Below are 115,343 nucleotides of genomic sequence, written 5' to 3' on the forward strand. Positions count from 1 at the left end.
AACAAGATTTTGGGCTTGAAAATTTTTGTTTACAAGATTTTTGGGCAACAGAAGCCTCCTTTCGCTTTATCATGGTGGCTTACAATTTGATGAGTTTATTCAGGCATTTTGCGTTGAACCATCATCGAAAAGCAACCCTATCAACCCTCAGATCCTATTGCTTTGCATTAGGAGCCTGGACAGCAAACCATGCTAATAAAAAGGTTTTAAAAATCTCATTACCCTCCAAAAGAAGACCCTGGATGGAGGGAATATTCTTGAACATATCGTCTACTAGTCCTCCTTTTGATTATTCTAATGAATAATCCGGGTTTAAATGTTAGTTGTGTTTCGCCATCTTCTCTTACAATAGCCTTAAAGTCTGAAGCATATAAACCATTGGACAAAGCTAAATCACTTACTTCTCCGGATACTATAGGCCAAACATCAGCACAGCCACCGCTACAATTGCTCTCGCCCGTCACATCACCAGCAAAAAAATAGATAGTTTGACCATTCTGATTCACTAGAATATCACCAAAACTAGCGCTACTCATTACCTTGATATTAAAGGCCAACTCTTCGTCATCTAATACTTCATCGTCATCATCACTACAGGCTATAACAACCGAAAAAAGGATCATTAATAGCATGAATTTCAAATAGTTAGAATCGTTTTTCATTTTAATTAAATTAGGTTTGTTAAATTCATTTAAGTTCTCTGTAGGGTTTGCTTTTAAGCAAAGCAATACCAGAAAAGGCCTGTTAGACCTACTCAATGATTAGTCAGTAAAAAGGTTCAAGTGTTTATTAAAGCATTATTTTAAAGTCATCATAACCATCTGATTAACAATAAATTGAATTACAAATGCAAAGTATTTTCAATTCACATAAATGATCATTTACCTCATATTTTAGAGTAAGCCCGATGATCAGTTAACCTAAAGTATAATAAGATCATCGGACTAAAGTGGTGGTTATTATTATTAGAACTATTATGATTATTTGATGCAAAGCTAGAGCAATTATAGCCTGTGTAGCTAGCATAAATCCGGTATAGGATTGTCAATTTCCGACTATCAAACTGCTAAAAAACGACCAGTCATCTAATTCCGACAAAATTGCTCCCCCCTACATTTCAGCTAGCTATAAATAAAAAAACCCGGATCAATTGCTATCACCGAGGCTTCACGCTTATATCGTAAGTGAGTTTGTTACTTCACTTGTAATTCACCATATGTATATTCCTTCATAAAAGGTTGGCTATTCTTAGCCTTCGGACCAGTTACAGGATCTTTAACCATAAATACCACATGTGACTTTAGCGGCTTTCTATCCCATATTTTAACGTTTTTAGCCTTAGGCCCGGTATAACTTCCTTCAGCTGGCACTACCGATACTCTTGCTGCTGGCTTTTGATGCCATGGTTTAGCATTCTTAGCTGCCGGGCCTTGCAAATTTTGCTGCTGAGCCATTACTGCTAAGCTCAAAAATGAACATAATAGAATGGTTAATACAATACCTTTTTTCATCACACATTAAATTAGAATCAATAAAATTGTGCCTTGTTTTGCAATACAAAGTTAGTGAGCTATATATCAACACATTACAAGTAACCCGCCATATAAAGTAACATTCCCGACAAGTGCTGTTAATGCTAAAACTCTGTTATAAAATTCCGACATGTTTTTATGATGAGTAGTTTTCAACATAAACCACCTTCAAACCGTCATCCCGGCCGCAACGATGTCAGGAGTTGAGGTCTCGCCGTTCAGATAACACTATCTGATCAGTGAGATTCCTGATATCACTGCGCTATGCTTTATGATTCAGAAATGGCGGTTTTTATTGGTTAATGCGTGTATGAAAGCCTGCTTTTCACAATTGCTTGTAGCATCCGCTACGATGCATATATTGCTTGAGCGTGCGCTCAAATTCCGTTCTTTACGCACAAATTCATATTCATGAAATACTGACTGTGTATTTTAGCCTCAGTAATCCACTTATATTATTCCGAACATATGCTCTTGCTAATTATAGGTCGTAGGACCGTTGCGCTTAACCTATGTCCAATTGGTAACTATTCGATTGTGCGTTCGTATTTTATTTTTTTCACTTCCATATCAGTTTATAAGAAAATAAAAGCCCCAATATTAGACCTAATATCGCTGTAAATCCAAAATTAAAATAACTTGGTTCTGGATGATATCCTGTATTTGAGGAGATTTCATAAAAAAGATCAAAGATAAAACCGTTTGGGGTGTTGGAAGTATCATATTTACAAGCATTTGTTACAACAATTTTGTCTATAATCTCAAAATTAATAGCAAACATTAATATTACTCCAATGAATGAAATAACTGCAGTTATGATTGTCTTTGAAACTTGTTTCATCTATTCTTAATATGCAGTGCCAGATTGAAAATCTGCAACTGTTGTATTTATATTCAAATTGTAATGGTAGTTCAATGTATTGCTGACTAAAATTCCAGACTTGACTTCTTCCTATACCCCCATATAAGTACGTTACAAATATCCCCATCTGGTCATAGCATCCACTACGATCCATATATTGCTTGAGTGTACAATTCATTTCTTTAAGCACAAAATGGTGTCATGAAATACGGCCTTTGCACTGTAGCCTCAGCAGTCCACTTATGCTATCCGAGCAAATGCTCTTGCACATGATAGGTCTTAGGACCGCTGCGCTTAACCTACGACAAGTGGGAGGAGTTGTCTACTCGTACATTGGATAAAATTTCATATAATCGACATACACTGTATCTCCAAAATAATTGATTGCCACATATTTATTCGGAGTAATAACTTTTATTGGAATGTATTTTCCATTATCAATACTAATATTAAACTTCCTCACTTCTTTACTGTATCCAACATTCATCACATCTGCTAATCCCACATCTTCATGTGTAGTTATCTTCCTTTTAAATAGCTCCTTACCCCCTACTTTGATCTTTATAGTTGTCTTATTGAAACCCTGTTCAAAGAAAACCATCAAAGAATCTTGATATGTTTTATCCAAAGCAGACCCAGCAGCCCTAGAACCCACTTTCCTATCAGTTTCTACAACTTCATAGTCTTTTAATGCATCTACTGTACATTGTGCAATAACAATTACTCCAACAAGCAAAAAAACTGACTTAATTCTTCTTATTTTTATCATTATCTATGGCATTTTCAATGAACTTAAGTTGCTCTCCACTAATATGCTCTCCCTTCTCATCACCTTGATTCATTAAATTATCATCACTCAATTGAATACCATTTTTATCCTTGCCTTTCATCTTTTCATCATTGCTTGGCTCTGCTAGTCCTCCTGTTGGAGCCCGTTTTCAAAACGCGTGACCAGTTTAGTATAAACATATGCGGAACAACAAGGACTTTGATCATCAATAATTTTAATCTTTCCTTCCCAAGATTAGCGGATCTATATGGCACGCGTTGAAAACAGCGCACCAACGGCTACGGACATACGCGGACTAACGGAAGGCAACATGGGGCTTTCACTTCTCTGTACACCTTGAACCAGCTAGGGCAATACAAAAAACTAATTCATCAGATATTTATACAAAAAGCGTATTTCTGCTGGCACAAAATCGCATGAAAATAAATAGTGCACCAGAACCCCGCTTTCAGTATACCTTAGTGTTATCCATTCATTATTTTCAAACGATGCAATATCTAAATCACCTATCAGCAAAATTACCTTATACCCAAATGGAGGCATCGATCTTGATATATCAAAATCGTGACATTTAATATAAGCTATAGCTCTAATATTCTCTTTCTCAACGTTCAAGCCATTCCTTTCCTCTATAATACTAATTGCATCTTGTATACTCCTTTTCTCAATTACAGCATCCATATAAATTCATTCTCAACATTAATATTATCAACATAATAGGACACTAAGTAACCTTTTGGCAAATCTTCCTTCAAGTCCTCTAAAGTAAGTCCTACAGCAAAAACATAAATTTTTCCAATAGATGATGACAATTCACTTTCAATCTCGCGTTTCATTATCAAGGTAAATATATCGTTCTTATTAAAAGTCACGTTTTTCCATGTAATTGGTTCTTCAAAAGCACTCCAACTTTTTACTTTGACCTTTTTAGAAAATGATTCTTTGAAAATATTGTATTTTATTTCTTTAATGATCTCACTATTCATTGTCATAATTTACATATAAAATATTTTACTAATGAGCGTCATTTATTTTTTCCCATGTAATGGTCCCCGTTGGTGCGTGTTTTCAAAACGCGTGACCAGTGTGATGTAAACATATGCGCAACATCAAGGACTTTGATCTTTGGACCTGCTACATTTGATTGGACAGTAAGTTAAGCGCTTTTGAGTTAAATTTACTAAATATGAAAAGAGCAAGAAGAGAGTTTGACAAGGAGTTTAAACAGATGGCAGTGAACCTGTGCCTGTCAGGAAAAAGTACAAGAGAAGTAGCTGATGAGCTTGGTTTAAGGACTGAGCTGGTTACCCGATGGAAACGTGAATACAATGAGTACAAAGAAGGTAGTTTTTCAGGTCATGGTAATCAGAATTTAACCTCAGAACAAAAGGAGATAGCCCGTTTAAAACGAGAACTGCGTGAAGCCCAACTAGAAAGGGATATTTTAAAAAAGGCAGTAAGCATCTTCTCCAAGGGAGACAACAAATATTCCGGTTCATAAAGGAATACAACCACAGATTTGGTGTTGAGAGGATGTGTAAAGTACTTAAAGTCAGTAGAAGTGGTTTCTATAATTGGAGCAACAGAAGGCCATCAATGAGAAAGTTGGAGAATGAAAAGGTATCCGCATATATCAGGACTATACACAGCAATAGCAGAGGAAGGTATGGTAGCCCGAAGATCACCGAGGAGTTACGAGACCTGGGTTGGCGTATCTCTCGCCCCAGAGTGGCCAGGATCATGCGTAACCAGGGCATTAGAAGTATTATTTGCAGAAAGTTCAGAGGAACTACCACCCAATCAAGACACAACTATCCAGTAGCTAAAAACCTATTAAACAGAGATTTTCAGGCAAACCTTCCGGGGCATAAATGGGTCTCTGATATTACATACATCCCCACTGGTCAAGGTTGGATGTATTTAACCATCATTATGGATTTGTACGATCGAAAGATTATAGGATGGTCATTGAGTAGGTCTATGGCGTGCCATGATACAATATGGCCAGCCTGGAGAATGGCTTTAACCCGGATTATTCATTAGAATAATCAAAAGGAGGACTAGTAGACGATATGTTCAAGAATATTCCCTCCATCCAGGGTCTTCTTTTGGAGGGTAATGAGATTTTTAAAACCTTTTTATTAGCATGGTTTGCTGTCCAGGCTCCTAATGCAAAGCAATAGGATCTGAGGGTTGATAGGGTTGCTTTTCGATGATGGTTCAACGCAAAATGCCTGAATAAACTCATCAAATTGTAAGCCACCATGATAAAGCGAAAGGAGGCTTCTGTTGCCCAAAAATCTTGTAAACAAAAATTTTCAAGCCCAAAATCTTGTTTCAATTCCTTAATTCTGTTCTCACAATCGGCGCGGGTGTTGTACATGTTCCAAATCTGATCCAGAGGTAAATCCATATTGGTCACATAGCAACTATATCGATAGCCAGGCTGATCTTCAAAAAGTTCCTTGCCTCCTGCATGTGGCCTGATGTCAACTTGCTTTTTTACAATAATGTATCGTCTTGGCTTACCGTTTTCATGACTGAAAACCATCTCGTTCAGCTCTATTCCCTTTGCCAGTTTGACCCAATCTTTAAGCCCCCAAACTTCGCTTTTTACATTGGGGTACATGCGTACAGCCATAATGTAATTGAGGAGTTCTTCATCTAGATATGACATGATTTCTTCGTTGTAAAAACCACTATCGGCCCTTACCAGACCTACTTTTTGTCCTGCCAAGGCGTGCTTAAAGGTTTCTTCCATGAACTCCCTGCAACTACTACTGGCCGCTGTGTTGCCTGGCCTGAGCCATGCATTGGCCACCATTCTGGTTTGACTCACAAAGGCCATCAAGGGGTGATGTGAATTTCTCCCTCTTTTGTTGGGGTTATAACCTTTACTACTCCCTTGTTGATCTCCATATCGAGTGATCACAGTACTATCAAAATCAATGGTGAGTGCTCCTAAACGGAGCTGGTCAAAGAACCATTGTTGAAGCTCTGGAAATACTTCGTTGTTTAGGGATTGAGAGAATTTTCCAAAAAAACGACTGTAGGTACTTTGGCTAGGCATACCATCCCATCCAAAAATTGACTGTAAAACAGTATCATATCTCAACCAGTCACAATGGATGTATCTACTAGCCCCTGTCCAGATACTCAGCCAAAAACTCTCTACGATTTGCTTGGGGTCATACCCTCGGTTAGAACCAGGAGATGGAAGTGCCAGTTCGGCTAATTTTTCTCGTATCCCTACCTGATCGATAAATCGTTTCATTAAACTCATCCCTCCAAAGGGTGTCACTGGCTTGGAGGAATATTCAATGGGTAAAGACCCTATATTTTGAGTAACCATTCTGGTGATTTTTATACCTCATCAAAATCGATCTTTTTACACAATTATCGAAGGATTTTCTAAACTTTTAGTTTTCTAATGCATAATCAGGGTTTAATTAATAGGCCAATAACAAACCAATTAATATTTCATTCCGACCGGGGAGTGCAGTATGCCACCTATTCTTTTTCAGATCACCTCAAAAGTAAGGGTATACAACAAAGCATGAGTAGAAAAGGTAATTGCTGGGATAATGCTGTGGCAGAAAACTTCTTTAAGATACTGAAGTCAGAACTGGTCAAACATACCAATTTCTATAGTATTCTTCAGGCCAAGAATGACCTGTTCGAATTTATAGAAATATGGTATAATAGAAAAAGAAAACATTCGCACTTAGGATATAAGACGCCTGAACAATTTAATAACCATAACTATTCAAAATGTGCTTAACTTATTGTCCAGTTTTTTGTTGCAAATCCACTACCTCCATTAATATCTTCAAAACCTTTACGTTCCAACTTTTCTGCAATCTACGCATCTTCCCCCGTTGGCCCACGTTTTCAAAACGCGTGACCAGTTTAGTATAAACATATGCTGAACAAGAAGGACTTTGATCATAAATAATTTTCATCATTCCTTCCCAGATTAGCGGACATAGATGGCACGCGTTGAAAACAGCGCACCAACGGCTACGGACATACGCGGACTAACGGAAGGATACTGACTGCGCATTGTAGCTTCAGACATCCACTTATCTTATTCCGAGCAAATGCTCTTGCTCATTATAGGTCGTAGGACCGCTGCGCTTAACCTACGACCAGTGGGGAGCCCGGTCTCTGCCGGGCTGCTTATTACTTATCTTCTCCCATGCCCCTAAGACGATAATCCCATTCTTTGGTATCAGAATAATATATTATCGATTCTCCAAGGGAAGTACCAAAGTAAACCATGTAATTCACACTATCCCATTTCACGTAGTACAAAGGCCCTTCCATCGTTTCTTTTATCCCTAAAGATTCTAAGTTATTTGGCAAGTGTCCGTTTTCAACTTTGTACTTTTCTATTTTAACAACCAATTCATCTCCTTCTTTCATCAGTTTCTTTTCAGCATTATCGCATCCAATCATCACAATTGAAAAAAGCAAAACCAACCCTTTTAAAACAAGTAATCTCATAATCCTATTCCTTTATGAACATTGGTTGAGTGGTACGATTTTGGACACTCGGCAACTCTCCTTTTTCAGGGTATTTAGTAGGCAAGTTCTTATAGTTTGGAGCATTCTCCGGACTTGTAGCTTCCAAGACATTATTCAGATAATTCTGCAACTGCTCACCAAATGTTAGCTCGCTGTTCGGATCAAAATAATTCACTGAAAAATCAGTCCCAAACTTATCACTTGGTAAATCTTCATAGCTATATGCACTATAAGTTGGGCCGTATTGATCCATCTTTTCCTGCATGTAACCTTCCTGAACAGCTTCGTCTACTGGATCACTCATTGAAGTGGATATCAAATTTTTAGGAATTTCGGAATATGGAACACCCGCTTCTCGCATTCCCTTGATTAAGTTTTGTGCTTGCTGCTTGTCTAACTTTGCTTGATAACCACGACCTGCATAAAACATAAAATGAGACATGTCTATCCAACCACCTTTTTTAGTGTATATGTATCGATTGCCTGTTTTATCAGATTCGTTAATTTTTGCAGTATTAAAAGGAGCTGTAGCTGCAGGACTTGGAAGCCCATTTTTCCAATTTACAGAACCCATTCTAATCATAGCTGCATGGGCAGTACTGCCTTTTGAAGTTCCTATACCTGACGACAATCTATTGAAAAAAGTCATAAATTCGCTTACTGTACCTGCAAATGGCTTAATAGGTTCTCTACCATCTGGGTCTATTAAATTAATCGGATTATTTTCTACAAAAGCGTAAGGCGATATATGCGGGAACTTAGCTGCTAAAGGGTCAACAGATAAAAATCTGCCTATTGCCGAATTATAGATTCTTGCCCCATAATCATACTGGGTAAGGGCCAGTAGCTTTTTGGCGCTTTCCTCCTCTATTTCTTCCAGGGTTTTTCCTTTATAGGTTTGCCATATATGGTTAGAGGTTAGGGCGTAGTTATAGATGTTTATGTCATCAAAAATGGCGGCGGTGTTGTAGCCGTCTACTCCCAGGCGGCCTATGTAGGTAGGCATCATCATTAGCTCAAAACAGCCCTCATGCTAGGAGCCCATCCTAATTATCCACTTCTTCTATTTCTCTGGCTAGGATGTTCATTGCGGTGTATTTGCTACCACCTTTTCTTACTTGCTCCCATCCTCTTTTTCTCAGGTACTTGGCTACATACTTATTATGCCAGCCATGGGCAACAAGAATCACCAATCTTTGTTCTTCTGCTTTCTTTTCAAGGTATTCGGCATTTTCTTTGGCTCTGTGTTTCGCTTCTTTAAAGCTTTCAATGCCTTTATCATTAAAACCCATTAGCCATAAAATACGAGAGGTAGTGAGCCATACACTTAATGGCATCTTTACATTGAAAAAGCACATGATTTTTCTTTCAAACTCTCGGAATCGAGCATCTTCGATCATATCATACCGATCTTTAAATATACGCTCTGCTGTATTTCTTGCTCTGGGAATATTGCTATAATAAATACTGTCGGTACGCAAATTTTCAGGACATAACGGCATTGGTTTAAAAGACAAAACACCCACGCTATCATACACTTCTGTAAAAATGATGGCCTCTTCCCTGTTCTTCCATCCTTTTCGGGAAACGTCTGGCTGCCCGTGTCTGATAAGTATTATCTGCTCTACATTTCGGGTAGAATCATAGAAGGGAACCACACATGAATCTAGTGACTGAGATGCATAGTACTCTTCTATATAATCCAGACCAACTTTTTCCTGTGCCATACCATGGAAAGATGATATTATTAAAACAAAAACTATATTAACAAAAGCAATGGCTCTATTCATAAGGTATTGGGTGAATTCAAAAAGTCAATATAATCTTACCTATGTGTTTACTGCTTTCCATTAACTTATGAGCTTCTGCAGCTTGTTCTAGCGGAATTTCATCATAAATGATTGGAGAAATGGTCTTATTTTCTAATAAAGGCCATACTTTTTCTTCCAGCTGCATGCCTATCTTTCGTTTGAACTTACTATCTCTAGGCCTAAGCGTAGAACCGGTTACAGTGAGTCTTCTGCTCATTACTTTCAACAGATCTACCTGCCCCATTCTTCCATTCATAGCATTAATCATAATCAACTTGCCTTCTGTAGAAAGAATATTTATGTTTCTAGCAGTATATTCACCTCCAATCATATCCAGGATGATATTTACTCCTTGTTTATTGGTAAATGCCTTAATTTCTTCTTCAAAATCATGAGTCTTATAGTTAATGGCCTTTTCAGCACCTAACTTTTCGGCCATGGCCTTCTTCTCATCGCTGCCTACGGTAGTAAATACCGTACCACCCAAGGCTGATACCATTTGAATAGCCGCCACACCAATACCACTGGTACCCCCATGAATGAGTACTTTATCTCCTTCTTTAAATTGGCCAATGTCAAAAATATTAGTCCATACGGTAAAATAGGTCTCAGGTAGCGCTGCCGCCTCTATATAACTAAGTCCTTCCGGAATAGGAAGACACTGATCACCAGGTACACTCACGTACTCCGCATAGCCACCTCCGGCTACCAAGGCACAGACCTTATCGCCCACCTTCCAACGGTCATGATTACTTTTTTCTACTATTCCTGCCACTTCAAGGCCGGGGATATCAGCAGGGGCACCATCTGGGGCCGGGTATTTACCTTGCCTTTGCATTACATCCGGTCTGTTAACGCCTGCTGCTTTTACATTTATAAGTATCTCCGACTCAGCTATGTCTGGTGTAGGCCTTTCCTGCAGCTTCAATACATCTGCTTCGCCGGGTTGAGTAATTGCTATAACTTTCATCTTTCAAAAATAGATCAGTTCTGCTCCACTGCCAATGAGATTAGGATTTACTTTCTACCATCATCATTACTTCTTCAGGTGGCATATAGAGTTTCCTTATTTTGTCCTTATATTTCTCAGGAAGATCCGAGTGATTCAATATGAAATTTTTGGTGGCTATAATCTTATCTGCCAGTCCATGCTGAATGGCATAGGTGTCAGCCACCCGCTCAGCACCTATGATAAAAGCCTTTGATATTAAATAACCAATTCCGAACTTAATCATAGAGAAAAAGCCCCGATTTTTATAATCCATTACATGGCCTAATTCGTGCCCTACCCAACCCACTATTACTTCAGAAGGAATAGTATGAATGAAAATTTTCTCCTTGCCGATCTTAAAAAAACGACTCATGAAAATAACATATTCTCTATTCTGTAGTCCGCTAAACATGGACTTGATGAGTGGCTGGGCCTGCATAAAAGACTTTCTGATATTGTCTTTAAATACAAACCGAATTCGTGTATCCTTAAGCTCAGGGTAATAAGAAAGTGCGGTGAGCACTTCCTTACTTAATGCTTCTGGTATTTGCTTATTTTGCGCAAACTGTTCCAGATTTAAGTCTGATGTTTTTGATTGATCTGACATAACTTTCATAACACTTAATAAGTCAAGAAGCGTGCCTGAATCTATTTTACAGCCTTTCTGGGTATGGCTGATGGTAATCTGCTCAACATTTCATTATTGAGAAGCTGCGTAAAATCGGTAAAAGAGCTAATATTAATCACATTATTATTCTGTCTGCCTATTAGCACCACTTCATCTCCTACATTAACATCAGTAATATGAGAAACATCTACCATGAAAAGATTCATGTTGATTAATCCCACAATTGGGGCTTTTTTTCCACCAATTAGCACATGACCTCGGTTAGACAACGCTCTTGGATACCCATTAGAATACCCTAGTGGCAGTACGGCCACATCCATATCATGTGTAGCCTGGTAAGCGGTACCATAACCAATAAATTCACCCGCCTTCACTGACCTGAGGTCCATGATATCGGTTTTCCAATTAAAAATCCGCTTTAAAGTATTCTCCTTTTTCTTACCTGTTTCTTGTAAATGCATATAGTAAATATCAGGGCTAGGCCAAAAACCATATTGAGCCACCCCTATTCTTACCATATCGTAAAGTGTATCTTTGTATGCCAAAGCCGCTGCAGAGCAGGCAATATGACGATATTTAGGCATAACATTTTTAGCTTTACATTGCTTTAAAAATTCCTTATACCTTTTATGTTGTGAATCTATTTTAAACTGATTAGAAAGGCTCTCTGCTCCACCAAAATGGGTACAAAGGCCTTCAAAAATGAGGTATTCATGGTGCTTTTTCAAAAAGGATAATGCTTTACCAAACTCATCGGCCTGGAGACCTGTTCGGTTAGCTCCTGTCTCTACCTCAAGGTGAATTTTCGCCGGTTTTCCTACTTCTTTAGCCGCCTCTAATGCATTTTGAAGCTTATCTAAGTTGAAGGTATAAAACTCTATGTTATTACGAACTGCCCATTTCATGTCTTCATTATAAAGCAGCCCCATAATCATAATACTGCTTGACTCAGAACAGGCACCTAATACTTCTTCGGCCTCAAAGGCACTGGCAGTAGCAAAATGATTGATGCCGCACTTCTCGGCCATAGGCACAAAAGTACCTATACCATGACCGTAAGCGTTGGCTTTTACTACGGACGATATTCTCACATTATCGCCCACTTTTTTTCTTATAAAATTAAAATTTCCTTTTAATGCTGTTTGGTTTAAAAATATCCTCGACGAATGTTTTACCATTTTTTATTTGTTTCTATCCAGTTATATGATTGCCCCCAACTTTCTCGGGCTAATTGTTTTACTTCTTCCACTGCTTCTTCCGGCACATCGTTCACTCGGTTTTCTGCTTCCAGCACATTATAATGAAAAGCATACATTCTGGCTGCAAACTGGTGTACTGGTAATGATGATTCACCATGTAGCTCACCATTTCCATATACAGAAGGCCTTATTCCTTGCCCCCAGTCCTGCCTACCTTCATTATTAGGATTCAGAAAATAAGCCCGCATTTCACCTTCAGGATCCTGATCTACTCTAAGCAATGATACAGCATGAAAACCTAACATTTTACCTGTGGAGGTAGTAACAAAAATACCAACAGGGTTAGGGTACATCACTTGATGATTACCATTATATTCCGGGTGCGAAGTGGCGTAAAATATTTTGACAAAACCATTAAAATCCACAATGGCATTATATTTATAATCATAAGCTGAGGCAAACCCAATCTGAATCCACTGCCCATAGAGCGCCGGGTTAACCCATTTATGCGGATCTTCCAAACGGCCAGAAGCACGAAGCATCATCTCATTATAGATTTTATCCAGCATGCCTACCAGCACCACAGACACGGAGTCCAAGTTATAGTCCAGCTTTTGCACTAAGCCTGTTCCTACCAATGAAGCCGTAATCTCTTGCCCCTCAAAGCGGAAAGTAAGGTCATTATGCGTGGCAGCGGTCATCACCATATTAATAAGCTTGCCGGGAGCATACTGGCTCCACATGCTTATACCACGGGCTGACTGGCAGGTAGGATTATTACCTTGCCCCACTCCTAGCGGCTGTCCTAAAATTCTGATCAGAGCACCTACTAAATATTGTAATGCCGTTATTTTCTCTTCAGGATCTCTTTCAATGTTAGACTTCAGGATCCTGTTCTCTACCTTAGGATGAAGCGTAATGGTTCTTATATTTGAAAGCCCTGAGCGTACTGCAGAGCGAGAGATGATACCATTTTCCAGCATATTAGATAACCCATAAATACACTGGCAATTATATGGACGAACAGTTTCTAATATCAACTTAGAGATATATTCCTGATACTGAAACCACTTGGCCTCTCCTACTGCGCTAACACCTAAACTTATGTAAGCCGCTTTATCATAGCCCTTTTTCACCAGATAAAGCAAAAGTTTACCATGATATGGACTTACCAAACCATACTTAAGCATGGCATTACCCGCTTCTCCGGCTTCTCTGCGTAGCTCTTGCTCATCCAGGCCAGTTAAGTACTCTTTATATTCTTTAAGAGATTTATCCTTTGATCCTGTGGTAGGACAATATATGCTATTCTGAAAACCGAGCAACTCCGCATCTACCGGACTATCAGGGTTGAGATCCATTTTCTCTTTTATAAGAGCAATGATCTTACGCTGTTTCTCAGTTACCACAGGCCTCTGTTCGCAAATGAGGGTTAGCTCTTCCACCAGCTTAGACTTAATACCATCTAGATGAATGCGCTCAGAGATATAGTTAAAAAGGCTATGCACCTTTTTGAGCTCATGATCACTCATCATCAAACGGGTTTCTTCTAAAGGCTCGTTGAATACAAACTCCAGATTGGCCACTAGCACCTCTTCTAAGAAATCAGAGGCCTCCTTGGGCCCCATATGCTCATCAGTAAGGTCGCCTTGTACAATGGCCAATATTCGCAGTTCACTCAGCACCTCAATAGTAGAGCCAGGGTGACCACTTTTATAGGTGCCATTTACCAATGCGGGAACCAGCTTGTCGGTATTATTCCAAACAGAGCCTTCAAAAACACCCGCTTCGGTAATTTCAGCTATTTTATTATAAACAAAATCGATACCCTCTTGAGTATCGACCAGTAAATCCAGCTGCCCCATTAACTTACTGGCTTTATCAGCCTTAGTAAGTTTGGTGGCTTCTTTAAGCTCCTTCAACACTTCTTCCAACCGGTCATTTTCCTGTTGGATCATTCCATTTTCCACCATTAATATTGCTGTTTATAAATAAAAATCTACGTTTTCGTAATGTAATAGTAGCTCACGCATCCTATCTGGATCTTCGCCTTTAAAGTTAACCGTACCAAAATGGTTTCCAAAACCAGCTCTATCGCTAATCTTTTGGGTAGTCATTGGCGGTACTAGGTTATGATCCAGAAAGTAAGGCTCCTCTTTAAGCTCTTCAGGTATTTCTAGTTTAGAAATACTGTTTTTATGAGGATAAATCATCACATTACCATAAAAGGTCTGAGGCCTGGCATCCATTGGAGGCAGTATTTCCTGCAACTCTTCTTCAGTAAGACTAGGGTCATGACATAGGACGAATGCTGCCAGTGCATCGAAATCATATGCTTTAGCCGCCAATTCAAGAATATGACCACCAGGAATTCTACAGGCAGTCTCGCCAAAGCTAATCTCATCTTTATTTGTAAGGAACCATTCTGGGTGCACCATACCATACTCTATACCGAATATGTCTACCAGCTTTTGAACTTCTCCTAATATTCGATCTCTCTTAGAGTTAAGGTAGTTACCCTCAGGTATGAAATTAGAATATCCTAATCTCACATATTCAGTTATATTTAGAAAGCGAACTTTACCGCCATGCACAAAAGCTTCACAAGAAAACTCTTGTCCTGAAAGGTGACTCTCTGCCAGGCAGGGAAAATCCTCATCTTCTACTTTTTCATCGATGTCACTCATAGATCTCAATAGCCTATGACCGACAGTACCAGCAGAAGCAAAAGGTTTAATATGTACCCAGCTATCTTCTTCACCATGGAGCTGAAGGTTAGCTTCATTCAATCTGTGCATGAAACTTTTCACGCCTTCACGATTATATACTTCTTCAAACAAGCCTACTCTTAAACCACCAATAAGCGCTTTACGCTTCATCATGGCTTTGTTTCTAAATAGAAAGGCTCTATTTAATACTCTGGGATCATTTCTGTAAATAGAATTAAGCGCACCGGCCCATTCTACAGTTTCTTCAAAAAGGGGAACAGCCACATCAGCATTAAATGGGCTTAACTTTTCGGCGAGGTCTAAAGAATTTGAGCTATCACTCCATTCGTTGAGTTGATAGGGTACGAAAGGAATATCATTTTCTTTAGCATAGTTTTCAAAATCGGGGAAAGACACAACCACAAAGGGTTTGTTGAGTTTTTGCATACTCTCGATTACAGGTAAACTCCAACCCATAAGTGCAAAACACTGAGCCATAATAGGTTTATTTTTAGGTTATAGAATAATACTCTATTATACTAAGGCTCTGAGCGCCAATAATGTTTCGAATAATTTAAATTTTCCAATATTTCAAATAACAAAAAGGCCACAAGAAGTGGCCTTTAATAAATAAGTTAACTAAAAATTAGGGACATTGCTCTCCTCTTCTTAAAGGTCTTGAAGTTTGACTTACTGTAATAGTTCTGGTAATGGAGCCTCCAGATACTGTTATGGTTGCGGTTCTTGGAGGTTCGCATGGTTGATTATAGAAAGATGTAGATACTGTAAAGCTTCCGTTATTAGAACCACTAGTAGGCGTTACTGATAACCAACTGGCATTTTCACTCACTGTCCAGGATAAATTAGAGCTCACATTAACCGTGGTAGCAGGTGAATTATAAGCACGATAAAGAGAAGATGTAGACACGGTAAGCTGAGGATCAGTAGGTGTGTCATTTCCCGGGTAAAGCTCATTTAAAGCGGTAATATCATAAGAGCTAAATTCACCAGTTTCATTGGCACTAAAGCAAGCTAACATGATTGAATTCATATCAACATTAGTGGTACCAGGTGTGCCAGGGATATTGATAGCTCCCACTCCGGCTGTACCTTCATTACCACCACTGCCACATGAAAGGGCTCTATTGAAATAGTCAGTATGACGGAAGCCAACACAGTGGCCTAATTCATGAGTTAAGACATGCTCTACCACATCAAGACCATAATTAGAGGTACCGCTCTGAATAATTACACTACCGTAAGGATTACCTCCTGTAGGGAAACCTGCCTGGCCACCTCCATTACCTGATACTCTGGATACCACTATATCATATGCGCCAGTGTTAGTACCAAAGCTTAAAGTAAAATCTATATTAAGGCCTAGTTCATTATAATTCTCAACTGCTAATTGCAATCCTGATCTCATGGTAGCATCTAGGTAAGAGGAAGAACTGCCAGAAGAAGAATAATAGCCCAACACACTGATAGTTCTAGGAGCAGCTACCAGGTTAGTAGTTCGGTATTGCTCAGTAATAGGTTTACCATTTCCATAATCTTCCAGCATCTCTCTTAGCTCTGCTGGCGATATTCTTATATCATTTTCAAGCACATACACGGGCTTAGACTTGCCTGTAGCTACATCATGAGTCAATTCAGATCGCATATCACTAGGATCAAGCCCTAATTCTTTAAACTGCTGCATTACCTCACCAGTAATAGCTAATGGCTCTTCATCCTGAAGGATCACCTCAGATTCATCATTACAAGAAAATAAAAAGAGAGTGAAAATTAGACATACCCCTAGCAGGGAAACTCGAAAGTTTTTCATTTTAATTTTGGGTTTAGGTTTATTTTTAATTGCTATTAATAAATATAGCAACCGTTTGCAAAAAGGCAATAACCTTAACCCTACGCCAATTCCATCCATGTAATATTTTATGTTTTTAAAAGCAAAATTACACTGATAATCTGACAGTTAATCATCAACTATTAATGAAGATCTGATGCCTGATGTAAGCAATTTTTAAGTGTACTCCGCTACACTGTAAAATGGCTATAAAAAAAGGTTGCATAGCAAATGAATCTGACCACTCAACTTGCAATGCAACCTCACAAAAAAAGCCGGGAACACCGGCTTTAATATATAAGAATGACTTATAATAATTATCTTCTTCTGTTACGGCCACCTCTGCCGCCACCGCCGCCTTTTCTTTGGCGTGATTTGCCACCTCCGTGTCCACCACCACGACGATCTCCTCCTTTTCCTTTTTTACCAGATCGGCCTTCTGCTGCATTCACACGAATCTCTCTGTCATCAAGCATCAGATCTTTAAAAGCTGCTTCAATACCAGAAGCTTCTTCTCTTTCTACTTCAAAGTAAGAGCGTCGGTCTTCCATGGTTATGTTACCAATAGCCTTTTTATTCAATCCTGAGTACTCCATTATAAAGTCTATCAGATCAGGAGCTCCAAAGCCATCAATTTTACCTATGTTAACAAAAAATCTCTTATACTTTCCTCCTGAGCTTCCTTTACCATCCAAGCTAACTGAATCAAGATCTGCAACATCAAAAGAAGGTTCTCTTATACCAAAACTATCTATTTCAATGGTAAGCAGTTTGTCAATCAGTTCTTCTTTGGTTAAATGCTCAAAAGATGCATAAATCTCGGCCTGATGGCTATTAATAGCTTCATAATCAGGTTTTACGTCGGTAATTCTTTTGGCCCAAGCCACTAGTTTTTGATTTTCTACAGCTACCGGACTAGGCAGAGTATATTCTGAAAAAGTAATATTTAACTTCTTCTGTAAAAACTTAAGCTTTCTTTGATCAGAACTACTTACTAAACTCAAAGAAATCCCTTTTTTACCTGCTCTACCTGTTCTACCACTTCTGTGAGTATAATATTCGGCATCATCAGGCAAGGCATAATGAATTACGTGGGTAATATCATTAACATCAATACCTCTGGCAGCCACATCTGTAGCAAGCAAAAACTCTAATGTATGATTCTTAAACCTCTTCATTACCTGGTCTCTTTGTGCCTGAGACATATCACCATGCAGTGCGTCTACTGGCAAACCACGTTTCTGAAGTTGTTCGCTTATGCTTTGTGTATCTCTTTTTGTTCTACAGAAAATAATGCCTCGCATATCGGGCTCTAACTGTATAATATACTGAAGTAAAGAAGGTTTATCTTTAGCTTTAACAGCAAAGTATTGGTGATCAATATTCTTATTCACCACATTACCTGAATCTATCTTTACCTCATTGGGATCATGCATGTATTTTTTTACAATGTCTCTGATCTCTTTAGCCATAGTAGCAGAAAAAAGCCAGGTAGCTTTCTCGCCTTCGGTATAAGAAAGGATATGATCCAAGTCTTCTCTAAAGCCCATGTTGAGCATCTCATCAGCTTCATCTAACACTACGTAGCGAACACCGGTAAGCTGTACTGCCTTTCTGTTTAACAGATCCAGTAATCGGCCAGGAGTAGCTATAAGTATCTGAGGAGACTGCTTCAAAGCACGTATTTGCCCCTGAATAGATGCACCACCATAAACGGTAGCTATCTTCACACCCTTCATGTACTTAGAAAACGACTCTAGCTGCTGACCAATTTGCTGACCCAGCTCTCGTGTAGGAGCTAATACCACAGCCTGAGTACCTTTATAAGTAGGATCTATAGACTCTAACAGTGGCAAACCAAAAGCCGCCGTTTTACCAGTACCGGTTTGAGCTAAACCAATAAAGTCTCTGTGAGATTCATTGATTAAAACAGGAATGGCTTGCTGCTGAATTTTGGTGGGCTCTTCAAAATTCATTTCTGTAAGCACTTTCAGTAAAGGATCTGAAAGTCCCAGATTAGAAAAATTTGTCAATGGATATTATTTTTAAATAAAAAGCAAAGGTACTGCTATTTAATGGATTTACTATAGATAAACCCTTTATTTCCAAGCTTTATTATAAAGCCGCTTAAAAACTCTCATTTGAGCCTTTTAACTACCTTTTGATTTTAATTTTCCTTTAATGTAATTCTAATGAATTCACCCAACGCTTTTAACTAGCTTTGTGCGAATTCGATTTTTGAAAGGTTTATGCTTTATAATTACTATACTATATGGCTCTAAAAACAAATGAAGGCACTGCCAGCTCAGAGCCTCATATACAGTTACAGTTGTTTATTTCATTCCTCAAAGTGGGCTTCTTTATGTTTGGTGGTGGTTATGCCATGATTCCATTGCTAGAGCAAGAACTCATTCATAAGAGAAAATGGATTTCTAATGATGATTTATTAGAGATCATATCATTCTCACAAATGACACCAGGCACTATAGCTATTAACGCAGCCACTTTTATTGGTAATCAGCAAGGAAGGGCCTGGGGTGGACTAGTAGCCTCATTTGGCATCATTTTCCCCTCATTGCTCATTATCAGTCTGGTATACCACTTGGCAGGCAGCCATTTTGACTTACCTTGGTTACAGAATGCTTTTTTAGGTATACGTGCTTGTCTCGTCGCCATGATTGGCAAATCATTCATCAAACTCTTTAAAACAGGCATTAAGGGTAATATATCGGTAGCTATATTCCTTCTGGCTCTTATTGGCCTTTTACTGGGGGCTCACCCAATACTTATTATTATTCTGGGAGCCATAGCCGGATTTATTGCTTTTAAAATCACTTTAAAATAGAATATCATGCTGCACGATTACCTCACCCTGATATGGGTATTTTTTAAGATCGGCCTTTTTAGTTTTGGTGGTGGCTTAGCCATGGTACCATTATTCATCATAGAGTTCGAAAAACAAGGGTGGATGAACAGCCATGAATTTTTGAATGTGCTATCTCTGGCGCAGGTCACTCCTGGCGCCATAGCTATGAACTCTGCCACTTACGTGGGAAACAAGGTACAAGGTGTAGGTGGCGGTATAATAGCGACCTTATCATTAGCCTCTCCTTCTATTATAGTAATGTTAGTACTTTCTAAAGTATTAGCCAGAGTAAAAAATCATCCCATTAAAGAAGCTATATTTAATGGATTGAAACCCGTGACTGTGGCTTTAATACTGTATGCTGGTTTTCAAATTGCTGAAACCACTTTTTTTAAAGGAGAAGGTTTCTCTATAGAATGGAAACCTATAGTCATATGTCTTGCCATAGCAGTGATACAGCACTTTTATACTAAGCTTAATCCCATATTTTTAATCATACTATCTGCCATAGTAGGAATGATTTTACTTTAGCACTTTAAGCTAAATAAATTACATAAAACTAAATATATTAGTAAATTAGTGCCATGCGAAGATCAGGCACAGCAGATTTACCCTTACATGGCGGCAAAGTCCCCTATTGGTTAGCCAAAAGAATGGCCGAGCTGGGGCAAACGATAGTAGAATCTATAGTAATAGAATACGGTAAAACTGAATTTCTGGCCAAAATAAGTGATCCGCTTTGGTTTCAATCTTTTGGCTGTGTGCTCGGTATGGACTGGCATTCATCAGGAATTACCACCTCAGTAATGGGTGCTTTAAAGAAAAGCCTTAACCCTATAGCCAATGACTTGGGCATCTACATCTGTGGAGGAAGAGGCAAGCATTCACGCCAAACGCCTGCCGAATTACTAGCTTTAGCTGATAAAACCGGGATTAATGGTACTGAACTGGTCCACCATAGTAAACTCAGTGCCAAGGTAGACAATACTGCTATTCAAGACGGCTTTCAGCTTTATTTACACTCTTTTATAGTAACCGATAAAGGTGAATGGGCGGTGGTGCAGCAGGGCATGAATAATACTAATGGCATGGCCAGGCGCTATCATTGGCATTCCAAAAATGTGAAATCATTCATAGAAGAGCCTCATACCGGCGTATGCGGAATTAACAAAGGCCTTATTCTCAACCTGACCTCAAAGAGCGCTGATAAAACCAGAAGCGGCATTTTAGAAATAGGCAAAGAAGATTCTTTCAAAATGATGCAAGAGGCACGTAAAATAATCATGCCTCGTCGGCATCATGTTAAAAAAGAAGATGTAAACCTTAAAAGACTAGGAAGCGTACTTGCACTTGCTAATGACCCTGCCATAAAGACCTTTGATGATATGCTTCTTATCAATGGTTTGGGGCCCCGAACATTACAATCATTAACCCTGGTTAGTGAAGTGATCCATGGCACCCCTTCACGCTTTCAGGACCCCGCCAGATTCTCCTTCGCTCATGGCGGAAAAGATGGTCATCCCTTCCCCGTTCCTACCCACATTTATGACGAAACTATCAGTACTTTAAAGCATGCTGTTGAAAAATCTAAAATTGGATACTCGGATAAACAACATGCGATAAAAAAACTTCACTTACTTGCTCAAAAGGCCGAAAACGATTTCGTGCCTGATGAAACGCGATTTGACAAAATAATTGAAAAAGAACGCCAGGAATCTTACAAATATGGAGGCAAAACGGTGTTCGGAAATTCACTACCACCTAGAGGTCAACTGGATTTGTTTCAGTAGATTTGCGGCTCCGCCGGAGGAAACAAATTTAAAATTAAATATAGAGGAGGATTCTTTATTTTTCACTATGAAAAATTAGAATTCTCATAAGCAGAAGAGGCTATGGTGGTATATCTTATCTCAGTTTTTATTTTCGGTTATTTACTTATCACTTTAGAGGAGGTCGTAAAAATAAACAAAACGGCTATCGCCCTATATATGGGTGTGGTTACGTGGGTTGTTTTTGTTTTAGGAAGCGATCATACTGAAGGAGTAAGTGAAAGCCTAACACTACAATTAGGTAGTGTATCAGAAATTCTATTTTTCCTTATGGGAGCAATGACTATCATTGAATTGATAGACATTCACCAGGGTTTTAATGTAATTACAAACAGAATTAAAACCTCTAACAGAAAAACATTACTATGGATGATTGTGGGCATTGCATTCTTTTTATCTGCATTGCTAGATAACCTTACATGTTCTATTGTAATGATTTCTTTGTTAAGAAAGCTCATAAAAAATAAGGAAGACATGAATATTTATGCAGGGGCGCTAATTATAGCAGCCAATGCAGGTGGTGCCTGGTCTCCTATTGGTGACGTAACCACTACTATGTTATGGATTGGTGGTCAGATCAGTTCTTTGGCCATTATGAAATCACTTTTTATACCTAGTGTGATCTGTACTATTGTGCCTACCTACATATTAAGTAGGTCATTAAAAGGTGAGTTAGACAGAAAACATAAAGATGAAGAAAAAGCCTTGCAAAAGGAAAAAGTTAAAGGTAGCTGGAGAATGCTTATTGGAGGTTTGCTAGCCTTAATCTTTGTGCCGATTTTCAAAGGAGTAACTCATTTGCCTCCTTATATGGGAATGTTATTAGGCCTTTCTTTAGTTTGGATACTTTCTGAGTTAATTCACTTCAAGAAAGATGAAGAAGAGAAAAAACCTTATTCAGCAGTACATGCATTAAGTAAAATAGATGCGCCTAGCGTATTGTTTTTCTTAGGTATACTAATGGCCGTAGGAGCTCTTGAGCATGCCGGCATACTTGAAAATCTGGCCGAATGGATGAACCATACTATCGGTAATATAGATGCAATAGTTTTCGTAATGGGTATCTTATCATCTATAGTAGATAACGTGCCATTAGTAGCGGCAACTATGGGTATGTATCCTATCTCTGAATTTCCTATGGATCATCAGTTATGGGAATTTACAGCATTCTGTGCTGGTACAGGTGGTAGCTTATTAATAGTAGGTTCTGCCGCTGGTGTAGCAGTAATGGGTATGGCCAAAATCAAATTTTTCTGGTATTTGAAAAAAATAACTCTTCCTGCCTTTATAGGTTATGTGGCAGGTGCAGCATATTACTTGCTAGAAGTTTTATATTTCTAAATACTAATAATATTATAAATCCCTTTCAAAGATCATGTAACCAGATTTTTGAAAGGGATTTTTGTTTACGCTTCATTCTTAATTATTCCCCGCCAAAGCTATTAACAAGCCCGCCATTTAGTGAGGAGAATGGACTCCTACCATATTTCCTTCACAGTCCATAATCAAAGCAAAATAGCCATTTTCTTCATCAATGAGTGTTTTGGGCATGAGCACTTCGCCTCCTGCTTTTTCCACTTTCCGCAAGACTACATTGAGATCCTCTCCACCGTTAAAGTAAACCAATACTCCCTTTGATGAAGGTTCGTATCCTTCTCCCTGAGTGATAACTCCAGACACAGCTTGCCCCTCGCTGGGAAACAGCCCCATAGGCATTCCCTGCATATCAATTACTTCAATATCAATATCTAGTATAGTTTGATAGAAAGCCACCGCCCTGTTAATATCTGTAGCCGGAATTTCAAAAATAGAGATTAAGCTTTTCATGTTATTAGGCGGTTGGTTTGTACTTCTAAGCCCTGTTGTTTCAACACTAGCTGAAGTAAATAAAGTAAAGCACAGCATGACAATGGTTGATTAAAAATCATTTGCAGCATAATAGTAGACTTGGTTATACTGCATAGATACCACACTTGCCTTTCTGGAAATTGTAAAAGTGCGACAGGAACCTAATCCTTTGAGTAGATAAGTGACGATAACATCATTTCAGCATCAGTAAAAAATTGCTTAGGATTAACCCCTGTGAAGTGCTTAAAATCCTTTATAAAATGAGCCTGATCATAATATTCGCTCTCATAAGCGATGGATGTCAGGTTTTCTTCTTGTCTCTCATGCATGAGCTTCAAAACAGCTTGCAGCCTGATAATTCTGCCCAACTGTTTAGGGCTAATACCTACCTGCTTTGAAAATTTTCGTTCTAAACTTCTTCTTTTTGAAGGTTCATCTTTTAGAATTGAGCTGATTGAAACACTACCTTTAGTAGCGTATAAAGCCTTTAGCGTAGACCCCACAATATGATCAATGGTGATAGGATTGATTAATTTCTGCAGCAAAAAATTCCCTATAATTTCTATTCTTGATTCAGTAGTGGGAGCTTCTATGATCCTATTTTCTAACTCCTTTGCCTCTTCTCCAAATAATTCCGTAATCGACGTTTCCTTATCTGCCAAAGTCTTAATAGGTCTGTCAATAAAATTAGCAAATCCGTAAGGATAAAACCGTACCGCGAATGTATTAACATATCCCGTAGGCTGTACAAAATAAGGGCGCGTAATTTGTCCAAAAACCATTGCCCTCGGTTGTATAATAAAGTCCTTATCTGTGGTGTACCTCTTTATATCATCTCCTAAAATAAAGCACATTTCTATGGTGCCATCAGGGATCACTCGCTGTTTGGGAGCGTCTAAGGCTTTAGGTACCTCCAGCACCCAGTAGCATCTAACTATAGCTTCTAAGTCAGGATGTGGTGGATAGGTTTCATAGTACATGGCTAATTACATTAAGTTATGAGAAATAACCACTCTTTTATACATCAAGATAGTGAATTTCATTCAAGCGATAACAGGCATATGCATGTAATTCAAGTGATCTGATCAGTTTGGGTTAATGTCCTCATTAAAAAGTATCATTTCTATAATGAATAATTAAGAAGGCGTAAAACGATATAAAGAAAGAGGTTGAGGTAACTTAAGCTCGATAATTTGCACCCAAATATTTAAGGATAAACCCACCACAAACAGTCTTTATTTAATATTATATCACATCAATTTAATTATAATTAAGCTTTCAGAGGTAATACAAATCCTGTATCTTAAATAACCTCTTTTATAAAAATTATGTTCTTTTGTGGTTTCATTTAATTTACTCATGAAAAATATGTCAAAAGGCTTTAGGCGTCCAGTTTTAATTGTACAATTTTCCATTCTGATTTATGCGCTTAGTGTATTGTTGGATTGGCATTTCGACCTAAACGTGCTACGTTCACCTTTTAACATTGCCATGAATCCTCTTACGGCTATTAATTTCGGCATATTGAGTATATGCATGATCCTAATAGTATATAGAAAGCCCTTATTTTTTAAGATACTTGGTGCAGTTGCGCTGCTAGAATTAATAATCTACTTTCTATGTGTACTCCGTATTCTGCCTTTTCAAATAGATCTTTTACTCTATCATAATAAACTAGAAATGGGAGGTCATCTGGAATTTAGACGGATGGCCTTAAACACAGCCTCTTCCTTCTTTCTATGCTTTATTTGCTTATTTCTACACACAAGTAAAAAGCCTCGAACTTACGCAGCTCAGATTATAGCCTTCGTCATTATCTGCCAAACTTTCTTCTTCATTTTTGGCTACTTTAATCAGGCTACAGAGTTTATGGGGTTGCTAGAGTTTTTCCCTATGGCTATCAATACTGCTTTGTCATTCTTCTTGTTTTGCCTTTCATTTTTGGCATTTACCTATAATACGGGCGTAATGATGGTCATTTCTTCACCCTACATGGGTTCCATATCTATTCGCCGAATACTACCTATCTCAATTCTGCTGATATTTACCCTTAGTTATATTGTTTCTAACTTATCAGAACTAAGTCATTGGTCTACCAATCTTTCAATTTCACTATTTTCATCGCTTTTTATCGTATTAATAACTCTCATGTTATGGAGAACCGGAGTCAGGCTCAATGCTAAAGACTTCTTAAACAAAAAGTACGAACAGCAGATCAACCGACTCACACGTCAGTTTGCTACCAGTATTAATAGCTTTGAGAATCTATATATCATAAATGTTGATGAGGCTATGCACATCAGCCATATGAGCCGTAATAGCCCGGATTTTCTACCTAAAAGCATTCATAATGGCATGCTAATTACTGACATTTTTCATAATCTCTCATTTGGAGATAGAATAATTAACTGTGTTAGTAAATGCCTAAACAAGGTAGATAAATTTGATTTTAATATTAAAAGTGATTTTAAAAACAAATTTTACAATGTAAGTTGTCGCTCTATCCATAACAACAATGAAATTATAGGCGTAGCCATTGCTATTACTGATGTAACAGAGCTGATTGAAGCACAAAACGATCTAAAAAAGAGCAATGCAGAGCTAGAAAAGTTTTCTTATTCCGTTGCTCACGATTTACGTTCTCCTTTGGGGATAATTAATGGTTATAGTCAAATACTCTTGACTGACTCCAATCTCCCTGAGCCCATGAAAACAAAATACCTTACTGCTATAAGTAATAACACCTCTAAAATGGAGTCGATTATCACTTCAATATTGCAGATATCACAACTTTCTCATACCAGCATTAATAAGGAATGGGTGGCAGTGGAAAACATAATTTATGATATTATAGATGAAGTAAGCTACCCCTATAAAGCTCAAAAACCAAAAATAACTACTGATAGGCTTTTAAACTTGTATGGAGATAAAGTACTCATTAGTCAGGTATTTAGTAACATTATTTCTAATGCGCTGAAATATTCATCAGGTAAGGAAGATATTAAGGTTTATATTCATGCTGATTCTCGTGACGACTTTACTACCTACCAAATATCAGATAATGGTATTGGTTTTGACCAAACTGACCTCAATCAGGCTCTAAAGCCATTTCAACGGTTAGAAAGTAAAGATAAATATGAAGGAATAGGCATTGGCCTGGCCATAGTATATAAAATAATAGAATTACATGGTGGTGAAGTATGGGCTGAGTCGCAGCCAGGAAAGGGATCTACATTCTTTTTCTCTTTGCCTAACATCTAATATGGTCAATATGACACAATAAAAGATTTTTAAATATATTCTTTATTATAATATTCATATATTTAAGGCCTGATCAATTGTTACTTTTGATATATCAGAAGTAAAAAACTGATAACATGAAAACCACCATTTTTCTATTTGTTTTGGTACAGTTCTGTGCCTGTAATCATAATCCTAAAGATCAGTTTTCAATACAAGGAAAAACCCATGCCCTTAAAGATGGCACCGTGCTTTACCTTGACAATGCTGACAGTCAGATTACTGATTTGCTCGATTCAGCTATAGTTATTAATAACACATTTACCTTTAACACACAATTACCAGACTTTCCGTATCACGCTGTTTTAAGAACCAAAGGCTATGAAAAATACCGATTTATATGGTTAGAAAATACTGCTATGGAGTTCGATGCAACCAATATGCCTTTTGAACGGGCCTTGGTATCTGGATCAGAAACCGAAGAAGTAGCCCAAAAATTACGCCTGACACTAGATACTTTGACCGAAGAAGAGCAAGAAATTGCGGAATTAGAGTTTGTAAAGTCACACCCTGAAAGCATTGTAAGTGCAGAGATATTGTATTTATATTATGGCACTTTTGATAAAGAAAAAACAGCAGCTTTATTTCAAAACTTTACAGATAAAAACAAAGCCTCAAAATATGGTAAGGTGATCAGCAATTTTTTAAAGCTGAACCAAAATCTACAATTAGGTGATAAATACGTTAATTTTGAAATGTCTAATGAGGAAGGAAATCTTAAGTCTCTAGCAGAATTAGAAGGAAAAACCATTTTATTAGACTTTTGGGCATCTTGGTGTGCGCCTTGCAGAAAAGAAAGTCCAGAATTACTAAAGGTATATAAGACTTTTCACCCAAAAGGATTTGAGATTTTTGCCGTTTCATTAGACGAAAACAAGAACCGCTGGATGGAGGCCATTCAAAATGATAGCCTTATATGGCTTCATGTTAATGATTTTAAAGGTCAGAGTAACCTGGCCTCTCTCATTTATGGTGTAGACGGCATTCCAGATAACTTCCTGATAGATAAAAACGGCACCATTGTAGGACGTGATTTACATGGAGACATTTTGAATGATAAACTCGAGTTATTATTATACAATAACAAAAGAGAAACAATCAACCAAGGCCCCCAATAATTTCATTATAGGTTCAGATATTGCAAGATAATTAACAACTCAAACCCCTCTGACAAAAGGCTGAAACTGCTATCATAGAAACAAAATTCACTTAATGCATAAACAGTAAATAACTGACCATATGTATACTACGAACTGAGCAAACCACGTTCATTATCTTGTATAACTCAGCACTATGCATTTTTTAGAAATTTCACATAATGAAACAACGCATTCCCTCCATACAGAATGCGCTTTTTAACCGCGACATACGGCAGGAAACTACATGAAAAAACTCAATGGAAATAGTTTTTAAGTCGCAATCAAATTAGTTAAATCTATTAAGCTATGCTAACAATCAGTAAAGTTGTAAACACTTTTAGCCATTAACTGCTTTATAAGTATAGCTTTTTGGAAAAAATAACTGAAGTTTATACCGATGATCAGAAAAACATTATTCAGAACACTCCTAATTTCCGCACTGTTTACCAGTTTAGCCTGCTCTGAAGATGAAAACAACGACGTGGACCCTGAGAACAAGATGGTGAAGGAAGAAGTGGGAAATACTGTTGCTGTAGAAAGCAATAACGTAGTTGCCATTCCTGATCCAATACTATCAGCAGCCATTAAAGAGGAACTTTCACTCGACTCTGCAAGTAAGATTACAGAGGATGCCATGCTTTCACTCACTGCACTTCACTTAGACGGCGCTACAGATCTTAAAGATCTTACCGGCCTAGAATATGCCACCAACCTCACCTACCTAAGTTTTGGGGAAAGCAGCGTTACTGATCTCAGCCCCATAGCTGAGCTTACGCAGATACAATATTTAAAATTTAACGACACATATATAAGCGATCTATCTCCCTTAGCTAGTTACAAATCGCTGACCTATCTAAATGCCAACACCGTTCCCTATATTACAGATATAAGTCCTATAGCTAACAATACTGGGTTACGAGAACTGATCATCAGAGAAGTGCCTATTGGCAATAAAGGTATGAACACCATTGCTCAATTCACCTCATTATATCGTGTTAATCTCAGAAATACGGGAGTAACCGATTTAAAGGTTCTGGCTAATTTAATGCAACAGGGCGCTCTGCTTGATAGTACGCCCGGCGCATGGAAAAACGGAGGTGCCGACCTTGACCTCCGAGGTCTTGATATAGATGATTGGTCACCAATAGCTCCTTACTTATCTGAAATTAGCAAAGTGGATGGTTATAATTGATTATAAGTTTCAATTATAAATTTGGTTTTATTACTTTCAAAATAAGATGCTTTTAGTAAAATGCTACCACACAGGATACAAACAAGACTAACCAAAAGCATTAATCTTAAAATTCCCTTAAAAGTTTATCACGTCTTTTTCATTCATACAATAAAGAAAACCTAAGTTATTGATTTTCGTAATTTTGTGTTAGGTTTAATACGCTCTTAATAAAGAGCATACCTTTTACGCCGATGAGAATACTGATAGTAGAAGATGAAACTGGCATTGCCACTTTTCTTAAGCAAGGTCTTGAAGAAGAAGCCTTTGCAGTAGACCTGGCAGAAGATGGAAAGTCAGGCCTGCAAATGGCTTTGAGTGATGAATACGACCTACTTTTGCTCGATTGGATGCTCCCCGGTCACAGCGGAATTGAGATTTGCACTCAGTTTAGAAAGGTAAACAGAGAAACACCAATAATATTTCTTACCGCTAAAGATACAGTAGATGAAACCGTGTTTGGTCTGCGTGCCGGAGCCAATGATTATATAAAAAAGCCTTTTAATTTTGAGGAGTTATTAGAACGAATAAAGGTACAACTAAGACCTAAATCAGGTAATCATTATTTGTTTACTTTAGGCAATATCACCTTAAACACAGATACCCATCAGGTACATAAAGATGAGCAGGAAATCAACCTCACACAGAAAGAATTTGCTCTACTCGAATACCTAATGCGCAACAAAGGAAAAGTATGCCGCAGAACCAGAATTATTGAAAGTGTGTGGGACATCCATTTTGATTACAACACAGGAGTGATTGATGTTTATATCAATGCTTTGCGCAAAAAGCTATTGTTAATGGATGATGATAATTATATTCAGACAGTAAGAGGTGTAGGCTATATTGCTAAGGAGCTATGAATCTAAGTTTCAAAAACAGAATTGCGCTTTATTACATGATTGCTACGGCATTGATCATGGCAATATTATTTGGTGCTATTTACTACTCAGTGTACCAAACCGTAATGAGAAACCTGGATAGCGACCTATCTTATGAAGCACACAAACATTATGGAGAAATCAAGGTGGCTGATGAAAGTATTCAGTTTATAAACAAGGCTGAGTGGGAAGAACGAGAGCATACTGAGGTGCAAGTCAATCCGGTTTTTATTCAGCTTACTGATGAGCACGGCACTATTATGGATCGATCTCCGAATCTCAAGGGAGGAACGCTTCCTTTTAATAAAACAGCTGTGGGAGGTCATTTTAATGCCACTCTCAACCATAGAGCGGTTCGTCAGGTACAATTACCAATTGAAGAAAATGGGGAAGTAAAAGGTTACATTTTAGCCGCACTGTCCTCAGAATCAGAACAATCCGTTATCCTAAATTTACGTAATGCACTTATTATCTGCTACCTGACAGTATTAGCAGGGCTATATTTCTTCTCTCGCTTTCTGGCAGGCAGAAGCATACGTCCTGTCAAAGAGGTTTCCAGTACTATTACTAAAATTACCAAACAAAACCTGAAAGAGCGTGTAGACCTTCCTCTTAACAAGGATGAGATTTATGATCTCTCAACTAATTTCAATGATCTGCTGAGTCGTATAGAAAATGCCATTGAAAAGGAAAAGCAATTTACTTCAGATGCCTCTCATGAGCTGCGCACACCACTTTCCACGCTGAGAGGCACGTTGGAGGTGCTAATAAGAAAACCGCGAACTCAAGCTGATTATGAAGAAAAGATCCGCTATAGTTTACAGGAAATAGATAGGATGACTGCCATACTGGAACAGCTATTGCTCCTGGCAAGATTAGATTCTAACCCACAAAAACAATCATTTATACAGCTTCCTGCTGTCATTACCGAATCTCTGGCTCGCTTTGACAAACAGATTAAAAGCAAAAATTTAACTATTCAATTTCATTTTGATGAAAGTAAAAAGCTCCTGACTCCAAATTATTACACCAGCCTAATCATAGACAATTTACTGAGTAATGCCATCAAATATTCACCTGATAATTCGGTTATACATATCCAGGCTCAGGAGATCGATAATAAGGTAATTTGTTCTATAAAAGACCATGGAATAGGCATAAAAGAGGCTGATCAGAGTAAAATCTTCCATAGCTTTTATCGCTCAGAGAGCCTTCAATACAAACACATCAAAGGTCATGGCTTGGGCTTATCTATAGTAAAAAAGTGTGCAGAAGCCATTAAAGCTGAACTGGCTGTAAACAGCATAATAGGCAAAGGCACCACCATAAGCATCAACTTCAATTAACAATTTCACAAAGAGATTTTAAATTTTAAGAGAATCTTAAGAAAAGCTTAAAAAAGGCTTAGGATACCTCCTTCTATCTTTGAGATGCATTTAGAAAAAGCATTTCAATGTTAGAAAAGATTATTCAATATAGTATTCACCATAAGCTGATTATACTGCTTTTTTCACTCAGTATAGTAGGCTTTGGCATTTACTCACTTAGCGAAATACCTATTGGGGCCGTTCCTGATGTAACAAACAACCAGGTGCAAATTATCACTACCTCTCGCAACCTGGCCACAGAAGATGTAGAGAAGTTTTTAACCTACCCTGTAGAATTGGAAATGGCCAATCTGCCGGATGTAAAAGAGATCAGATCGGTTTCCAAATTTGGTCTTTCTGTAGTTACGGTTGTTTTTAAAGATAGAATCGGCACCTACCTCCCTCGCCAACTGATAGCCGAAAAAATAAAAGCGGCAGAAGAAAGGATACCCGCAGAATTCGGAAAACCTTCTATGGGGCCTATTACTACTGGCCTAGGAGAGATTTACCAATATGTAATAGAAGTAGATTCTGCACATAGGAATGAATATTCATTATCAGATGTGAGGACCATACAAGACTGGATAATAAAAAGACAGCTATCTGGTATACCTGGAGTAGTAGAAGTGAATACCTGGGGCGGATTTCTGAAGCAGTATGAAGTAGCCATAGATCCTGAAAAAGTAAGAAGTATGGATCTTTCAGTTTCTCAAATATTTACTGCCCTCGAAAATAACAACAGCATAGCAGGCGGTGGATATATAGAGAAAACCAGCCAAACCTTCTTCATTAGAGGCGAAGGTTTGGTGAGCACGTTAGAAGACATTGAAGATATCATAATAGAGAATCGTAATGGTACGCCTATTTATATCAAAGATGTTGCTAGTGTTGGTTTTGGACATGCCACTCGCTTCGGAGCTATTACAGGCAACGGTGAAGGCGAAAAAGTCCTTGGTCAGGTCATGATGCTCAAAGGAGCCAACTCTAAGGCAGTAATAGATGATGTGAAAGAACGGGTAAAAGAAATAAGCCCAAATTTACCTCCTGGCATTAGCATTAACCCATTTCTGGAAAGAAGTGAATTGATAGGAAAAACTACGTTCACCATTGCTGAAAATCTGGTATTGGGTTGTCTGATTGTAATTTTTGTGGTGGTACTACTTTTAGGAAATATACGATCAGGACTAGTAGTGGCTTCAGTTATTCCTATGTGCTTGCTATTTGCACTTTCGCTAATGTATGTATTTGATGTCAATGCCAACCTGCTCAGTTTAGGAGCTATTGACTTTGGAATAATCATAGACGGAGCCGTAATTATTGTTGAGTTTATTGCCTTCAAAATCACCTCTGAGAGCTCTAAACTCATGTCCTTACCTAAAAGTGAACAGCAAAACTTCATAGATAATGTCACCTATAAAGGTGCCAGCAAAATGATGCACTCTGCCGTTTTTGGTCAGCTGATCATCATTATAGTGTTCATACCTATACTTTCACTAGTAGGTGTAGAAGGCAAAATGTTCAAGCCCATGGCATTGGTATTTTGCTTTGCGCTACTCGGAGCTATGATCCTTTGCTTTACCTATGTTCCGGTTATGGCCTCTATATTCATAAAGCCATCTAACCCTAACAAGAAGAATATATCTAAACGTCTTATATCATTTCTTGAGACAAAGTACACTCCTACCATAAAATGGGCGCTAAATCAAAAGAATTTGGTACTTGGTCTTGCCATAACGCTCTTGCTGGTCACAGGATTTATCTTCTCTCAAATGGGAGGTGAGTTTATCCCTACTCTTGATGAAGGTGATTTTGTGATACAACCGGTGCTAAAAACCGGAACTCCACTTACTAATACCGTAAAGGCTACCACTCAAATGGAGCAGATTCTAAAAAAATTCCCTGAGGTAGATCAGGTAGTATCAAGAATTGGCGCTGCTGAAGTGCCTACAGACCCCATGTCTATGGAAGAAAGTGATGTAATCATTAAGCTGATACCTAAAAGCGAATGGGTATCAGCAGAAAGTAAAGATGAATTAGCCAATAAATTTAAAGAGGCCTTATCGGTGATGCCTGGTATAGATTATGAATTTACCCAACCTATAGAAATGCGGGTAAATGAGCTGATCACTGGAGTTAGGGCTGATCTGGCTATTAAGGTATTTGGTGAAGATTTGGATGTGCTATATAAAAAAGCCCTTGAAATAGAAAAGGCCATACAACATATTGATGGCGCCGCAGATATAATAGTTGAAAAAGTGGCCGGTTTACCACAAATGAGCGTAAAATATGATCGCAGAAAAATCGCGAAATATGGACTTAACATAGAAGAGCTCAATAACATTATCACCATGGGCTTTGCGGGTATGCCAGCAGGTACTGTATTTGAAGGCGAAAAACAATTTGATCTCGTAGTTCGGTTCGACAAAGACCACCATCAGGATATAGAGGATTTACAAACTTCTACCATCAGAACCCCAAGCGGCAGCCAGATTCCGTTTAGTGAGTTAGCAAGCATCACTTATACCAAAGGCCCGGCTAAGATTTCCAGAGATAATACTAAAAGGCGAATAGTAGTTGGTGTAAACGTAAGAAACAGAGATTTAGAATCTGTGGTACAGGATGTACAAGAGGTAATTAACAAAAACATCACCTTCCCTACCGGCTATACTGTAGATTATGGTGGTCAGTTCGAAAACCTGCGTACTGCACGCCAGCGTTTAATGATAGCCGTTCCCATAGCACTTGTTCTGATCTTCATACTACTTTATTTTGCCTTCGAATCAGTAAAAGAAGCACTGATTATCTATAGCGCCATACCTATGTCAGCCGTAGGAGGTGTATTACTGCTCTACTTACGTGATTTACCGTTTAGTATTTCTGCGGGCGTTGGTTTTATTGCGCTTTTTGGTATTGCCGTATTAAACGGTATCGTCTTGATAGAAGAATTTAAAGAACTGAAGAGTGAAGGCATTACAGATATAAATCAACGGATTATTACAGGCACTAAAAACAGACTAAGACCTGTTTTACTTACGGCATCGGCAGCTGCGCTTGGTTTTGCTCCAATGGCTATATCTACCTCAGCGGGTGCAGAAGTACAGAGGCCACTAGCCACCGTAGTAGTGGGTGGCTTAGTGTCAGCCACAGCTCTTACACTCATAGTTCTTCCTGTTTTGTATGCCATTTTTGACAGAAAAAAGGTCTCTAAAAAGAAGAAACCAGTAATTGCTTCAGTAATTACAATCCTGATGGTGCTCTTTTTACCCGCTATGAGCCAGGGCCAAACCAGAGAAGTATCGCTAGATGAAGCCATTGATATTGCTGTAGAAAACAATAAGTCCATTGAAGCTTCTCGCCAAAGGATTGATCAAATGAGTGCTTTAAAAGGCAGTGCCATTGACATACCTAAAACTGAGCTTTACTATAACAAGGATGAAAATAACATAGCACCTAATGACTTACCGCTTCATGTTTGGGGCATCAACCAATCTTTTCAGTTCCCCACAATTTATGGAGCCAAACGAAAGGTGATAAAGGGTCAAATGCAATTAGCACAAGACCAGTACGACCTCGATAAGCAGGTGGTTAATAAAGAAGTGTCAAAGGCGTACTATTCGATATTATACTGGCAAGAAAAACTGAAGAACTACACCTATTTGGATAGCCTATATGCCGCATTTGCGCATGCAGCTAACAGACGGTTTGAGGTAGGTGAATCTAATTATTTGGAGAAAATTACTGCTACTACCAAGCAAAAGGATATTTCGCTTCAGCTTTTTCAAATAGAAGAAAATTTAAAAACGGCCTCTGTTAATTTAAACCAATGGTTACAATCAGACACCACATATCAAGTCAACAATACGGCTTTTGAGCGCATTACTCCTACCCGTTTAGATACGCTGGTGCATCCGGCAATCAACTATTATAAGGATGCCATAAACCTTGCCGATCAAAGAACTACAGTAGAAAGGCAAAAGCTTTTACCTGACTTTAATGTCTCTGTTTTCAGAGGTGTAAATAATGGAGCCGGAGATCAATCCTACTCTGGCTTTCAGGTTGGAGTAGCGATCCCCATATGGTTTGGAGGCTACAAATCACAAATAGCCGCAGCTAAAATAGGCACAGACATTTTAGGCAACGAACGTACCAATTACAGAATTCAGCTCATAGCTAAATACAAACAGCTTCAATCCGAATTAAATCAATACGAAGAACATCTTAATTATTACGAATCTACCGGTAAGGAACTCTCAGAGCAAACACTATTACATGCCACACAAGCATTTCAAAATGGAGAAATAGACTTCTTGCAATACATACAATTGCTGGAAAACGCGAGAGATATAGAAATCAATTATCTTGATTCTTTGCTTCAATACAATCTTACGGCTTTAGAGATCAATTACTTAACGCTATAATCATGAACGGAAATCATATCAAATCAATATATATTAAAGGAATAGGCTGTATTAGTTTATTGAGCATTTTAATGCTATCTGCCTGCTCATCAGACAGCAGTTCCAGTATAGATGCTAAAGCGGAACTACCCAAATCTGAAGAAAACACCATCCGCCTTACTGCGGAGCAGTTCAACTCATCGCAAATGGAAATAGCGCCACTGGAAATGGTAGAGTTTAGCAATACCATAAAAGCTAATGGCATGTTTGATGTGCCTCCTGAAAACAAGGCCACAGTGAGTTCTTACTTCGGCGGTACTGTAAAAGATATAAAACTGCTTCCTGGTCAACCAGTAAAAAAAGGACAAATGATATTTACTTTGGAAAGTCCTGAATACGTACAGTTACAGCAAGATTACCTGGAAGCCAAAGGCCAATTAAAGTACCTCAAATCAGATTTTGAACGTCAGGAGAATCTTATAAAAGATAACGTTACTTCACAGAAAAACTATCTTAAAGCAGAATCTGATTATACGGTTACTAAGGTTAAAGCGGAGTCGTTGGCTAAAAAGTTGCTTCTGATGAACATTAATCCAGAAAAGCTTACCATGGAGAACATTCGGACGTCCATATATGTGCTCTCCCCTATTAACGGCTTTGTCACTTCTGTAAATATTACTAAGGGCACTTACCTTAATCCCTCAGAGACTGCCATCACCATCATTGACACAGGTCATCTACACCTGGAACTCAATATTTTTGAAAGAGATCTTCCCTTTGTAAAAATCGGCCAACCCATTAGTTTTTCTATTCAGGAAGATAAAAGCAATACTTATCATGGAACAGTTCATCTGATCAATAAGGCGGTAGACCCTGAAAGTAGAATGATCAATATTCATGGCCATTTAGTAGATGAGGAATTTACTAGTGCCTTTAGCCCGGGCATGTACGTAGAAGCACAAATAGCCACATCTTCTGAAAAAAGAGCTGCATTGCCCAAAGAAGCTATCGTAGAAATAGATGACCATTATTATGTACTGGCACGCACTACAAATAACAGCTACCAGTTTAAAAAGCAGGAAGTTAAAATTGGAGCTTCCAACCATGAATTTATTGAGATTACCAATGCTGAAGACTTTAAAAGTAATACTCAGTTTCTGGTAAAAGGCGCTTTTAACCTGATTACGGACTAAATACTTTTGCCTGAGCTAAAATATAGTTGCAGTGATAAATATCATCCTGGTTGAGCTTGAGCACCCCCTGAATTGTAATTACCTGATCCATTTTAAATGGTGGGTGATCAGAGGAAAGTTCAAGCTCTACAATAGACTCAGGTCCGCCATTACCACAAAAGAAACAAGAGGCATAAGGGTTTCTTGAAAGTACATACAGGTCTTCTTTAGGGTCTACCTCCAGTATATATCCTTTCAGGTAAACCTGCTTTCCTTCTAAGTTCTTTATATGCTCACCAAAATGAGGATAATAGTAATAGGCTTCCACCTCATCACTATACTTATCTGTAAAGGTAACATCTCCCAGTGTTTTCCAGGTGATTTTAGTCTGAGAAATGGCTTCATTACCAATTAACAGAAATATTGTAATTATTATAGTTCTAAGCATCTGCCAGGGTTTTAGAAATATTGATATGAAATACGCGAATAGCCGGTAATATTGAAGCTAGCACTCCTACTACCAATGAAGCGACTAAAAGCCACCACTCTTCAGGATTCCACCAGTTCTGAAAGAAAGAATAATGATAATCAGATTCAATAAAAGAAGATATACCCCACAATACGGTTCTACTTACCAGCATGGCCAAGATAAAACCTACTCCCGTAAGCAATAGACCTTCCTGCAACACAAGAGCAACAAGCTGCCATCTGCTGGCACCATAAGAACGCATAAGTGCCATCTCCGCTTCACGCTCTTTAAACCCTTTATATAGGCTTATGAAAATACTAAAACCAGAAACTGCCATTATGGAAAAGGCTATTACTTTTAAAGTTTCAATACCGACACCTAATAAGCCGAATAACCGACGCACCTCATATACTGGTACTGCAGCTTGCATGTTAGTTGACTCATTAATCATCCTGGGAAGTTGCAGCATGCCCATAGGATTTCTGAAAGTTACCAACATAGCCGTCACTTCCTTCCCTGTATGATTTTCATGTTCCTCATGTTCTTCATGCTCACCATGTTCTTCATGATGTTCATGAACCTGCCAAACACTTTCGGTAGCAGTAAGAATCAGTTGATCCATTACAGCATTTGTATAATCAAAAATCCCCACCACCTTATAAGCATGATGATCATGATGCTCACCTCCTTCTGTGAGGCCATGAGAGCCCACAAAGGAATCACCAATTTTCAGATTCAACTTATGAGCTACTTCTGCTCCTACTGTCACTTCAAAAGGTGATTGCCAAAACCTTCCTGATGCAGGTTTAGCATTATACAAAGAGGCATAATTATGATCAGAACCCACTATGCGATACCCTTCATAACTATCTCCATAAGACAACGGAACTACGGAAGCCACCAACCTATTCTTCTTCAATTTATCCACCTCTTTATAAGGAATATTTCCGGTAGGCACATCTACATGATATACAGCCGATAGCACCAGCTGCAGAGGGCTGCCTTTAGCTCCTACCACCATATCAATACCTTCCAGATTATTTTCCATATGACTTTTAAACTGATCACTCACTTGTATAAGCAATGAAACAATGCCTATTCCAAGCACTAAGAGGACCAAGCTAAGCACTGTGCTCAACCGTCTGCTAAGCATATTTTTATAACTAAGCTTTAGCGTATTCATAATTGTATTTGATTTTTAAAATGACTTTTGAGTCTCTGATCATGGGTTATAATGATCATGTGTGCATCAGTATCACGTGCCTGCTGCTTAAGAATAGAGGCTACTTTTTCGCAGTTCTTATCATCGAGATTGGCCGTGGGTTCATCTGCTAAAATAAGATTAGGGCTATTGACCATAGCCATCGCCATAGCGGCTCTCTGCTGCTCCCCTTGACTGAGCCGGTGAGGTGGAGTTTTTAGCTTATCAGCAATATTTAAACTGGCCAAGATGTCTTTTATTTTGGTGAGATCTCTTTTAACACCGGCCAGTTTCTGTACCAGCATGAGATTTTCTTCTAAGACCAACGAACGTATAAATTGGAACCTTTGATAAACCAAACCTATATTCTTGCCTCTAAAATGATCTAATTGACGATCAGAAAGCTGATCAATTCTGGTACCTAGCAGCTCCAACTCCCCTGTAATGGGCCGTAACAACCCTGCCATTATGTGTAAGAAAGTAGTTTTACCAATCCCCGACTCTCCGAGTATCAGTAGATCCTCTCCGCCAGTTAAAGAAATATCCGGGTAACTAAATATTTTGCTGGAATTATATGAAAAAGTAATAGAATGAGTACTAAACATTTGCGCCTTTTGAGAACAAAGCTATAAAAGCAAAACACCAAATGCAACAATATTGCATTTGGTGTTTTGTAGTGTTTAAACAGCTATTTTACCTCTCAAAGGCAAAGTTTAAATAAATCAAGAAACGCTGCTATTTATGAGCCTTCTCCATTTCTTCATAATACTTTTTAAGTACGAAAAAAGCTTTCTTTTTTTCTCCTTGGTCTCCTTTTAAGCCCTTTCTGTTCCAACCATCCTGATAAGTAGGATTATTTCTTTTCGGTGAACGAAAGTCTACCAAAATCCATGGGGTGATGCCAGTGTAATTGTCAGGCATTCTTTCCATCATTTTCACCTGTTCTTTATAAAACCATTCCTGATACTCTTCACTCCATCTGGTAAGTGAATCTGAATGGAAACCTGGTGTAGCCCCAGCACCCACTTCACTAATTATTAAGGGCTTATCATAAATGGTTTCCCATTGGGCAGATTCACAATACGAGGGCAAACCTCCATACCAACCTAAATACTCATTCACTGAAACTATATCAGTATAAGCACCAAGCGGATCATCAATTGTATTTTTTTCTGGATTATAATGTACCTCAAGAGCTGCACTTACCAACCTGGTATCATCTAGTTTATGAGCAGTATCTACCAGCTCCTTCATAAACTCTGTTCTGGTAGGCGACACAGGCGTTTCATTACCTACGGACCAGATGATAACACTCGGTCTATTTCTATCTCGGGTAATCATTTCTTTTAACTGATGCTTTGCTTTCTTGAGCACTTCCGGATTACCAAAATCAATAGTCCAGTACACCGGTATTTCTGACCAAAGCAATATCCCCAGAGAATCAGCAACCTCTATAATATGCTCGTTATGAGGATAATGCGCCAAACGAATAAAGTTGCAATTCATTTCTTGCGCCCAACCTAATAAGGTAAGTGCATCATCTCTAGTCTTAGCACGCCTCATTTCGGTGGGTAATTCTTCGTGTAAACACACCCCTCTCAGAAAAACAGTCTTTCCATTAAGCAAAATCTTCTTATCAGATACCTCTATTTTTCTGAATCCTACTTTATCATGAAGCACATCACTACCCGCACTTATAGTTATATCATAGCGCTTAGGGTTAACATCTGACCACAATTCTACTTTCGGTAACTTTAAACTAAACTGAGTGATTGAATCCTGATATTCAATGGTCTTTTTCACTTTCAACTCTGGAATCTCCACAGTTACCTTCTCACCTTTAGAAGCACCATTTAATTTTACCCAACCTGACACCTCTGCCTTTTTAGTAATGGGCTTTAAAGCTGAAGCTTCCGTGTCTAAATGAATAAAATAGTCTTGCACAAAAGCTTGTGGTGTCTCCACCAGAACTACATCACGGGTTATTCCTCCGTAATTCCACCAGTCAGTATTCACGGTAGGCACTTCATCTTTGTGCCTTTTATTATCAACCTTCACTACCAGTTAATTATCTTTTTCTTTAAGTACATTATCTGGTATTTCGAATTGAAAAGGCGTAAAACCACCTTTATGACTACCTAGCTTTTTGCTATTAAGGTAAACATCTGCTTTATAATTTACGGCTCCGAAATATAGAAAAAGCCTATTATTGTCTGCTTTTTTCTTGTAGTCAAATGACTTTTTATACCACACTGTACCTTCATAATAAAGAAATTTAGGATCTTGAGAATTCCAGTCTCCTGGCACATTTAACGTATATCTCTCATCATAACCATGCTCTAACAGAGCCGAGCGATCATGTGGTTCGTCAGTATTCCAGTAGGCCTCAGGGTCTTTTTCTGCCTTTTCTTTAAAGCGATAATTATAAAAGCAGGTTTCGTAAGGATCTACAATGTATTGCCATTCGCCATTAAGACTATAAGTTTCCCGCCCATGAACGTTAGTTAATAACTCCTGCGCACTGAGGGGAACTTGAATAACGAAAGCCAAAATAGCTATGGAAAAAAGGGTTTTTAGTAGTAGCTGCATGTATAATTAGGGTTTTAGACTGATTAGTTAAAATACTTTTCTTAAGGAATAAAGATAATTAACAAATTTCTGGCTAAAGGTATAATTCTGATGAAATATGACACAGAGGATTCATCTAAAGTGAGTTTGGAGCTGATTAAATGGATTTAGTTTTGCTTTGCTACAAGTCTCGTTTACTAGAAAGGCTCTTGATCCTTTTATCATACTTGCTGCATACTATCTGAAATGATTCCGATATAAGAGGAAATAACAATTTTGAGTAGGTGACTTTCGTCGGGTTTAATACTCCTATCCAGCACATCCATCCATACACAGGATGGGGCATAACTTTATCAAACTCTGTAAAGTCACAATTCATATTAATGGTATTACCAGCTTTCGGTCGAGCTAGTTTCTCTCTGAAAAGAGATAGAAATGAAGCTTCGGAAATACCCAAATTAAGTCTGTAAACCCCTTCTCGATTGGTATTAGAAGCACTATCATTAGGGCCATCTTTCTCTTTAAAAGTGAGTAGATATACCCCTTTTGCCAACTTGCCTTCAGGATTGTAAAACAATCCTTCTTCACCCCAATTTTTATCTAAAACCAGTCCTTGAAATTGGCTTTTAATATCCTCAATAATTTCAGCCTTGCTTAAAACAGTACTGGGGGTAGCCATTGTATATCGCTATTCAGGTCAGTGCCAGTTTACTTCACTTAATTTTCCGCATATTTCAAGCAGTTGTTCCTGTAGCACCACCTCATTAACCTCCTTTTTGGGCGCTTGAGCTTCTTTGTGATGAAAAAGTCTACCAGAGACCAAGGCTTCTCTATCATCACTAGTGGCGAGCCACACCTGGGTTTCATAACCTGCTTGAAGGTTATCAGTAGCGTCTCCACCACCCATTTTAGTAGGCACCCAACCAGGATCCACGGCATTAGCATGAACACCAGGACACATGCGGGCCACGGCTTTCATTAACATAGTAACATGAAGCTTGGAATCAGAATATCCTATATTGTTGATGTCGGTTTCATTTTGAAGCACCTTGCCACCCGAATGCATGCTAGAGCTCAGATAAATTAGGCGTTGAGGCTTTTTCACCAAGCAAGTAAGGATATAAGGAGCTAAAACGTTAACATTAAACAAATTACGAGACGGCATAGTAAGTACACCTGCATTATGAATAATAGCATCAAACTTACCGAGCTCATTGAGCTGTTTGGCCAGACGTTTTACCTGATCAATATTACAGAGGTCTGCTTCTAACACACCCTCAGCATCACTGAGCTTGCTTTTTACATCAATAGAACGTGAGGCATTTCGCGCATGTAAATAAACCTGATGTCCATCAAGAATCATTTGCTCAGCTGCCAGAAAGCCTATTCCGTCAGTAGAACCCGTTATAAATATTTTAGCCATGAGTATTTATCCGGTTTAAAATAGATCGGCTATTCTTTCGAATAAACCTTTAAAATACTTATTAAAAATTCATTATTCAACCCATTTCTTACTAGAATAAGTGTAACATCTCATCTGTTGTAATTTTCAAATGGCTATCAATCACGAATTTAGAGTAGTATTATTACATCCTCTAAGCAATGTTATGCTATAAAAAGGAAAGGGCAATGATCTTATTACAGATTCATTGCCCTTTCTTAACGGCGTAATAATCTATTTATGGCTCATGGTCAATCTTGCTGTACCATCATGAGGTGAAAAAGGTTTGAAAAGTAGGCATTCTCAAGTCCTTAGTGGCCGTTCATTTATATGCAATGCTTCAGTAAACAGAAGAGCTCACAGCAAGAAATAGTTTTTTGTTACTTTTTTGATCAACAGCAAAAAAGTAAGGAGCCTCAGCGATGGAACATAAAGATTAGATAATCCAAGTTGGCTGGTAATTGAAATGTATAACTTAAAAAAATAGAATGATACATACTTTCTTTCAAATTTTATGTCAATCTTCTTGGTGCGGCTGAAACAAATGGTAGGTCTAGGAATGACCGGTTTTCTATACGTGCTACCTTATCCATTAAATAATATAAAACCTATACCATTCTTAAGTGTTAGGCTCTTATAATCAATTAAATATAAATCTACCTGAACCCTATATGACAAAAGTTGCAGTATACGATTTAAACGAAACACTATATCATAAATCTTCGAAAGACGAATTTTTTAAATTTATCTGTTACAAGAAAGGCTACAAGCTACCACACTTATTTCAGCTCACCGCCTTAAAATTTCTGAATAATATAGATGTGATAGGCAAAACCTTTTTTAAGGAGAATTTCTATAATTATCTAGACAATATGCCTCCAGAAAAAATAGAAAAGTATGCAGAGCAGTTTTGGGGCATGGAGTATCCTGATTACTTCCATAAGCCGATGGTGGAAGATATTAAAAAGCACCAAAAAGAGGGAACCCTGGTATATATTATTACCGGAGGTTTTGAAGTTTACACTAAATATTTAGAAAAGATTCTACCCGTAGAGGTGCACGGCACCCGTACTTCTTATGAAAATGGGACCTATAAAGTAATAGGTGAAGCATGCAATGGTAAAGCCAAAGTAAAACGACTAAAAGAAGTAGCTCCCTCAGATTATAGATTAATAGAAGCTTATTCTGATGATAAAGAGCCTATTTTGGATGAAGCTGAAAAGGCTTATTATGTTGATGATGGTGAAGTAAGACCATTAGAATCTGTTTCAGATTAAGGAATTATTCCTGAGCTATTTATAGCTGATTAATATTTCGAGGTGATCATATTAGGCCTATTTTATTGTTCAAATTGACTACCTCATATTAAGTCAAACTTTATAACTCGGCTTTTGTTGAGAATCTATGATCGTAAACCGAACCAATAAAGGTTGGGATATTATATTCCAACGAAATCATGCACTATTAGCAGGAAATATCGCTTATCTAATTGCTCCAAGATATCATCCTCCCAGATGGGTAGAAACCTTATGTGCCATTATGGAGCATGATGACGGTCAACAAGATTGGAGCATTTCTTCAAGAGTGTCTGACAAAGGAGAACCCCTTGATTTCACTGCTTATGAATGCGATTTAAGCCAAGCTAAAAAAGTGGTTGCAGAATCATTTTATAAGTCTAAGTGGATTCACCTGCTGGTGTCTATCCATACTCATTCTTTATATGCCGACATCAAAAATAAATCTATTGAACTACAAAACTTTCTAAAGGAGCAGGAAGTAAAACAAAAGGAATTAACTCAGGAACTGCATCTTACCAAAACAGAAGTGGATACCTACTATGCTTTTTTGAGATGGTGTGATGAGCTTTCACTACAATTATGCAGAAGATCATCTAACAATGAAGTGGGGACTTCTCCTGTAGGCTCTTTAAACAGGCAGGAAGAGAATCAATTAATCATATCATCAACAGGACAATACACGATAGATCCATGGGTGTTTTCTCATAAAGAAGTAAAACTTTATGCTGAAGTGTATGAAATAGAACAAGAGAAATTCTCTTCTGACCAAGTGTTGAAAAAATATATAGAAGCTACAATACCTTACCGAAAGGAATGGAAATTAAATTATAAATAAAAAAACTCCTGCCGACAAGCAGGAGTTTTCTGTATGTATTTTAAATAGATTGAAGACTTACCCTTTATTAAAGATTTCTTCGAGCTTATCTTCTAATTCTTTTCCTCTTAAGTTTTTGCCAATTATAACTCCATCAGGATCTAAAAGAAGGGCAAAAGGAATTGCTTTTACGTTATAAAGTTTAGCTGCTTCTGAGTTCCAGTATTTTAAGTCAGACACCTGAGTCCAATGCAAATTATCTTGCTCTATAGCCTGTAACCAGTCTTCTCTTCTTCTGTCTAGTGATACACCGTACACTTCAAACCCCTCTTCATGGTATTTATCATATAGTCTTACCACATTAGGGTTTTCTCTACGACAAGGGCCGCACCATTTAGCCCAAAAATCCACTAATACATAGTTACCTCTTAAAGATGAAAGCTTTACTACTTCTCCATCAGGATTAGGAAGTGCTATATCAGGAGCCACTTTGCCCACAGCCAGGTTCTTCATGCTCTCTACGTTCTCTATGAAGTCTTTAGCAATTGCATTATTAGGCATTTCCTTTTTTAATAACTCAGCATAGTTATTGTAAAATTCGAAATACTTATCTCTATCAAGAAAATTACCACTTCTCAAAACCTCAATCACTCCGAGTGAAGCTCCTAAAGTATCTATTTTACTCATGATCCTCTTCCTAAAAGAATCATCTAATGCCACGTAAGCCTCTTTAAGAGAATCCATTTTAGCTTCATCACCATCACGCTGGGCAGTTACAAAAGCCTCATTGATCTTTTGCACTTCTTCGCCACTCTGGAAGTTCTGAAACATTTTTTGAACCTCAACGATGAAATCATGATCACTAGACCCCTTTACCTCTCTAAAGCCTCTGGGGTTGTTTCCATCTACATTCACCTCTATATCTTCATCATCTAAGATTAAAGGCACTACCTGAATATTATAAAAATTAAGTCGATAGTATCCGGGAGCATCCACATCCACAGTTACTTTATAAGTGTTATCTTCAGCTAGCTGTATAGTATCTAAGGGCTGAGTACTGTTATCTGTAAATTTTTCCAGAATGATATTTCCATTTTGAGGATGACTTACTGATCCCGTTATGGTAACGCCACCATTAGCATCACTCTCCGTTTGTGATGACCCCGAGCAGGCACAAAAAATGGTAAGGAAAAATATAATTGAGATTCTATTCATTGAATTTTTCTTTATATGCTTAAGCAAGCTTATTTCTTAAAAGTTCATTTGCTACTTTAGGATCGGCACTCCCATTACTTTTCTTCATTACCTCGCCCATAAACATTCCTATAAGGCCTTTTTGACCTTTACGATAAGCTGCCACTTTATCAGGAAATGCTGCCAACACATCATCTATCAGTTCACTGATGCTATCACTATCACTATCTTGCAATAAGCCTAAAGACTCAGCCGTTTCTAAGGCTGATTGCCCATTAGACTTGAGCATAGCAGGAAACAACCTCTGACTGGCCGCTGAAAAGCTCACTTTGCTTTCATCTACCAGTTGTATGATCTCAGCCAGCTTCTCAGGAGTTACGCTCAGCTCTTCTATCTTCTCATTAGAGTCATTCAAGTAAGACTTCACTGGCCCCATTACCCAGTTTGAAGCCGCTTTATAGTTATCAGTTTTGCCACATAATGCTTCAAAATAGGCTGCTATCTCTTTGGTATCTGTTAGTACCTGAGCATCATATTCTGGCAGACTATATTCTTTAACATATTTAGCCAAAAGCTCATTAGGCAAGCTAGGCATAGAAGCCTCTATCTCTTTTAACCACTCTTCACTAACAATTAACGGACTTAGATCCGGATCAGGGAAATACCTATAATCATTCAGTTCTTCTTTTGTACGCATGCCTGCAGTAGTTCCTGTAGCAGCATCAAAAGTTCTGGTTTCAGAAAATATAGCATTCCCATTTTCAATCTCTGCTATTTGCCTTTCTATCTCATGATCTATGGCTCTTTGCACATTACGGATAGAGTTCATGTTCTTCACTTCCACCTTTTTGCCGAGTGTAGAAGAACCTTTAGGCATAACAGAAATGTTAGCGTCGCAGCGCAATGAACCTTCTTCCATATTACCATCACAAATATCCAAATAACGAACCAGCTTCCTTATCTCAGTTAAGAACGAGTTAGCTTCTTCTGATGATCTTATGGCTGGCTCTGTCACTATTTCAATAAGCGGCACACCAGCACGGTTAAAATCTACCAGGCTATCGGTCTCCTCTGCCAGGTGAATAGACTTACCCGCATCTTCTTCTATATGAATTCTATTAAGCACGATATCTCTTGATTCTCCATTTTTCGGGAAAACCGTAACATGACCATTCATACAGATAGGAGTTCTATCCTGAGTAAGCTGATAGCCTTTCGGTAAGTCAGGGTAGAAATAATTCTTCCTGTCAAAAATCTGCTCACGGCTAATATCACAATTACAGGCTAACCCCATTTTAATAGCATATTCCACTACCTTTTTATTCAACTTAGGCAGTGTACCTGGGTGACCTAACGTAATTACACTCACATTAGTATTAGGTGAATGCCCATATGCGTTAGCATCTGTATTGTATATTTTTGTTTTAGTCAGTAACTGAGCATGAACCTCAAGACCAATAACCGCGGTATATTTTTCTCTTACCGATTTATCTATCATAACATCAAATTAAATAATCTCTCTGGCTTTCTCCAAAACATTATCAAGCCCAGACAGATCTTTTCCACCAGCGGTGGCAAAGAATGGCTGACCACCACCCCCTCCTTTTATCTCTTTTGCCAGCTCTCTAACAATAGCTCCAGCATTCAATTCTTTTTCTTTTATAAGGTTATCTGCCACCACTACTGAGATCTGTGGCTTACCTTCAATATCAGCAGCTAAAACCATAAATAGGTTTTCAACTTCATTCTTAAGCTCAAATGAAAGCGTTTTTAAAGCATCTCCAGCAGGAAGTGACACCTTCTCTATAAGCACCTGAATACCACTTTCTGACTTCACTTTGCCTATAAGGTCTTGCTTAAGCTTTTGTGTTTCTCCTGCATGTAAAGCTTCAATCTCCTTCTCCAGTTTATTACGTTGCTCTACCAAACTACCTACTGCAGCCTTTAAATCTTTAGGATTTTTAAGCAGCTCTTTCACTTCCTCTATCAGCTCAAGCTGGTTGTTTACATACTCTTCAGCAGCATCAGCCGTAATAGCCTCTATCCTTCTCACACCTGCAGCTACAGAACCTTCTGAAACTATCTTCAATAGCCCTATCTGTCCGGTAGATTTCACGTGAGTACCACCACAAAGCTCTACTGAGTAGTTCTCGTCGAAAGTGATTACTCTTACAAAATCACCATATTTTTCGCCGAACAAAGCCATAGCACCCATAGATTTAGCTTCTTCTATTGGCACATTTCTCTTTTCTACTAAAGGAATATTCTCTCTTATCTTTCTATTGACAATTTTCTCAATCTCCTTAATTTCTTCTGGAGTTAATTTTTGGAAATGAGAAAAGTCAAACCTAAGCACATCTGCATTTACTAATGAACCTCTCTGCTCTACGTGATTACCTAGCACCTGCCTCAAAGCTGCATGCAAAAGGTGTGTAGCAGAGTGATTGTTCATGGTAAGTGCTCTCTTTTGCACATTTACTATGGCATCAAATTCCGCTTCCAGATTAGCAGGCAAACGGTCAGTAATGTGGATAATCAGGTCATTTTCTTTCTTAGTATCTATTACGTGAACCTTCTCTCCATCGGCCTCCAAATAGCCCTTATCACCTACCTGACCACCACTCTCTGCGTAGAACGGAGTCTTATCCAGCACCAGCTGATAAATATTCTTTCCTTTTTGCTTTATGGTTCTATATCTAAGAATACGAGACTTGCTCTCCAGATGATCATAGCCAATAAACTCTACATCTTCGCCGGTATTCACCACATTCCAGTCACCGGTTTCTTTAGCTGCGTCAGCTTTAGAGCGTGATTTTTGCACTTGCATTTCCGCAGAAAAGCCTTTCTCGTCTACAGTAAAGCCATTTTCTCTGGCTATCAAAGAAGTAAGGTCAAGCGGAAATCCATAGGTATCATATAATTCAAAGGCCAATTTTCCCTCTATTACTTGAGAACCATCCGCCTTCATTTGTTCTGTTACCGCATCTAACTTCTTAAGACCATTTTCTAAGGTTCTTAAGAAAGAAGCTTCTTCTTGCTCTATTACTTTAGCTACAAAATCTTCCTGGGCTTTAAGTTCAGGAAATACATCATGAAACTGTTCCACCAATATAGCCACCAATTCATAAATGAAAGGAGCATCTTGTTTTAAGAAGGTGTAGCCATATCTCACGGCACGCCTTAGTATCCTTCTTATAACATAACCAGCTCCTGTATTAGAAGGTAGCTGACCATCAGCCACGGCAAATGAAATAGCTCTTACGTGATCAGAGATTACTCTTACCGCTATGTCGTTGGCTTTATTTTCACCATAGGTAATGCCCGCCTTTTTACAAACATAATCTATTAAAGGAGTGAAAACATCGGTATCATAGTTAGAGGTCTTGTTTTGTATAGCCATACAAAGCCTTTCAAAACCCATACCTGTATCTATATGTTTAGCAGGCAATGATACTAACTCACCAGAAGCCTGTCTGTTAAACTCAATAAATACCAGGTTCCAGATCTCCACCACCAAAGGATGATCTTCATTCACAAGGTCTTTACCCGGCTCCTTATCTATCTCTTCCTGTGGCCTTAAATCGATATGAATCTCAGAACAAGGGCCACATGGGCCTGTATCTCCCATTTCCCAGAAGTTATCCTTCTTAGAACCGTAGAGTATTCTTTCTTTATCTATGATTTTTGTCCAGTAGTCATAAGCATCATGATCAATATCTAACTGATCTCCTTTATCACCACCAAACACGGTTACATATAACCTTTCTTTAGGTAATTTATATACTTCGGTAAGCAGCTCCCATGACCAGGCAATGGCTTCTTCTTTGAAATAATCTCCAAATGACCAGTTACCCAACATTTCGAACATTGTATGATGGTACGTATCCAGCCCTACCTCTTCAAGGTCGTTATGCTTTCCTGAAACCCTCAAACATTTCTGTGTATCTGTAGCTCTCAAGTAGGCAGGCTTCTTATTCCCCAGAAAGAAATCTTTAAACTGGTTCATACCTGCATTAGTAAACATTAATGTAGGATCATTCTTGTTTACCATAGGTGCTGAGGGAACTATTTGGTGCCCTTTATCCTTAAAAAACTCGAGAAACTTTTTCCTTATTGACCTAGAATCCATTGATTATTAAAAAATTTGATATTTTTGCGGCCGAAAGCTTTTTAATAAGAAATTTAATATATTGCATTAAACCAAAGCGTAAGGCTGCACGTTTTAAAACACTAGCTATTCACGGAGCACAAAAATAGTAGTTTTTAGCTTACATAATAATGGCCCGAATAAAATATTACTACGATACAGAAACCTGCCGATACGAGAGAGCAAAGGTGACCACCTCTGACGTCATTCTCAATATGCTTGGATTTCTTTCTGTAGCCTTTGTGCTATCACTGGTTGTAGTACTTATATACAACACCTATTTCGAATCGCCTACTGAGGCACAGTTAAAAAAGGAAAACAAAGAACTTAGCAAGTATTACGAAGAACTCGAAACCGAGATGGGCGAGATGAATAATGTAATAAGTGCTTTGGAAGAAAGAGATAGCAAAATATACAGAAAAATATATGAAGCTGAGCCTTTACCATCTACTGTACGTGAAGCAGGCCATGGTGGTGCAGAGGAATACAAAAGAATTATAGAAAAAGGATTACAGGATAAAAAATTAGTTCTTAATACCTTTAAGAAGATTGATAAACTAAAAAGACAGGCAAGCATCCAAAATCAATCTTTTGATGAAATTATGCAAATGGCTAAAGAAAACAGTGAGAGATTATCCTCATTGCCGGCCATTCAGCCTATCAATAACCCTGATCATACCAGGCTGGCATCAGGATTTGGTTTGAGAATTAACCCTTTTCATAAAGCCAGAGTAATGCACAGCGGTATAGATTTTGCGGCGCCAAGAGGTACTGCGGTTTATGCAACGGGTAATGGAGAAGTAAGCTTTATTAAAGACAAAAGTGCTCTCCAAACAGGATATGGCAACTATATAGAAATTGACCATGGGTTTGGTTATAAAACCAAATATGCACACTTAAGTAAAATAGATGTGCACGAAGGACAACAAGTGAAGAGAGGGGACGTAATAGGCTATGTAGGTAGCTCAGGAGGATCTGTCGCCCCCCATGTTCATTATGAAGTGATTAAAGAAGATAAAAAAATAGATCCGGTTAACTTTTTAATGCAAGGTTTAAATGATAACGACTTTCAGCAATTGCTAAACTTGGCAACCAGAGAAAATCAATCATTTGACTAAGCATATTTTTTAAACTCGCGTACCATTTGTAATGGCAAAAATAAGATATTACTATAACACCGAAACATGCAAATACGAGCCTATTAAGGTTACGCCTAAGGCTATGTTTCTTAATGTTATAGGTTTTTTAACGGTTTCGGTTATTTTGGCTGCCGGAATCATATATGTATACAGGAGCAATTTTACTCCCCTCAAAGAGTCTATATTAAGGTCTAAAAATCAAGATCTGAAGTTGGAATGGAAAGTGATGAATGATAAGCTCACTGAAGCTTACCATCAGGCTGATGAGTTACAATTTAAAGATGATAAAATATATAGAGTAATCTTAGACACTGACCCCATCCCTACTACAGTAAGAGAAGGTGGTATGGGAGGCCATGACAAATACAAGGATATTCTAGATGAGAATATTGAGCAAGAAGACTTGGTCATCAACACTTATCAAAAACTTGATCGGTTAAAAAAAGAAGCTTTACATACAAAGCAAGTCCTATGATCAGGTATCTAACGTGCTCAACGAAAAAGAAAAAATGTGGGCTTCAAGACCCGCCATTCAGCCTATAAATAACAAAGAACTTACCCGACTACATACTAGCTTTGGGAAGCGCTTTCACCCCATACTTAAACGATGGAAAAATCATGACGGCCTGGATTTTACAGCACCAGTAGGTACGCCTATTTATGCGACAGGAGATGGGATCGTTACTTCCGCCTACTTGTCAAGCTCTTACGGAAATGTAATATTCATCAATCATGGCTATGGGTATCAGACCAGATATGCTCACATGACCAAGTATATTGTAAATCAGGGAGAGCATGTAAAAAGAGGTCAGGTCATTGGTTATGTAGGTAATACAGGCCGCTCATCTGGAGCACACCTTCACTATGAAGTGCTCTATAATTTCAAGCCTATTAACCCTATCAACTTCTTCCAAAGAGATTTGGGTAATGAGGAATATGAAAAACTCATAGAGATATCTAAACAAGAGACTATACCTTTAGATTAATCATTCATTATTTACCTATAAATCTTACATGGATTATTGAAATAATAATTTCAGCAAACGATACCGCAATCGTTGTAGTTATTTTAAATTCCACTTTACTTACTTATCAAGATCAATAAAAAGAATAATTCACATATTCATGAGATAACCAAATACTACCCTCATGAAAAATGTAAGATTAAAATTTTCAGGAATACTGCTCTTAATGAGCATTATTATTAGCAGCTGTTCCGACCCAGTTACAGAACAACAATCGCCTGTTGAGAAAGATGATACACCTATCACCACTAACAACTCACAAGCTCGTTTACCAGGACTTGGTGGTGGCGTTCTGATGCAAGCCTTTTATTGGGATGTGCCAGCGGGAGGTGTGTGGTATGATTCAATCAAAGCTAAAATCCCCAGTTGGGATGCGGCAGGAATATCCGCCATATGGCTTCCTCCAGTAAGTAAAGCTCAAAACGGCCCTTATTCCATGGGCTATGATCCCGCAGATTATTTTGACTTTGGCGATTACAACCAACATGGATCTGTTCAAACACGATTTGGCAATAAAGCAGAACTAGTATCGCTCATTAATACTGCTCATAGTTACAATATAGATGTCTATGCTGATATTGTTTTAAACCATAACAGCGGCGGAGCACTAGAATCTAACCCTTATACCGGCACCAATACTTATACGGACTTTAATCCGGCCTCTGGTAAGTTCTACAGATCAGCCAGCGACTTCCACCCTAACAGCTATGCCTCTAATGATGAGGGCATCTTTGGAGGCTTCCCTGACTTAAGTCATTCCGCTCCCTATGTCCAGGACTGGCTATGGAATAGAGCAGATGGCGTGGGCAAGTATTACAGAGATTCATTAGGCTTTGATGGCTGGCGATTTGACTACGTTAAAGGCTTTGGCGGCTGGGTGGTTAAAGAATGGATGGACAACGTAGGAGGATTTGCAGTAGGTGAATACTGGGACGGAAATGCACAGCTATTACAAGATTGGGTTAACGCTACTAACAGAACCTCATCAGCCTTTGACTTTGCCTGTTATTATAAAATGGACGAGGCCTTTGATGGCAATGATCTCACGAAGCTTCAAGATGATATGTTTTGGAAAAGAGATGCTTACAAAGCTGTTACTTTTGTTACCAACCATGACACAGATATCATTTGGGATAAAATGCATGCTTATGCTTATATTATGACGCATGAAGGCTATCCCACTGTGTTTTACAACGATTTTGAGCAATGGCTAGATAAAGACAAGCTAATTAACCTTATCTGGATTCATAATAACAAAGCTGTAGGATCTACTTCTATTCAATACGCTGATAACGACGAATACATTGCCAGAAGAAATGGATCTCCTGGACTTATCGTTTATCTCAACGACTCTAACTCATGGGTAGAACGATGGGTAGATACCAATTGGAGCAGCACAACTATTAAAGACTACACTGGCAACTCTACGTGGCAGCCAACCACACAGGCTGACAGTTGGGTGAAAATTCAATGTCCACCTAACAGCTATACCATCTGGTCTCCTTTATAATATTTTCAAGAAGTCAGGCATTTTATAGTGCCTGACTTCCACTCTATTCACGAAGAATTTTATAAACTAAAAATTGCTTTATTCTAGTTAACTAAAACTTGAAGCTCTCTCACACAACCTGTTATGTTCCATTATCTTCTGTAAAAACTTCAACCTAAATTATTTTTTTAATTTTTGATGAAGAATCCCTTCTGATATTGATTTTATTAAGCTTATTTTGCTTCCTATATGAAAGCAAAATTACACCCGGTTCTATCGTTTCTTTTAGTTGTCTTTTTTTTAAGTGCGTGTAAAGTAGCTCAAAAGTCAAGCTCCACCCAATCACAGGCTCCGGCAATAGACTCTACAGCTATTGCAGTTCAGGATACCACCATTCTTGAGCCTGACACTGTGGCTGTGGTTGAAGGGCAAGATTCTGTAGAGCTACAGGCTCACAGGTTATTAAAGGACACTGTTTCCATAATAGGCGTTGGAGACATTATGATGGGCACCAACTTTCCTGAAACATGGTACCTACCTCCTAATGAAGGGAAAGATCTGCTAAAAGAAGTAAACCCCATTTTACAAAATGCCGATGTGACATTCGGTAATTTGGAGGGAGTAATTTTGGATGAAGGAGGAAATCCTAAATATTGCAAAGACCCTAAGGTCTGCTATATATTCAGGTCTCCTGAGTACCTGGCCCAAAACCTTGTCACGGCTGGTTTCGATGTGATGAGCACGGCTAATAACCATGCTGGAGATTTTGGTGACCCCGGAAGAAAAAATACTATGCGAGTTCTTGATTCGCTCAACATTCACCATGCAGGTCAAACAGTACGCCCCTACTCTACTTTTATGCTTGATGGTATGAAGTACGGTTTTGCAGCCTTCTCACCCAACACAGGCACTATGAGTATAAACAATGTAGCTGCTGCTCAAAAGATAGTAGCTCATTTAGACTCTATTAGTGACATTGTAATTGTTAGCTTCCATGGCGGAGCAGAGGGTAGCAAGTACCAACACGTAACTAGAAAGAATGAATATTTCTATGGAGAGAACAGAGGTAACGTTTACCTTTTCGCCCATGAAATGATCAATGCTGGGGCGGATGTTATTTTTGGTCACGGACCGCATGTCACCCGGGCTGTTGAAGTTTATAACGATCGTTTTATAATCTACAGCTTAGGCAATTTTTGCACCTATGCCAGGTTTAACTTAAGGGGAGATAATGGTTTGGCCCCTATTGTCAAAGTTTTTACTGACTCAGAAGGTAAATTTTTAAAAGCTCAGGTTACTCCGGTTATTCAAAAAGCACCAGGAGGGCCTTCTATTGACAAACAGAAGCGTATCATCACTAAGTTACAAGAGCTTACCGCAGAAGATTTCCCAGAATCTCAAATAAAAATTGACGATAGTGGTTTAATTAATTATATTAAAAACTAATTCTATCTATGCCTTACAAAGAAAAAATAATAGAGAAAAAATACTATGCTATTGGTGAAGTAGCACAAATGTTCAATGTGGCTACATCTCTAATCCGATTCTGGGAAACTGAATTTGACATCATCAAACCAAAGAAGAACAGAAAAGGAAACAGGCAATTCACTAAAGATGACATAGAAAATGTAAGGTTGATTTATCACCTGGTGAAAGAAAGAGGCTTTACACTACAGGGCGCTAAAGACATACTTAAAAGTGACTCTGATGCTGTAAAAGACAAGATGGACATGATAGACTCCTTAACCAAAGTGAAAGAATTTTTGATGGAATTAAAACAACAGATACCATAAAATGAAAACATGAATCAGGAACGTCTGTCACAGCTGGCTTTAAATTTCATCCCCGGCCTGGGGAGCTATTCTATAAAGCAATTAGTCAGTTATGCAGGCTCTGCCCATCATGTTTTTAATCTTCCAAAAGCTAAACTGCTCAAAATACCAGGCATAGGTAAAGTTATAGCTGACTCCATTCTTAACCATCAGGCCTTTGCCAGAGCTGAAGAAGAGCTGAAGCGCACAGAAGCCGAAAGTGTTAAAATTCTACTACATACCGACCAAGAATACCCCAAAAGGCTAAGACAAATTAATGATGCTCCCTCCCTACTCTATTACAAAGGAACAGCTGACTTAAATACAGCCAGAATAGTATCTATAGTAGGTACCCGAAACGCTACTCCTTACGGAAAAGAAATCACCGAAGAGCTGGTAAAAGAGCTCGCTCGGCATCAGGCACTAGTAGTAAGCGGATTGGCCTATGGCATAGATATTCAAGCGCATAAATCATCACTAAAATATCAGGTCCCAACTATAGGGGTAATGGCAAGTGGCATTAATATTATATACCCAGCCATGCATAAGGAAACGGCCTTTAAAATGCAGGAAATAGGAGGCCTACTTACAGAGCATGCTTTAGACACCAAGCCCGACCCTCATAAGTTTCCTGCAAGAAACCGCATTATAGCGGGTATGTCTGACGCCACTATTATTATTGAAGCAGCTAAAAAAGGTGGCGCTTTGATCACTGCAGACATAGCCAATAGTTATAACAAAGATGTATTTGCACTACCAGGAAAAGTGACCGATCCATTTTCTGAAGGGTGCAATAATCTTATAAAACAAAACAAAGCACATTTACTCACCAGTATTACTGATCTGGAATATATCATGAACTGGGAAGAGAAAGATGATGTAAAAGAAGGAAGCCACATTACTCTTGAAGACTTTACACAAGAGGAGCAACTGATTATTTCAGAATTGAATAAAGAAAGCAATGCTATATTGATCGACAACCTCAGCTGGCGAACTAATATTTCCATTAACCGCTTGTCATCATTATTACTCAATCTGGAATTTCAGGGGATCATTAAATCATTACCAGGAAAAAGATATCAAGTAACAAAAAGTGTATACTGAAAATTATTATCGTGTACTGGGATTAACTCCTGCTGCCACTCAAGGCGAGATCAAGGCCACTTATAGACGGTTGGCTAAGAAATACCATCCTGATCTAAATGTAGGAGATAAAATGACTGAAGAGAAGTTTAAGCGGATAAGTATAGCCTATTCAATACTTTCTGATCCCAACAAAAAAAAGGCATTTGACCTTACACTTCAACCTGTAGAAGCATTTACTAACAGCTATTCCAGTTATAAAAAGTCTACCTTCCGCTCTAATACAAGAAAGTATTACCCTGGAGAGAAAATCAACAACACCCGCACCACTATATTCATTTTATTAGGAATGGGTCTATTCTTGTACCTTTTGCTTGTAGGCATATCTCGCTTGTCATCAGAACAAAATTATGCAGAAGGCATGGAGCACTTAAAACACAAACAATTTAATGATGCCATCGATTCTTTTGAGTACGCCATCTGGGCCCTTGGTAGCAAATCTTCTGAAGCCTGCACTAAAATCAGCGAAATATACCTTTATCATTGGAATCACTACCCACTGGCATTAAAGTACTGTGATCAAGCCTTAGAGTATACATCAGACCAGCAAAAGCTAGCTCAGATCTATTATTTAAGAGCTATGACTCATAAAAAGATGGAACAGTATGAAGAGGCTATCAAAGATTTATCCATTGCAGAAAATAACGGCTATGCTAAAGATAGTATTTACAAGGAGTTAGGCTCCATTTATACTTATAACCTTAAACAGTATTTATCAGGGCATAAGGCCTTTTCAGATTTCGTTAATCTACAAGCCACTTCAGAAATAGGTTGGTTTGGAAAAGCCTGGTGTGAGCAACACCTGAACTTATACCATGAGGCTATTGAAAGCTATTCTATGGTTATCAATATTAATCCTCATGGAGGCAATAGCTACTACTACCGCGGAGTGAATGAAACAATAATAGAAGATAATGATAATGCTTGCAAAGATTTTGCAAAAGCTAAAAGTATGGGTGTGCCGCTAGCCGATGAACGGTATGAACTCTACTGTTCTAACTAGTTAACCGTAATTATTGACAGAAATTCTCAATCGGCTTTTCAAAGAAAAAAGCCCTGAGAATAATCCCAGAGCCTCTTAACCATGAAAAACCCGACTAATTATTTTTAATTTTCTTGATATATCTTGGTATTACACTTTTCCTTAATTACATCATAGGCTTTCAAATCTCCCAATTCGCCGGCCTTGCTAAGATCTAAACAGCCTTGTTGTACCTGGCCGAAATCCAATCTTAGTATTCCTCTTAAGTAATAAGCATCTACATTTCTTGAGTTCAGTTCGATTATCTTGGAGCAATCATTTATTGCATCCTGATATGCTTCTAATTGTTGCTTTGCTTGCCCCCTTTTATAATACGCCTCTAATCTATCTCCATCGAATTCTATGGTAGAAGTATAGTCTGCGATTGCTCCGTAATAATCTTGTAACTTAAACTTTATATTTCCTCTTGAATAATATGCATCTGGAAACCTATCATTTTTCTCTAAACAGGTATTAAAATCCTTCATGGCACCATGTAAATCACCAAATGCCTCTTTGATCATACCTCTCATATAATATGCCTGATAATAGTCAGGGTCTTTTTCAATAGCAGAATTAAAGCTGATTACCGCCTGCATGTACTCACGTTTCTCATAAAGAGATTTACCCTTTTCTGTAAATTCTTTCGCGCTCTGAGACATGGCAAGAGGTATAAAACCTATAGCCAACAGTACTGTTAGTAAATATTTCATTTCGTTTTTAGTTTTCATGGTTAAAATGGATTTGCAAAAACAATGCGGGATTTAAGAAAAAATATAAAAACCTTATTATAATCCAAATATAGGTACTGCCATCCTCATCGCCTCTTCAAACTCATTTATTTTTAATCCCATATTGGGATTTCCTTTCCTTAATTCGGATATGATAGTTTCGGTAGCCATATTACCTACCAATTCATCATTGGCCATAGGGCACCCCCCAAAGCCGTTTATAGCTCCATCGAAGCGGCGGCAACCTGCCTTTTGGGCTGCCACAATTTTATCTGGAGCTGTCTCTGGTCTGGAATGTAAGTGTGCGCCAAACTCTATGTCAGGATATTGAGCTATTAAATTTTTAAATAAATAATCAATATTCTCCGGCCTGGCCACCCCAATAGTATCTGATAAGGATATGATCTTAACTCCCATGTTATGAATCAAATCTACAAATTCAGCCACCATTTCCAGACTATATGGGTCTCCATATGGATTACCGAAACCCATGGATAGGTAAACAACCAGTTCCTTTTTATTATTAATAACTATCTCCTGAATTTCACTTATAACATGTAATGCTTCATTAATAGTTTTGTTGGTGTTCCTTTTTTGGAAAGTCTCTGAGATGGAAAGAGGAAACCCCAGATAAGTAATCTGCTCATAATTAGTAGCCGTTTGAGCGCCTCTTTGATTAGCTATGATGGCTAGTAATTTAGTATTGGTATTACTAAGGTCTAACTGCTCCACCACTTCAGTGGTATCTCTCATCTGAGGAATGGCTTTGGGAGAAACAAAACTTCCAAAGTCCAGAGTATCAAAGCCTACCTTTAACAATTGATTGAGATAATTCACCTTATCAGCAGTAGGAATGAAGGGACCTATTCCCTGCATAGCGTCTCGGGGGCATTCAATAATCTTCATAATATTACATGAGTGTTATAAACAAATTTATCATTCCCATACAAAAAAGACAAAATTGTTATTGATCGATCTTTTTAGTTATTTAAGCTGATAAAAATTCCTATTTACAATTTTTAATATTTAGTTTGGAATTTAAAACTTACTTTAATTAACATGCCGCTAAATGAATTGACAAGTCAGCTGGGTATTCACAGGGCTGCTCATTTGCTTCGCAGGGTCACTTTTGGTGCCACTAAACAGCAAATAGATGCTTTTGCCGCGCTCACACCTCAGCAGGCTGTTAATATCTTGTTCAACACCAATTTACCAGATCCTGAATTACCCCTAGACTTAAAAACAAATGCTGAGTGGGTAATTTCTGGCAACACCGATGCTAATAGCAATGATGAGGCATTAAGAGATTACTTTAAGGCCTGGTATATCGGCCAAATGTTGAGCATAGGTATTACAGATGACAACCTAAAACTGGCTTATGCAGCCCGTGAAAGGATTACTTTTTTTCTTCACACCCATTTCACCACTATGGAGGAAAAGGTGAACAGCAGCCGTGCCCTATATTTTCAGAATGCACTTTTCAGACTTTTCGCTCTTGACAAAGATGATGAATTGGTTGAGATTATTGATGAAGAAACCGGGCAATCCCAAGTAGAGACCGCTCCAAGAAATTTCAAAGAGCTCACCAAAAAGTTCTCTTTGGATAATGCCACGCTAAGATTTCTAGATGGTAACTTAAATGTGAAGGGGGCTCCTAATGAAAACTATGCGCGTGAAATGTTTGAGCTCTTCACCGTGGGCCGAGGGCTAGAGGCAGTAGTAAACGAACAGACCTCTGATGAGGTAGGTGATTACTTTACCTTTAAGGAGCAAGATGTTCAAGCTGCCGCCAGGGTGCTGACCGGATTTAAGTTTGATAACGAATTTAATACAATAGATCAATACACAGGCCTACCTCAGGGTAAAGCTAACCCCGGAAGCCACTCTACACAGGCCTCTGAAAAGGAGTTTAGCGAATATTATAATGGCGAAGTAATAGATCAGGATGCTATTTTACTAGAGAATGGTCAACCCTCTCAAGAGAGTATGATAGATGAAGTAGGGCGTATGATCGACATGATCTATGAAAACGAAGAAACTGCCAAACACATCTGCCGCAAAATATATCGCTTTTTTGTTTATTATGATATTACCGAAGAAATCAATAATACCATAATAGAAGATATGGCTCAGGTTTTTGTAAGTAATAATTACAAGTTACAACCTGTGCTGGAAGCGCTTTTTAAGAGCGAATATTTCTATGAGGCATCTACAGATATTACAGATGATAAATTTGGAGGTATTATAAAATCACCATTAGATCTGGTACTTGGCTCACATCTGTTTTTTGAAACATCTATACCAGATTACACTACTGAACTTGAACAGTTTTATGAATTTATAAACGGCCAGGTTATCGCCAAGCTAGAGAATCAGGGTATGAATTTCTATGAGCCTTATGAGGTTGCGGGATATGGTGCCTACCATCAATACCCCGTATTTAACAGAAATTGGATTTCTACCAATTACCTGGCATACCGCTATCAATTCATAAGCAGACTATTTACTCCAAGTAGTGAAGATGCGCTCCCCTTAATTAACCTTCTAGATTTCGTAAAAGAGAATTTTTCATCAGAAGGTGAAGACGCGAAGCAACTGATCATAAGCATGGCTCCCTATTTATTGCCAGTAGCTCAAAATCTGGACTTTGATAGTGATCTTGACGGCCGCGGCATGACCAAGGAGAGACTTCGATTTTTCTTACAGACGTTCATTCAGTATAACGACTACAACACCGATGCTGATGCTCAAAACCTAATATGGCATGATCTGTATGTAAACAATAATTATGATGATGCAGGCATCTATCTAAACAGACTATTTAATAGCATGCTTCAGTCTCCGGAATATCAATTGTTTTAACTATTCTACTAACAGAATATGAAAAGAAGAAATTTTTTAAAAAGTGTACCATTAGCTGCCGGAGGCGCATTTGCCATTAATAGCATTCCTATGCACGTTCTGGCAAAAGAAAACAGAATACTGAGAGCCGCTGAGCTTAATGACAATGATCGGGTATTAGTAATTATACAGCTTCATGGTGGTAATGATGGATTAAACTCTGTAATACCGGTGAATCAATATGATCTGTATTACAACCTGAGACCAAACATAGCTATTCCGGCAAAAAATAGCGCCAGAAGATATATCCCATTAGACTCTACTTTTTCTGATGAATCAAAACTAGTAGGTCTGCACCCAGACATGACAGGTATTAAGAGCATGTATGACACAGGGAAAATCAATATTGTCCAAGGTGTTTCCTATCCCAAAAACAATGGTTCTCATTTTAGAGGAAGAGACATCTGGTTAATGGGAGCTGGTTTTGACAGGTATGAAGATTCAGGATGGGTTGGTAGATATTTATCCAAGCAATATGCTCCTGAGCAGTACCCTGACGATTTCCCTAATGCCAATATGCCAGACCCTCTAGCTATTGAATTAGGTAGTGACGTATCTTTGCTTTTTCACCAGAAGGGAAACATACCTACCTCTGTTTCATTACCCAATAACCCAGAGGCTTTTGTAGAAGTTCTTAATGGACTGGTTGGGTTTGATGATGTAGAACTGGATCCGAGAGGCCTCCCTCCTGCTTATTTGCAGAACTCTCCTTATTATAAAGAAATGGAGTGGATATTGGGGCTGGAAGATAAAACAGAACAGTACGCAGAGCGACTTCTCAATGTATACAATAACGCCCCTGCAACCAGTGTTCCTTACCCAGAGACCTATCCTTTTAGTGCCCCTAAAAGCTACCAAAGAAACGGCCTTTCTGGTCAATTACAAGTGGTAAGCAGACTTATCTCAGGTGGAGCTAAAACCAAAGTTTACATGGTAAAAATCGGTGGCTTTGACACCCATGCAGACCAAGTAGAAAGTCATGATTCTACTATGGGATTGCACGCTGCACTCATGTACCATATCAGCTCCGCTATGCAAGCATTCCAGGCAGACCTAAGGGCCAGAGGCATAGAAGACCGGGTAGTGACTATGACCATTTCTGAATTTGGAAGAAGAATAAAATCTAATGGAAGTTATGGTACCGATCATGGTAAAGGCGGACCGATGTTCTTATTCGGAAAGTATGTAAAAGGAGGTGTAACTGGCACCAACATGGACCTTACTGGTGGCCCCGCCAATGTAGACATGCAATATGACTACAGACAAATCTATGCTAACCTGCTCCATGATTGGTTAAAGGTACCTAAAGATCAGCTGGGAGGCCTTAACGATGGTATAGTTATGGGTAATGACACTGACACTAACTTCTATGATGGCCCCAAAGAAGATGGTGATGGCTTCTATGAACCACTCAACCTTTTTGATGAGACTATAACCGGAACTGAAGGCTTTTTCAATGAGCGATTTGCTTTGCGCAATGCTTACCCTAACCCTGCAAAAGGCCAAACCACTATGTCATTTTACATTAACAGTGAAGTGATGGTTAATCTTAAAATTATAGACATCAAAGGCAAAACGGTTAAGACTATCATGCAGGAGCAAAAAAGTCCGGGAGAACATGAGGTAAATGTGAATCTTGCAGACATAGAACCTGGTATGTATTTCTATCAGATAGATGCAGGTTTACTACAAGAAACCAAAAAACTCATTATTCAATAAAATCGATTTTTATAACACAACTTCTACCAAACCATAAATAATGAAGTACCTATTAGCAGTCTTGGTATGCATGCTGATGCTGATGAGCCACAGCTTCACATACGGTCAAAAAAAAGAACCGTATGTATTCTGGCTACCAGACAAAAAGACCGCAACCAAACGATAAATTTATGAACACCCAATGGTGGTTAGGCTTCCGTGCAGGAGCCAACATAAGTGAGGTAAGCCCTACCACCTCCTATAGTGCTTTTAGTCCAATTAATTATAATGCCTCCAGAACTGAAAAGGAGTATAACACGCTGGGTATGGATCAGCTAAGTGGCCAGGCAGGTATAGAGATCACCTTATATCATAAAGGTTTTTCTTTCAGTTTGCAGCCTAATTACCGCAGGCAGCGCTACTCCTACTCCAACCTATACCAATGGAATGGAGCCAATGGCAACAGCCTTACCATACAATATGACCAGGAGAACCTATTGGATTATATTGAATTTCCTTTATTCATTAAATATGATCTCACTAGAGAGAACATCAGGCCATTTATTCAATTTGGAGGGTATTGTGGCACCCTGGTTGGGGCCAACAAACACCTTAAGACCTCAGGTATAGATAATGCCTCAGGTGGTGCCGGCCCTTTTGATAATGAGGAAACCACCATTGGAGCAAAAGACACTTACATTAAATCATCAGTAGGTATTGCAGGGGGTATTGGAGTAAGTTATGACTTTTGGAACCTGAGACTGGTTTTTGATGCCACCTACCGATATGGCATGAATAATATTGCCAATGTGAAAAATCGGTATTCTGAAAATGAGCTTACTGGCATAGGCGATGCCCTTGATGATATAGAAATGAGAAACGTATCTATCAACTTTGCCTTGCTATTTCCTCTCCGATTCATAAGCAAAAATTATGATTCGTTTAACTAATTGTCTATTAAGGATTTTAATAATACCAATGAAAAACATATACCATCTTCTTTTACTCGCATGTATATCTTTTGCTATAAGCAGTTGTGATATAGGAGATAATGAAGCTGACCCGGCCTCTTCTTTCTTGAAGATCTATGATCACAATGACTATGAAGCCTCATACATACCTATCGATATTAAGCAAACTAGTGATGGCGGGTACCTCATACTGGCTGCCACCCAAAAAGACAGCTACTTTGCCGGTGTAAGGCTAATGAAGGTAGACGAGCAGGGAGAGTTTGAGCAAGAACAAGATTTAAGCGATGAATATGTTCACCCTGTAGGTGAATTAATGAAAATCAATGGCAATTTCTACTTCATGGCTATGCGCGAGTCTGATTTAAGAGCTTTCATTTTTATGGTAGACAATACAGGTACTTTAGCCGATCCTATTGAAACGCAGTTTACCTCGCCATTGGCTACTTCTGCCACCACAGAAGGCAACATCCTGCTTTTAAGCTATAGTAATAGTGATTTATTGACCGTATGCTCAGAGTTATCAGTTGCGGGAGCTGTATCCCGGTCCGCTTCGTTTACTATTGGCGCCGGCACTTCAGAAGATGGTGAGCCTGCAAGAACTATTCTGGATGGCTTTAAAACTACAGGCCCTAAGCCCCCTTATGCCATCGGAAAAATGAATAACCAGACCTATTACTTCAATGGATTTTATAATTATACCCTCTCACTGGTTTTCACCAGTTTAAATGAAGATGATGATGTTCAAGGTGTGTTGCAGGGAGTTCACAGAGAATCGGCCATAAGCTCAGTAATACAATTGGCTAATAATACCATCTCTCTAAGCCGTTATAACTCAGGAGACAATTATGTGGTACCCAGAACAGAATTAGAGTCATTAAGCATTAGATCTGTTGATGACCTAGAAGGAAATACCTTTCCAGAACTAGTAAGCAATGCCCCGGTTATGGTAAAATCCATTTCAATTAACGGAACAGAGACCGCTCTATTTGCCAGTAATACTAAAAATGGACAGATAGTGCTACTCGCTTTCGAGGCCAGTAGTGGAACACTGGTAGGCACTAAATACTTAGGCTTTGGAAACACCTATGAAGTCGCTGGATTTTCAAAAACAGAAGATGAAGGACTTGTAGTACTAGGCCGTTCTTATTTAACAGGAAGGTTTGCCCGAATCTGCGTTTTTAAATTGAGTGATGAAGAACTTAAGGAGTTGGTAGATTAGGAAAAAGGGAGATAAGCTTCCATAAGCCCGGTCTTTGCTTCGAGTTGCCTACCAATTACATTATAAGCAAATAGCATATAAAATATCAAAACAGTTAAGATGTGATAAATTATGAATCAGCACCGATCGTCTACACTTCGACGCGGCTCAGTGTGACTCGCCTTGAGTTTCATCTTACTGTACCGTCGTGCGATGAAATAGGATTGAAAAACAGGCTTTTCTCAAGTCCTTAGTGGCAGTTCATGACTATGAAATGCTTCAGTGAGCGGAAGACCTCACAGCAAGAAAGAGTTTTTTGTTACTTTTTTGATCGATTGTAAAAAAGTAAAGAGCCTAAGCGATGGAACACAGAGACTAGATAATCCAAAGTGACTGGTATTTGAAAAATCTAACTTAATAGAATAGATTGATGTATACCTTCAAACCAATGATTTGTCATTCTGCTTGGTACGATTGAAACAAATGTTAGGTCTCAGCATGACCTCTAGTCAAATAAGTCAATATGATTCAAAGAGTTTAACTTTTTGTTTGCATAAAAACCGCAGAAAAAAAAGCCCCGCAAGAATAATTCTTGCGGGGCTTTTTTGTGATGTAAAATCTTACATACTGATATCAATATCTATATTTCTATGAAAATCGGTCTGCATATCATCATAAGGTAGAATTACCTTTAAAACGCCATCTTCATAATTAGCATTTATCCCCATCTTGTCTATATGAGGTTCTAAAGTATGTGACAGTACCACGTGAGGTACTACAAACTCCTGCTGACTGGCGTCAAAGACTACGTTATGATATATGATAAGATTGCCATTGATAACTTCTACTCTAAGTTCTTCAGGACTAACTCCTGGAACTCTTGAATTAATCTGTTTATAATTATCTGATTTCTTTATTTGTACCTGGGGAGATATGCTGCCTCCGTTGAAGGTATTCATAATATCCGCGCTCTGCAAAACTTTTCTCACCCAGTTCATATCATGATCATATTTCATAATGTCCTCCATTGTTTTGCTGTTTAAACAACAAGAGTTATACCAATGGAATATTAAAGACATTATGTCTACATCGCTGACACATTGTCAAAATTCAAAATCTTAGAAAAGCTCTTTGGCTATTTCATAAACAGAGTTTGATTTGCCCATAGAATAGTAATGTAAAACAGGCACGCCAAAATCAACCAGCTCTTTTGACTGCTGAATAGTCCATTCTATACCTACTTGCTTCACTTCTTCATTGGTCTTGCATTTGTCCACCGCATCAGCCAGCTCTTCTGGTAGGTCTATGTAAAAAATCCTTGGCAGCACATTAAGCTGACGCTTAGTGGTAAGTGGCTTCAGGCCTGGAATAATAGGCACATTGATTCCAGCTTCTCTACACTGCTTCACAAACTCAAAGAATTTATTATTATCAAAAAACATTTGAGTTACAATATAATCTGCTCCTAAATCTACCTTCATTTTAAGGTATTTAAGGTCTACTTTAAGATTTGGGGCCGCAAAGTGCTTTTCAGGATAGCCCGCTACACCTATACAGAAATCAGTGTGATTGGCATTTAAAAGTTCATCATCCTGATACTGGCCATTATTCATTTTAACTACTTGCTCAATGAGTTCCGAAGCATACTTATGTCCACCTCTTTCAGCTACAAACATAGATTCCGTTTTGATAGCATCCCCTTGAAGTAAAAGAACATTATCGATACCCAGGAAATCCAAATCTATAAGTGCGTTTTCGGTCTCTTCCTTAGTAAAGCCGCCACAAATAATATGCGGTACTGTATCTACATTATACTTGTTTTTAATGGCCGCACAAATACCTACAGTCCCTGGTCTCTTTCTGATTGATTTCTTCTCAAGCAAACCATTTTCATGCTTCTTATACACAAACTCCTCTCTGTGGTAGGTTACATCTATAAAGGGAGGATTAAACTCCATTAAAGGATCTATGTGCTTATATAATTTGTGAATGTTTTCCCCTTTTAGAGGCGGCAATATCTCAAATGAGAACAGTGTCTTTTTAGCATTAGCAATATGCTCTGTAATCTTCATGATTTATAAATTTGTATGTCACCTTAAATGACATTATTTTCTAATTGTTAGTAAGCTAAGTTAGGTCCGAGCCATTTTTCTACCAGCTCTACAGACATATCTTTCCTATTGGCATAATCTACCACCTGATCTTTCTCCACCTTTCCTAAGCCGAAATAACGTGAGTTAGGATGTGAAAAATAAAAACCACTCACTGATGATGCCGGATACATAGCATTAGATTCTGTAAGGAATATACCGGTATGTTTTTCAACATCCAAAAGCTCAAATAATAATGGTTTCTCTGTATGGTCAGGACAAGCCGGATATCCTGGCGCAGGCCTTATCCCCTGGTATTTCTCTCGGATCAGATCTTCATTATTCAGTTCTTCATTGGCAGAATAACCCCACAGCTCTGTTCTAACTTTATAGTGCATAAGCTCAGCCATGGCTTCAGCCAGTCTATCAGCCAGAGCTTTAACCATAATTTCATTATAGTCATCGTGGTTGGCCTTATGTTTTTCTATAAGCTTTTCTATACCCACACCAGCTGTTACAGCAAACATGCCCATATAGTCCTCAATGCCCGTTTCTTGGGGTGCAATATAATCGGCAAGAGACAAGTTAGGTATCTTCTGACCTTTCTTACCCTGCTGCCTTAAAAAATGAAAGCGTTCTGTTTTTCCATCGGGAGTTATAATATCTACATCATCACCATCGGCTTTCGCTTCAAAAAGACCAATAATGGCATTAGCCGTTAATTGCTTTTCCGCTATAATTTCATCTAACATAGCATTTGCATCGGCATATAGCTTCTTGGCCTCTTCCCCGATCACCTTATCTTCAAAAATCTTCGGGAATTTACCTTTGAGCATCCAGGTTTGGAAAAATGGTGTCCAGTCTATGAACGCTCTAACTTCTTCTAATGGATACTCTTTATATACCTTAACCCCTAAGGAATTAGGCTTTGGTGGCTGATAACCCTCCCAGGTAATCTTTGCTTTATTTTCTCTGGCCTGCTGTAGAGGTATGTAATTCTTCTCCGTTTTTCTGGTAGAATGTCCCTCGCGCAGGTCATTATATTCATTCTTTATTTTAGTATGAAAAGCATCTTTGGTGTTTTTACCAATGAGCTCCCCTACTACAGGCACACTTCTGGAAGCATCAAGCACATGCACCACAGCTCCACTGTAAGCAGGATCTATTTTTACGGCAGTATGTATTCTGCTGGTAGTGGCTCCCCCGATAATCAGCGGCACTTGAAAATTTTGCTTCTGCATCTCTTCTGCTACGCCCACCATTTCATCTAACGAAGGGGTAATCAACCCACTCAGACCAATAACATCTACATTATTCTTTTTGGCTTCTGCCAGGATCTTTTCTGTAGGCACCATAACCCCTAAGTCTATAATTTCATAGTTATTACAGGCCAATACCACTCCTACTATATTCTTTCCAATATCATGGACATCTCCTTTTACGGTGGCCAGCAAAATCTTAGGCGCATTTTCTACCGACTTATTCTTTCTCTTCTCCTCTTCCATAAAGGGCTCCAGATAAGCCACGGCCTTCTTCATAACCCGTGCACTCTTCACCACCTGAGGCAAGAACATTTTACCCTCTCCAAAAAGATCTCCTACCACGTTCATTCCGGCCATTAACGGACCCTCAATCACTAATAAAGGATGACCTAGTTTAGCTCTGGCTTCTTCAGTATCTTCATCGATATGGTCTATTATTCCTTTAACTAAAGCATGAGAAAGCCGCTCTTCTACCGTGCCTTTTCTCCAAGCATCATCTTTTACTCTAAGCTTAGCCGTTCCTTTTACTGTCTCGGCAAAATCAAGCAGTCTTTCTGTGGCGTCTTCTCTCCTATCTAGCAACACATCCTCAACATGCTCCAGCAGATCTTTAGGAATTTCATCATAGACCTCCAGCATAGTTGGGTTTACTATGCCCATATTCATACCGTTTTTAATGGCATGATATAGAAAAGCCGAATGCATGGCTTCCCTTACCGTGTTATTACCTCTAAATGAGAAAGATACGTTACTCACCCCACCACTCACATTAGCTCCAGGAAGGTTTTCTCTGATCCATTTGGTAGCCTTAAAGAAGTCGATAGCATTTTTTCTATGCTCGTCCATACCCGTAGCTACCGGGAAAATGTTAGGATCGAAAATGATATCCTGAGGCGGAAAATTGATCTTATCAACTAATATCCGATAGGACCTTTCACATATGGAGATCCTTCTTTCATAGTTATCTGCCTGCCCATTTTCATCAAAAGCCATGACTACTACCGCAGCTCCATACATCTTTATTTTGCGGGCATGCTCTAAAAACTCCTCTTCTCCATTTTTAAGACTGATAGAATTCACCACTCCTTTACCCTGAACACATCGCAGGCCAGCTTCTATAATGGGCCATTTAGATGAATCCACCATTATAGGGATCTTAGATATCTCCGGCTCTGAAGCTATCAGGTTAAGAAACTTCACCATGGCCTGCTCACCATCCAGCATCCCTTCATCCATATTCACATCAAGTATCTGCGCTCCGCCTTCTACCTGATCTCGTGCAATGGATAATGCCTCTTCAAAATTCTCCTCTTGTATAAGTCTGAGAAACTTCCTTGATCCCGTAACATTAGTTCGCTCTCCTATATTTACAAAATTAGATTCAGGAGTAATCACTAATGGCTCCAGCCCGCTCAGTCTTAAATATGGTATCTTCTTCTTACTCATTCATTTGGCATAAAAAAAGCTCTTCTGACAAGTCAGAAGAGCTTATATTTTTATTTTTTGTAAAAGCCTAATCTAACTTATCTTCCTCCTTTTCTGGAGATGGATTTAGCACCTTTACCTATATTTCAGGATGGTTGCTAAGGCTTCAACGGGCCATTTCCCTCAGCCTTTCTTGATAAGAGCATTCAAATATTAATATTACAAATCTAGCATAAATTTTTAAACAACAAGAATTTATTTTTCTTCGTAATTCCACATAGGTATTTTTCCTATATTTGGCCCGACCTATCACCTATGAATCGCATGAGATTCAGACCAATACTTGTTTATTCATTGAATTAAAATTTATGAAAATCTGGAAGAAATTATCTCCTGAAGAGATAAGAAAGAAGGTATTTAGTGCACTTGGGGAAAATGTAAATTATTATGAATCGAACATTTTAGGGATTCCTGCCTCCCACTTAGATAACAAGGTGTTTTATCAGGATGCTCCTTTCTTGAGCAATGCCCCTTATTTGTCTACGCTTATTCATAACCCTAACCACATCGGTTGTCATACTTTAGGAAAATCAGAGAGCTTTTTCCAAGGTACACAGCAAATAGAAAAAGAGCTTATAAGAATATGCTCTGAAGAAATATTAAAAGGAGAACCCGATGAGTTTGATGGCTATGTAGCCTCTGGTGGCACCGAAGCCAATATGCAGGCCGTTTGGGTTTACAGAAATTATTTCAAAGAAGCATATGGATGCTCTAATGAGGAGATATGCATTATTACTTCTGAAGACAGTCATTACTCCATGAGCAAGGCCGCTAATGTATTTGCATTACCTATTGCCTATGTGAAAGTAGATGAGGATAGAAAACCCACAGCAGAACACCTTTCTACCATTATTGAAGAGCAGCAAGGTCAAGGTAGAAAATACTTCATTGTCATCGCCAATATGATGACTACCATGTTTGGTTCTGTAGACCATATAGATACTTATGCGTCAGTACTAAAACAACATGACTGCACCTACAAAATACATGTAGATGGTGCTTATGGAGGCTTTTTCTATCCTTTTGCAGATGAAAGCAATCCTTTGAATTTTGCTAATGCAGAAGTGTCATCAGTAACGCTGGATGCTCACAAAATGCTGCAGGCACCATACGGAACGGGTATATTTTTAATAAGAAAAGGCCTTATTAAATATGCCAATACTAAAGAAGCGAAATACATTGAAGGCGAAGACTTTACACTTATCGGTAGCCGAAGCGGTGCTAACGCTATTGCTGTATGGATGATACTTATGACCTATGGACCATACGGATGGAGAGAGAAAATTCTAGTACTTTTAAACCGTGCCGATTGGCTTTGTGCTGAGTTAGATGCCAGAAGCATCTCCTATTATAGAGAGAATGGTTCTAATATTGTAACCATTAAAGCTGATGATATTTCAAACGAAGTAGCCAAAAAGTATGGCCTTGTCCCTGATAATCATAATGACCCTAAATGGTTCAAAATAGTGATTATGGAACATGTAACTATAGAGAAACTAGAACCCTTTATTCAGGAAATTTAACATAATGGACCAGGCATCATTACAGTACCCAATTGGTAAGTTTAACGAATCAGCACCAAAACAAGGAGCTGAAATCTCTGGCTGGATACAGCAGATAGAGATGCTACCTGAAAAGCTGAAACAAGCTGTAGAAGGTCTTAATGATGCTCAACTGGATACACCCTACAGGCCTGGTGGCTGGACACTCAGACAAGTAGTTCACCATATTGGTGACAGCCACCTGAACAGTTATATTAGATTTAAATGGACTTTGACTGAGGACGAACCTATTATAAAAGCCTATAACGAAAAAGCCTGGGCTGAGCTTTTTGATAGCGAGGAAGGACCAATAGAATTGACTTTAAATTTTATAGAAGCACTACATAAAAAATGGGTATATTTACTCCGTGGTTTAAAGGAAGATGAACTGAATAAATTCTTCGTTCACCCTGATAACAATAATAAAGTAACGCTTAAATTAGCCATAGGAATGTATGCCTGGCATGGCAATCACCACTTGGCACATATCTCCAACCTCACTACAAGTAAAGGCTGGAAGTAACAGTAAATAAGTTGCTGAATTACAATCAATTAAGAAAGTCAATTAGTTTTAATATTAAAGAGGCTTCCGGGATGAAATATACCTGGAAGCCTTTTTTTTACTATTTCAATATCAGTGTAGAGTAAGGAGCTATTGGCGCACCTTCATCCCAAGTAGCAGAAGAGAAATACAAAGACTTATCTCCTAATATTTCACTATCCAATTCCTGAGCTTCAGCAGAAATATTATGGATTACCAACAAGGTTTCTTCTCCATTAACACGAACAAATGATATCAGGTTTTTATTGTTCATTTCCACATAATCGATATCACCTTTAGTTAGCGTTTCACTACTTCTTCTTAACCTGATCATTTTTTTATAATGATTAAATAAAGAGTTTGGATCTTCCATTTGAACTGATAATGGCGCTACTTTTTTATCCGTAGAATACTCAGCTTTTATCCAGGTCGCACGACAGTCATCAGCCTCCTTTTTATTCCATAAGAAAGACTCACGGATATTAGGATCAGGTTTCATACCCTTCATGCCTATCTCTTCGCCATAATACAAATACGGAGCGCCTGGCAAGGTAAATAATATTGAAGCAGCCACGGCAGCCTTTTTCTCATCATCTTCCAGCACACTCATTACCCTGTTCTGATCATGGTTACTCAAGAAAGTGGCTACAATAAAATCAGGATTCACCTTTTGCAAAGCTTCTTTATTCTCTTTAAAGCGCTCTACCAATGATTTGTCCATGTCCATCTCCAAACCATGACCTGAAACGAAAGCAGATCCATCGGTTCCTTCTTCAATGGATTTTAAGATACTATAGGCCAGGTCAAAATTAAATAAAGACGAAAAGCCTTTAGCATAAGGAGACTGCGTTTCTGTATTAGCCCAAACTTCTCCTACCAGATACACATCGGGCTTAACTTTTTGCATCTCTCCCTTAAATTCTTCCCAGAAAGCATGACTATCTTCGGCCCTTTCATCCGGATAAATGTGCTTGGCAGCATCTAATCTAAAACCATCTACCCCAATATCCTGAAGCCAAAACTTACCTATATTATACACCTCTTCCCTCACCTCAGGATTATCATAATTAAGGTCAGGCATCTCTCCTGTAAAATAACCATAGTAGTGTTCTGCTGTAGAATCACCATTCACTGCGTGCCACTGGGTGATGTTACCTGAGTCAAACGCTGTTTCCTTTTTAGATATTTCCTCGGCGATTGAATCTTTATCTGCCCATACGAAATAGTCTCTGTAAGGATTATCTTTTCCCTTTATGGCCTCCAGAAACCACGGATGTTGTGATGAAGTGTGATTAATAATAAGATCTATAACCACTTTGATGTCATGAGCATGGGCGGAATCTACAAAATGCTTAAAGTCATCTAAAGAGCCATAATCAGAATGGATATTTTTATAATCTGTAACATCATATTTGTGATATGAAGGAGAAGGCATAATAGGCATTAACCATACTGCTTCCACCCCTAAGTCTTGCAAATAAGGTAGCTTAGACTCCATTCCTTTAATATCTCCTTTACCATCTTGATCTGAATCACAAAACGACTGGACAAATATTTCATAGGTAATGCCATGCTCAGGCCATGAATAAATCAGCTTTTCTTCCTTTTCCATAGGCTTACACGCTTCTAGTAAACAAAACAATACAACAAACGAGAGGAAAAATGTATTACGTAGCATATTCATGATTTTTAATAAGGACTTATCTATCTATTCAGAATGGATTAAAGATCGTGAATTAGCCTTGAAAAAATCATATGAATTGTTAATTATTTGGAGCGCCATCATCTACCCAGCAGGCTATAGTAGCTATCTCCTGATCACTGATGGTCTCCCCTTCCGGTGGCATATTGCCTGACTGAGTCTGACTTTTTATGGCAGAAGCCCTATTTTGCACATTCTCAAAAGATGACCAGTTGAGGCTGGCTCCCTGCGAGCCATCATGACAGCCACTTCTTATGCAGCTGGTATTGATTATGCTGCTGACCTCATCAGCATATGATGTTCCATTGAGTACTACTGCCCGGGCTGAAGTAGAGCAGCCGCTGGCATCTTGAATAGTAACATCATAATTACCGGCACTTAGATCGGTAAACTGTGAAGACGACTGAAAAGCACCATTGTCTAAACGGTATTGCAAATCGCCACTTCCTGTACCCTGAACTGTAATCACACCTTGTGACTGACCACAACCAGCATTCTGGGTTGTAACTTCGTCTATTGACACCTGTGATCCGTTGATACCTACAGTGGCAAATGATGATACAGTGCATCCATTTATATCTTGCGCAATGACCGAATATGTACCTGCTTGCAATCCTGTAAAACCAGATGTATTTTGGAAGCTACCTCCATTCAAGCTTAAAGTTATATTACCTTCACCTCCAGAGACTGCAACAGCAATTTCTCCGTCTGTAGCACCACACTCAGATACAGCAGTAGGCGTAAGTTCCAACTCTAAACCCGACTGGTCACAGTCAATCTCAGGAGCGGGTTCATTATCCGTTTTGCAGGATACTACTACCCAACCCAAGACCATACAGCAAAGTAAATTTTTTAGAAACGTCATCATTTGTATAATAAGGCTTAGATGAATATAATAAAAGATATAAAGAAACTGAAACGAAGAGCTATAAAACAAAATATCCTTTAAGGCCTTGCCCCAAAGGATATTTCGTTGTCTATAGTTGGCTTTAACTGTTGCTAAGGTACAGTTCCGTTTTTTATTTTGAAACTTAATAATCACTCATAACTTACAAGTGTAAAATGAGAATTATTAAATATATAAATCCATAATTTTTATTAACCTATATAAACAAAAAATCCCTTGAAGACCTGGCCTCAAGGGATTTTCTGTTGTCTATAGTTGGCTTTAATTGATACTAAGATAGTAGTTGCCCCCTTAAGCATCAACCCTTGCAAGCCCACTAGTATTTTTAAGCGATGAATTACCGATATAGCCGATTAACAATCACTAGTTTACAGCTAAATGAACAAAATAGAGATAGGCAGTAAAGCTCAAAATTATACACAAAATGAATCTGAATGGTACTTTAGCAGGATAATAGATGCCATCACCTAACATAGCACATAAGACAGATTTAAAAATATGCCTCCCAAAAATTGAACACAAAACGGTAAAAACTTGCACCGAAAGCTTCCTAAAAGGTGATTTCCTTTTTATTTATTATTGCCTTTTTTGTGTTGAAATGCTTACCAGCGGAGTGTGGATTAAGTGGGTTTGCACTTCAAATGAAATTGACGAAGCAAAACATCATTTCTACATACAACTGATTTAGAATAACACATCACGACCCTGCTTTCTCATATAAATCTAAAAAAGAAGCTGCTGATAGGTTAAAAAAATCAACTAGGAAATGAGCTATTATAATCCACCTCAAACTTTCTGTCTTTTTAAAGACAAGCCCCCAAACAACTCCCATAACGAAAGTGGAAATGATAACAGTTAATCCCCTATTCAATTCTGAATTCACACCAAAAACCGCATGATTGAGAGCGAATACTAAACTGGTGAACATTATTGCCATCCATTTATTCCAGTCCTTAGTGTAGTTAAAAAGTAGTCCACGCCAATAAAATTCTTCCAGCCAAGGGTTTATCAGAGCCAACACAATCCAGGGTAGCCAAACATGCCATACTGCCAAAGTATCAAAATGCATTAAAAAGAGAGGAAGCGGAAGAAGGCCAATGAATAGAGCTAAAATATTCCAGCCGAAGGCACCTTTTGATTTTTGTAGCCATGCTTTTCTCGTTTCACTAGCAGTGTATTTAAATATAAAATATAGAAACACACCCCATTCAATTAATATTATTGGGATAAATGCCCACTTACCAATAACACTTCCAAATACAAAGGCACCCTCAAAATTGATAGCAATAATTAAAAAAGGCGATAAGAGAACTACTTGTTTTTTGGTTAAATTCATTCATGCTCAGGTTTGATGAAGATGTGCATTATCTAAGTATCTTGTGAAAGAAATCCGATTTGCTATTTCCAGTCTAAGTTAATAAATTTTCATATTCTTAGAATTTATATTGACTCAATAGCCACCTATAAATATTGGTCGCATCAAAAAGGGAGCTCCAAATAATGACCTCTACTAGCTCATATTATGGAATATCAACACAGGGAAGCCTCTAACCACCGATTTCGCACGAAAATGTAAACCCCACTGCCTGCCTCTGCTATAAAAATCACTTCCTATTCATTAACTTGTCTAATTCCTTACGCTCTTTTTCTAAAATCTCACTGAATTGATGATTTAATCCACTATCACCCATTAAATTACCTGCTTGAATAATTTTCTCCAGTAGATCCAAATGCAAGTTTTCCATTTGCTTTACGTTATCAGAAGCCCATTGAAATGCTTCTTTAGCAATACTATTATTCTTGTCATCAACTCCCAAAACAATGTCAAAAGAACATTCTACCAAATCTCTTCCCAGTCCTGCAGTATTCCATTCAGAAATTCTTTCCAAGTACTGATGAGCCTCCTTAATTCGCTTCCATGCTTGGTCATAAAAATTCTGCTGAATTAGTAATTCTGATATATACAAAAGCTGACACGCAAAATCCCAATCCGATGATTTGAACTTAAGTAACTCTTCATTTGCCCAGATTTGGGTAGATACATCCTGAATTATTTTGGTGAAGTAAACAAGGTTATTTAATTCATCTTTGCTCCAGGAGCTTTTTGAGTGGTACCATTCTTTAACTTTCTGCTTAAGAATATCAGTCTCATCCAAATCAATAGCCAGCTGAATCTCATCTAGAATTCCATTAATAATCAGTTCATCTGGATACACTTCCGCCAAGTATTCTTTCCACTTTTCTAATTCAGTTTCTGATATATAGCAAGTATTTGCAGACATGCCCACATACTCGTAAAAGGCGTCTTTTACGTTAGGTTCTGCTTGTTTTATAAACTGGTAAGTTTCAGGTATCCCTGCAGACACCAGAAATTGATATTCAAAACCACAGTGAGTATCAAAATTAGCCTGTTTTGCCTTTAGGAAAAGTTCAGCGTATTTGGGGTTAGCGTATTGAGAAAGCAAAAAAGCATTAAGGCTTAATGCTGGGTATACACCTTGAAAAGTAGCTTTTCTATGATTTTCAATTTCAGCTTTAAAAAGCTGTACTAACATCTCTTCATCTCTTAAGCTGGGATTATACTGTAAGGCAATTAATAATTGAAATCTCCTGATAGCATTTTTGTCATCTGAATATCCATTTTCATCGATTCTTTCTTCGTATAAAAATTCAGAAAGCTTGATTTTTCCTGCCTTAATATCTTCTAATAGTTGGGTGTACTTTTTAATCATCGTCTTTTCTACACAATAGCTAATGTAAAGCTTCTATATTCCTCTTTTTAATGTTTTGAATCTAAAATATTTTTGATTCAGATCATAAAAGTACTTACTAAGGCTAATGGTCATGCTCATTAATTATCGTTATTAAGTACCAAAAAAGTAACAAGCAATATAAAAAGGCAGGAGTATACTCTCTCCTACCTTATTTTCAAGCTATAGTGCTACTCGTTAAGCACTTTATTCACATATCCAGTCCATTGATAATGAGGGATGCTTTTATCCAAATAAAAGTCTGGCTGTAATCCTTTACCATCAATAGCAAGGCCAGGAATTCTCATACTTCTTGAAAGAGAATACCACAATTTAAACTCTTGGAAAGGGGATTTCTGTAAAAAACATATTTGAAATGTCTAATGCTCCAAAAGTAGTCACACCGAAAAGCTTTACTTTTTTACTTTGTTTTGCAGCCAACAGAAATTGGAGACTGTCAATTCATCTCTGTCTAAACTTTGGATATAAAGAAATAATGTTTAGACTAAAGAGCAATGAACAAACAAGAGAAAGAAGAATTAAAGGAAAAAGCACTTAAACAATTTTTAAAAGGAGAATCTCTATTTGGTAAGGATGGGGCTTTCAGCCCCATGTTGAAGGAGTTCTTAGAAGAAGCTCTGGAAGCAGAAATGGAGGATCACCTATCCAGTGAAGAAAAAGGACGCTCTCATGGCAATAAGCGCAATGGCAAAGGCCAGAAAACAGTTAAGAGTAGTTTAGGAGACGTTGAGATAAATACTCCTCAAGATCGTCATAGCAGCTTTGAGCCAAGAATAGTAGAGAAACGCCAGCGTATACTGGCAGACAATCTTGAGAAGCAAATAATAGCCATGTATGGGCTAGGTAATAGTTTGAGAGATATTCAAGAGCACATCAAGGAGATGTATGACACAAATATATCAACAGAGGTGTTAAGTGATATCACAGACCGAGTGATCCCTAAAGTAAAGGAGTGGCAAAATAGGCCATTAGAATCGGTCTATTGTATTGTTTGGCTAGATGCCATGCATTTCAAGGTGCGAGATGAAGGTAAGGTGAAGCATAAAGCCCTTTATAATATCTTAGGGATCAATAAGCAGGGCAACAAGGAGATATTGGGCATGTACCTATCAGAAAGCGAAGGAGCTAATTTTTGGCTTCAGATACTTACTGAGCTACAAAATAGAGGCTTGAAAGATATTTTGATAGCCTGCACTGATAACTTGAAAGGTTTTAGTGAAGCGATACACTCCATCTACCCACAAACAGATGTTCAACTTTGTGTAGTTCATCAGATTCGAAATAGCTTGAAATATGTAGCCAGTAAAGAACAGAAAGTGTTTATACAAGATCTTAAATTAGTTTATCAAGCAGACACAAAAGATCAGGCAGAGACTGCTTTATTAGAACTGGAAGAAAAATGGGGAAAGAAATATCCTGTGGTGATACGATCTTGGAATGATAACTGGGAACTACTTAGCACTTATTTCGATTACAGTAAACCCATAAGAAAGTTAATATACACTACAAATCCAGTGGAGGGCTTTCATAGACAAGTAAGAAAAGTTACCAAGAGTAAGGGAGCATTTACCAGTGATATGGCCTTGATGAAATTAGTTTACTTAGTTTGCAGACGTATTGAGAAAAAATGGACTTCACCTTTGCGGAATTGGGGTTTGACGGTGCAGCAATTAGCCATTAGATTTGAGGGAAGATTGGAACTGGAACTAAAAACCAGTCAAACCAAAAAATAAAAAATTCCCTCCCAGGGGCTAGCCCCTGGGAGGGAAGCAGACAGAGATGAGCTAACACTCCCAGAAATTGCTCAGCAGTACTTGCATTACCTTCATTAATGATTATACCCACATTTGCCGGATATGCATAAACGGAATCCATTTTATCTACTGAAACAGTACTATCACTCAAGCTTACATATTCTCCTAACTTTTTATCTAGCTTATCATACATGCTCTTTGCCCATTTCTTACTCGCTTCATCCAAACCATATTTAGGATCATTGATTAAATCTAACATCCTCTGATTATTCAGTTTGGTAGAAAGAAATTCAGGAAGAACTACCCTAATAGGATTAGTATATAAATAAGGAATGATACCATCATAAGAACTATCACTTCCACCACCATTATCTCTTATATCTATAATAAGATTTTTTGTCGAAGTGATTTTAGCTTTGTTAACCTCTAGCAAACTGTCGATTTGATTTTTATAATGAGCCTCAAATGAAGGTATTCTTAAGTAAAGAGTAGTCTTATTTAAAACTTCTAAATAAGGCTCTTTAGCATTTAACATCTTAAAATATTGAACAAATTGTGGTTGATCTTCCACTTCCGGATAAAGCCGAGTAAGCACGACTTCTCCTATTTGCAAATGATTATTCCCCATCATTGTTACGGTGTCCGAAGTAACTGCAGAATGATCCGCTTTATAAAAAACTGCCTTTGTTTCATTTTTCGATTCACTGATTTTTAGCTTCACCTGGTCTTTTTGCCAATTTTCGGTATCTGATTCAATAATAAAACCAATGTAGGTGTCCTTTTCTTTCTTAATTCCTATTCGAAAAGATTCTACTTCCCAAATACCTTCATAATCTGGTTGATTATTTTTTCTTAAGTATTTTTTAAACTTTTCTTCTTTAACAGAATAAGTTTCCCAGTCATCAAACTCTTTTTGAGATGATGCCGTTTTTTCTTTCTCTTTATCATTAATAAGTCTTATTGCCAAATGCCCATCACGAAAGAACTTTAACCACTCCGTTAAACCCTGATTATGCATTAGAAAACTAAAAGTTTAGAAAATCCTTCGATAATTGTGTAAAAAGATCGATTTTGATGAGGTATAAAAATCACCAGAATGGTTACTCAAAATATAGGGTCTTTACCCATTGAATATTCCTCCAAGCCAGTGACACCCTTTGGAGGGATGAGTTTAATGAAACGATTTATCGATCAGGTAGGGATACGAGAAAAATTAGCCGAACTGGCACTTCCATCTCCTGGTTCTAACCGAGGGTATGACCCCAAGCAAATCGTAGAGAGTTTTTGGCTGAGTATCTGGACAGGGGCTAGTAGATACATCCATTGTGACTGGTTGAGATATGATACTGTTTTACAGTCAATTTTTGGATGGGATGGTATGCCTAGCCAAAGTACCTACAGTCGTTTTTTTGGAAAATTCTCTCAATCCCTAAACAACGAAGTATTTCCAGAGCTTCAACAATGGTTCTTTGACCAGCTCCGTTTAGGAGCACTCACCATTGATTTTGATAGTACTGTGATCACTCGATATGGAGATCAACAAGGGAGTAGTAAAGGTTATAACCCCAACAAAAGAGGGAGAAATTCACATCACCCCTTGATGGCCTTTGTGAGTCAAACCAGAATGGTGGCCAATGCATGGCTCAGGCCAGGCAACACAGCGGCCAGTAGTAGTTGCAGGGAGTTCATGGAAGAAACCTTTAAGCACGCCTTGGCAGGACAAAAAGTAGGTCTGGTAAGGGCCGATAGTGGTTTTTACAACGAAGAAATCATGTCATATCTAGATGAAGAACTCCTCAATTACATTATGGCTGTACGCATGTACCCCAATGTAAAAAGCGAAGTTTGGGGGCTTAAAGATTGGGTCAAACTGGCAAAGGGAATAGAGCTGAACGAGATGGTTTTCAGTCATGAAAACGGTAAGCCAAGACGATACATTATTGTAAAAAAGCAAGTTGACATCAGGCCACATGCAGGAGGCAAGGAACTTTTTGAAGATCAGCCTGGCTATCGATATAGTTGCTATGTGACCAATATGGATTTACCTCTGGATCAGATTTGGAACATGTACAACACCCGCGCCGATTGTGAGAACAGAATTAAGGAATTGAAACAAGATTTTGGGCTTGAAAATTTTTGTTTACAAGATTTTTGGGCAACAGAAGCCTCCTTTCGCTTTATCATGGTGGCTTACAATTTGATGAGTTTATTCAGGCATTTTGCGTTGAACCATCATCGAAAAGCAACCCTATCAACCCTCAGATCCTATTGCTTTGCATTAGGAGCCTGGACAGCAAACCATGCTAATAAAAAGGTTTTAAAAATCTCATTACCCTCCAAAAGAAGACCCTGGATGGAGGGAATATTCTTGAACATATCGTCTACTAGTCCTCCTTTTGATTATTCTAATGAATAATCCGGGTTAAAATAGAAGTACATTCTGTTAGTGAATTAGCAGCTTTAACTTTTCCCAGTATCCTCGTATTATGGTCTTCGTAAGCCTGTTGTCCCTTTGTTTCTAAAACATACTGAAATCCTGCATCATTTTGTTCAAAGGTTTTCTTTACCCATTCATAGTTACTTTTACAATCACAATTTTGAGCAAAGGCAAACGTGGATGTAAACAATAAAATAATCAGGATCAAATCTCTTCTTGTCATTATTTTGTCTCTTTAAAAAAGTGCTTTTAGCACTGGCAAGTAATATCGCACACAAAGGAACGACACTTACTGCCATTCATTTTTTGATAATTAAACACTAGTGTCCGAGAAAAAAGATAGGGGCCTCTGAATAATTTCAAGAGTGCCCCATAATGTGTATTTTCGGTTTACCACAACAAAAAATCACACATGAGTAAAAATACATATTTCTACGGACAGCCAATCTTTTCTCAACTATTATCGCTGATAGATAAATCGGTGTTAAATCAAATAATATCAAAATACCAATCTGACAGATATTACAAGAAATTGAATACTTGGCATCACCTAGTAAGCATGTTATACTGCTGTTTCAGTGGGGCAAGTGCTCTCAGAGAGCTTACTACGGGGCTTTTGGCCTGCCAAAACAAACTGATCCATTTAGGTATTCAATTTATACCCAGACGTTCCACTTTATCAGATAGCAACAAAAAACGCAGTAGTATAGTCTTTGCAGACATTTACATGAAATTGTTTAAAAAGTATCGGCACCTTTTGCCGGACAGCCGCTTGAGAATGGAAGTTCTCAATAAACTTTATATTGTTGATTCAACGATTATTAGTCTGTTTAAAGATATTCTCAAGGTAGCAGGACGCCCTAGAAAAGATGGCAAAAGCAAGGGAGGCATTAAAGCTCATGTAATGATTCATGCGGCAGAATTAATGCCATGTTTAGTACGGTTGACCAAGGGAAGTCAGCATGATCATACATTTTTAAAGCAATTACAACTCCCAGAAGGATCCTATGTGGTGATGGATAAAGGGTATATCGATTATAGACAATACGCACAGTGGAGTCATCAAGGGATATTTTACATTACCAGAATGAAAGAAAATGCCAGATATCAATCAATAGATGAGCTAGAACTGCCTGAAGATAAAGACTTTTGTGTACTTAAGGATGAAAAAGTTGTTATCAGTTTCAAGACTGATGGACAAGTGCAAGAGCTTCAAAATAGAAGAATAGCCTATTATGATGACCTCAATAATAAATTATTAGTGTTTATGACCAATAATATGGAGTTGGAAGCAGCCACAATAGCGGCCATTTATAAATACCGATGGCAGATAGAGCTTTTATTTAAAAAGCTGAAGCAGAACTTTCCTCTCAAATATTTTCTGGGGGACAACCAAAATGCTATTGAGATCCAAATTTGGAGTGCCCTGATCTGTCTATTATTGATGGAAGTAGTCCGAAAACAGATCAAAAAAAAGATGGGCCTTTTCTAATATGGTCTCATTGGTAAGGTTTCACTTGATGGCCTATGTTCACCTTACCCGCTTTCTAAACAATCCAGACCTAGAACTTCAAAAAACAATATATAAAACCAATCAATACCCTTTATTTAGTCCATAGAGGGCTCACTTTTCCAGATTAGAAGAAAACCACTTTATTTTTGCTTAGAATCGCTAAAATTTCTTAGACCAGAGTTTAGTCGGACACTAGTGATAATTAAATATATAACAGCAGCGCATAGTGTTTACAGTTTGAGGTAGGCTATAAACCTTAGGCAAATCTACTTTTTCATGAGATGAAGATGATGCCATGATTTGATTTTGTGTTATTCGGTACTATTCATGTTTCAAATGCTCTCAGAAAGGATCATCTACCCATTAAAATATGGTGTAAAATGACTATGAAAAATAGACTGCTAATACTAAAAGCAAACAGCTGTTTGAAAAGGTCATAACAATTGATATCTGATTAAATCATGAATCAGTCCCGATCATCTACCCTTCGACAAGCTCAGGCTAATTCGATGGCTGGAATCGACACCCTCCCTACCTGATAATTACGAGGAAGATATGACCAAGTAATCTCGGGGCTATGGAAAGAGGGCTGCTATGGCCTGTAAATGAAAGTTTGAGAATGCTTCACTGCACTTCGTTTCGTTCGCAATAACCATTATAAGTACTATAATCATTTACCGTCATCTCGCCCGTAACGAAGTGAAGAGCAAAGATCTCGCTGTTCAGATGACACTAATCGAACTGTGAGATTCCTGATATCATTGCGCTTTGCTCCATGATTCAGGAATGACGGTTTTTATTTGCTACTACTCTCCCCGCTCAATCTCCTTCAAGTTCTCCATTTTCTTATTTCTTAGGAAGCCATTGATATCTTCGAAATGTTCTCTTATACGCTTATTGCCAAATTCAAACACTTTTTCTGCCAAGCCATCAAGGAAGTCACGATCGTGAGATACCAGTATAATAGTACCTTCAAAGTCTCTCAGGGCGTCTTTTAGGATATCTTTGGTCTTAATATCCAGGTGGTTGGTAGGTTCATCTAGGATTAACAGGTTAACAGGCTGTAGTAATAACTTGATCATGGCCAATCTGGTGCGCTCACCACCAGAAAGCACTTTCACCTTTTTGTCAATAGTATCTCCACTGAACATAAATGCGCCCAATAGGTCTTTAATTTTCGTTCTTACATCTCCTTGAGCAATTTCGTCAACAGTTTGAAAAACGGTAAGATTCTCATCTAGCAGTGCGGCCTGGTTCTGCGCGAAATAGCCTATCTTGCTGTTATGCCCCACCTGTAACGTACCATCATAATCAATCTCACCCATAATGGCCTTCACCATGGTTGATTTACCTTCACCATTCTTACCTACAAAGGCTATTTTGTCTCCCTGCGCAATGGTGAAAGTGGCCTCTTTAAAAACGAGATGATCTCCATACGACTTGCTGAGACCTTCTACTATAACTGGATATTTGCCCGATCTAGGCGCTGGCGGAAATTTGATATTAAGGCTAGAAGTGTCCACTTCGTCAACTTCTACAATCTCCATTTTCTCCAGCATTTTCACACGTGACTGTACTTGTAAGGTCTTGGAGTAAGTACCTTTAAAACGATCAATAAACTGTTGTATTTCAGCAATTTGCTTAGCCTGATCATCAAATTGTTTCTGCTGTTGCTCCCGCCTCTCTTTACGCAGCTCTAAGTAGTGGGAATAGTTGGTGCGGTAATCATAAATACGACCGCGCGTTATTTCAATCGTACGATTGGTCAGGTTATCAACAAAAGTCTTGTCGTGACTGATTACTATCACTGCTTTAGCTCTATTCTTCAAAAAATTCTCCAGCCACTGCACTGATTCTATGTCCAGGTGGTTGGTAGGCTCATCAAGCAGGATCAGATCAGGTTTCTTTAGCAGTATTTTGGCCAGCTCAATGCGCATACGCCATCCACCACTAAACTCCTTAGTAGGTTTGGTAAAGTCTTCGCGTACAAAGCCAAGGCCCAGCAGAGTCTTTTCTACTTCAGCATCAAAGTTTACCTCTTCAATACTGTAAAACTTCTCGCTCAGTTCAGATACCTCTTCAATGATCTTACTGTAAGCGTCAGACTCATAATCTGTGCGTGTTTCCAGCTGGTGGTTAAGCTCATCAATACGCAATTTCATATTATTTATCTTGGCAAAAGCCTTGGATGCTTCCTCAAATACGGAGCAGTCATCATCAGTAAGCAGATGCTGCGGTAAGTATGCAATAACCGCATCAGACGGATAAGATATTTTACCCTGAGTCGGCTTATTGACTCCAGCAATAGTTTTCAGCAAGGTAGATTTACCCGCTCCGTTTTTACCCATAAGGGCAATTCGGTCATTACTGTTGACATTAAACGTGATATTACTAAACAAAGTGGTGCCGCTAAACTCCACTCCTACGGCATCTACTGAAATCATACTATTAAAATTTACTACAAATCTAATAGATCACGATTGGGAAGTAATCAATAGTATAAATTTTGTTTTGGAATTCATTCTTTATCCGACATTCGCGAGTGTCTCCATATATAGCTTGTAGATCCACACAAATACTGAGCATTGTAGCTTCTGAAATGTGCCTATCTTATATTCTGAGCTGAGGTCTTGTTCATCATAGGTCGTAGTACGGATACGTTTAATCTCCAACCAGTGGGATCAATCTTCGGGCTGCCAGAGTTCTATTTTATTGTCATCCTCATCCATAATATGTACAAATTTTCCAATTCCATCATAATTCGTTATGGAGTCAAGTACAGTCACTCCATTTTCTTTTAGTTTCTCCAAAAGCCCTTCAATATTTTGAACTCGGTAGTTAATCATAAAATTCTTTTTAGAGGGCGAAAAATATTCATCTCCGGTTTTAAAGGGTTTCCATTGCAGCGAATTTATCTTTTCAGGATGGTCAAGTTTTCTGGATTCAAAGCTCGAGGAGCCCCAATCATTGATTTCAATTCCCAGATTTTTCGTGTACCATTCTTTCGTTTTGTCCGGGTTGTCAGAATAAAAGAATATTCCTCCAATTCCTGTTACTTTTGGTGTGCTCGTGTCTGCTGGCTATTTCGGTCGGACTATGCCAGTTGTTTCGGTCAAACTATGCCAGTGATTTCGGTGTATCTATGCCACTTTAAGAGTTTCGTAATTTTAGTAAATATTAATGTTTCAACACACCTTTTCTCAAAGATTCTCCTTTGAGATCTATTCTATGAGAAGAGTTAACGAGCCTGTCTAATATGGCATCAGCAATAGTGCCTTCACCAATAATATCATACCAGGCTGATACTGGTATTTGAGAGGAGATTATAGTTGAAGTTTTTCCATGACGATCATCGATAATATCCATAAGTACTTCTCTTGCAATATTGTCCATGCTTTGTAAACCAAAATCATCTAGTATTAAGAGTTGGGCAGAGGTAATTCTTTTAAGTTCTTTGATATAGGTGCCATCTACTTTGGCGAGTTTCATTTTGTTGAACAGGCGAGCTGTTACCTGATAGATGGTGCTATAGCCCATCAGACAAGCTTGTCTGCCTATGGCCTGACTCATAAAGCTTTTGCCTACTCCTGAAGCACCTGTAATAATGATGTTTTCACTTTGCTTGATGAACTGTAAGGAGGACAACCTGTTGAACATGTTTTTATCCAGATTCCTATTTTCAGAGAAGATTATTTCATCCATGTCTGCCTGCTGCTTGAAGGTGGCCTTTTTCATCAGCCGTGTAATCTTCTTATTCTGCCTGTCTTCCCATTCACTTTCAGTGAGTAAGGCCAGATATTCATCTGGGGTGCATTTTTGATAAGCATTGCTGCTGAGTTGTTGTCTGTGCAGTTCAGCCATCGCAGATAGCCTCATGGATTTTAGTTTTTCTATTGTTTGATTATTGTTCATAAAATTATTGTTTACTGGTAATGGTTAGCCCCTCTGATGTTTTTGTGAGAAGGGATATGTGATTGATGGTTTTCTTGTTCTATTTCATGCTCGTCCATATTATTACTGAGTATATTTTTGAGCCTTTGATAGCTGTATGTGTCATGATGAACAGCCCTTAGGCAGGCTTTATCTACACGCTCATGGCCATAGTTTTTGGCCAGCATTAAAATGCCCATGGCTCTTTTGTAGTTAATCTCAGGATAGTCACCCTGCAGGAATAAACCTGTCATAAACAGCTTTACATTTACACCTATTTTACCTCCCTGATCAGAAAAATACTGGGGACTCCATTGGCTATAAGCACGGTGTGTACTGGAGAGGTGATTCTTATTAGTAATATAAGCACCCTTACTCATTACTCTATTATGCAGCGCAATGCGTTGGCTTTTGTAGTATACTTCAACATGTTTGGAGGTATACTGTATCTGGGTTTGAGAGCCAATGTAGCGATAGGGAACGCTATAATAAGTCTTGTCAGCCGAGAAGTATACATATCCCATCTTCTGTACCTTGGCTCTGGCGTATTCTTTAACCTGATAAGTACTTTGGGGTAAGCTTTTTAGAAGGGATGATTCTACGGATTGGAACAGCTCTTTTCTGGAAGCTTCTTTTCTTTGAAAAAGCACATTATTATAGCCCTTAAGATGATGCTGGATCTCTTCATTAAGCGCTTCAATAGAGAAGAAAGTCATTTTACGCATAGGGTAATAAATGCGCTGATAGGCCAGCTGAACAGCATTTTCTACCAGTGCTTTATCTTGTGGGGCATAACTACGTGTAGGGTTTATGGCACACCCATAGTGATGAGCGAAGTCTTTGAAAGTTTTATTAATAACCGCCTCATACTTACTGGATCGGGTAACTGCCGATTTAAGGTTGTCTGACACGATGGCTACAGGTACTCCTCCAAAGAAGCGGAGTGCATTATTGAGGCATTGAATAAAGTCCTCCCTTTTTTGACTTTTACATGCTTCCACATAAGTATACTGACTAAAAGGAAGTGTGGCCACAAAAACTTCTACCTGGCTTACTTCTCCTGTAGATGGATCTACTACTTCTAATTTCTTACCTGCAAAATCAACATAGAGCTCTTTTCCTGCCTTGTGCTCTAACTTCATAGAACCTTTGGCCTGTTTGTACTTACGCTGATAATGGGTGGTAAACTGAGTGTAACTGTAACTATCCTGAGTTTGCTCAGCATACAACTGGTAGTGGTACTGAAGGGTAAAGCCAGGGTGATGACGCTGTGGGTGCATGGTCTCAAAAAAACGCATTAAAACCGCATAACGATCATTGTTTATGGTTGTCTTAGACGAAAATAGCTCTTCTAAAGCATCAGTATCCAACTGTAGCAATGCTTCCATGGGCTGATCGCTTGACTGAAGTGATCGCAAATAATGGTTAACAGTGTTTCTATTCACACCCAGGGTCAAAGCAATTTGCCGATTGCTCAGCCCTCTCAAATGAAGATTGATAATTTGTTTTAAGTCCATTATGTCAAGTTTATTCGCCATCCTTTTTTTGGGGCGATATTAACAATCAATGAACTCTTAAAGTGGCATAAATCGAACCGTAATAGGTATCAATTATTATAATATGGTGGCACAAATCGAACCGTAATCAAATAGATACACTGGCACGGTTTGAACCGAAATCACTGGCATATACCTAACCGAAATGGGTGGCATAATTCAAACCGTTGTATCCATCTGCAGGTGCAGTTGTTTTTTCTTTTTTATTATCCTCCATAGTGCTTGTTTTTTCGGTCGCCTGTTGACAGCTTGTCAAAATCACTGTTACCAAAGCTATTGTTAAAAGTTTTTTCATTTCCGTCCTTTTATAGCAATATTGAATGGTCGTTTCGCAACTGCCGCACCACATTGAGCATACGCATAGTTGGCGATTGCGGGCTTCAAACTTATCAATCCGCCACAAAGCTGAAGTGCACTAAAACCCTTGAATTTACTGCTATCACTCCTACTTTGTAAATACAGTGTGTATGCCTTGAATAGTGAATATAGCTCAAGAAATTGAGTGTTACAAGAGGCAAAAGCCCCTTACAGGTAGCGTCGTACCTAGAAGCAATGCAAGTGGCAAAGTGTTATTACTGAAGATGGAATATTACCAAAAACAACAACCCGAGATTAAATAAACTGAGTCTGAGAGGTAAGAAAATCGCTGGTAGATATTTTTAGTGATAAGCCAGACTTTAGGGAGGGACACCCATTTTGCTATGCTTTGTGATCCGTACAATGATATTATAGCTCACGCCGGGTCTATACGATTGGATTGCTTTCTTTTGGCTTTTCGCTTCTCCCGCTTCTTCAGACGTTGACTTCTTTGCCATTGCCAAAAGAGTTCCGGGAGTGTTAGCTCATCTCTGTCTGCTTCCCTCCCAGGGGCTAGCCCCTGGGAGGGAATTTTTTATTTTTTGGTTTGACTGGTTTTTAGTTCCAGTTCCAATCTTCCCTCAAATCTAATGGCTAATTGCTGCACCGTCAAACCCCAATTCCGCAAAGGTGAAGTCCATTTTTTTCTCAATACGTCTGCAAACTAAGTAAACTAATTTCATCAAGGCCATATCACTGGTAAATGCTCCCTTACTCTTGGTAACTTTTCTTACTTGTCTATGAAAGCCCTCCACTGGATTTGTAGTGTATATTAACTTTCTTATGGGTTTACTGTAATCGAAATAAGTGCTAAGTAGTTCCCAGTTATCATTCCAAGATCGTATCACCACAGGATATTTCTTTCCCCATTTTTCTTCCAGTTCTAATAAAGCAGTCTCTGCCTGATCTTTTGTGTCTGCTTGATAAACTAATTTAAGATCTTGTATAAACACTTTCTGTTCTTTACTGGCTACATATTTCAAGCTATTTCGAATCTGATGAACTACACAAAGTTGAACATCTGTTTGTGGGTAGATGGAGTGTATCGCTTCACTAAAACCTTTCAAGTTATCAGTGCAGGCTATCAAAATATCTTTCAAGCCTCTATTTTGTAGCTCAGTAAGTATCTGAAGCCAAAAATTAGCTCCTTCGCTTTCTGATAGGTACATGCCCAATATCTCCTTGTTGCCCTGCTTATTGATCCCTAAGATATTATAAAGGGCTTTATGCTTCACCTTACCTTCATCTCGCACCTTGAAATGCATGGCATCTAGCCAAACAATACAATAGACCGATTCTAATGGCCTATTTTGCCACTCCTTTACTTTAGGGATCACTCGGTCTGTGATATCACTTAACACCTCTGTTGATATATTTGTGTCATACATCTCCTTGATGTGCTCTTGAATATCTCTCAAACTATTACCTAGCCCATACATGGCTATTATTTGCTTCTCAAGATTGTCTGCCAGTATACGCTGGCGTTTCTCTACTATTCTTGGCTCAAAGCTGCTATGACGATCTTGAGGAGTATTTATCTCAACGTCTCCTAAACTACTCTTAACTGTTTTCTGGCCTTTGCCATTGCGCTTATTGCCATGAGAGCGTCCTTTTTCTTCACTGGATAGGTGATCCTCCATTTCTGCTTCCAGAGCTTCTTCTAAGAACTCCTTCAACATGGGGCTGAAAGCCCCATCCTTACCAAATAGAGATTCTCCTTTTAAAAATTGTTTAAGTGCTTTTTCCTTTAATTCTTCTTTCTCTTGTTTGTTCATTGCTCTTTAGTCTAAACATTATTTCTTTATATCCAAAGTTTAGACAGAGATGAATTGACAGTCTCGAAATGCCTGTTCAATCAACACAAGTCTAACGAATAAGGCTTGTGGGAAATATCTTCAATTTACAATTAAATACGACGTTTAATTTAAAGTACGTATTAATAGGTTCTCACAAATTGATATCCGTTTTTAATTCAGAAGAGTCTGATAGTCCTTTTCAAATCTTTTTTCCGTTTCAAAAACCTCTCTTGCAATATTAAGTTCACCATAGAAAATATTGTATACTATTTTATAATATCCCCATGTATACTCCATTGGGAATCGTCTATTAGTCTTTACCCGACACCAAGAATTAAATTTAAGTACTCCTACTTTCTTTTTAATTTGATTTTCCGTCCAAAATCCAATTTCAAGTCCATCATCAGAATAGTTGAAATCTAATCTATGTTCTCTGATTTGAGTTTCATTAATTTCCAACATCTTATTTTTACTTGGCTTATCAAACCCTCCTTCATTAAATATTATTTCTTGAAGCACTACTGAGTCGACTAAATGCACTGTTTTGATTGGCAATTTTTCTTGGACCCCATTTCTGAGATTAGAGCCAGGATTCCCTCTACTTTTTTTAGTCCAGCTAGTTTTTATTTTCTGAATATATATTGACATGTTTCATCATTCCCGCGTAAAGCAGAGCCTAATGGCTCTAATTTTCTGTAAAAAAGTAAAATAGCACCTCCAAAAGTAAAAACGATAAATAGACAAACCAGGCTTAGTACAATAACAATTGGAAAGAGCAAAATTGTTAAAACATTGAATAGTGACTTGAGAAACCTGTTAACCTGAAAAGGTACTCTGATTTTATCAATAAATTCTATGTTAATCCGTCTTAGCATGATTATTTTCAGAAATGGCAGCAACGCCCATATAATGGTCATGTATGCATAATATACCCTATTTGAGTCTCATTTTATTTCGTCAGTTGATGAATCGCATCATCCGCTTGTAATAGAATCTTGACCTGATAAAACCGTATAGCTTTTATCGCTTCGAAGATGTCAGCTTTCGCAAAATGTAGTTCAACAAAATCAACTCCTTGAAAACTGGGATCATGCTTCATCCATGGATTTGTTTTTGGATCGATTACTAAAGTTGTGGTTGAAACCCCCAACTCGCGGATGTAACTTGAATATGATTCAATGGTTTTCTCTATACTAAAACCTATTTTTTGATCTACAAATATTTCTTGAAAAGGCAACTCTCGATCAGCATTATTGAATGCACCATATTCACTAACGCCGCCATTTGGCTATTTCGGTCGGACTATGCCATTAAGGTTAATCAACTGGTTTTCGATAGCAGTTAGTTTGTCTATAGCTTGCTGCGTTTCTTTTAGCAAGTCATCAACCTTATGGTTAGTTGCATTTGCAAGACTCAAATCCTTTCGAATTCGCTCTAGGCGATTAGCAATCAAATCACGATATAAAACATTGTATGTCTGAACTCTTTCCCTTTGCCAGTATTTTAAATCTTTATTTGATTCAGGTTGTGCGCAACCTATTAAGATGACAGAAATAATGCTTACTAAGTTATCTTTCCTCCTATCTTATAAATTTTTAATATTTTCAAGGCTATATAACTATACTCACGCTACCACACCGGTCAATTGCAGACGTAGCAAACTAAGGTTATTTCGCTCTTTAAATCATCAATACGGTTAAAGGCCATTTTTCCTGTATTTCTATTCTTTCAGCGAGCGACAAATCTTCAATTGGTTTACCCATTTTACTTTCCAAAGTTGATTTGTAATCCCGAGCAATTTCATTTAAAACCTTCTTTAAATTATTAATATCCAAAGAACTAGTTTCTATAACTATAGGTTCGTTTTTATTTGTTGCCCCCTTAACATCGTCAATTGCCTTGATAATAGCGACATCATTATAATTTATATTAATGATAGCATTACACCAATAGGCTATAGGTAAGTAGGCGTTTTTTGAAATTTCAGAGAGATGGACTGAAACTATGTTGTCACAATATTTCTCATCAACTATTGCTTTTAATGAATGCATAGATTTTACACTATCCAAACTCAACAATAATCCAAATCCTTTTGCCTCTTCCAAACTATTATAATAATCTTTTTCATCAGATGTTACTCCAACTGCAGAGAATAAGACCTGCTCATAAGACACGTTCTCTGAAGAACAGGAAAACACTAATAACAATATTACTAACCAGTTAATTTTCATAAGAATGATATATAACAACCTTGTTTTTATAAGAAATTATAAACCTCTCCCCTCTTAAAGATCTGAGAATTGGTTTCAATTTAAAACTCGTAAGAAACGCTTTCAGCCGCATAGGAAAAATTCTTTATTTTCTATTCCATATTAGTAAGGCTATTAGAAGGTAAGTTGATTAGACTTAATAACTTCTCTTTCTGACTTTATGAAAATTTCACCTGTTTTGGCAATTGAGTATTCTACCTCTTTAATTTTTAATTGCCAGGTATCAAGCAGATTACCAGACTCAGACTTCTCTCTTATATATTTTGTATTTCTACTTAGCAGTAAGGTATCATTAATGAATTCTGAATTTGTGAAATATCCACCATTGTCATCTCCGTCACCTCCTTTAAACTCTATCAAATTGATCAAGTATCCTGATGTATCAACAGTATAAAGCATAAAGGCGCCTGCCTCACCATAGAATTCATCAAATAAAATATAGGTATAAAAATTCTCTGAAATACTTTGATAAGACACCAGTCTGAACCGACTTTGGTGAGCATTCCTTTTCTTGTAATGTGGGAGCTTATAAACATCTAGCTCTGATAATGATTTGATATCTTGAAACTTAAACTGGTCTTGGGGAAAATGACCTACATCAAACTGTGATTCACTCATTTGAGGACGTGGTTTTAACCTAGGATAGTCACTTTCTTGGCCGTAGCCATATAAAGTAGCCATGAATAGCATTAGTATTATTGTTAGCAGTCTAAACATTTATTTTCTAAAGTTTTACTATAACATCTGTTTCAAACAGCTCAGAAGAGGCATCCGCTATAAGGTTTGCTGTAGATTCGTTATTATTCTAATTATTGCAAGATCATCTGTTACAACATGCTTCATTTCTTTACTTAGCTCCCGGACTTTTCGCTCCAAAAAATTAGCGTTCTCACTAAAAGTCCGATCCTTAAGTAAATATTCTACTATTTCACTCTCAGATTTTTGCTTGGTTTTATCTTCAAGATTTTTAAAAGTAAATATCCCGTCTGTTGCAATCGAAAGATCTGTAAATTTTGTAATGGTTTTTCTTTGTTCAAGCGAATCATACCAAGTATCAAAAGGCTCGTTAAGGTGATATCCTAAATAATCGGGTGTATTATCTTGTTCATATTCGGTTAACTCTCCGTCAACATAAATAGCGCCATCTCCAATGGTCAAAAGTTCAGCAGAATAAGATTTAGTATTAACTATACCAATTATGAGCGTTGATAGTAGCTCGTTGACATCCAGTCCTAGTTGATTTTTGATCCCTTTGGTTTCGGCAATCAATTGTTTTATACAGGACTTCAATAACGACTTTGAGTCTAAAGATCTATTAGAAGTAAATTCTTGATAGAAATGATTTTTAGCAATGTTCCTTAAGATTTTACCATACAAAATTGAAGCAAACACGGATTCCGTTCCCATTGTGCAGCCATCCAGTACGGCAATTAAAATTTCATTAGAGCTTATTTGCTCATTCACAAGAAAGTCCTCGCAATGATTAGTATGAAATTCCCCAATGTTTAGAGTTGAGTATATATTCATGTAGTCAATGATCCACAATGATTAGCTATGATGAGTGGGGATAAGAATGCACTAACCTCATTTCTGGCACATAGCCACGCCTTGATTTAAATTTAAAAATTGTGGCGGACTTTCCTATCCACACCAAAGTATCCTGACCTACTAAAACCACATTCATTCCTAGCGCTTGCTGTAAGGCGTATGTTCTTTTGTCATGTAGAAGAATTCTCTTTCTAATTCATGAGCCATTCTTTTGGTACTTCTTCGCATCATAAAATAGGGAATTCCAAACATAAATGCGGCATGTATTATTATAAAGGGTAGCGCAAAACCTGCTCCATTTCCATTTATGTTATCGGCAAACGAAAAAGTTACTATGAAAAAAGAATAAAAGATTAATGCAAAAATATAGAAAGGTATCATCATCCCGCTGAATCCATTAATTTCGGTTTCAATAATTAATTGACTCTCTTTTTGTTTATACGTTCCAGATGCGACAGCCAGGTTCATGTTCCTATCGAAAAAACGTCTTCTTCTCTTAATTTTAAAATTATCGTATCCAACATGACCTTTATATTCATTTTTACTGGATGAAAAGACATCAAATGCATCTGATCCGAAACCAGTACTACCTTCATCTACATGGGCTTTAAAAGTCTTAACAAATTCACTTTTTTGAATATTCAATTCAGTGGTGAGGTTATCAACCAGTTTTATACTTCTTAAGAATTCTTTCATATTTCGTTCTACAATGCCTTACAACGAAGTAATATACGCAATTGCATATATTCTCATTATATCTCGCTCCTAATCTAGTAAATTTTTATTATTTCGAAAGCCCTTCATGGCTACACTATAAACACGCTACACCCTTGGCTAAATTGAAATACTGACTACACATCATAGCTATGCTATCCGCTTATCTTATTCAGAGAAAATGCTAATGTACATGGTAGTTTTTTTATTTTTTGATCCAATATTCTCGAAGTCTCTTCTTAACTATGTCAAACTCATTTTGCTTCATCCAATTCCGTTCAATCAAGTGTATTCCTTGTCTACTTTCTATCTCAATTACATTGTCATATGTGTCGAACTCTCCGATATCTATAATATCATTAAAGTTCAGTTTTATCCTGCCTTTCCAACGTCCGGGAATTTCAATGAAGTCAGTTCCTAGCTTAAGTTTACCTACATTAAGTTTTCTAAAGAAAATTGTCAAAAAGCTAATACCCATACCCAATCCCATTAAAGAGAAAAGTCCTACGATTATTGAAAACCAAATTTTTTCTCCCTTAATAACTCCGAGTCCAAATAATGAAAACAGGACAAGTCCGCCAAGTCCAACGAAAAAGTATTTAATTGGTGGACGATATTTAAATTCTTCGGTCATTTTTTGAATTACTATCAACCTAGTAATATATACAATTGTATATATTCTCATTATATCTCCCTCCTAATCTAGTAAATTTTTAATATTTTTTTTATACTTTCAAGTCAACGTGGATATAAATCTCTGTGATACGGGAAGAAGAATGAGCTAATAACACCTCAAGCACTATACTTAACCCCGGGAGTGCCCTTAAACATCACATCAAACCGAATAGTTAGCCTTTGTTACCACCGGTTCTTAATACGATTCAACTAGTTTTTCCAACTGCATCATATACTCAAAAAATTCACCTTGAGTATAAGAGACTATGGGAGAGTTAACTAGTAGCGCAATAATAATTTCCTGATCCGGAAAAATAGCCAATATGGAACCGGAAGAAGGTAATTCACCGGTATGAAACCAAATTCTCTTATTATTAATATCTTCTTCTACAAACCATCCTAAGCCATAGCCCACATTTCGCATGTCAGAAGTTACCTGATTTTGAAACATGAGCCTTTTCGTTTCTTGATCTATAAAATCATCTCCAATAATAGCCAGTCCGAATTTGGTAAGATCATCAGTTGTAGAAAGTAATCCTCCCGTAGAGTAGGAATAGCTTAAGTCATAAGGAGTTGCCTCCTCACCAGTCAGGTAATAAAATTTACTCTTATGATCCATCACACTGTCTGCTATATCTCCATACGTGGCATGCATCCCGATGGGACCCCAAATATTTTGCTTCATATAACTCAAGTAAGGTTGTTGAGTTATATTTTCAATAGCAGCACCTAAAAGAATATAACCATTAGATGAGTATAAGAACTTTGTACCAGGCTTTACTTGCAACGAATCATTTTTAAAAATGGACAATGCATCGGTTAAATTACTATAGTGCTGCTGGATAAAGATCTCGTCCCAGCTTTTCCCATAATAATGCCGGATACCACTTAAGTGGCTGGCCACTTGCCTTACGGTAATAGGGTATTTCTTTTTTGGGGAATGCAGGCACATAAGTTTGAATTGCAGTATCAAGGTATAACAGGCCTTTAGCATATAGCTGCATAATAGCCGCAGAGGTCATGGTTTTTGAGACACTGGCAATTCGAAATTGTGTCTGTCTATCTACAAGTATATTAGCAACTTTATCTGCATAACCATAGCCTTGGGAAAAAATGATGGTATCTGATTTACCAATTGATAATTGAAAACCTGTTGGGTTAAATTCGTTTTGAAAGTCTGTAGCCCATTGATCGATTTTACAAGCCAATGCATCGCATGGTAGTTTGTTAGTTTCAGGCTCATCTGTAGGTGGGTAATTCGACAATGTCACTTTTGCAGAAAGGATACCGGAAGACGTTTTCCATTCACCAAAACTATTGGAGCGATAGTAACACTTGAAGTGCTCACGGTCTTTTTTTGATTTGGTTACCCCAAACACTGTTCCGGCGACTACTGTGCTTACCTGGGGTATGACTACCTTCTCATGATTGATAATTACCGTGTCGTATGAAACCCTAGCAGGGTACATTTTCATGTATTGCTCATATTTAGAGGTTACATATTTCCGATCGTCCTTATCCATGATCCATTCAAATACCAGAAAAAACTGATCTTCTTTGACTATTTGGGTATCGCTTATTTCGAAATCTAACCATCCCTTTTTAACGTCTGATGTTACTAATACCTGATGTGTAAGTAGGTCTACTCCCGGCTTATCGGTTTGGCTGTCTACTGACATGATCCGCATCCTTACCTTAAATTCAGGAGATAAATTTTTGGCAATATGCAAGGATGCCTCTTTAAGAAATGTCAGGTTTTTATTATCTGATTTATCGATTAGGAGGGCCATGGCACTGCCAGCTGAAAGGGTGTCATAGTGGATTTGCCCTGAGAGCAATAAGCTCTTACCATTTCCCAGAGTAACTGATTTCTTTTTTTCTTGTTTTGCGACTATTTCTACCTCGCCTAACTCCAGCACATTTTCGTTGAGCGAAACCACCAAGTTGTTTGCTGCGGTGGAGATCGAGGAAATGGGAAATGATTTTCTGATGTATCCTACAGAGGAAAAAAGCAGGTCCTGATCGGAATACTTTAGAGGTATGTTGATGGTAAATGAGCCATCTTCATTAGAAATTGTGCCAACTTCAGTATTAGCAATTCCAATGTTTACGTATGGAATAGGTTGTTTGGTTTGATTATTTATAACACTCCCTGAAATCAATGTCTGGCATTGCCCAATTGCCATTTGGCAACACAATACTAATAGAAGTATGAATTTTGTCATTTAAGTTATGTGTGGTGACGACCATTATGATGAGGAAGAATAGAAAACTCTAACCTTGCCTCCACTAAATAGCCACAACTTGATTTAAATATAAACTTGTGGCGGACATTCCATTCCCCACGAAAATATCCTGCCCCATGAAGCCTCATCCATAGCATTTGTTAGTAGCTTTCCTTTTCTATTGCTTCGTTCAGTTGATCAATGGTTAACCCTTTATCGATTCGAAGTTCTGCAATAGGGTTGGGATAGCTACCTAGAAAGATGTCCAAAAAGGGTACCTGTCTCCATATTTCTTTCTCAAATCTTGGCAACATGACTATTTCATGTTCATCTGTTCGTCCGATTAGTTCAATTTTTCTTCTCCAACCAGTGTATTCGTCAACAAGCTCAAGTGTTCCATTAAATTGCTTTAGATCCAAAGAAGAAAAAGTCTCAATAAGTTTATTGGTTTTTATAAAGCCGTTCAGAGCTATCAGTCCAGAGACACATACGCCACTTAAGAAGGTGCAAGTAAAAAGTGAGACAAAAGTTGAGACTTCGAAAGTCCCCGGAAAGAGGTTCAAAACTAGGTATCCTATTGGTATAACAAGGAAGAATCCAATGAGAAATATTATGCTTTTTCTCACTCCGTTTATATATTCTTTCATAATAACGATTACTACTAACGGCTCGTATTACCGTCAGTTAAGAGATTAAAGTTAAAGATTTATGATTTAGAACCGACGTTAGTAATTCCGAATGGATTCGGATCTGGTCGAATCCGTCGTAATTGCGGTTATACTTTATTAGCACCTTCTTTTATTCCATTGTTATTTTGTCAATCGCATTTTTGACCGAATTGTCGTTAATCAGATATTGCTTTTCTATTAATTCCATCATCTTTTTGTCATTTAACGTTGTTTGTAATGTTGAAATTAGAAAATCGTAATTGGTAAAAGTGGTTTCCGTTTCGAGAATTGTAATTAGCCATTTCCACATTTTTTCCTCTCCAATTTCCTCTTTTATTGCTGTAAAAATCAATGGCGCATAATCATAAACATACTGTTGTCTGTTTTCGTATTCGGTTTCTGATTTTATTTTACCAAATGGTTTAGGACTGAATTTTTTTAAATGCTCAATTTTTTTATCCATCTTTTGTTGGTAGAGTTCTTCGCCCATTATGCCTTTTGTCAGTTGTAAGGATAATAACTCTGCAAACCCTTCACTCATCATATCCCCTAGTTCCGAGTTGAACACTTTTAAGGTCCCAAAATAATAATGCCCTAATTCGTGTGCTATGTATGGACGCCAAAAGTTTTGATATTTAGGGTCAACAATATTTTTAAGCCCATTGCTCCAACCAATGCTATAGATGGCGGGATACGAAACAAACATCCAACTATCTTTTTTTGAAACAGGTGTTGTTTGTATAAAACTTACTGGTTGGTTAAAAGGTATATTTAATTTTTTGGCATAAAAAGCCTTGTAATCGTTTATAAGCTTGCCGAAGTTTTCTATTTCTTTTTTGCTCATTCCCGAATTTAAGAGGTAGGTGTTATCCAATTCGTCAAAATCGTAATTGCCACAAAAAAGGGTTATTTCTTGAGGAAGTTCGCTTTTGAAATTATGCTTTTGCGCCTTTACAGGTTGGTTGCCATTAACATATAAGGTAGAACAATCATTACAGATTATTTCTACATCGTAAGTAAGGTGTTCGTAAGTTTTGTCATTTGTTATGTCGTATAGAACAGGGTACCAAGCAGATTGAAATCCATCTGCCCTTACGGAATTATGATTAAAAGCAATGTTTCCTTTCCAATCTTTTCGGCTATAATTTTCAATGGTATCCTTAACTACAGGGAACTTACCAACATATTTAAATTGGATTGAATTTGGAAGAAATTTGCCTTTCCCACTGCTATCCTCAAAATAATAAGCGTTACTTTCTCCTGTTGAGGTTGTATCATTAAATGCTCTGCTGTATTGTATTAAAAACTCTTCAGGTTTTAATGCCTTAATGTGCAAAATATTAAGTCCTGAATTTATTCGGATATAATAATCATTGATATGTGGAAGATCACTTAAAGTCAAATCACCTTCGATAGTCCCCTGTTCAATCGATATTTCAATTTTTCCGGTAAGTTTAGGAACTCCTGGTTGTGCCGACAATTTAATACAGGCTAGTAAAGCCAGAAGTAAAAATGTACTTTTCATTAGTGATGTTTTTCAGCTTGGTGCTAACGCTGAGATATGGCGCTGAGCCCTCCGAGCTTAATTTATAGCGTTAAAAGTAGCTTATCTGCCGGTGCCATCAAAGTTTTGGAAATGCACTGTGCTCTGTAGATTAATTACTCCCACATGCTACAGGTGGTAAAAGGCACTTCAGTTTCTTGGCAGAACATAAGCGGGATGTTTAGCAGGCTATTTGCGGATGGGTTAGTAAGGGCATGGGCCATCATCGTTTGTTAGAAGTTTTATTTGATATTTAACCTCGGACTGATCGTAGCATCCGCTGCGATACATATATAGCTTGAACATCCGCTCAAATTCTTTCCTTTAAGCCATCATTATCTTTCTTAAAATACTGATTGTACATTGTAGCTAAGCCATCCGCTTATCTTATTCCGAGCAAATGCTCTTGCACATGATAGGTCGTAGGGCCGCTGCGCTTAACCTACGACCAGAGGGTGGCTCTCGCCATTTTATATTTTTTCTTCAATAGTCTTCCTTAAATCTTCAGCATTTGTTTCACTCAAGGAGAAAGAGAAGTTCATATTCTTTTCAATCACAAATTGCTTTAAATTGAAGTATGGCTTATCTCCTTTATAAGCTGTAGCCATTATTGTCGCCTTAGATCCTATCGGAAGAATTAATTTTTCTTCATCATTATGTGTAAATCCAAAGGAATTGTTTTGCTTTTGATAACCAGGTATGTACATTTTCTCATTAGGTAGGATTAGTGATGTAAAAACATAATCAAAATCATTTTCATTGTCAATTTTGGCCAACATTTCTACATTCTCCGAATTAGGATTGTCAAATAGCTTGTCAATATTCGCCCAGCCTAATTTCTTTACGCTGAATATGTAGCTCGTATTAAAGTCTTCAACAAATCCATTTTGACCTTTATTGGTAATCACATCAGGTATAAAAAGACCACTTTCAGTTTCACGAAGAGTTACAAAATCTTTAGCAATGTCTATGACTTTCACTTTTACACCTTCAACTATTGTTTCGTCTCCAATTTTTCTATTAACCTCCCATAGCCATTCACTGAATTTTGAATCATATGTATTAAAGTATCTTTGATATTCATAGGTGATAGAAACGTAAGATCTTTCTAATGTTCTCAATCGGGAATTCAATATGGACTCAGGAGAATCCCAGTTCATGAATTCAGAACTATCTCTTTCTCCTTGATAAATCATCATTTTTTCATCCAGAGAATCGGTGGGTATAATAAATCCGATTTCGCTTCCTTCTCTCAACTCTAATTTCTTTGAATTAGCTTTTGCAGAAATGAATACCATTCCACCACTTTGTAAGTTTTGGGAATTACTTTGTGTAAAGAGGTTGCCCAAAACAAAGTCGCTTGATTTAAAAGCTTCTTTTATTTCAATTTCAACTTTAGTCCAATTCTCAATACTATCCGTTGTTGCAAACGAATTAGCGTAAATTTTCACTATCGTACCACTTTTAGTTGTCAAGGAAGTGTCCCTGAGGTTATTGATAGAAAAGGATTGGCTTGCAAGCTGAGAGTTGCTGTATAACTTAGAAAAAATAATTTCTTTCTGAATTTCAGAATTATCGATTGCTTCGTCTTTTGTGTTTTCATTCTGACAAGCAGAAAGAAAAGCTAAAATTAATGTTGAAAATATAATTCTATTCATGCATTTCATTTTTGGTGGAGCCTAACAACCGTACAAGGGAAACACCTCCCCCTTATTTTTATTATGGGGATCAATCTAAAGGATTTCTGATTAATTTCATAGAGGTGTTAGCCATATGTGTGTATATCTCTATGGTCTTGGTTGAGTTATGCCTCGGACTGTTCCTAACATCCGCTCAAATTCTTTCCTTTAAGCCATCATTATCTTTCTTAAAATACTGATTGTACATTGTAGCTAAGTCATCCGCTTATCTTATTACGAGCCAATGCTCTTGTACATGATAGGTCGTAGGGTCGCTGCGCTTAACCTACGACCAGCGGGAAATTTGATGTTTTATACCTTGTCAGAGACACTGATGATCATTGAAAGTTTGTAGTCGCAGACTACGAACAACTAGGTAATTACAACAATTTACTGTGCTTTGATGGGAGGTCAATAATTCTAAACCTTCCGTGCGTACCTATTAGTTCAATGATTTTTTTATCCTCAAGAGCCTTCAGTAATGGTATTAAAATCTTCAGATGATTCTCATTTTGATCTAAATCTTTAATTGACCATTCATTCCCAAAATTCCTGTAGCATAATTCAATTTTATTTAAAAAATCTATCTTTATTCTAGAACTCGATTGACTCAATTTTTTCTTTAATTATGTACAACAAAGTAATATATACAATTGCATATATTCACATTATACCTCTCTCCTAATATAATAATTTTTTATGCTTCGAAAGCCTGCATTACCGCATTATAAATGCTTTACAGCCTTGGCCAGTTATAGACGTAGCCAACTACGGTTATACCTATCGGACAGGTCAGAGCATCCGCTGCGATACATATATAGCTTGAGCATCCGCTCAAATTCTTTCCATAAGCAATCAATATCTTTCTTAAAATACTGATTGTACATTGTAGCTAAGCCATCCGCCTATCTTATTCCGAGCAAATGCTCTTGTACATGATAGGTCGTAGGATCGCTGCGCTTAACCTACTACCAGAGGGGATGCTGGATTATTACCTAAAACTTCAACCAGAGATTCAATGAACCGCCGTATACCAGACCGGTACGTACGGTGGGGGGAGAAGCGCACTCTGGCTCAATTTGAGTCAGAGCCGTCTACTCGATTGGAGTGCGTTTATTTGTTATCACTTTTCACATTTATTTGCGCCTGTTTTAAATACTGCTCAATTATACTGAGTTTTTTTGTCAATATCGGTGCATTGTAGTTTTTCCAAAAATCAGGATTATATTGTTCGGAATGATTTTCTATACTCCTATTAATATCAAGGTTAGCCTGAAAATCATAATACCCTATTTCTTCTTGAGTAATGATTCTGTTGATGAACAATTCTTTTTTTGGATATTTTGTAAACAGGAGTTTGTTACTCTCTAAGCCTTTAAAAATAGCCCAAGTGTCTTCCTCTTTTTGGTATTTCAAATACCATTTTCCTTTATATTCCTGATATTCTAGGGTTAGATTATAAGCAATTTCCTGCTGTCCGTTTGACAGTCTTCTCTTATAATATGAGCGTTTTTTTGCGGCTCGGTTGTACTCAATTCTGACAAAAGCATAACTATCAACGTCAATGTACAATGTTGCTTGGCTATAAGGATTATCAACGCCCACGATTTTGTAAACCTGTCGTTTATCAAAAGGCAGAATGGACTCAATTTCGTATTTCCACCCTCTTCCAACTTTAATAGGTCCATAATTGAACCTGATAAAATCATCCTCAATTAAGTCTACAATTGAGTTTTTTCTTTCCCATTCCTCATTCCACGGGTGCTTATTGGTAATGTAGTTACGTCTAACAGCCTGAAGTTCAACGCGAGGTTCATGCTTCACATCGTATCTCTCATACGAAAACTTAGCCGCACATTCTAGTAATTCAATGTAAGTGCTATCCTCCTTTTGCAGATCTCTAACAAATCCCTCTAATAGATAAGGCTCTAGAGGATAATTATCATCAAGAGATTCATAGGCCTTCTTAATGATTTGTTTGGCTGAAAGTTGTTCATCTGTGATGATAACCTCACTTAATGTAAGCATGTTTTCTTTCAACCTTATCGTTTGATAGGAATTGAAGTTAGAGGGTTGTATTGCTACTGAAATATATCCAATCATTGAGATGATAACTTTTGAATTCCTTAGCTTTTCAGGAATATGAAATTCAAATATTCCATCCGTGTTTGAGGTAGTACCTATCGATGTTCCTTCCAAGTAAATAGATACAAAAGGTAAAGCTTCACCTGTTTCGTTATCAGTAACCTCTCCTGTCAACGTTATATATTCATTTTGAGCTATTAGTTTTAAGCTAAAAAGCAAAAAGAAAAAAGTAAGCCATTTGAACATATAAATTATGATTTTTTATGCACTTCAACGCCTGTATAAAACCCTTTTGCTATACTAGGCTATGAAATACTGAAAGTAGTAATTTATGCTTTCCCCACAAACTAATACACTTCATTAAGTGCAAAAACTTAGAATAATTAACTGCTATACTTGAGTAAAGCAATATCCTTTATTGCCAGCTATGAAAAGCAAACATAAATTACGGGCTATTTCGCAGAAGCTTATCTACAAGGTGATGAGCAAATGGGTTTTATATGATGTTAACTGTATTTGCCACTCTTGGAGTTTTATATTTCTCAATAGTAGCGGATCATTTTGATAGTCCGATATGATATGTTGGGAGGTTTCGCCTAATGTCCTTTCGTAGGTAATACCGATACAGCTTGAAACAAATTCAATGATTGTTGTGTCTGAGCCGTATTTCTTGACAATTAAATAACTAACCGGCTAAAAGCCGGTAGATTTGATTCCGCCTAAAGGCGGCTAAAGTCACTAGCTAATTTTAAAATTATCGTCTTTATCTTCAATATCCTGATTCTCTATATACTGCATTATTATTTCATCTGTCACATTCCCACTTGTTACTGCAAAATAGCCTCGCGCCCAAATGTGCTTACCCCAAAACTGTCGCTGTAAATGCTTAAACTCAAATAGTAACTTATGTGAGGTTTTCCCTTTTATATATTGCATGAGCTTACTTATTGACAGTTTGGGAGGTACGGATACAAACAAATGTATATGGTCCTGTGACACATGACCTTTTACTATTTCTACTTCATTCGATTTACAAATCTCTCGTATCAACTCTCTACTTCGCTCTGCCACTGCTCCTACCAAAACTTGCTTGCGATATTTCGTTACCCAAACTATATGATATTTCAAATCAAACAAGGTGTGAGACCCTTTTCTGTAGTTTTCCATAGGGAAATATCGCAAATACTAAAGTCTTCGCCTAAAGGCGAGGGATTTTCTCCCATTCCCAGAGTGTGACATTAAACTATCATATTCTGGATATTTTTTATGAATCTCTTGCATTAAAAAGACCTTAAAAGCCACAGAGCTTGTGTCGTGGAGCATATAAAAAAGAGCATCTTTGTCTGCCCATTTTCGCAAATAATCAAGATGACCTTTATTCTTATCATCGCACGCCTTAAAAGTCGGTAATCCAATCACTTGATTCCAATTATACACTTCTTTATAGTGCTCCATCATGTCTGCTTTTAACACATGTTTATCACTAGTACTTGAACAGCTACTAAGTGTTTGTATTATACACAGAGGAATCAGAAGTCTACCCATAATTACAGTTAACGTTTGGCTAAACTGCGTTTTAATGCAGTTTAGGTTTTGTGTGTGCCTTGAATGGTGAATATAGCTCAAGAATTTGAGTGTTCCAAGAGGTGAAAGTCCTTTACGCGCTGGGGTCGTGCCTGGAAGCGAAGCAAGTGGCAAGGTTGTTAACCGCGAGGTTAGAACTGAAGAAATGCAAAGCATTCATGAATACCTTTAAAATAAAATACGCATGAATAAAGCCAGACTGCGGTGTCTGTACTGAAGAACATGAACCACATACAGAGGCTATGAGGCCGGATGAGGTAACACATGCTGCCGAAGTCCAACCCCTCGAAAAGAGGCTAGTGCCGAAATAGTAGATGTGGCAGCGATAGACACAAGGATATTCATCTTACCGAGAGGACAGAGCGTAAAGAAAATGTTCGGTGAACATTTTTAGCGATGGGCCAGCATGCAGGGGTGCCTGCCCACGAGTTGAGCAGGAAGAAGTCAGCAGAGGTCATAGTAGTTATTGGTAACGAGCCTTGAAAACAAGGAGGACTCACCAGATGACGAAGGACTAAACATTGAATCGTGTCGTAATTCGATTAGGAATACTGATCTTTGAGTCAGTATAGCCTTTTCTTAAGCAGACAGAAGGAAAAAGTAAATGATAGCAGAAATTCTACAACCCAAAAACCTATTCAAAGTACACCGAAAGGTGGTGCTTAATAAAGGAGCTGCAGGTGTGGATGGTATGAATGTTAATGAGCTGAAAGAATACCTTGATGCTCATCAAACAGACATTCTCATAAGCATTCTACAGGGGAAATATGTACCTAATGCTATCAAAGGGGTAACAATACCCAAAGGAAATGGTAAAACCAGAATGCTGGGGATACCCAACGTAACAGACCGATGGCTTCAACAAGCCGTTAGCCAGCAATTAGCCAAAAGGTTTGAACTACAATTTGAGCCACACAGCTATGGCTTCAGGCCTAAGAAAAATTTACATCAAGCTGTATTACAAGCCAGAAAATACATCAACGATGGATATCAGGATATTGTAGATATTGACTTGAAAGGATTTTTCGATGAAATAAGCCATCATAAACTCTTACAACTTGTCTACCACAGGGTTAAATGCCCTACTACCCTATGGCTAATCCGAAAATGGCTACGTACACCGATCCTTATTAAGGGAAAGTTGCACAAGCGCAGGAAAGGAATACCACAGGGTAGCCCCTTAAGTCCCCTACTATCTAATATTATGTTGGATGTACTGGACAAATACTTGAAGAGAAGAGGGCTGAAATATGTTCGATACGCCGATGACTTTAGTATTTATACCAAGTCAAAAACGGAAGCTCGAAAAGCAGGTAATATAGTGTATATGTTCTTAAAATATAAGCTAGCATTACCTATAAACCGAGAAAAGAGTAGCATATGCAGGCCTCATAACTTCAAGATTTTAGGGTATGCCTTTGTGCCTACCTACAAAAAGGGAGAGAAAGGTAAGTACCAAATGGTAGTCAATAAGTCGGGGTGGGAAGCTCTGAAACGCAAGATCAAGGCTTGTTCCAAAAAGACCAAACCTTACAGCTTAGCTGAAAGATTAGTCAAAATAAAGCAAGTTTTCACCGGATGGCTACAACACTACCGGTTGGCTAGTATACAAGCCAAGGTGAAGGAACTTGACGAATGGCTACGCAACAGGCTGAGATACTGTATTTGGCACGACTGGAAAAAGCTGGAGCGGAAACGCAAAAACCTCATCCGATTAGGAGTGAAGCAGAATCAGGCTTACGCTTGGAAGGACGGAGCGTAAATAAAATGTCCTGTGGACATTTTTAGTGACTGGCCAGCCTGCAGTGGAGCATAATGGGTGGATGGGCAGTAGCTCAAAGCCCCATCCTGAGGACTACTATCACCATATCACGACTAAGAAAGAAAGGTTATGAAAGCATGCTGGATTATTACCTAAAACTTCAACCAGAGATTCAGTGAATCGCCGTATACCAGACCGGTACGTACGGTGGTGTGAGAGGCGAACTCTGGCTCAATTTGAGTCAGAGCCGTCTACTCAATTGTAGGGCGTTTCTATTTTTTTAATTTCTTTCAATCGTACGATGAAAAAGCCTTTACTAGACTCCCATCCAAATCGTAGTACTTTATTGATTTTCAGATAAGTCAATATTAAATGAGAATGATCGTTTCCAAATACTTTGTGTTTTGACCAATCATCAAAAAAAGTCCTTTTTCTTAATTCCAGTTTATTTAATTCTGGTAAAATCGAGTTGAATTTTTCTTTTATTGGCTGATTAAACTCAACAGGATACTGAAAGTCGAATGGTAATTTGGGTTCTTGTTCTTCTAATCCGCCAAACATATGTCTTGTACCATAACCAAAAAACCAATTATCAGATTCAATTAAGTCTTTCCCAGAGTAAAATTCGTCTTCAACACCTCTTTTTGCTCCCCAGAAAAATTCATAGTCACCCATGAATGCAGTTTCTAACCTAATTCTAGCAAAGTCAAATTTTATTAGGGTTAGAAGATGTTCGAATTTCAATATGAATTCTGACCAGGAAATTCCTCCATCCAAGTTTTTGTATGTTGCACCAAAAGTTGCAATCGGACTTTCATAATAGTAAGGTGTCTCTTCCTCACAGAGATTTAACATTTCAGGTCGAATCCATGGATAGTTTTCATCTCTCTCTATAGATTCTACAACTTTCTTGTATAGGTTTATATCCTCTACTTTAATTATTCCGTGAACTATTGAAATACTTCCCATATTTTGTTTAATGCCCTACAACAACCGTACAAGGGAAACACCTCCCCTTATTTTTATTATGGGGATCAATCTAAAGGATTTCTGATTAATTTCATAGAGGTGTTAGCTATATGTGTGTATATCTCTGTGGTCTTGGTTGAGTTATGCCTCGGACTGTTCCTAGCATCCGCTCAAATTCTTTCCTTATGCAATCAATATCTTTCTTGAAGTATCGACTGTACTTGTAGATGCAGACATCACCATATCTTATTTCAAGCAAATGCTCTTGCACATGATAGGTCCTAGGGCCGTTGCGCTTAACCTACGACCAGCGAGGGTCGTTCCTATCAATCTTATTTAGTGCCCTAAGAAAGTTCTCATTCTCGGAATTCTCGGTTAATATGTCTCTTAATTCTTCCCAATATTCAGTGGGAACGGAATTAGCAATATCAGAGCAAATTAGGTAGGCTAATTGCTCTTCAAAATCAATCCATTTTTCACTTAGTATTATTTCTGTACGTGGAGAGTTCAAGTCTAAGTCTCTATTTCCGCAGATATCTACAACTAACACCAGCGGAAAAGGCCATTCAATTCTTACTTGATTGTTTTTACGCATCCATGATTGCGGAAATAATGATGTTGGGACTTCAATTCCATGAAGGGAAAGACTTGATTTAGATTCGGCAAATTTCCTCGAAGAATAATCTTCATTTATTTCACCATCATCACTAATTGTAATTGATTGGGATGATTCGCTGATTGAATTCTCAGAAATCCTCATTGACTTTTCTAAAGTGTAGACCTGACCTTCAATATTTATGTCTTTAGAGTTTAGTTCTAGAGATTTAATGGGCTTTCCGTGACGTTCTAAAATTGCCACAGTAGCTGAGCCGATAATGCCAATATCCTGTCGACTAAATTCAATCTCAAAAGTTTTAATGTTTTCATGATCCTTCCAAGTATAATCTTTGAGGGATTGAGTTGTTATTGCTTTGAAACTGTGTTGGTCTCTTACTTTCTTATGCGAGGATGTTTCAATGTTAATTTTAAAAGGCGGATTTGGAACCACATTTTCAACAGATTTTATAAAAGCCTCTTCTGTCAGCCGTTCCCATGGGTTTTGAGCTTTTCTAAGTGCTAATTTGGTAGTAGTTCCTGGGGTTTGGCGTTCACCTTCCTTGATCCAAAATATACTCTCCTGACCTTCGACTGTAATATTTAATGCTTCGCTGGATTTGTGAGGTGCGTAAACCCTTTTGGTATCTACAATCAATGTATCAGCAACCATAAAGCAGGAAAGTATACCTATACCAAATCTTGATGTTGGAGTAAAATCTGCGTTAGATTCAGATTTTAGATTATAGAAGTCGGTGGACTTATAAAAGGAAGAGCCTACCGTAGAATAGTAATTGTCAATAATATATTGATCCATCCCAGTTCCATTATCCTCAACCTGCAATATTACATCCTTACCATCGGAATAATATTTCACTTCTATTTCTGGACTATACGGATTACCCCACTTTACTTCTTGTGCCTGTCTGAGTAAGCAAGCATCAATGGAGTTTTGCAAAAGTTCTCTCAAGGCGACTTCAGGATTCCCATAAAGTTTAGTCCCCATCAATAGATCAATCACCTGTTGCTTACTAAGATTAAACTGTGTGTCTCGGTATATATAAAGAGGTTTATTGCGTATATCTTTCTTAGTATTGATTTTGTCACGATTTACTTTGAACGGAAACTTGATTGTAATGTCTCTTGCTTTACCAGTATTAAAATCGTTTACTGTTGAAATTATATTGTTGCATACACATAGCTCTCTATCAATAAGATTACAGAATTCATGAATAGAAGCTTCAATAGCTGGATGAGTGCATTTTGCACTAAATTGAATTAAATCAGGTGTGATGTCCCAAGCCTCAACAGCTCTGTGTTTGTTCCATTCCTTAACTGATACGGGATGCCGAACATATAAATGTGAATACAGTATTGAAGGAGTTCTTTTTCCATCAAAATCTAGAATGTCCGCTAATCTTAAAATAACTGCGATTAAGGGTAAACAAGCATAGGTACCTACTCCACATAGCAGACTTTTATCAAAATCCAGAATAGTAAGTGCATCCTCATTGTGGCTAAAGCAGATTTGTGCGAATTCAACGGTTAAGTCAGTATCTCGGAAAACAATTTTATTGTTCCAGTCTTTTTCAATGATCTCTCTAGCCCGATCAGCATGAGTCTGTCTTATAAACTCTGTTATTAGATAGGATTTTATTGTCTCGGCATTTGAATGTTTTCCTTGATCAATCAGTTCATTGATAACGTCCTGTTGTGAAGGTCTTGCCGAAAAAAAGCGATTGAATTCATCATATTTTTTCTTCTCATGTTCGTCTGCAAATTCAGGATCAGAATCCCATATTTTTCTCAATGCTAAAACATCCTGTTCATCCGGTGACATCCCAATATCATGGAAAAACGCACTCAAGATTAGAAGCATTAACTCTGGAGATGATAATTTTCTAATAGTTTCTTCTGTAAGCAATCGCTCCATTAGATTTAGAACTCGAAATAGGTGATCACCATCATGGAGAGTAAATTCTCCCATGTGTTTAACGATGGTTTTGGTACGCTGAAAGGCATAGGACACAGCGTTATCAACCAAAGTTATGACCTCAGTATCCTTTTTTTGACACTGATTACGTAGGGTCTCATATATTAAACTCTTTTCGAGTCTCAGTAAATATTCATCCTTGTAATCATCAGGCATAATTAATTGCTAAGATTTTTCGGGATCACAAATGACACACAACATCCGTATAAGTGAAACACCTCCCCTTATTTTTATTATAGGTTCAATCTAAAGGATTCTTGATTAATTTCATAGATGTATTAGCTATATATGTGAATATCTATCCAGTCTTAGTTGAGTTATGCCCCAGCAACAATTCCATTTAGCGTAAGTTTATTCGGACTGGTCGTAAAACCACTAAGCTTAACATGATGGGATCTGCACAACTAATATCACTATTGTTCCATAACTCTTTAACATCTATCAATTTTTGCCTTTAATAACCTGTCGGCACATCCCTTTAACTGCCTAATCAATTTAATAGTATCTATTTAAGCTGTACCTGTTAACTGAAATATTAGGTAAGCTCATAATAAACAAAGCCGGAAGTAACTCTCCGGCTTTGTTTCATTTATAGTACTGTCAATTATGTGCAGCACATCGTATTTATCGAAATGGATCTATTTCACTATGAGTTTTTGGTTAATACTAGAGCTTCCATCGTTGATTTCTACAATGTAGTTGCCCGGCGGTAATTGGGTGCTTACTGATAGGCGATCATCATTTGCCTGGATACTATAGGCCAGTTTGCCCAACATGTTATACACTTTAACGGATTGAATTTTATGATTAGCATCTCGTGCCTGAACCACAAAATTTCCGCTGTTTGACGGGTTCGGATAAAGCATAAAATCCGGTCCTACCACCTCACTATCTTCTATTGAGGCAGCCGTTCTTGCACTTTGGTTAGAACTCACAGGAATCAATTCCCAACGTTGATTATCATTATCATGACAGCTCCATTGTGCTATATTGGCTCCATTTTCTGCATCTGAGCCAGACAAATCAATACACAGGCCGCTATTTTTATTGATGATTTTGTAATAACCATCACTCATTAATTGAAATTCAAAAGACTGGCAGTCGTGTCCGTTATTGTACCACTGCTGTAGGTTGCCACCATTTTCGTTTGAGGCATCAACAATTTCAACACTCAGGCCGCTATAATCTGATACTATGGTATAATACCCATCACTTTGCCTGGTAAGGTTAAAAAACTGACTGGCGCCTTCCCAGTATTCCCATTGTGATATATTGCCTCCGGCAGCAGTAGACCAATCATATACTTCCATGGCCTTTCCACTACTTTTTGAAATAATGGCATAAGTACCATTGGCTACATTTCCTGCAGCCGGCGTGGCTGATTGCGGCCCTACAGTAATCTCATTACCGGACTCATCGTAAGTTTTCAACCAATAATAATAGGTAGTACCATTGCTCACATTGGTATCAGTATACGAATTGTCTCCCCACACTATGCCCACTCTGGTTCTACCTGCAGGGTCAGGGTCTGTATCTCGCATTACCTGAATACTACTAGACGGAACAAAATTAGACGCCCAGTTGAGGTTCACTTCTCCATTTCCTCCACTGGCGCTAAGTGACATGGTTTTATTGGTATTGCCAACCATTACAATATTGGGATTAGGTGGTGTAGCCATGCCTCCTCCAAAGTAAAACCCCAGGTTGGGCGGCTGGTTGTAAGAGTTGTTTTGCCAGGCCACTGCTAATCGGTAGTTAGGGTCATGCATTAAGGTATACATTCTTTGAGACGTACTGTGTGGCGTTACAAAAAACCACTAAGTGAGTATTGTCTCCACTTCGGTAAATCACCTCTTCACGCCAGTCACCTAAAATATCGGCCATCAGGCAAGGGTTAGACTTTGAGCCATTATTATCGCTAATGCTGGTCATATTATAAAGTGTAGCCACTCTGTCGGTTCCTTGATTGGCAGCATTCCACTTGGTGATCACCATTCGGTCTAGCAATTCTCTTTGCACATCGCCATCCCACCAAACGCCAAAGTTGTAGGTACGTCCACCACCAGCCGAAGTCGGTTGATTGGTAGAAATGCGGGTACCTGTACTGCTATAGACACCAGAACCTTCTGATCCCCAAATCTCCATACCATAATGGTTTTCATCAATATCAGCCGCCATACAACGGCCAATGTCGCCAGTAGCGGCTAAAGACCACTGAATATTGCCGTTAGCAGCATTCCTCAGCGATAGACCTGGCACAGAAGAACCATTGGCGCCTTCCAGACAACTAAAAAACTCTAATCCCGGTATATTCGGATTGATATCAGCCAAATGACCGGCATCTCCATGACCGTGCTGTGTTGAATAAAGGCCTTGACCATTTTCGCTTACGGCCATTGAGCCATAGATAATTTCATCTCGGCCATCACCATCAATATCACCAGCGGCAAGGTTATGGAACCCCTGTCCGGTGTAAGCAGTGGCAGAACCATTAGGGTTACTGTCCCAGGCCCACCTTTGAGAAAGAGAACCATTATTAAAATCCCAGGCTTCTAATTTAGTTCTATGGTAAATGCCACGGCTAATCACAATACTAGGATTTACACCATCCAGATAAGCAACAGCCCACATGCACTTGGTAGCCCTATGCCCCAGCTGAGAATCGTTCATGCCGGGCAGCCCCCATTGCACCATAGGTTCACGATCAATATACCAGTCCCAAGCTATTTCTCGTCCTGTTTCGCCATCGAAAATAGAAATATAGTCAGGCCCATCAACCCGATAATAACTCGAATTAAAAGCCATGGTAGAGCGATAACTTGTCTGCCCATCACCATCGCGGTCTCCAATATTGGTGCCCACGCCATCAATCATTCCGTCTGAGGTGCGAGTGGCAATCTCCGCCTTTCCGTCATTATCAAAATCATACACCAGAAAGTTTACCTCCACCGGATTAGCAATATTGGGCCCTAAATTAATAGCCCAAAGAAAAGTGCCATCCATTTCATAGGCTTCCAGATAATGATAGGTAGTAGCTGAAGGCGTAGCATCATTAGACAGTCGTTTGATAACAATTTCATAGTCACCATCACCATCCAGATCTCCAACCGAAGCATCATTAATGTTATAGGCGGCATAACTGCCATTAATAGGCCGAACAGGGATGGTAAAATACTGATTAGTAAGCGTACTCACGGCCTCAGAAAGTCCTTGCTCTGCACCATTGATTACCGCTGCTACGCGGTAGCTGGCATTGCTGTTAGTAGCATCTACATAATTAGAAACATTAAGGTTAGATGCAATCAGGCTTGAGCCCCGATAGAGATTGTAAGTAGCGCCCTGGGCATATTCATCTCCCAGAATCCGCCAATTGACCAATACCTGGTTACTAGAAGTGCGCACGGCTACTGTGCCGCGATTCAAATTCTCCATGTAACGTTGTGCATGGATAGGGTTTATATTGCTTATGAATAGCCATAGCAATACCATAAAGTTAAATAGTTTAAACTTCATAAGATTAGGTAATTAGGTTGAACTAATATTAAAATCATTTTGAAACATGTTGCCTCCTCACGATCTTTTATCCAGACTACGGGATACTACTATCAATGTAACTCGGTCCCATTAAGATGTGCGGCCATGAACATTACGTATCCAGCGTGCGCAATTAATTAGTGAAAGCTCATTTTATTCTGCTAATAAAAAGTAGAAGTAAAAACCACCTGTTTACTTCATATATTCCGCTCAAAAAATCGAGTAATCAGCTCAGCTTTGAATCAAAACGATGGATAAAATAAAGGAATTTATTTGTGAATAAATAAGTAAACGTTGAAATAATTCATGAATAACACCCGATACGCTGTGATTTATCATGTGCATGGATTACTGTTTTTTGAGCGAGGGTTGGGATCAAGACTTGAAGCAATAACGTCTAACCCACTGATAACCAAAAGCGTACTGGCTTAAAAATGACTGCTCTGACCTTCTCTGTGTTTTAAGTATAGTTAACGTATCAGAATTTCTTTCATAGTAAATGGATTTATCCTATCATACCAATGACATGAGTATAAAAATATAGTCAGATAGCACGTAATATGAAAAGGTCCAGATAGTTGAGATGTAATAAATAAAGAATCCGCACCGATCGTCTACACTTCGACGGGGCTCAGTGTGACTCGGCTGTGGTTTCATCTTGCTGTACCGTCGTGA

General features: G+C 38.1%; 100 protein-coding genes, 1 pseudogene and 1 riboswitch (1 of these 102 cut by a window edge). Of the genes and pseudogenes, 35 read left to right on the top strand and 66 right to left on the bottom strand.

Features of this window, described 5'->3' with window-relative positions; genetic code table 11:
* Positions 1-305, top strand: the final stretch of a protein-coding gene (locus tag LVD15_RS22220) for an IS1380 family transposase (protein WP_233776077.1). It extends 1,015 nt beyond the left edge of the window; the window shows 305 of its 1,320 coding nt (coding positions 1,016-1,320); the start codon falls outside the window, past its left edge; its stop codon occupies positions 303-305.
* Here LVD15_RS22220 and LVD15_RS22225 read toward each other — a convergent pair.
* The 7 genes from LVD15_RS22225 to LVD15_RS22255 all read right to left on the bottom strand — a co-directional run bounded on the left by LVD15_RS22225 (position 219) and on the right by LVD15_RS22255 (position 4,170).
* Positions 219-662, bottom strand: coding sequence for a COG4315 family predicted lipoprotein (locus LVD15_RS22225; protein ID WP_233777394.1), 444 nt, complete (start codon positions 660-662; stop codon positions 219-221). The genes LVD15_RS22220 and LVD15_RS22225 overlap by 87 nt on opposite strands.
* Positions 663-1,193: 531 nt before the next feature.
* Positions 1,194-1,511, bottom strand: coding sequence for a hypothetical protein (locus LVD15_RS22230; RefSeq protein ID WP_233777395.1), 318 nt, complete (start codon positions 1,509-1,511; stop codon positions 1,194-1,196).
* 580 nt (positions 1,512-2,091) lie between these two features.
* On the bottom strand, positions 2,092-2,373 hold the full coding sequence (locus LVD15_RS22235; RefSeq protein WP_233777396.1) for a hypothetical protein: 282 nt from the start codon (positions 2,371-2,373) through the stop codon (positions 2,092-2,094).
* A gap of 343 nt (positions 2,374-2,716) precedes the next feature.
* Entirely contained in the window at positions 2,717-3,163 is a 447-nt protein-coding gene (locus LVD15_RS22240) for a hypothetical protein (protein ID WP_233777397.1), read from the bottom strand.
* Complete coding sequence (locus LVD15_RS22245; protein WP_233777398.1) at positions 3,141-3,284, bottom strand: hypothetical protein; 144 nt, start codon at positions 3,282-3,284, stop codon at positions 3,141-3,143. The genes LVD15_RS22240 and LVD15_RS22245 overlap by 23 nt, the downstream gene beginning before the upstream one ends.
* A 263-nt stretch (positions 3,285-3,547) precedes the next feature.
* Entirely contained in the window at positions 3,548-3,865 is a 318-nt protein-coding gene (locus tag LVD15_RS22250) for a hypothetical protein (RefSeq protein WP_233777399.1), read from the bottom strand.
* Positions 3,853-4,170, bottom strand: coding sequence for a hypothetical protein (locus tag LVD15_RS22255; RefSeq protein ID WP_233777400.1), 318 nt, complete (start codon positions 4,168-4,170; stop codon positions 3,853-3,855). The genes LVD15_RS22250 and LVD15_RS22255 overlap by 13 nt, the downstream gene beginning before the upstream one ends.
* Positions 4,171-4,370: 200 nt before the next feature.
* Between LVD15_RS22255 and LVD15_RS22260 the strand changes: the two genes are divergently transcribed.
* Positions 4,371-4,685, top strand: a complete 315-nt coding sequence (locus tag LVD15_RS22260; RefSeq protein ID WP_233776495.1) for a transposase — start codon at positions 4,371-4,373, stop codon at positions 4,683-4,685.
* Positions 4,682-5,227 carry an IS3 family transposase gene (locus tag LVD15_RS22265; protein WP_233780997.1) on the top strand — a complete coding sequence of 182 codons (546 nt, stop codon included), beginning with the start codon at positions 4,682-4,684 and terminating at the stop codon, positions 5,225-5,227. The genes LVD15_RS22260 and LVD15_RS22265 overlap by 4 nt, the downstream gene beginning before the upstream one ends.
* Here the strand turns inward: LVD15_RS22265 and LVD15_RS22270 are convergent.
* Positions 5,217-6,536, bottom strand: coding sequence for an IS1380 family transposase (locus LVD15_RS22270; protein ID WP_233776077.1), 1,320 nt, complete (start codon positions 6,534-6,536; stop codon positions 5,217-5,219). The two genes, LVD15_RS22265 and LVD15_RS22270, sit on opposite strands and share 11 nt — an antisense overlap.
* 78 nt (positions 6,537-6,614) lie before the next feature.
* Here LVD15_RS22270 and LVD15_RS22275 point away from each other — a divergent pair, with 78 nt between their 5' ends.
* Positions 6,615-6,965 carry an integrase core domain-containing protein gene (locus tag LVD15_RS22275; protein WP_233777401.1) on the top strand — a complete coding sequence of 117 codons (351 nt, stop codon included), beginning with the start codon at positions 6,615-6,617 and terminating at the stop codon, positions 6,963-6,965.
* 401 nt (positions 6,966-7,366) lie between these two features.
* On the opposite strand, the gene LVD15_RS22280 is transcribed toward LVD15_RS22275, so the two are convergent.
* From LVD15_RS22280 to LVD15_RS22325, 10 genes are all read right to left on the bottom strand, one after another.
* On the bottom strand, positions 7,367-7,690 hold the full coding sequence (locus tag LVD15_RS22280; RefSeq protein ID WP_233777402.1) for a hypothetical protein: 324 nt from the start codon (positions 7,688-7,690) through the stop codon (positions 7,367-7,369).
* A 4-nt stretch (positions 7,691-7,694) separates the two neighbouring features.
* Positions 7,695-8,723 (bottom strand): RHS repeat domain-containing protein, encoded by a 1,029-nt coding sequence (locus LVD15_RS22285; protein WP_233777403.1) that lies wholly within the window; start codon positions 8,721-8,723, stop codon positions 7,695-7,697.
* 34 nt (positions 8,724-8,757) lie between these two features.
* The gene (locus tag LVD15_RS22290; protein ID WP_233777404.1) at positions 8,758-9,501 is read right to left on the bottom strand and encodes a histidine phosphatase family protein; all 744 of its coding nucleotides are present in this window, start codon (positions 9,499-9,501) and stop codon (positions 8,758-8,760) included.
* Positions 9,502-9,517: 16 nt separating this feature from the next.
* Positions 9,518-10,492: an NAD(P)H-quinone oxidoreductase gene (locus LVD15_RS22295; RefSeq protein ID WP_233777405.1), complete on the bottom strand. Its 975-nt coding sequence runs from the start codon at positions 10,490-10,492 to the stop codon at positions 9,518-9,520.
* A 40-nt stretch (positions 10,493-10,532) separates the two neighbouring features.
* Positions 10,533-11,120: a hypothetical protein gene (locus tag LVD15_RS22300; RefSeq protein WP_233777406.1), complete on the bottom strand. Its 588-nt coding sequence runs from the start codon at positions 11,118-11,120 to the stop codon at positions 10,533-10,535.
* Between the two features lie 41 nt (positions 11,121-11,161).
* Complete coding sequence (gene alr / locus LVD15_RS22305) at positions 11,162-12,319, bottom strand: alanine racemase (protein ID WP_233777407.1); 1,158 nt, start codon at positions 12,317-12,319, stop codon at positions 11,162-11,164.
* Positions 12,313-14,313 (bottom strand): hypothetical protein, encoded by a 2,001-nt coding sequence (locus LVD15_RS22310; protein ID WP_233777408.1) that lies wholly within the window; start codon positions 14,311-14,313, stop codon positions 12,313-12,315. Before LVD15_RS22310 ends, alr begins: the two co-directional genes overlap by 7 nt.
* A 12-nt stretch (positions 14,314-14,325) precedes the next feature.
* The gene (locus LVD15_RS22315) at positions 14,326-15,546 is read right to left on the bottom strand and encodes an ATP-grasp domain-containing protein (RefSeq protein ID WP_233777409.1); all 1,221 of its coding nucleotides are present in this window, start codon (positions 15,544-15,546) and stop codon (positions 14,326-14,328) included.
* Positions 15,547-15,694: 148 nt separating this feature from the next.
* Positions 15,695-16,876: a M57 family metalloprotease gene (locus tag LVD15_RS22320; RefSeq protein WP_233777410.1), complete on the bottom strand. Its 1,182-nt coding sequence runs from the start codon at positions 16,874-16,876 to the stop codon at positions 15,695-15,697.
* Positions 16,877-17,211: 335 nt separating this feature from the next.
* Positions 17,212-18,927, bottom strand: a complete 1,716-nt coding sequence (locus LVD15_RS22325; protein WP_233777411.1) for a DEAD/DEAH box helicase — start codon at positions 18,925-18,927, stop codon at positions 17,212-17,214.
* A 239-nt stretch (positions 18,928-19,166) separates the two neighbouring features.
* Between LVD15_RS22325 and LVD15_RS22330 the strand changes: the two genes are divergently transcribed.
* From LVD15_RS22330 to nhaD, 4 genes are all read left to right on the top strand, one after another.
* Positions 19,167-19,739, top strand: coding sequence for a chromate transporter (locus LVD15_RS22330; protein WP_233777412.1), 573 nt, complete (start codon positions 19,167-19,169; stop codon positions 19,737-19,739).
* A gap of 6 nt (positions 19,740-19,745) precedes the next feature.
* Positions 19,746-20,291 carry a chromate transporter gene (locus LVD15_RS22335; protein WP_233777413.1) on the top strand — a complete coding sequence of 182 codons (546 nt, stop codon included), beginning with the start codon at positions 19,746-19,748 and terminating at the stop codon, positions 20,289-20,291.
* Positions 20,292-20,344: 53 nt separating this feature from the next.
* The gene (locus LVD15_RS22340; RefSeq protein ID WP_233777414.1) at positions 20,345-21,550 is read left to right on the top strand and encodes a DUF763 domain-containing protein; all 1,206 of its coding nucleotides are present in this window, start codon (positions 20,345-20,347) and stop codon (positions 21,548-21,550) included.
* A 102-nt stretch (positions 21,551-21,652) separates the two neighbouring features.
* Positions 21,653-22,930, top strand: coding sequence for a sodium:proton antiporter NhaD (gene nhaD, locus LVD15_RS22345; RefSeq protein WP_233777415.1), 1,278 nt, complete (start codon positions 21,653-21,655; stop codon positions 22,928-22,930).
* A 117-nt stretch (positions 22,931-23,047) separates the two neighbouring features.
* On the opposite strand, the gene LVD15_RS22350 is transcribed toward nhaD, so the two are convergent.
* Together LVD15_RS22350 and LVD15_RS22355 are read right to left on the bottom strand one after the other, a co-directional pair.
* Entirely contained in the window at positions 23,048-23,416 is a 369-nt protein-coding gene (locus tag LVD15_RS22350; RefSeq protein WP_233777416.1) for a VOC family protein, read from the bottom strand.
* Positions 23,417-23,598: 182 nt separating this feature from the next.
* Positions 23,599-24,417, bottom strand: a complete 819-nt coding sequence (locus tag LVD15_RS22355; protein WP_233777417.1) for an AraC family transcriptional regulator — start codon at positions 24,415-24,417, stop codon at positions 23,599-23,601.
* A 556-nt stretch (positions 24,418-24,973) separates the two neighbouring features.
* On the opposite strand from LVD15_RS22355, the gene LVD15_RS22360 reads away from it, so the two are divergent.
* The 7 genes from LVD15_RS22360 to LVD15_RS22390 all read left to right on the top strand — a co-directional run bounded on the left by LVD15_RS22360 (position 24,974) and on the right by LVD15_RS22390 (position 36,945).
* Entirely contained in the window at positions 24,974-26,698 is a 1,725-nt protein-coding gene (locus LVD15_RS22360) for a sensor histidine kinase (RefSeq protein WP_233777418.1), read from the top strand.
* Between the two features lie 116 nt (positions 26,699-26,814).
* The gene (locus LVD15_RS22365) at positions 26,815-27,855 is read left to right on the top strand and encodes a TlpA disulfide reductase family protein (RefSeq protein WP_233777419.1); all 1,041 of its coding nucleotides are present in this window, start codon (positions 26,815-26,817) and stop codon (positions 27,853-27,855) included.
* 418 nt (positions 27,856-28,273) lie between these two features.
* Positions 28,274-29,068, top strand: a complete 795-nt coding sequence (locus LVD15_RS22370) for a leucine-rich repeat domain-containing protein (RefSeq protein WP_233777420.1) — start codon at positions 28,274-28,276, stop codon at positions 29,066-29,068.
* Between the two features lie 233 nt (positions 29,069-29,301).
* Positions 29,302-29,970: a response regulator transcription factor gene (locus tag LVD15_RS22375; protein ID WP_233777421.1), complete on the top strand. Its 669-nt coding sequence runs from the start codon at positions 29,302-29,304 to the stop codon at positions 29,968-29,970.
* 56 nt (positions 29,971-30,026) lie between these two features.
* Positions 30,027-31,334: a sensor histidine kinase gene (locus tag LVD15_RS22380; protein ID WP_233777422.1), complete on the top strand. Its 1,308-nt coding sequence runs from the start codon at positions 30,027-30,029 to the stop codon at positions 31,332-31,334.
* A 107-nt stretch (positions 31,335-31,441) separates the two neighbouring features.
* Positions 31,442-35,773, top strand: coding sequence for a CusA/CzcA family heavy metal efflux RND transporter (locus tag LVD15_RS22385; protein WP_233777423.1), 4,332 nt, complete (start codon positions 31,442-31,444; stop codon positions 35,771-35,773).
* 2 nt (positions 35,774-35,775) lie between these two features.
* Entirely contained in the window at positions 35,776-36,945 is a 1,170-nt protein-coding gene (locus tag LVD15_RS22390; protein ID WP_233777424.1) for an efflux RND transporter periplasmic adaptor subunit, read from the top strand.
* Here the strand turns inward: LVD15_RS22390 and LVD15_RS22395 are convergent.
* From LVD15_RS22395 to LVD15_RS22425, 7 genes are all read right to left on the bottom strand, one after another.
* Positions 36,935-37,372, bottom strand: coding sequence for a DUF3299 domain-containing protein (locus tag LVD15_RS22395; RefSeq protein WP_233777425.1), 438 nt, complete (start codon positions 37,370-37,372; stop codon positions 36,935-36,937). The two genes, LVD15_RS22390 and LVD15_RS22395, sit on opposite strands and share 11 nt — an antisense overlap.
* Positions 37,365-38,576: an ABC transporter permease gene (locus LVD15_RS22400; RefSeq protein WP_233777426.1), complete on the bottom strand. Its 1,212-nt coding sequence runs from the start codon at positions 38,574-38,576 to the stop codon at positions 37,365-37,367. The genes LVD15_RS22395 and LVD15_RS22400 overlap by 8 nt, the downstream gene beginning before the upstream one ends.
* The gene (locus LVD15_RS22405; protein ID WP_233777427.1) at positions 38,573-39,199 is read right to left on the bottom strand and encodes an ABC transporter ATP-binding protein; all 627 of its coding nucleotides are present in this window, start codon (positions 39,197-39,199) and stop codon (positions 38,573-38,575) included. The genes LVD15_RS22400 and LVD15_RS22405 overlap by 4 nt, the downstream gene beginning before the upstream one ends.
* A gap of 130 nt (positions 39,200-39,329) precedes the next feature.
* The gene (locus LVD15_RS22410) at positions 39,330-40,652 is read right to left on the bottom strand and encodes a glycoside hydrolase family 2 protein (protein ID WP_233777428.1); all 1,323 of its coding nucleotides are present in this window, start codon (positions 40,650-40,652) and stop codon (positions 39,330-39,332) included.
* Between the two features lie 6 nt (positions 40,653-40,658).
* A complete protein-coding gene (locus LVD15_RS22415) occupies positions 40,659-41,183 on the bottom strand; it encodes a sugar-binding domain-containing protein (RefSeq protein ID WP_233777429.1) in 525 nt (174 codons plus the stop codon).
* Between the two features lie 160 nt (positions 41,184-41,343).
* Positions 41,344-41,841, bottom strand: coding sequence for a DUF6194 family protein (locus tag LVD15_RS22420; RefSeq protein WP_233777430.1), 498 nt, complete (start codon positions 41,839-41,841; stop codon positions 41,344-41,346).
* Between the two features lie 18 nt (positions 41,842-41,859).
* The gene (locus tag LVD15_RS22425; RefSeq protein ID WP_233777431.1) at positions 41,860-42,585 is read right to left on the bottom strand and encodes an SDR family NAD(P)-dependent oxidoreductase; all 726 of its coding nucleotides are present in this window, start codon (positions 42,583-42,585) and stop codon (positions 41,860-41,862) included.
* Between the two features lie 689 nt (positions 42,586-43,274).
* On the opposite strand from LVD15_RS22425, the gene LVD15_RS22430 reads away from it, so the two are divergent.
* Together LVD15_RS22430 and LVD15_RS22435 are read left to right on the top strand one after the other, a co-directional pair.
* The gene (locus LVD15_RS22430; protein ID WP_233777432.1) at positions 43,275-43,880 is read left to right on the top strand and encodes an HAD family hydrolase; all 606 of its coding nucleotides are present in this window, start codon (positions 43,275-43,277) and stop codon (positions 43,878-43,880) included.
* A 127-nt stretch (positions 43,881-44,007) separates the two neighbouring features.
* A complete protein-coding gene (locus LVD15_RS22435) occupies positions 44,008-44,736 on the top strand; it encodes a DUF3891 family protein (protein ID WP_233777433.1) in 729 nt (242 codons plus the stop codon).
* 57 nt (positions 44,737-44,793) lie between these two features.
* Here the strand turns inward: LVD15_RS22435 and LVD15_RS22440 are convergent, their stop codons facing one another.
* Genes LVD15_RS22440 through alaS form a run of 3 tightly spaced genes read right to left on the bottom strand, consistent with a single transcriptional unit; the run spans position 44,794 to position 50,038 of the window.
* A complete protein-coding gene (locus LVD15_RS22440; protein ID WP_233777434.1) occupies positions 44,794-45,930 on the bottom strand; it encodes a TlpA disulfide reductase family protein in 1,137 nt (378 codons plus the stop codon).
* 19 nt (positions 45,931-45,949) lie between these two features.
* Positions 45,950-47,407: an Asp-tRNA(Asn)/Glu-tRNA(Gln) amidotransferase subunit GatB gene (gatB, locus tag LVD15_RS22445; protein ID WP_233777435.1), complete on the bottom strand. Its 1,458-nt coding sequence runs from the start codon at positions 47,405-47,407 to the stop codon at positions 45,950-45,952.
* Positions 47,408-47,416: 9 nt separating this feature from the next.
* On the bottom strand, positions 47,417-50,038 hold the full coding sequence (alaS, locus tag LVD15_RS22450; protein WP_233777436.1) for an alanine--tRNA ligase: 2,622 nt from the start codon (positions 50,036-50,038) through the stop codon (positions 47,417-47,419).
* Positions 50,039-50,187: 149 nt separating this feature from the next.
* Between alaS and LVD15_RS22455 the strand changes: the two genes are divergently transcribed.
* From LVD15_RS22455 to LVD15_RS22490, 8 genes are all read left to right on the top strand, one after another.
* Entirely contained in the window at positions 50,188-51,174 is a 987-nt protein-coding gene (locus LVD15_RS22455) for a M23 family metallopeptidase (protein ID WP_233777437.1), read from the top strand.
* Positions 51,175-51,205: 31 nt separating this feature from the next.
* Positions 51,206-51,670, top strand: a complete 465-nt coding sequence (locus tag LVD15_RS22460; RefSeq protein ID WP_233777438.1) for a hypothetical protein — start codon at positions 51,206-51,208, stop codon at positions 51,668-51,670.
* Positions 51,671-51,704: 34 nt separating this feature from the next.
* Positions 51,705-52,181, top strand: coding sequence for a M23 family metallopeptidase (locus LVD15_RS22465; RefSeq protein ID WP_233777439.1), 477 nt, complete (start codon positions 51,705-51,707; stop codon positions 52,179-52,181).
* Positions 52,182-52,344: 163 nt separating this feature from the next.
* The gene (locus LVD15_RS22470) at positions 52,345-53,730 is read left to right on the top strand and encodes an alpha-amylase (RefSeq protein WP_233777440.1); all 1,386 of its coding nucleotides are present in this window, start codon (positions 52,345-52,347) and stop codon (positions 53,728-53,730) included.
* Between the two features lie 228 nt (positions 53,731-53,958).
* On the top strand, positions 53,959-55,155 hold the full coding sequence (locus LVD15_RS22475) for a CapA family protein (RefSeq protein ID WP_233777441.1): 1,197 nt from the start codon (positions 53,959-53,961) through the stop codon (positions 55,153-55,155).
* A gap of 8 nt (positions 55,156-55,163) precedes the next feature.
* Positions 55,164-55,502, top strand: a complete 339-nt coding sequence (locus LVD15_RS22480) for a MerR family transcriptional regulator (protein WP_233777442.1) — start codon at positions 55,164-55,166, stop codon at positions 55,500-55,502.
* A gap of 9 nt (positions 55,503-55,511) precedes the next feature.
* Positions 55,512-56,624 (top strand): DNA-processing protein DprA, encoded by a 1,113-nt coding sequence (dprA, locus tag LVD15_RS22485; protein ID WP_233777443.1) that lies wholly within the window; start codon positions 55,512-55,514, stop codon positions 56,622-56,624.
* On the top strand, positions 56,614-57,666 hold the full coding sequence (locus tag LVD15_RS22490) for a J domain-containing protein (protein WP_233777444.1): 1,053 nt from the start codon (positions 56,614-56,616) through the stop codon (positions 57,664-57,666). The genes dprA and LVD15_RS22490 overlap by 11 nt, the downstream gene beginning before the upstream one ends.
* 104 nt (positions 57,667-57,770) lie before the next feature.
* On the opposite strand, the gene LVD15_RS22495 is transcribed toward LVD15_RS22490, so the two are convergent.
* Positions 57,771-58,415, bottom strand: a complete 645-nt coding sequence (locus LVD15_RS22495) for a tetratricopeptide repeat protein (protein ID WP_233777445.1) — start codon at positions 58,413-58,415, stop codon at positions 57,771-57,773.
* 57 nt (positions 58,416-58,472) lie between these two features.
* On the bottom strand, positions 58,473-59,321 hold the full coding sequence (locus LVD15_RS22500) for a hydroxymethylglutaryl-CoA lyase (RefSeq protein ID WP_233777446.1): 849 nt from the start codon (positions 59,319-59,321) through the stop codon (positions 58,473-58,475).
* A gap of 153 nt (positions 59,322-59,474) precedes the next feature.
* Here LVD15_RS22500 and LVD15_RS22505 point away from each other — a divergent pair, with 153 nt between their 5' ends.
* The 4 genes from LVD15_RS22505 to LVD15_RS22520 all read left to right on the top strand — a co-directional run bounded on the left by LVD15_RS22505 (position 59,475) and on the right by LVD15_RS22520 (position 65,204).
* The gene (locus LVD15_RS22505) at positions 59,475-61,277 is read left to right on the top strand and encodes a DUF1800 domain-containing protein (RefSeq protein ID WP_233777447.1); all 1,803 of its coding nucleotides are present in this window, start codon (positions 59,475-59,477) and stop codon (positions 61,275-61,277) included.
* An 18-nt stretch (positions 61,278-61,295) separates the two neighbouring features.
* The gene (locus LVD15_RS22510; RefSeq protein ID WP_233777448.1) at positions 61,296-63,035 is read left to right on the top strand and encodes a DUF1501 domain-containing protein; all 1,740 of its coding nucleotides are present in this window, start codon (positions 61,296-61,298) and stop codon (positions 63,033-63,035) included.
* A 122-nt stretch (positions 63,036-63,157) separates the two neighbouring features.
* Positions 63,158-63,964, top strand: a complete 807-nt coding sequence (locus LVD15_RS22515; protein ID WP_233777449.1) for a porin family protein — start codon at positions 63,158-63,160, stop codon at positions 63,962-63,964.
* Between the two features lie 28 nt (positions 63,965-63,992).
* Positions 63,993-65,204, top strand: coding sequence for a hypothetical protein (locus LVD15_RS22520; protein ID WP_233777450.1), 1,212 nt, complete (start codon positions 63,993-63,995; stop codon positions 65,202-65,204).
* Between the two features lie 599 nt (positions 65,205-65,803).
* On the opposite strand, the gene LVD15_RS22525 is transcribed toward LVD15_RS22520, so the two are convergent.
* From LVD15_RS22525 to metH, 3 genes are all read right to left on the bottom strand, one after another.
* Positions 65,804-66,211 carry an Hsp20/alpha crystallin family protein gene (locus LVD15_RS22525; RefSeq protein WP_233777451.1) on the bottom strand — a complete coding sequence of 136 codons (408 nt, stop codon included), beginning with the start codon at positions 66,209-66,211 and terminating at the stop codon, positions 65,804-65,806.
* A 90-nt stretch (positions 66,212-66,301) separates the two neighbouring features.
* A complete protein-coding gene (metF, locus tag LVD15_RS22530) occupies positions 66,302-67,255 on the bottom strand; it encodes a methylenetetrahydrofolate reductase [NAD(P)H] (protein WP_233777452.1) in 954 nt (317 codons plus the stop codon).
* A gap of 47 nt (positions 67,256-67,302) precedes the next feature.
* Positions 67,303-69,981, bottom strand: a complete 2,679-nt coding sequence (gene metH / locus LVD15_RS22535) for a methionine synthase (RefSeq protein WP_233777453.1) — start codon at positions 69,979-69,981, stop codon at positions 67,303-67,305.
* Positions 69,982-70,055: 74 nt separating this feature from the next.
* Positions 70,056-70,163: riboswitch (SAM riboswitch) on the bottom strand.
* A gap of 165 nt (positions 70,164-70,328) precedes the next feature.
* Between metH and LVD15_RS22540 the strand changes: the two genes are divergently transcribed.
* The gene (locus tag LVD15_RS22540; protein WP_233777454.1) at positions 70,329-71,543 is read left to right on the top strand and encodes a pyridoxal phosphate-dependent decarboxylase family protein; all 1,215 of its coding nucleotides are present in this window, start codon (positions 70,329-70,331) and stop codon (positions 71,541-71,543) included.
* Between the two features lie 4 nt (positions 71,544-71,547).
* The gene (locus LVD15_RS22545) at positions 71,548-72,084 is read left to right on the top strand and encodes a YfiT family bacillithiol transferase (protein WP_233777455.1); all 537 of its coding nucleotides are present in this window, start codon (positions 71,548-71,550) and stop codon (positions 72,082-72,084) included.
* Between the two features lie 100 nt (positions 72,085-72,184).
* On the opposite strand, the gene LVD15_RS22550 is transcribed toward LVD15_RS22545, so the two are convergent.
* The 4 genes from LVD15_RS22550 to LVD15_RS22565 all read right to left on the bottom strand — a co-directional run bounded on the left by LVD15_RS22550 (position 72,185) and on the right by LVD15_RS22565 (position 77,443).
* Positions 72,185-73,714 carry an alpha-amylase family glycosyl hydrolase gene (locus tag LVD15_RS22550; RefSeq protein WP_233777456.1) on the bottom strand — a complete coding sequence of 510 codons (1,530 nt, stop codon included), beginning with the start codon at positions 73,712-73,714 and terminating at the stop codon, positions 72,185-72,187.
* A 151-nt stretch (positions 73,715-73,865) separates the two neighbouring features.
* Positions 73,866-74,672: a hypothetical protein gene (locus LVD15_RS22555; RefSeq protein WP_233777457.1), complete on the bottom strand. Its 807-nt coding sequence runs from the start codon at positions 74,670-74,672 to the stop codon at positions 73,866-73,868.
* A 736-nt stretch (positions 74,673-75,408) separates the two neighbouring features.
* Positions 75,409-76,047 carry a CPBP family intramembrane glutamic endopeptidase gene (locus LVD15_RS22560; protein WP_233777458.1) on the bottom strand — a complete coding sequence of 213 codons (639 nt, stop codon included), beginning with the start codon at positions 76,045-76,047 and terminating at the stop codon, positions 75,409-75,411.
* A gap of 268 nt (positions 76,048-76,315) precedes the next feature.
* Positions 76,316-77,443 (bottom strand): hypothetical protein, encoded by a 1,128-nt coding sequence (locus tag LVD15_RS22565; RefSeq protein WP_233777459.1) that lies wholly within the window; start codon positions 77,441-77,443, stop codon positions 76,316-76,318.
* A gap of 533 nt (positions 77,444-77,976) precedes the next feature.
* On the opposite strand from LVD15_RS22565, the gene LVD15_RS22570 reads away from it, so the two are divergent.
* The gene (locus LVD15_RS22570; RefSeq protein WP_233775818.1) at positions 77,977-79,215 is read left to right on the top strand and encodes an IS256 family transposase; all 1,239 of its coding nucleotides are present in this window, start codon (positions 77,977-77,979) and stop codon (positions 79,213-79,215) included.
* Here LVD15_RS22570 and LVD15_RS22575 read toward each other — a convergent pair.
* Positions 79,160-80,254 carry a S41 family peptidase gene (locus LVD15_RS22575; protein ID WP_233777460.1) on the bottom strand — a complete coding sequence of 365 codons (1,095 nt, stop codon included), beginning with the start codon at positions 80,252-80,254 and terminating at the stop codon, positions 79,160-79,162. The genes LVD15_RS22570 and LVD15_RS22575 overlap by 56 nt on opposite strands.
* 78 nt (positions 80,255-80,332) lie before the next feature.
* Here LVD15_RS22575 and LVD15_RS22580 point away from each other — a divergent pair, with 78 nt between their 5' ends.
* Positions 80,333-81,652 (top strand): IS1380 family transposase, encoded by a 1,320-nt coding sequence (locus tag LVD15_RS22580; protein WP_233776077.1) that lies wholly within the window; start codon positions 80,333-80,335, stop codon positions 81,650-81,652.
* Here LVD15_RS22580 and LVD15_RS22585 read toward each other — a convergent pair.
* On the bottom strand, positions 81,642-81,896 hold the full coding sequence (locus LVD15_RS22585) for a hypothetical protein (protein WP_233777461.1): 255 nt from the start codon (positions 81,894-81,896) through the stop codon (positions 81,642-81,644). The two genes, LVD15_RS22580 and LVD15_RS22585, sit on opposite strands and share 11 nt — an antisense overlap.
* A 189-nt stretch (positions 81,897-82,085) precedes the next feature.
* On the opposite strand from LVD15_RS22585, the gene LVD15_RS22590 reads away from it, so the two are divergent.
* Positions 82,086-83,165 carry an IS4 family transposase gene (locus LVD15_RS22590; protein ID WP_233777462.1) on the top strand — a complete coding sequence of 360 codons (1,080 nt, stop codon included), beginning with the start codon at positions 82,086-82,088 and terminating at the stop codon, positions 83,163-83,165.
* Positions 83,166-83,992: 827 nt separating this feature from the next.
* Here LVD15_RS22590 and LVD15_RS22595 read toward each other — a convergent pair.
* The 21 genes and pseudogenes from LVD15_RS22595 to LVD15_RS22690 all read right to left on the bottom strand — a co-directional run bounded on the left by LVD15_RS22595 (position 83,993) and on the right by LVD15_RS22690 (position 105,705).
* Positions 83,993-85,630: an ABC-F family ATP-binding cassette domain-containing protein gene (locus tag LVD15_RS22595; protein ID WP_233777463.1), complete on the bottom strand. Its 1,638-nt coding sequence runs from the start codon at positions 85,628-85,630 to the stop codon at positions 83,993-83,995.
* A 237-nt stretch (positions 85,631-85,867) separates the two neighbouring features.
* Positions 85,868-86,233: a VOC family protein gene (locus LVD15_RS27330; protein WP_233780998.1), complete on the bottom strand. Its 366-nt coding sequence runs from the start codon at positions 86,231-86,233 to the stop codon at positions 85,868-85,870.
* A 130-nt stretch (positions 86,234-86,363) separates the two neighbouring features.
* Entirely contained in the window at positions 86,364-87,098 is a 735-nt protein-coding gene (gene istB, locus LVD15_RS22605) for an IS21-like element helper ATPase IstB (protein ID WP_233777464.1), read from the bottom strand.
* An 11-nt stretch (positions 87,099-87,109) separates the two neighbouring features.
* A complete protein-coding gene (istA, locus tag LVD15_RS22610) occupies positions 87,110-88,633 on the bottom strand; it encodes an IS21 family transposase (RefSeq protein ID WP_233776528.1) in 1,524 nt (507 codons plus the stop codon).
* A 175-nt stretch (positions 88,634-88,808) separates the two neighbouring features.
* Positions 88,809-88,967, bottom strand: a complete 159-nt coding sequence (locus LVD15_RS22615) for a hypothetical protein (protein WP_233777465.1) — start codon at positions 88,965-88,967, stop codon at positions 88,809-88,811.
* Between the two features lie 597 nt (positions 88,968-89,564).
* A pseudogene (locus tag LVD15_RS22620) lies at positions 89,565-90,804 on the bottom strand (IS256 family transposase).
* A gap of 192 nt (positions 90,805-90,996) precedes the next feature.
* A complete protein-coding gene (locus LVD15_RS22625) occupies positions 90,997-91,473 on the bottom strand; it encodes a hypothetical protein (protein ID WP_233777466.1) in 477 nt (158 codons plus the stop codon).
* Between the two features lie 301 nt (positions 91,474-91,774).
* Positions 91,775-92,062, bottom strand: a complete 288-nt coding sequence (locus LVD15_RS22630; RefSeq protein WP_233777467.1) for a hypothetical protein — start codon at positions 92,060-92,062, stop codon at positions 91,775-91,777.
* A gap of 442 nt (positions 92,063-92,504) precedes the next feature.
* On the bottom strand, positions 92,505-93,056 hold the full coding sequence (locus tag LVD15_RS22635; RefSeq protein ID WP_233777468.1) for a hypothetical protein: 552 nt from the start codon (positions 93,054-93,056) through the stop codon (positions 92,505-92,507).
* 153 nt (positions 93,057-93,209) lie between these two features.
* Complete coding sequence (locus LVD15_RS22640) at positions 93,210-93,812, bottom strand: hypothetical protein (protein ID WP_233777469.1); 603 nt, start codon at positions 93,810-93,812, stop codon at positions 93,210-93,212.
* A gap of 57 nt (positions 93,813-93,869) precedes the next feature.
* Complete coding sequence (locus tag LVD15_RS22645) at positions 93,870-94,622, bottom strand: protein phosphatase 2C domain-containing protein (protein ID WP_255763321.1); 753 nt, start codon at positions 94,620-94,622, stop codon at positions 93,870-93,872.
* Positions 94,623-94,781: 159 nt separating this feature from the next.
* On the bottom strand, positions 94,782-95,339 hold the full coding sequence (locus LVD15_RS22650) for a hypothetical protein (protein ID WP_233777471.1): 558 nt from the start codon (positions 95,337-95,339) through the stop codon (positions 94,782-94,784).
* A gap of 223 nt (positions 95,340-95,562) precedes the next feature.
* Positions 95,563-96,042, bottom strand: a complete 480-nt coding sequence (locus tag LVD15_RS22655) for a hypothetical protein (protein WP_233777472.1) — start codon at positions 96,040-96,042, stop codon at positions 95,563-95,565.
* A gap of 186 nt (positions 96,043-96,228) precedes the next feature.
* A complete protein-coding gene (locus LVD15_RS27335) occupies positions 96,229-96,936 on the bottom strand; it encodes a serine hydrolase domain-containing protein (RefSeq protein ID WP_370687378.1) in 708 nt (235 codons plus the stop codon).
* The gene (locus LVD15_RS27340; protein ID WP_370687379.1) at positions 96,860-98,218 is read right to left on the bottom strand and encodes a serine hydrolase; all 1,359 of its coding nucleotides are present in this window, start codon (positions 98,216-98,218) and stop codon (positions 96,860-96,862) included. Before LVD15_RS27340 ends, LVD15_RS27335 begins: the two co-directional genes overlap by 77 nt.
* A 200-nt stretch (positions 98,219-98,418) precedes the next feature.
* A complete protein-coding gene (locus tag LVD15_RS22665; RefSeq protein ID WP_233777473.1) occupies positions 98,419-98,904 on the bottom strand; it encodes a hypothetical protein in 486 nt (161 codons plus the stop codon).
* A gap of 151 nt (positions 98,905-99,055) precedes the next feature.
* The gene (locus LVD15_RS22670; protein WP_233777474.1) at positions 99,056-100,450 is read right to left on the bottom strand and encodes a gluzincin family metallopeptidase; all 1,395 of its coding nucleotides are present in this window, start codon (positions 100,448-100,450) and stop codon (positions 99,056-99,058) included.
* A gap of 488 nt (positions 100,451-100,938) precedes the next feature.
* Positions 100,939-102,126: a hypothetical protein gene (locus LVD15_RS22675; protein ID WP_233777475.1), complete on the bottom strand. Its 1,188-nt coding sequence runs from the start codon at positions 102,124-102,126 to the stop codon at positions 100,939-100,941.
* Between the two features lie 1,134 nt (positions 102,127-103,260).
* Entirely contained in the window at positions 103,261-104,451 is a 1,191-nt protein-coding gene (locus LVD15_RS22680) for a carboxypeptidase-like regulatory domain-containing protein (protein ID WP_233777476.1), read from the bottom strand.
* A 519-nt stretch (positions 104,452-104,970) separates the two neighbouring features.
* The gene (tnpA, locus tag LVD15_RS22685; RefSeq protein ID WP_233776130.1) at positions 104,971-105,399 is read right to left on the bottom strand and encodes an IS200/IS605 family transposase; all 429 of its coding nucleotides are present in this window, start codon (positions 105,397-105,399) and stop codon (positions 104,971-104,973) included.
* 18 nt (positions 105,400-105,417) lie between these two features.
* A complete protein-coding gene (locus LVD15_RS22690) occupies positions 105,418-105,705 on the bottom strand; it encodes a hypothetical protein (protein ID WP_233777477.1) in 288 nt (95 codons plus the stop codon).
* Positions 105,706-106,420: 715 nt separating this feature from the next.
* Between LVD15_RS22690 and ltrA the strand changes: the two genes are divergently transcribed.
* On the top strand, positions 106,421-107,578 hold the full coding sequence (gene ltrA, locus LVD15_RS22695) for a group II intron reverse transcriptase/maturase (RefSeq protein WP_233777478.1): 1,158 nt from the start codon (positions 106,421-106,423) through the stop codon (positions 107,576-107,578).
* A 255-nt stretch (positions 107,579-107,833) separates the two neighbouring features.
* Here the strand turns inward: ltrA and LVD15_RS22700 are convergent, their stop codons facing one another.
* The 4 genes from LVD15_RS22700 to LVD15_RS22715 form a co-directional block, all read right to left on the bottom strand.
* Positions 107,834-108,547 carry a hypothetical protein gene (locus tag LVD15_RS22700; RefSeq protein ID WP_233777479.1) on the bottom strand — a complete coding sequence of 238 codons (714 nt, stop codon included), beginning with the start codon at positions 108,545-108,547 and terminating at the stop codon, positions 107,834-107,836.
* A 301-nt stretch (positions 108,548-108,848) separates the two neighbouring features.
* Entirely contained in the window at positions 108,849-111,290 is a 2,442-nt protein-coding gene (locus LVD15_RS22705; protein WP_233777480.1) for an HD domain-containing protein, read from the bottom strand.
* Positions 111,291-111,772: 482 nt separating this feature from the next.
* Positions 111,773-112,915 carry an RICIN domain-containing protein gene (locus LVD15_RS22710; RefSeq protein WP_233777481.1) on the bottom strand — a complete coding sequence of 381 codons (1,143 nt, stop codon included), beginning with the start codon at positions 112,913-112,915 and terminating at the stop codon, positions 111,773-111,775.
* Entirely contained in the window at positions 112,896-114,647 is a 1,752-nt protein-coding gene (locus LVD15_RS22715) for a rhamnogalacturonan lyase family protein (RefSeq protein WP_233777482.1), read from the bottom strand. The genes LVD15_RS22710 and LVD15_RS22715 overlap by 20 nt, the downstream gene beginning before the upstream one ends.
* Positions 114,648-115,343 lie beyond the last annotated feature (696 nt).

Source organism: Fulvivirga maritima (assembly GCF_021389955.1).
In the GTDB taxonomy this organism is placed as follows: Bacteria; Bacteroidota; Bacteroidia; order Cytophagales; family Cyclobacteriaceae; genus Fulvivirga; species Fulvivirga maritima.

Coding starts and splice junctions, on each gene's coding strand:
- LVD15_RS22225 (WP_233777394.1), bottom strand. CDS start 662: ATGAAAAACGATTCTAACTATTTGAAATTCATGCTATTAATGATCCTT.
- LVD15_RS22230 (WP_233777395.1), bottom strand. CDS start 1,511: ATGAAAAAAGGTATTGTATTAACCATTCTATTATGTTCATTTTTGAGC.
- LVD15_RS22235 (WP_233777396.1), bottom strand. CDS start 2,373: ATGAAACAAGTTTCAAAGACAATCATAACTGCAGTTATTTCATTCATT.
- LVD15_RS22240 (WP_233777397.1), bottom strand. CDS start 3,163: ATGATAAAAATAAGAAGAATTAAGTCAGTTTTTTTGCTTGTTGGAGTA.
- LVD15_RS22245 (WP_233777398.1), bottom strand. CDS start 3,284: ATGAAAGGCAAGGATAAAAATGGTATTCAATTGAGTGATGATAATTTA.
- LVD15_RS22250 (WP_233777399.1), bottom strand. CDS start 3,865: ATGGATGCTGTAATTGAGAAAAGGAGTATACAAGATGCAATTAGTATT.
- LVD15_RS22255 (WP_233777400.1), bottom strand. CDS start 4,170: ATGAATAGTGAGATCATTAAAGAAATAAAATACAATATTTTCAAAGAA.
- LVD15_RS22260 (WP_233776495.1), top strand. CDS start 4,371: ATGAAAAGAGCAAGAAGAGAGTTTGACAAGGAGTTTAAACAGATGGCA.
- LVD15_RS22270 (WP_233776077.1), bottom strand. CDS start 6,536: ATGGTTACTCAAAATATAGGGTCTTTACCCATTGAATATTCCTCCAAG.
- LVD15_RS22275 (WP_233777401.1), top strand. CDS start 6,615: ATGCATAATCAGGGTTTAATTAATAGGCCAATAACAAACCAATTAATA.
- LVD15_RS22280 (WP_233777402.1), bottom strand. CDS start 7,690: ATGAGATTACTTGTTTTAAAAGGGTTGGTTTTGCTTTTTTCAATTGTG.
- LVD15_RS22285 (WP_233777403.1), bottom strand. CDS start 8,723: ATGATGATGCCTACCTACATAGGCCGCCTGGGAGTAGACGGCTACAAC.
- LVD15_RS22290 (WP_233777404.1), bottom strand. CDS start 9,501: ATGAATAGAGCCATTGCTTTTGTTAATATAGTTTTTGTTTTAATAATA.
- LVD15_RS22295 (WP_233777405.1), bottom strand. CDS start 10,492: ATGAAAGTTATAGCAATTACTCAACCCGGCGAAGCAGATGTATTGAAG.
- LVD15_RS22300 (WP_233777406.1), bottom strand. CDS start 11,120: ATGTCAGATCAATCAAAAACATCAGACTTAAATCTGGAACAGTTTGCG.
- alr (WP_233777407.1), bottom strand. CDS start 12,319: ATGGTAAAACATTCGTCGAGGATATTTTTAAACCAAACAGCATTAAAA.
- LVD15_RS22310 (WP_233777408.1), bottom strand. CDS start 14,313: ATGGTGGAAAATGGAATGATCCAACAGGAAAATGACCGGTTGGAAGAA.
- LVD15_RS22315 (WP_233777409.1), bottom strand. CDS start 15,546: ATGGCTCAGTGTTTTGCACTTATGGGTTGGAGTTTACCTGTAATCGAG.
- LVD15_RS22320 (WP_233777410.1), bottom strand. CDS start 16,876: ATGAAAAACTTTCGAGTTTCCCTGCTAGGGGTATGTCTAATTTTCACT.
- LVD15_RS22330 (WP_233777412.1), top strand. CDS start 19,167: ATGGCTCTAAAAACAAATGAAGGCACTGCCAGCTCAGAGCCTCATATA.
- LVD15_RS22335 (WP_233777413.1), top strand. CDS start 19,746: ATGCTGCACGATTACCTCACCCTGATATGGGTATTTTTTAAGATCGGC.
- LVD15_RS22340 (WP_233777414.1), top strand. CDS start 20,345: ATGCGAAGATCAGGCACAGCAGATTTACCCTTACATGGCGGCAAAGTC.
- nhaD (WP_233777415.1), top strand. CDS start 21,653: ATGGTGGTATATCTTATCTCAGTTTTTATTTTCGGTTATTTACTTATC.
- LVD15_RS22350 (WP_233777416.1), bottom strand. CDS start 23,416: ATGAAAAGCTTAATCTCTATTTTTGAAATTCCGGCTACAGATATTAAC.
- LVD15_RS22355 (WP_233777417.1), bottom strand. CDS start 24,417: ATGTACTATGAAACCTATCCACCACATCCTGACTTAGAAGCTATAGTT.
- LVD15_RS22360 (WP_233777418.1), top strand. CDS start 24,974: ATGATCCTAATAGTATATAGAAAGCCCTTATTTTTTAAGATACTTGGT.
- LVD15_RS22365 (WP_233777419.1), top strand. CDS start 26,815: ATGAAAACCACCATTTTTCTATTTGTTTTGGTACAGTTCTGTGCCTGT.
- LVD15_RS22370 (WP_233777420.1), top strand. CDS start 28,274: ATGATCAGAAAAACATTATTCAGAACACTCCTAATTTCCGCACTGTTT.
- LVD15_RS22375 (WP_233777421.1), top strand. CDS start 29,302: ATGAGAATACTGATAGTAGAAGATGAAACTGGCATTGCCACTTTTCTT.
- LVD15_RS22380 (WP_233777422.1), top strand. CDS start 30,027: ATGGCAATATTATTTGGTGCTATTTACTACTCAGTGTACCAAACCGTA.
- LVD15_RS22385 (WP_233777423.1), top strand. CDS start 31,442: ATGTTAGAAAAGATTATTCAATATAGTATTCACCATAAGCTGATTATA.
- LVD15_RS22390 (WP_233777424.1), top strand. CDS start 35,776: ATGAACGGAAATCATATCAAATCAATATATATTAAAGGAATAGGCTGT.
- LVD15_RS22395 (WP_233777425.1), bottom strand. CDS start 37,372: ATGCTTAGAACTATAATAATTACAATATTTCTGTTAATTGGTAATGAA.
- LVD15_RS22400 (WP_233777426.1), bottom strand. CDS start 38,576: ATGAATACGCTAAAGCTTAGTTATAAAAATATGCTTAGCAGACGGTTG.
- LVD15_RS22405 (WP_233777427.1), bottom strand. CDS start 39,199: ATGTTTAGTACTCATTCTATTACTTTTTCATATAATTCCAGCAAAATA.
- LVD15_RS22415 (WP_233777429.1), bottom strand. CDS start 41,183: ATGCAGCTACTACTAAAAACCCTTTTTTCCATAGCTATTTTGGCTTTC.
- LVD15_RS22420 (WP_233777430.1), bottom strand. CDS start 41,841: ATGGCTACCCCCAGTACTGTTTTAAGCAAGGCTGAAATTATTGAGGAT.
- LVD15_RS22425 (WP_233777431.1), bottom strand. CDS start 42,585: ATGGCTAAAATATTTATAACGGGTTCTACTGACGGAATAGGCTTTCTG.
- LVD15_RS22430 (WP_233777432.1), top strand. CDS start 43,275: ATGACAAAAGTTGCAGTATACGATTTAAACGAAACACTATATCATAAA.
- LVD15_RS22435 (WP_233777433.1), top strand. CDS start 44,008: ATGATCGTAAACCGAACCAATAAAGGTTGGGATATTATATTCCAACGA.
- LVD15_RS22440 (WP_233777434.1), bottom strand. CDS start 45,930: ATGAATAGAATCTCAATTATATTTTTCCTTACCATTTTTTGTGCCTGC.
- gatB (WP_233777435.1), bottom strand. CDS start 47,407: ATGATAGATAAATCGGTAAGAGAAAAATATACCGCGGTTATTGGTCTT.
- alaS (WP_233777436.1), bottom strand. CDS start 50,038: ATGGATTCTAGGTCAATAAGGAAAAAGTTTCTCGAGTTTTTTAAGGAT.
- LVD15_RS22455 (WP_233777437.1), top strand. CDS start 50,188: ATGGCCCGAATAAAATATTACTACGATACAGAAACCTGCCGATACGAG.
- LVD15_RS22460 (WP_233777438.1), top strand. CDS start 51,206: ATGGCAAAAATAAGATATTACTATAACACCGAAACATGCAAATACGAG.
- LVD15_RS22465 (WP_233777439.1), top strand. CDS start 51,705: ATGTGGGCTTCAAGACCCGCCATTCAGCCTATAAATAACAAAGAACTT.
- LVD15_RS22470 (WP_233777440.1), top strand. CDS start 52,345: ATGAAAAATGTAAGATTAAAATTTTCAGGAATACTGCTCTTAATGAGC.
- LVD15_RS22475 (WP_233777441.1), top strand. CDS start 53,959: ATGAAAGCAAAATTACACCCGGTTCTATCGTTTCTTTTAGTTGTCTTT.
- LVD15_RS22480 (WP_233777442.1), top strand. CDS start 55,164: ATGCCTTACAAAGAAAAAATAATAGAGAAAAAATACTATGCTATTGGT.
- dprA (WP_233777443.1), top strand. CDS start 55,512: ATGAATCAGGAACGTCTGTCACAGCTGGCTTTAAATTTCATCCCCGGC.
- LVD15_RS22495 (WP_233777445.1), bottom strand. CDS start 58,415: ATGAAAACTAAAAACGAAATGAAATATTTACTAACAGTACTGTTGGCT.
- LVD15_RS22500 (WP_233777446.1), bottom strand. CDS start 59,321: ATGAAGATTATTGAATGCCCCCGAGACGCTATGCAGGGAATAGGTCCC.
- LVD15_RS22505 (WP_233777447.1), top strand. CDS start 59,475: ATGCCGCTAAATGAATTGACAAGTCAGCTGGGTATTCACAGGGCTGCT.
- LVD15_RS22510 (WP_233777448.1), top strand. CDS start 61,296: ATGAAAAGAAGAAATTTTTTAAAAAGTGTACCATTAGCTGCCGGAGGC.
- LVD15_RS22515 (WP_233777449.1), top strand. CDS start 63,158: ATGTATTCTGGCTACCAGACAAAAAGACCGCAACCAAACGATAAATTT.
- LVD15_RS22520 (WP_233777450.1), top strand. CDS start 63,993: ATGAAAAACATATACCATCTTCTTTTACTCGCATGTATATCTTTTGCT.
- LVD15_RS22525 (WP_233777451.1), bottom strand. CDS start 66,211: ATGGAGGACATTATGAAATATGATCATGATATGAACTGGGTGAGAAAA.
- metF (WP_233777452.1), bottom strand. CDS start 67,255: ATGAAGATTACAGAGCATATTGCTAATGCTAAAAAGACACTGTTCTCA.
- metH (WP_233777453.1), bottom strand. CDS start 69,981: ATGAGTAAGAAGAAGATACCATATTTAAGACTGAGCGGGCTGGAGCCA.
- LVD15_RS22540 (WP_233777454.1), top strand. CDS start 70,329: ATGAAAATCTGGAAGAAATTATCTCCTGAAGAGATAAGAAAGAAGGTA.
- LVD15_RS22545 (WP_233777455.1), top strand. CDS start 71,548: ATGGACCAGGCATCATTACAGTACCCAATTGGTAAGTTTAACGAATCA.
- LVD15_RS22550 (WP_233777456.1), bottom strand. CDS start 73,714: ATGGAAAAGGAAGAAAAGCTGATTTATTCATGGCCTGAGCATGGCATT.
- LVD15_RS22555 (WP_233777457.1), bottom strand. CDS start 74,672: ATGATGACGTTTCTAAAAAATTTACTTTGCTGTATGGTCTTGGGTTGG.
- LVD15_RS22560 (WP_233777458.1), bottom strand. CDS start 76,047: ATGAATTTAACCAAAAAACAAGTAGTTCTCTTATCGCCTTTTTTAATT.
- LVD15_RS22565 (WP_233777459.1), bottom strand. CDS start 77,443: ATGATTAAAAAGTACACCCAACTATTAGAAGATATTAAGGCAGGAAAA.
- LVD15_RS22570 (WP_233775818.1), top strand. CDS start 77,977: ATGAACAAACAAGAGAAAGAAGAATTAAAGGAAAAAGCACTTAAACAA.
- LVD15_RS22575 (WP_233777460.1), bottom strand. CDS start 80,254: ATGCATAATCAGGGTTTAACGGAGTGGTTAAAGTTCTTTCGTGATGGG.
- LVD15_RS22580 (WP_233776077.1), top strand. CDS start 80,333: ATGGTTACTCAAAATATAGGGTCTTTACCCATTGAATATTCCTCCAAG.
- LVD15_RS22585 (WP_233777461.1), bottom strand. CDS start 81,896: ATGACAAGAAGAGATTTGATCCTGATTATTTTATTGTTTACATCCACG.
- LVD15_RS22590 (WP_233777462.1), top strand. CDS start 82,086: ATGAGTAAAAATACATATTTCTACGGACAGCCAATCTTTTCTCAACTA.
- LVD15_RS22595 (WP_233777463.1), bottom strand. CDS start 85,630: ATGATTTCAGTAGATGCCGTAGGAGTGGAGTTTAGCGGCACCACTTTG.
- istB (WP_233777464.1), bottom strand. CDS start 87,098: ATGAACAATAATCAAACAATAGAAAAACTAAAATCCATGAGGCTATCT.
- istA (WP_233776528.1), bottom strand. CDS start 88,633: ATGGACTTAAAACAAATTATCAATCTTCATTTGAGAGGGCTGAGCAAT.
- LVD15_RS22615 (WP_233777465.1), bottom strand. CDS start 88,967: ATGAAAAAACTTTTAACAATAGCTTTGGTAACAGTGATTTTGACAAGC.
- LVD15_RS22625 (WP_233777466.1), bottom strand. CDS start 91,473: ATGTCAATATATATTCAGAAAATAAAAACTAGCTGGACTAAAAAAAGT.
- LVD15_RS22635 (WP_233777468.1), bottom strand. CDS start 93,056: ATGAAAATTAACTGGTTAGTAATATTGTTATTAGTGTTTTCCTGTTCT.
- LVD15_RS22640 (WP_233777469.1), bottom strand. CDS start 93,812: ATGTTTAGACTGCTAACAATAATACTAATGCTATTCATGGCTACTTTA.
- LVD15_RS22645 (WP_255763321.1), bottom strand. CDS start 94,622: ATGAATATATACTCAACTCTAAACATTGGGGAATTTCATACTAATCAT.
- LVD15_RS22650 (WP_233777471.1), bottom strand. CDS start 95,339: ATGAAAGAATTCTTAAGAAGTATAAAACTGGTTGATAACCTCACCACT.
- LVD15_RS22655 (WP_233777472.1), bottom strand. CDS start 96,042: ATGAGAATATATACAATTGTATATATTACTAGGTTGATAGTAATTCAA.
- LVD15_RS27340 (WP_370687379.1), bottom strand. CDS start 98,218: ATGGCAATTGGGCAATGCCAGACATTGATTTCAGGGAGTGTTATAAAT.
- LVD15_RS22665 (WP_233777473.1), bottom strand. CDS start 98,904: ATGAAAGAATATATAAACGGAGTGAGAAAAAGCATAATATTTCTCATT.
- LVD15_RS22670 (WP_233777474.1), bottom strand. CDS start 100,450: ATGAAAAGTACATTTTTACTTCTGGCTTTACTAGCCTGTATTAAATTG.
- LVD15_RS22675 (WP_233777475.1), bottom strand. CDS start 102,126: ATGAATAGAATTATATTTTCAACATTAATTTTAGCTTTTCTTTCTGCT.
- tnpA (WP_233776130.1), bottom strand. CDS start 105,399: ATGGAAAACTACAGAAAAGGGTCTCACACCTTGTTTGATTTGAAATAT.
- ltrA (WP_233777478.1), top strand. CDS start 106,421: ATGATAGCAGAAATTCTACAACCCAAAAACCTATTCAAAGTACACCGA.
- LVD15_RS22700 (WP_233777479.1), bottom strand. CDS start 108,547: ATGGGAAGTATTTCAATAGTTCACGGAATAATTAAAGTAGAGGATATA.
- LVD15_RS22705 (WP_233777480.1), bottom strand. CDS start 111,290: ATGCCTGATGATTACAAGGATGAATATTTACTGAGACTCGAAAAGAGT.
- LVD15_RS22710 (WP_233777481.1), bottom strand. CDS start 112,915: ATGTATACCTTAATGCATGACCCTAACTACCGATTAGCAGTGGCCTGG.
- LVD15_RS22715 (WP_233777482.1), bottom strand. CDS start 114,647: ATGAAGTTTAAACTATTTAACTTTATGGTATTGCTATGGCTATTCATA.